This is a genomic window from Pseudomonas sp. GW821-FHT07F01 (genome assembly GCF_059418825.1).
Genome location: NZ_JBWKQO010000007.1, coordinates 1 through 114,447, shown reverse-complemented (window position 1 = coordinate 114,447; position 114,447 = coordinate 1). Strand labels below are relative to the sequence as shown.

Sequence of the window (114,447 nt, the reverse complement as noted above, 5' to 3'; positions counted from 1 at the left end):
TGGAATTCGGCGGTTCGCTGAAGGCCGAGCACGGCACCGGGCGCAACATGGCACCCTTCGTCGAGCTGGAATGGGGCAGCGATGCCTACCAGCTGATGTGGCAGCTCAAGCGCCTGCTGGACCCCAACAACATCCTCAACCCGGACGTGGTGCTCAGCGAAGACCCGCAGATCCACCTCAAGCACCTCAAGCCACTGCCGGCGGCCGACGAGATTGTGGATAAGTGCATCGAGTGCGGCTTCTGCGAGCCGGTGTGCCCGTCCAAGGGGCTGACCCTGAGCCCGCGCCAGCGCATCGTCATCTGGCGTGATATCCAGGCGCGTAAACGGGCCGGCATCGATACGTCCGAGCTGGAAGCGGCCTATCAGTACCAGGGCATCGACACCTGCGCCGCCACCGGCCTGTGCGCCCAGCGCTGCCCAGTGGGCATCAACACCGGCGAGCTGGTGAAGAAACTGCGCAGTGAACACGCCACCCATAACGGCACCGCCGACTGGCTCGGCTCGCACTTCGCCACCACCTTGCAGGGCGCCCGCTTCACCCTGCACGTGGCCAACGGCGCGCGCATGCTCCTGGGCGCTCCGCGCCTGAGCAAGCTGTCGGCGAGCCTGACGCGCCTGTCCAAAGGCCAGGTGCCGCAGTGGAGCAGCGCCATGCCCCAGCCGGAAAAGGCCATTCGCTTCAGCCCGAGCGTCAGCGACGCGCGTCCGCGGGTGGTGTACCTGGCAGCCTGTGTGTCCCGGGTCATGGGGCCAGCGGCGGGCGACAAGGAGCAAAGCTCGCTCTACGAGAAAACCCGCGGCCTGCTGGAAAAGGCCGGCTATCAAGTAGTGCTGCCGGACAACCTGGACAACCTCTGCTGCGGCCAGCCGTTCGCCTCCAAGGGCTACGCCACCCAGGCCGAGGACAAGCGCCAGGAACTGATCGGCGCCCTGCTCCACGCCAGCCGCGGGGGCCTCGACCCGATCTACTGCGACACCAGCCCTTGCACCCTGCGCCTGCTGCAGGACCTGGGGGACGTGCGCCTGGACCTCTACGACCCGGTGCGTTTCATCCGCACCCACCTGCTGGAGCGCCTGGAGTTCACCCCGCAGGAAGCACCGATCGCGGTGCACGTCACCTGCAGCACCCAACACCTGGGCGAGAGCCAGGCGCTGATCGAACTGGCCCGGCGTTGCAGCAACAACGTGGTGATCCCCGAAGGCATCCATTGCTGTGGTTTCGCCGGCGACAAGGGTTTCACCACCCCGGAACTCAACGCTCACTCCCTGCGCAGCCTCAAGGACGCGGTGCAGTATTGCAGCGAAGGCATCTCCACCAGCCGCACCTGTGAAATCGGCCTCAGCCAGCATGGCGGGATCGACTATCACGGGCTGGTCTACCTGGTGGATCGGGTGACCCGGGCCAAGGCGCTCTGAGCCATCGAGCCGGAAAAAAGGGGCGTTTTCGCCCCTTTTTTGTGCCTGGCGGAAAACGCCCCTGGCTTTTTCATTCCTTCGAAAAAAAAACAGAACCCCAGCGCGCGGCTACAGTCCATTTTCTAGGCCCGCAAAAAAGGGCTTAGCCCACTCGGCCGCCGGCCCTGTTGACCGGCAACACCGAGCCCCTGCGATCAAGGAGATAACCATGAAGCGTTCCGCACTGGCTGGACTGTTCATTACCGCCGCGATGCTGGCCTCCCCGGTGTTTGCCGCCGGGCAAGAGGACCTGTGCCAGATCAACCTGCAAAAGATCAAGGATGCCAAAGTCAGCACCGAAGCCATGAGCTCGGACCTGAGCAGCGACATCGACGCCACGGTGCAGCAAGCCACCGCCGAACAGGCCAAGGGCACCGAGCAAGGCACCAAGAATTGCATCTCCCTGACCACCCAGGCGATCCAGAAATTGCAGAACAACACCAAGGGCGATCAGTAGGCCGATGCACTGGGCCAACCTTCGGGTTGGCCTTCTGGCCTCGGTTAGCGTAGAATCCGTCCACCTGTTGGTAATGCACAACAGGTTCGGGGCCGTTTAGGATTCGACGCCGGTTGCGAAACTTTAGGTGCATGCCGAGTTGGTAACAGAACTCGTAAATCCACTGTTGCAACTTCCTATAGTTGCCAATGACGAAACCTACGGGGATTACGCTCTCGCTGCGTAAGCAGCCTTAGCCCTTCCCCCCTGGTACCTTCGGGTCCAGCAATCATCAGGGGATGTCTGTAAACCCAAAATGATTGTCATATAGAACAGAATCGCCGTGCAGTACGTTGTGGACGAAGCGGCTAAAACTTACACAACTCGCCCAAAGCACCCTGCCCGTCGGGTCGCTGAGGGTTAACTCAATAGACACGGCTAAGCATGTAGTACCGACAGCGGAGTACTGGCGGACGGGGGTTCAAATCCCCCCGGCTCCACCAAATAATCATCTAAAGACGTCCATGGGCGTCTTTTTTTGTGGCTGAAATCCAGTAAACACTGGGGTTTAGAGTCCACAAGCGTCCACCAACGTCCATGACGATCTACGATTTCGTGTATTCCAAGTGGTATTCCAAGCCCTCAGCTGCTATTTTTGGAATACATAAACAGCACTGGAATACACCATGGGGGCCCAAGCCACGCGCCTTTCAGACGTAAAGGTCAAAGCCGCGAAGCCAAAGGAAAAGGACTATATACTCACCGATGGCAACGGCCTTCAGATGCGAGTGAGAATCAATGGCTCTAAGCTTTGGAATTTCAACTACATCCAACCCGTGACGAAAAAGCGGATAAACATGGGATTGGGCACCTTTCCTGAGGTAAGCCTGGCTCAAGCACGCAAGAGGACGGTGGAAGCGAGAGAGCTCGTTGCCCAGGGGCTGGACCCTAAAGAGAAACGCGACGCCGAGCGGCACGCGAAAAAAGCAGCCACGGAGCACACTTTCGAAAATATCTCGACAGCGTGGTTCGAGCTCAAAAAGGATTCAGTTACCCCTGCATACGCCGAGGATATTTGGCGCTCTCTCACTCTGCATGTCTTCCCTGATCTGGCCACCACCCCAATCTCTGCTATCACTGCCCCTAAAGTCATAAACTTGCTGCGCCCCCTCGAGACGAAGGGCAGTCTCGAAACCGTTAAACGTCTAACCCAACGCCTCAATGAGATCATGACCTATGGTGTCAATTCGGGATTGATTCACGCGAATCCGCTCAGTGGAATTCGCTCAGTCTTCAAAAAGCCCAAAAAGAAAAACATGGCCGCCCTTGCGCCCGATGAGCTGAAAGAGCTCATGGTCGCAATTGCCAATGCCAGTATAAAAAGAACTACGCGCTGCCTAATTGAGTGGCAACTTCACACCATGACTCGGCCAGCCGAGGCTGCCACCTCCCGCTGGGCTGATATCGACTTCGAAAAGAAGATCTGGACTATACCGGCGGAGCGCATGAAGAAACGTCGGATACACATCATCCCCCTCACGGAGCAGGCTCTGTCTCTCCTGGAAGCGATTAAACCCTACAGCGGACACCGGGAGTACGTCTTCCCTGCAGACCGGAACCCTCGCACCCACTGCAACAGCCAGACAGCCAACATGGCGCTGAAGCGCATGGGCTTCGAAGGGCGCCTGGTAAGCCATGGCATGCGCTCAATGGCTAGCACTATCCTCAACGAGCACGGCTGGGATCCTGAATTGATCGAGGTGGCGCTTGCACATGTCGACAAAGACGAAGTGCGAAGTGCCTATAACCGAGCGGACTACATCGAACGCAGACGACCGATGATGGCTTGGTGGAGTGGGCACATTCAGGAGGCAGCCACAGGCAACCTTTCGATGTCAGCTATCCAAGAAAATAAGGACAGAAAGGTCGTTTCAATGCGCTGATGAGAGGTTACTACCGACCAGAAATAGTTCAGCGCAAAAAGCATGACCTTTCACTACCTTCGTTCACCGAGTTCTAGCAACCTGCGTAGGTTGCTCCATACAGTCGCCGCAACTGAGGCGGGAGAAACGCTATGCATCCTCATCTAGGCACATTTGTCCAATATGAGGAGCAACCGTACTGTTGTCTTCGTCATTCGCCAGTTCGGGGAAAAGGAAATCTGCTTCTATCCAAAGCTGGCGCTCTTCCGGAATGTCCTTCTCATCGCCAGGGACATGGAAGTCAGACCGCTGGATAGGACGCTGGGACTGGTCGAAGGCGAACAGGCGGCACAAGGCTTGGAGCGCAGCGGTCTTGCCGGAACCATTAGGGCCGATCAAATAGGTCACAGCTTCGAGGCCGACTTCAGTAGGCCCCAAACTGTAAGATTGAAAGTTCGATAGGCGAAGCGTCTGTAACCTCATACTGTTTAGCCGTCATTGGTATTTACAGCCCGCCAAGCCTAATCTGCGGCCGCTTGCCTGCCATCCCAATGAAGATCAGACGCTGGCAGCGCTACTGTGGATGACTTTCGTGATCATTAGTCGAGGTGCCCACCTCAGCCACCGTGACCTGGCCGCTAATTAACATGGGCAGGAGCCAATCACGCAATCTTGTTAGCTCTATATTTTCAAAAATAGCTTCTTTTCTTTTTTCAAACCAAGGCGTAACGATACGCTGGTATTGCTCCGCAACATCCTGCCCTGGATGAATAATACGTGACTCCTTAAGGAATTTAAAATGCCTCGCATATCCATAGCTAGACAAGTCAATATCAGATACGACTTGATACAGTAGATAGCCCGGAATTTTTGGGCTTTTAGAAACAAGAACCTGAGTCCCGTCTGCGCCCCTCGCGTAGCTAAAATTGACTAGCTTTACTACTCTAGTGTGATCACCAAAGACAACATGCGGCTGTTCTGGGACGATTAGAGATGAATGATCATCAGTAAAACCACAAATATAACTTTTACTCTGATCTATGATCGGTATAGAACCTGTATCACAAATATTTTTACTCATTACCTTCGTCGAGGAAGGAACTTTATCCAGGATATCTTCAACAAATACACTCCCCCATCCCTCAGGAACCTCTTTTCCCAACGGTGCATTATAGACCATCTTGCCACGGAAGGACTTGTAGGGTTTACCGTTGACATCGGGGAAGTCAAACTGCACAAACCAGTATTCATACAAGGCCTCAGCCATCACCTCCAGCTCGGCTGCGATTCGATTGTTACAGTCGATCTTCTTATTCAGCAGAAAGAGAAGATCCCCTGCACTTATTTGATCTTCGTACTCTGGGAGCAACAAATCCAAGTAAGAGAATATTTCTTCATTCAAGCTAGCCCTTAGCGTTAATACCGCATTGTTTTTCATGGTTTTCCTGAACAGAGGACTTCTCAGGTAAAACGCCATGAATTTGGCATAGGTTACTTTTTCTTTTGTCGGCCGAAGCCTTTTTAGAAAACCACTATATGTCGCCGCAGGATAGCTTTTTAAAGCAACAGAGCTCATCCCAAGCTCGTCGATTACTTCGCTTGTCCTTGTTAAAAATATATCCCCTTCATTTATTGAAAACTTCTCTTGCACCTGCTCTGTGGTATCCATTTTATCAGTAAGTTCATTCGGCAGAAAATAGTTATTGAATACCGATGAGAACGACAAAAATGGGGCACCATGGCCTGCTTGTTCTGGTTTCGACGAAATACCTGAAGCCATTTCATACAAATCCGAGAACTTATACTTAGTTAACTTATTCATACAGCAAACCTGCCAACTGCTTCTTAATTTCTAACTCCAGCCCAGCTGACTCCCTGAACAACTCATCCAACTTTTCGCTATACCCCCTCAGCTTTGCGGAAAATTGCTCCTGCGTCAGATCAGAATATTCAATTTTCACCTCGAAATACTGCCCCGCGCTCAAGGAATAGTTCTTAGCAGCAATATCGTCATAGCTCACCAACACTGAGAAATCTTCAACCGCCTCTTTGCCATTAAAGGTTGCGATAATACGGTCTTCTTCGTTTTCAGAAAGCAGGGTTTTCTGATTCTTGCCATCCTTGACCTTGGTACCCAGTCCAGAGGCGTCGATCAACACCACGTCGCCCTGATTGGCAGCGTCAATAAACAGGATGGATACGTTGGTCCCGGTAGTCGCGAAGATGTTGCTGGGCATAGAGACAACGCCTGCGAGCATCTTGTTATTCACCAAATGCTGGCGAATCCCCTTGTCTATGCTACTTTGCGCGGTGATAAAACCGGTGGGCACGACCACTGCGGCTTTGCCGCCAGGTTTTAGCGAATGGATTATGTGTTGCAAGAACAAAAGGTAAATCTCCATTTTGTCCTTGTCCTTCGGCTTAGCCTTTGGAACCCCGACGAAGAAACGTTCTTGGTGCTCCTTACTGTCCAGCTCGTTACGAAAATCGCTGAAATCCATCTTGAACGGAGGATTACTGACAATGTAATTAAACTGCCTCAGCGATTTTCCCTCCCGGTGGTAAGGGTGGCGCATGGTGTCACCCTGGATGATATTGGGGATGGAATGCACCAGATTGTTGAGGATCAGGTTCAGACGAAGCAGGCTGGATGATTTTTGCGAGATATCCTGCGAATAGATGCTGCAGCGCTGCTCGCCAATGGCGTGGGCAATATTCATCAACAAGGTGCCGGAGCCGGCGGAAGGGTCGTAACAGCTCACGTTCCTGATTTTGCCGCGTACATTCTCAGGCACTAGGATAGCAGCCATGATCTTAGCTACAGAGTGTGGCGTGTAGTACTCGGCGTATTTACCGCCACTGTTGCTGTTGTAGTCCTTGATCAGGTATTCGAAGACCGTAGCGTAGAAATCGTACTTCTGGGTGAAGATGCGCTCGAAGCTGAACTCAACCAATTTGTTTATTAGAGCACGACAGAAATCGTCGCGCTTGGACGGGTCGGAGATGTATTCACTGACGCGATCAAACAGAGTGACCTTGGTCCCGCCATCAGTTTTCACCGCGAAGATGTCGTTGTTGACAATGGCGATATCGCGCAGGGTGTCGTCAAACAATTTCGCGAATTCAGGCCCATTCTGCCTGCCGAACAAATAGGCGAGGAAATGCTCGGGTTTCAGCCGTGGAGTGTCCGGTCCTAACTGCAATTGCAGCATTTCCAGCTCATCCGCGCTAAGACTGGACATGGCCTGCTCCCAAGTGAGGGCTTGACTTAGCTCGGGCCGGATTTTCTTGGCTTCGAAGGTGAATTTGTCGTTGAGAAACTTATAGAGAAAGACCTGGGTGATGATCTTGAATTCGTTGCCATCGTTGCCCAGGCCATAGGCAGCGCAGATGGCCTTGAGGCTGTCGATCAGTTGGCGGGTGCGTTGCTCAAATTCCTGCGTTACCACGTACGTGTTCCTATTCGAGTGCCAGAGGCAAATTCATTGATGTATTCGGCCACCACCAACTGGTTGATGGTGCGTGAAGCGTCTGGGGTGAGCTGGATTTTCTGGCGACCTTTGAACTCGCCAATCACCAGCGGCATCATCATCCGCTCGAAGTAGCTTTCGTTATTCACAAGCTGGGTGTTCTGCAACACCTGCTCGTCGGCCTGCTGCTTGACGCCCGAGAGCGCCTCAAACAGGCGGCGTTCAGTTTGGGTGAGACCGCCGCGCTCGTGCAGACGCTTGTGAATGCGGGTGTATTTGGCGTCGCCCTGGTACTTGGCACGCAGCTGGTTATTCTGCCGATTGAGCTCTTTGACCTGGTCATGAATCGCGTTGAGCGCGCCGATGTTGGCAGTCATTTCTTCTTGGGTGACTTCGTTGAGTTTCTTTTTCTTGAACAGTCGTTCCAGCTCTTCCTTGAGAGTAATGAACTTGGGATCTTGCTGGTCGAAATTTTCGGCTAAAGCCTCACGGGTCTGGCGCAGGGTATTCTTGAGCTTGTCAGCCAGTACCAGCTCTTCTTCCCGAACCTTGGTGAACATGAACAGCACATCTTCCAGCGCCACGTTGAGCAGGTTGCTGGTGTCGGTACTGGATTCGATGCTCTCTTTCAGGTTGAGCATGTCGAGGTGGTTGCAGGTTTCGCGGTAGAGCTGGTTGAGCTTCTGAAAATCAAGCTGCTGCAGGAGTGCATAGTCAGCCTGCAGGCGAATCAGGTTATAAAGGCTGCGGGCGTCGGCTAGTGCCTTCTTGAGCGCCAGCACCGTGGCGCGATCCTGAATTTGGGTGATTTGCCGCGAAAACTCTTCGGCGTTTTCGATGTTGAAGCTAAATAGGATGTCCTTGATCGCTTCAATTTCCTCGGCGATTTCTTCAGCAGATTTGAACAGGTTGGAGTAGTGCTCAACCTCGTCACCTAGCTCGGCCTGCAGCTCGTCGAAATAGGCCTTGTTGGTGGCGTCGAACTCCTTGCGGATGTCGGCGAAATCGACCACATAGCCGTAGCGAAAATCCTTGTAGGTGCGATTGACACGGGTGAGTGCCTGCAGCAGGTTGTGCGAACGGATCACCCGACCAAGGTAGAGCTTTTTCAGACGCTTGGCATCGAAGCCAGTGAGCAGCATGTTGTAGACAAACAGTAGGTCGATCTTGCCCGCCTTGAAGTCTTCCACCCATTGCTTGCGCTCTTCCTTGCTGCCCACGTCGTGCAGGATCAGTGCGGCGCTTTTGATGCGGTTTTCCAGCAGGGTGCGGGCGGCGTAGCTGCCGGGCTGCGTGGCGGCGATCAATGATTGCGCGGAGTCCTGCAGGTTGGGGCTGGGCTGGCCCTGATTGACATAAACTTCGTTGAAGATCTTGAACATCTGCCGGGCCTGTTCGGCGCTGTCGCAGATCACCATACTGCCGATGCTGGCATCAGCCAGCGCACCGCGGCTCTTTTCGAAATCACGCACGATGTAGCCGAGCATAGGGTCGACGAACTTCGGGTGGGCATAGATGAGCTTGCGGTCGATATCGCCCTGTTGAAGCTCTACAGCGGCTAGCGCTTCCTGCAGAACGAGCTTGTAATTGGTGGCGATTTCTTCGCGGATCAGCCGCAGGGTATAGCCGTCTGCGATGGAAGCGTTGTAGTAGTACTTATGAATGTAGTCGCCGAACAAGGCGCGGGAATTGTAGTCGTCACCTAGCAGGGGGGTACCGGTAAGGCCAATTTTGATGGCGCTGCGGTCCGACTGGCTGAGGTTGGCGAGGAAGCTGCCCTGTGGGTTGTAGCTGCGGTGCACCTCGTCAAGAAAGTAGACGCGCTGAATATTGACGTCGTAGTCCTCTGTACGCACCACGTCCGGGTCATCCTGGAATTTCTGGATGTTGACCACGGTAATTTCTGGTCTACCGCTGTGGTTGTGCAGCACCTGGGTGGCCTTGATGTCACGAGCGAAGGCTTCACGGCTGTCGATGCTGTGTACGATCAGCCCGCGCCCGGCAAATTCGCGCTGGGCCTGGGTGAGCAGATCGAGACGGTCGACGATGAAATAGAACTTGGGAATGACACCCTGGCGCTGGAAGTAGTCCGTTAGAAACCGAGTGTTGTAATAGGCAAGCGCAGTTTTTCCGCTGCCCTGAGTGTGCCAAATGATGCCCTCGCGCACGCCAGCATCGAGCTTCTTCTCAATCGCCTTAGTGGCGAAAAGCTGCGGGTATCGCATGACGTGTTTTTGCAAGCCGTCGGACTCGTTGACATAGACGAGCGCAAAACGCAATAGAAAAGCCAGGCGTTGACGGCTGAACAATGAAGTGCAGATGCGATTGGTCGGCGCGTTGGGTTCCTTGTTACTGAGGAACTCCGGGCTGTGCTTGATGACGTTGAGATTGTTGTCGCGTAGCACCGCATTCTCGATGTCGTCATCTTCGGCAACCAGCAGCTCGGCCAGATTCAACGCCTCCTCTTCCCGGAAGTAGTTGAAGATTGGCGAGTCATATGAAGGGCTGGCATAGAAAGCACCTTCGATGGGCTGCGGCGAGCCGTCTTCGTACTCCATGTTGTTGGAGAAGACCATCAACTGGGTGATGTTGATGAAGCGACGAAAGCGCAAATTGCGGCAGCGCGTGATGATGCGGTTGCGCTCGGCCATCACGCCTTCGCGGTTGTTGGGCTTCTTGACCTCGATGAAGGCCAGCGGCATGCCATTGATCAGCAGGGTGATGTCGGGCCGGAACTCATCATCACCATTTCGGCATGGCAGCTCGGTCACAACGTGGAAGCTGTTGTTGTCGAAATTCTCAAAGTCGATCAGGCGGATGCCAGAGCGCTCTGTGAGCTTATCGTAGAAAGCCTGGCCGAGGTCTTCGTTGTCCAGCGAGAGCTTGACTTCAGCCAGCAGACGGTCGATATCATCGGCTTCCACGCCAGGATTGATCCTGGCAAGCGAAGAACAAAAAAGCACAGGAAAGATATTGGTTTGCTCATCCCAGGAAGCCCCCTTCAGTGAGAGGTAGCTGTAGCCCAGGCGAACCAGGTGCAAGATGCAAGGGATCTTGACGCGCGAATCTTCATTGAAAACCATCAGGTGTGCTCTTCCTTAATGCAATGCGCTAGTTGTGTTGCGCTACGGTGTCAGAGGCATCATCCGCCCCACCAGCCCGCACCCATTCGTCCACCTCAGAGAGCTGGAACTTCCAGAGTCTGCCTATGCGATGAGCCGGCATGCCCCGCCGCTCACGCCAGCGATATACCGTGTCCTTAGCCACACCCAAGTGAAGGGAGACCTGCTCGGCAGTGACCCAATGCTCAGTACTCATGGTGGATACGCTCGATCTCAAGCTGTCATAGTCGTTTAAAGTCGGCTGGAGTCTATCAGCGAGAAGGCAGTTACGCAGCTAATAGCTACACGGTGATGGTCCTCACGCTACGCATGAATGTTCCCAATCCATTTGCGTGTACATCTATGGAAAGTGGGCTGCTAGAGATTCCGAACCCGACATTCGGTCTGAAAGCTATCCGAGCGCGGATCCTAAAGCCCGGAGCCTCCACCTGGAGAAGCTGGGCGTCTGCGGTGGGCGCGCGGACGTTGCCGGCCGCCGAACGTAACTACGTTCTTGGATATTTCGCAAATGGCTCCCACATGAATCACCTCATCGCGAACTGCGTGAAGAAACTGTAATGCTACCCTAGAGCGCTCATCCATCATGCGCGATGGCGCATGATTGTTGGTGTTCAGTAAGACTTTACCCACCATCCATCTAGACGACACGGGTGACCGACCGCTTGGCCAGTCAGCGTTATTGCGTGCCGCGGTGGTTAGTATCGGCAACCACTACACAGTGCCCATTACTCACATCATCCCTCTTTATGAAGGCACGAATGGCACCCAGGCGATGGACCTTGTGGGACGTAAGCTTTCACTACCCTGCCGACAAATACTGCGCCGATTCATGGACCCTGTAGGTACCCTTCTCAAAGCGCATGTTGATGATCCCGACCTGGCTGATCTGATCCCACTCGTACAAGTTGCTGTGAGCGATCTCGAGGAGCCGATCGCACTCGTCATGGGCAAAGAAAAAGAACGACCTGTCAGGCTAGGCGCTGCAGCAACCGACTTACTGCGACAGTTCAGAATAGTGGCATTGAGATTCGTCTGACTCAGAATGGCGAAGGTGGCAATTCAAGGACAAACTGAGGTAAAGAGCTCAGCGTACTACGCTGGAAAATTGAGTAACGCTCGCTTCTTTTTTCAACGCTTCTTACCTGAAGCCCACTTTCGAGCCGCGGCAATTGCAAGCGGCTGCACCTCAGTCATGGAGATGCCAACAGAACAGTTTTAATCCTGCAATAATTCAGGTCTATCTTCCTGCGTCTATTTCGACGCAGGAAGATAGAGTCATGTAGCTATCACCAGCCAACTGGTTGTAATCGCAATGCTTGACTGGTGATCAATGACATATTTTTTGTGCCTGAAAACACCATAACGAGCTACTCATCTGGCAGGGAGCCAGAGGACGATATCAACGGGGTCTGTTCAAAAGCGATAAGTCATCTGCGCTGTCAGTCCATGCGCACTGTTTTCGTACTTCGAACTGTACGCGGGCTGGAGGCCGGAGGAGTTGGACTGACTGATCGGAGCTGTGTTTTCCCAAAGGTAGGCGTATGCAATGTCGATGGTCAGCTCGTTTGTGGGAGTGTAACCAGCCCCGACGGTAACTGTTCGACGATCCCCAACAGGGATGCGAACGATCCGATCTTCGTTCTTCGTCGGAGACGGGTCGTAGGCAAAGCCAGTGCGCAACACCCACTGCGGAGTCAATTGGTACGAAGTACCTATAGCCACTGACCAAATGTCGTGAAAATTGACTTGCTCACCAACCGTCCCAAATCCTAAAGCGAGGCTGAGCGGAGGGATTCCCTTATTCTCAGCAGTCAAATCCTTCAAGCGACTCCAGCGCGTCCAGGTTGTGCCTAGGTAACCAGTCAACTTCTCATCGAAGCGGTATGTCAGCGACGTATCTACAGACTCTGGAAGAGTAACATCCATGCTAGTGCCGTATCGGCCGTTCAAGCGAAAGGCAGCAGGTGATTCAGAAACGCTGATGTGGCCTTTGAGACCATAATCAACCTTGGAATGATAGGTGAAGCCCCAAGTGGCGGACTCACTGATATCGATCATCACACCAAGGTTATAACCGAAAGCAGTGTCGTCCCCTTTGATCTTAAGTTCAGTATCTTTTCCAGTTGGGTTGAGCGCTGCGGTGGCCAAGTCGTTTTTCAACTTGCCATCAAGACGATTTATGGTTAACCCTCCCCCGACAGAAATAAAGTCATTGACCCGGTAACTTACGGTCGGCTGGAACGTGATCACTTTAACCATGCTATATGACCCGTGATAACGTCCTTGGAACGAAGACTCATAGTCGTTGATCAGTCCGAACGGTGCATACACACCTATCCCAACACTAACGTCATCACTCACGGGGGACGAAGCGTACCCGAAAGGAATGGTTGTAATAGGTGCCGAATCGCCTTTGTTAGTACCGCGAGCATTGCTCGATGCATTCTTGATATCAATGCTCGGATCTATGACAGCAAAACCACCGCTGATCTCCGCACGCTTGAGTTTGACCAACCCTGCCGGGTTTCCGTAGATAATGCTTGCATCCAATACAGTTGATGCCCTGCCCGAAAATGCCGTGCCCGCCCCACTGGCGCTTTGTTCATTGATACTAAAGCCATTGGAATATGCGTCAAGCGAAATTGTACAAGCACTGAGGGCGAGAAAGCGATGAAAAGCCTTTTTATACATTTTTATTCGACTCCGATTCGTAAAATAGCCCTCTGAAAACTTTCAAAAGGCCCTACCACGCTTCAAGCACCGTTCACAAAGTTCACGAAACATGGGTCCTCTAATTCTATTAAGATGGGAAAACCCAAAGTGTTATCTAGATGACACTCTGCTAGTAAAATCCGTTTGAATGAGTAAAAAATGGGGAGGGACCTGGAAGGTCGCCGCGGAGATTAGTCCAAGCATAGGCTGGGGGACGCCTATGGCGGGCGGGTGGACCACTTTACGTATGTGGCAGAAAATAACCCGGATATTGGCATCAATCAACCTTGTTGACCTTCGCGTAAAATTCGAAAATTGATTCTGGCAACACCATAAGCCACGTGCATGGAAGGTTTGGTTTTCAGCTTTCGGCGCCTTCGAGTAATCATTTATTAGGTGCCCTGCCCTTCCTAAGAAACAAACATGACTGAAGAGCCCGCCTTATATACCTGAGAAGATTTCCGCATCAGTCGCTTCGCCTTATGAAAATAACTGTAGCTCCAACTCAAAACAACAAGAGCGTTTTCAAAATGGATCATGATACAATTAATCAAGATGCTAGCACTTTTGTTATTTCTTCAATCAAAGACGTTCTTCGTATTGAAGATATTTCGTTAGAAGACAGGGGTATGCCTCCCAGTACGTATGAGTTGATTCGACGTAGCGCTGAACGCAATCCTGACTCTATTGCGCTGACCTTTTTGCTGAACGGGAACAGTGAAGAGAAGCCCTATCGGCTTAGCTACGCAGGCCTATTTGCGAAAGTTACGCAAACGGCAAACGCGTTCCATAGGCTGGGCATTAGGCCCGGCAAAGCAGTTTCTTATCTACTGCCCAACCTCCCTCAGACGCATTTCACAATATGGGGGGGTGAGGCAGCGGGAACAGTTAACGCTATCAATCCAATGCTTGACGGTGAACACATAGCGGAACTCATTCGAGCGTCCAACTCTGAAGTACTAGTGACACTATCCCCCGGTGAAGGAACTGATATCTGGAGAAAAATTTCTGCACTGCGCGACCACATTCCCGAGTTGAAACACATCGTTACAGTGGGCATGGGTAGCTATCAAAATGAGCCATTCCGCAATACTCTTCCAGAGGACATTTTCGATTTTGATGAGCTGATTGCTCAATGTCCCGCAGACCACCTTGAAAGTGGGCGAATTATTAACCCAGACGACATCGCATCGTATTTTCACACGGGAGGAACCACAGGCACCCCGAAACTCGCGCCCCATACTCATCGGAATGAGGTGGCGATGGCGATGATCATGGCGATGGCTATGGATTTCAGGGCTAACGACACTGCCCTTTGTGGTCTCCCTCTATTTCATGTCAACGGTGTAATGGTAACGGGCCTGGGCCCGTTCTATGTCGGCGCCGAGGTGCTTTTGGCAACCCCGCAGGGCTATCGCAACGGCTCATTGATTTCAAATTTCTGGGGAATTATCGAGCGCTACCGCGTAAGTTTTTTCAGCGGTGTACCAACGATCTATGCAGGCCTGCTCCAAGTACCCAGTGCTGGACATGACCTAAGTAGTCTCCGCTATGCACTCTGCGGCGCTGCGCCAATGCCGGTAGAACTGATCCACCAGTTTGAGTCTAAAACCGGACTGAAGCTGATCGAGGGCTACGGTATGACCGAGGGCACTTGTGCAAGCAGTGCTACCCCATCTGCAGGCGAGAGACGACCAGGCTCTATTGGGCTACGGATGCCTTACTGTGACGTTAAAATTGCGATCTTGGATGGTGATGGTGATTTTGTCCGCGATGCCGAAATAAATGAAATTGGTACCGTCTGCCTACGTGGGGTCACCGTGTTCACCGGCTACCTGCAACCTGAAAAGAACCGCCGGATTTGGATCGATGGTGATTGGTTTAATACCGGCGATCTGGGGCGTATAGACGCGGATAGCTACATATGGCTTACAGGAAGAAGCAAAGATCTGATCATTCGTGGTGGTCATAACATCGATCCACAAATGATCGAGGAAGCGCTACACATTCATCCAGATGTAGCTATGGCAGCCGCAGTGGGAAAGCCAGATACCAGGGCAGGCGAGTTGCCGGTAGTATATGTCCAGCTCGTGCCAGGCGCCAGTACAACGGCCGAAGTGTTGCTGGAGCACGCGGCAGCTCATATTCCGGAACGAGCAGCGGTACCGAAAAACGTATGGATTGTCGAGACCATTCCGCTGACTCATGTAGGAAAAATTTTCAAACCCAGCCTTCGCTTTGATGCGATTCAGCGGGTGTTCGAAGAACATCTTCGCCATCTCGACCCGGGTTTGAAGGTAGAGGTGGTAGCCGATGACATTTATGGCCAACTTGCTCATGTCTATGTGAGCAGTCATACCGACACACTTCAGGCTGCTATTGAGCAGATCCTTAGCGGCTTTACCATTCGCCACACCATAATAAACAAAGATCCGTTAGTCTAGATATCAAGCCTCTTAGAATTGCTAATGCCCAAATTTCGCTTAGTCACTTCCTTATCAAAAAACGCATTCAGATTAGAGCGAGTTGATTAATTTTTTACGGCATGGGCTCAGGATAATAGAGGAGGACTTATCCAGACTAGCTATACTTATGACCGGTGGAGTCATGAATAAAGTTATGGCCTCTTGACGCTCTGAAAGCCGTTAAATAATCGCTATCCAAAAGTGTATCTAATCTGGCGATGTCTAAGCGTTCCTGTCATCGTGACTTCCACGGCAATGGTTTTGGTGCTGGCTTGATTGCCCTCGATGCAGACATTCGATTTGCGGAGCCCGAAGCGCGATTATCCATTATGGAGTCGCGGTGAGGGCTGATTCTGCTACACAAAGACGTGGCGATGGCGCTGACATTCTGGTGGCGTCTTCGACACTCGGCAGGCCCACCACCCAGGGCTGATCACTTACACCTCCGATGATCCGTTAGAGGAGCCTCGGGATTTGCCCTGAGTTTTCTCAGCGCTCTTTGCATGCAGTGGCTGCCGCAAAAAAGCTGATGATAGACGCTTGGACCAATTCCGAATCGATTGCGCAGACGTTGAGAAGGTTGTGGCAGCGTCCGGTAAACAGCAAAAAACTAAGCTATTTCCGTACGCCGCCGTTTTCAGTGAGATTGCGCCTCCCACGATTGCTCAGTTGCAAACTGAAGAGCATTAAACTTCGATTAGTGACGAAATAGATACAGTTGCTCGAAACTCGCTAGGTGTAAATCCTGTCCATTTCTTGAAAGCTTTTCTAAAGTTTGATGCGTCTGAAAAACCCACCCGCTCCGCTATATTATCGATAGTCATTAAGGTGCGTTCGAGATACTCGATCGCCAGCGTTTGGCGAATTTCGTCAACCAAGCCCTGATAGGAAATCCCATCAGAAGCCAGATGGCGATGCAACGTACGAAGAGAAATACCTAGTTGATCTGCAACTTCATCAATTTTGGCGAAATGTCCGGGCCGGTTGACCAGTATAGTGCGGATGCTCTGCGCTAAATCCGAGCTCGGTTTGTTGTTGAACAAAAGCTGATCACAGAAATTTTCACAGAGTAGCGCTGTCATCTGATTGGCATTGGGAAGAGGAAGTGCACGTGAGCTAGCGTCGTAATGCCACTCCATAACGCCAGCGTCGAACTCCACTGGGCAATTGAGCATCTTCTCGTAGAGTCGCCAATGCTTTGGCGCGGGATAGGGCAGCAACATGCATACAGAGGGGAATGGGGCTTCAAGTACCCGAGACAACATCGAGTGATTTGAGCTTCGCCAAAATTCAGCTACGAACGGCAACAAATCGCCCAGTGAATCGGGATGGTGACTTCGCATGATGCCGACTTCCCGGTCAATTGACGAGGTTATATGCAGCACCGGGCCAGCCTGCCAAAGATGCTTGAAACAGAAATCAAGTGCATCACCGAGTGTACGACTGCTAACCAAGGCATAACCGAAAATACCGAAATCGCTTACACGCTGTCTTGCGCCGGCGTGTAGCGCAACGTCTGACCGGACGGTCAAGCGTTGAGCATTTGCATAAATCGCTAATCTCTGCCTTCTTGAGATCAGTGACTGCGGATCAGCAAACTGACGAGGATGCACGCCGGAACCCTCTACCAGCTCTCTAAGCGAAACTCCTTGGCTGGCCATCTCAGCGACAAGAGCATTCAAACCGAAAAGGCTCAAGCTCGGAGTGTGGGCATCTTGAGGCTGGTTTGAGAAATGGAGTTTTTTATTCTGATTCATGAGGTGACTACCTTCACGCGTTTGGCAGCAAATCACCCCAATACTGGCATCAATCAACCTTGTTGACTATAGAGCTAGAATCGAGAATCACTCCTGGCACCCCAAAAGCTTCGTGTGCGGAACCCTTGGTTTCCAGCTTTCCAGCGCCCCAAGAGACAACCCACTAGGCACTCTGACGTTCCAGGAGAAAATCATGACTGAAGAATCCACTGTAGATATCAGCTACGACGGTGCACTGGCCATCCTGACCATGAACCATCGGCCGCATAACCTGATTGATTCAACACTGGTCAATGCATTGCTGGCAGGACTGGATGCCGTCCTAGGAGCAGGCGCACGTGCTGTCGTAATACGTACTGGACTGCGCAATTTCAGTGCAGGTGGCGATGTGTCAATGTTTGAAGCCCGCATTTCCCCCGAGAAAAAACCAATAGAGCTCTCGGCTACAAAGCTCCTTCATGCATTCAAGAGCTTTCCACTACCAATCATCGCCAGCGTTCGTGGCATCTGTGTAGGGGGGGGGTTTGAGCTGTCATTGGCATGTGATTTTGTCATTGCTGCCAAGTCAGCCAAATTCGGCTCCGTAGAATCCACAATTGGGTTAAACCCGCTGATGGGTGCAATTCAGCGCCAAGTGCAAGCTGCAGGCCTGCTTCGTGCCAAAGAAATCTGCATGCTCGGACATCGCTATGACGCCGAAACCATAGAACGCTGGAATCTGATTAACCGAGTTGTCGCTGATGAAGTTTTAGAAGAAACGACGCTGGTGATTGCTCAAGAATTTGCTCATGGCCCGACCCTCGCGCATGGCATCACAAAAAAAATTGCGCACATCGCAGCAGATCATGGACTTGAGGCGGCGGATACTGCAATGGGCGAATTGCAAGAAGCTCTGTGGGACACTGAAGATCTAGCTATCGGCGTTAAGTCGCTGCTCACCTCCGGCCTAGGCCTCGCTAAGTTTGTGGGGCGCTAATTATGGCAGGTCCTCTTCAAGGTCTTCGCGTAATCGACCTGTCGCGAGTGCTCGCAGGCCCCTTATGTGCCAAGACGCTGACTGATCTTGGTGCTGATGTCATCAAGATTGAACCGCCTCGCGCAGATGTGTCGCGTTTCTCCGCGCCTACCAATCAGAATGGGGTTTCGGGTTATTACGCCCAACAGAACGCTGGAAAACGAAATATCTCGCTTGATCTCAACTTTGCTGAAGGAAGAGAGTTGGCGATGCGCTTATGTGAGACTGCCGACATAATCGTTGAGAATTTCCGACCAGGAACGCTCGGTTTTTTCGGCCTAGATTACGCAAGCGTAGCTGCTCGAAATCCGAAAATAATTTACGTATCGATCTCGGGGTATGGTCAAGGCGGCCCGTGGGCTAGTCGGATGGCTTACGCCGCAACTGTCCAGGCTGAGATAGGCCTTACCGCACACACCAAGCGTCATTTTGGAGACGCTCTGAGCGTTGATCGTACAGATAGCCTATCCCATGCCGATATTTATACCGGACTACAGGCAGCAATTGGCGTATTGGCTGCTTTGAATCGGTTACACAGCACCGGAAAAGGGCAACACATCGACGTTTCGATGGCTGCGACAATTATGTCCATTAATGAGCATGCGCATTTTGATTTGAGCGATCTGGATAGCGGAGATGAATTTCCGATCCTAGGTGCGACTGATGGTGTTTTCTTCAATGGTCCGGGCGGCGAGCGTTTCATCTCAGCCATTAGCCTCATAAACAACCTGACTTTCCGGTTCTACATGGCGGCGATGCGCCGTCCAGACCTAATAGATGATCCTCGCTTTTCAAGTGCAGCAGCGCGTCGAGAACATCTGACAGAACTGCATGCCTTGGTGCAATCCTGGATGCTGACCTTCCAAGACATGGCTGCTTTGGATGCACAACTCGACGAGGCCAAAATCGCCATTGGTAAAATACGCTCACTTCGAGACATTGCTGATACGGAATGGGCTACCTACTGGGGCGCAGTCGATGAAGTTTCGGATCGCAATGGCGGGACCTTCCGCCTACCTGGCCGACCTTGGCATTTCTCCGACGATGAACTAGATCCACCAGGAGATCCGGCTATTCAGGGTGAACATAACCACAGTATTTGTACCGAACTCGGCATATGTGAAGCACAGATTGAAACTTACACAGAATCAAAAATTCTAACGGGAAACTTTGCGTCCCAAGTTATTAAAATGAGTCATGAGACCTAGAGCCAATCTAGAAAATCAAAGCGAAAAACCCAAACTTCCCACCATCTATTTTCTCGCAAAGGAAATAACAATGACACAAACCCCTATCTTAGCGACAACTATAGCACGCATCAAAAAAACAGGAAGTAAAGCCTGGCATTAACACCAAGCTTAAAGGAACTTTTACGAAACCCCAAAAATACAAAATCAAGAACGCTGATTTGTTAGATGTATTCACTGACGAGAACATCACTAATCAAATCGGCGTTTCCATACGCAACACTAAAAACTTCCTGTCTTGGGGAGTTTTCTGTCGTCACGATTAAGCTTCATAGAGACGTCCTAGTTCGATCTGAGTCCCCCGCGCCACCGATTTCCTTTCTGTAGTGACTGACAGCGAACTTATTCAGTCACACATAAGCATTGCGAGCATTTAAACTGTCATTTGTTGTCGCAATCATCGCGACTGCGACGCCGATGATCATTAATGTAGCGGCGGAGTCCTTCCACGTCTTTGACTGCCACTTTGCCGTAGTCCGTTTCAATCAAGTTCAGCTCTCTTAGCTCCTTCATTACTCGATTGACGTTTGGTCGAGTACTACCAACCATGAGACCGATGTCTGACTGAGACAATGTCAGCTTCACGACATCAGTTGATGACCTTTGCATGTCTGAAAGCCAGAGGAAACGAGAGGCTATTCGAGCAGCTACCGGTTGCGTCAGCAGTTCCTCTAACATTCGAAGCACGCTCCTCAGTCGGCGGCTAATCTGAGCAGCTACCGCACTCTCTACTTCGTGATGCGTAAGCCTAAGATCATTGAAATCACGTGCTTTCCACACCCTCAGCACAGACTCGCCACGCGTAATATAGTTTACCGAGTACGGCTCCTCGTCGACCACTGAACTGTCGCCGATCACGTCTCCTGGCTTGTAGATGTATATAAGAACCTCTTGGCCATCAGCGGTGAGAATACACTGACGAACTTCACCAGAAACGATCTGGAAGACCTCAATAATTGGATCGTTTTGTTGGTAGAGGGTGGTCCCACCAGGCAAGCTCCGTAAGCGTGATTTCTCATGCACAGCGTTGCGAGTCAAAGGGCTCAGATCTTCGATCCAATTGAAACCGATCATTTCTACATGGCTCCTTCTGCCTACCTTCTCTTAGGGGGCCCGCCGATTGCCATTCCGTACTCTCGAAAAAGTCGGAGATGCCGGGCCGGGCCAAGTGACAGATGCTCCCGTCACATCGAATCATGAGTTAAGTACGCTGCGCAAATCTTAGGCCCACTTGTCCTCTGGGCGGTTGTTGCCAACCGATAGTCCCCTCGTCGTAGCCTCACAAATTTCATGAGTCCGAAGAGGACCTGCTGGGCAGTTCAACCGCCCCCATGTGGTCCAAGAAAGGGTGCGCCGCGAAGCGACACAATCGGCGTCGTCGCCCTCATGTTTGACGTCAGCCATTGAAGACCATGCTGTCAGCACGGGCCGGCTTGGAGCATTCAAACGGGGGACTTGCGCGTAGCGACGTCGTTGTGCCTTCAGGGCGGCATATTTTTTGGGCCCAAATTCCAGTTTGCAAGACGCTGATCACATTCAAAAAAATCTCAGACCTATATCACCTCTATGAATACCTATCCGTATTAACAGCGGCAGGAGATTCGCGTGCTGATTTCTCATTCTGCACGCTCATTTTTCTAAGAGGATTTAAACATGTACGCTCCATGCCCAAGCTGCAACTCGGGAAGAGTCGTCACTAAAAACGTTGGTAAACACACAGGTGGATTGATTGGGACAGCAGGAGGCGCGGCCAGTGGTGCCGCAAGTGCCTTGTCTGGCGCAGAGGCCGGGGCATTCTTAGGTGTGGCTGGAGGACCTTTTGGAATAGTCATCGGGAGTATCGCTGGGGCGCTTTTAGGGGGGCTACTTGGCGGGGTTGCTGGCGGAGTCGCAGGCGCCACGCTCGGTGAGCAGATCGATGACAAGGTACTGAATAACTATCAATGCCTAGAGTGCGGTTACAGCTTCAGCGCCAACCGCTAACTCATCGAGTCAGCCCCTGTTTCTCATGCAAACAGGGGCTCCCCCTTTGTCAAAGGACCTATTCCCATGGCTCATCTCATTGAACAAATGGCTTACGTTGGCGCAACTCCCTGGCACGGTCTGGGTAGTCGCCTTTCCCCGAAACAACCCATCGATATCTGGCAGCGCGAAGCGGGTATGGACTGGATGATCCAGCACAGCCCGGTGCATTTCAAATCCGATAGCATCGGTGCGCTTGGCTCAATTCACACCTTCCCTGAACAGAAGGTTCTCTACCGCTCCGATACTAAGGCCCCGTTGTCCGTGGTTTCTCAGCGCTACCAGGTCGTGCAGCCGCGCGAGGTCTTGGAGTTCTATCGGGACCTCACTGAAGTATCGGGCTACGAGCTGGAAACGGCCGGCGTACTAAAAGGCGGTCGCAAGTTTTGGGCGCTAGCCCGCACTGGCCAAGGTACGACCTTGAAAGGCAACGATCAGGTCAATGGTTATCTCCTGCTGGCCACCTCCTGTGACGGTACCTTGGCTACCACGGCCACACCTACAACTGTGCGGGTAGTTTGCAATAACACGTTGACTATTGCGTTGGACGGTTCCGCCAAAGCGATCAAGGTGCCGCACAGCACGTGCTTCGATCCACAAGCGGTGAAAAAGCAACTCGGTAACGCCGTCTCGCAATGGGACAACTTCATGCACCGTATGCGAATGCTGTCTGAACGCAAAGTTCAGTGGCATGAAGCCATGGGATTCTTCATGAACGTGCTGTGTGATGCCAGTCCGAACACGCCCCTACCGGCAGTACTTCCCAACGAGCGGGCGCTACGCAAGGTGCAATGCCTATATGAAGGTCAGGGCCGCGGATCAACCCTGGAGTCAGCTCAAGGAACTGCCTGGGGCCTGCTCAACGCCGTGACGGAGTACGTCGACCACGAACGCCGAGCAAGAAGCATCGAGTACCGCATGGATTCTGCCTGGTTCGGGCAAGGAGCAAAGCTCAAGCAACGGGCGCTGGAGGCGGCGCTACAACTTGCAGCTTAAGCCTGGTTTTCACTGTCCCTCATCAACCCCTTTCCCATTCTGTTCTTCCACTCCCTAAACGCCTGATCAGCCTCGTGCTGATCAGGCGTTTTTTATGCCTCAAGGAAATGATTATGAGCACTCACTCCCTACAACATCTCAGAACTAAACCCCGTCCTGCCTTACGCTTGGTCGACACCAAACAACTGCCGCGTGAGGACTGGTTGACCGTGCGCAAGCAAGGCATCGGCAGTTCGGATGCCGCCGCCGCTGTGGGCCTGAACCCTTATAAATCACAGCTGGAACTGTGGATGGAAAAAACCGGGCGTGACGCCTTACTAACCATGCTCGATCCGCAGGATGAGGAAAGCCCCGCGTACTGGGGCAACATCCTGGAGCCGATTGTCGCATCCCATTACACCCGGCGCAGCGGTCATCGGGTCCGCCGGGTCAATGCGGTTCTGCAGCATCCTGATCCCAAACTGGCCTGGATGCTGGCCAATATCGACCGTGAGGTTATCGGTGCGTCAGAAGTGCAGATTCTCGAATGCAAAACCGCCGGCATAAACGGCGCACATCTCTGGAAAGAAGGCGTGCCCGAGTATGTGCAGTTGCAGGTCATTCACCAGTTGGCCGTGACTGGCAAGCAGGCGGCGGATGTGGCGGTACTGCTCGGAGGTCAGCACCTGGAAATCCATCGCATTGAGCGCGATGAGTCACTGATAGCTCGGCTGATCGACCTGGAACGGCTCTTCTGGGATTACGTCGTCAGTGACACCCCACCGCCAGCAGACGGTTCGGCCTCAGCGGAGCAAGCTTTGCGCTGTCTGTATCCGCACGACAATGGACAAACCCTAGACTTTAGCCAGGACACACTGCTCTGCACGGCCTTTACCGAGCTGCAGAACGTGCGCAAGTCGATTGCTCTGCAGGAGGCGCAGGAAGCTCAACTTAAGCAAACACTGCAACAGGCCATAGGCGATGCCAGTCGGGCGACCTTCGCAACCGGCAGCATCACGTGGAAGAAAGCCAAAGACAGCTTGGCTCTGGATATCCCACGCCTGCTAAAAGAAAAGCCTCATCTGCAAGTTCGCTACTCGACCACCAAAGCCGGTAGTCGACGTTTTCTGCTGGCTTAAGCGATCGTTCGCTCCTCCCTTATCCCCGTGCCCTCTCCCTTCAATGCCACCCTGGTCGCTCGTGCGGTCTCGGTGGCGTTTTTATTTCAGTTACAGGAGAACTCCCATGCTCAAAGGTTTAGCCATCACGCCACCGATTTTGGGCCGAATATCCATCGGCAAGGTCGTCGAAAAGAACGGCAAACGTCTGCCGGAAAAGGACGATCAATTCACCCTCACCTCCCAAGTGCAGAGCCGTGACGGCTGGTTGCTGCACCCCCTTAACGAAGAACTGCGCAATGGCCAGGACGGCAAACTGCGCAGCATTCCGATCCGGCTGCTCTTCAACGAGCCGGACCTCAACTTTCGGGCTGACTACAACCTGTTCGACCGTAACACCGGCCGGCCGTTGTGCGTCGGCAATGGTGAGACCTGCAAGCGTCTGACCAAGGATGGTGTTCAGTCGTTGCCCTGCCCTTCACCGGATGGCTGTTCACTGGCTCAAGGCAATGCCTGCAAACCTTACGGCCGGCTCAACGTAGTGATTGGCGATGACGATCCACTTGGCAGCTTTGTCTTTCGCACCACCGGCTACAACAGCATCCGCACCCTCGCAGCGCGACTGCATTATCTGCAAGCCATCTCCGGTGATCGACTGGCCTGCCTGCCGCTGGAGTTGCGTCTTCGCGGTAAGTCCACTCGCCAAAGCCACGGTGCACCGATTTTCTATGTAGACATCACGGTACGCAGTGGTCTGGGCATGGAGGATTCCTTAATCGCAGCCAAGCAATTGGAGGAGACCCGACAAGCCGCGGGTTTTGACCAGAGCGCCTTGGATCAAGCGGCTCGGCGGGGCTTTAACAATGGGGCCTTTGAAGACAGCGAGGAAGACACTAGCGCCATCGTCGAAGAATTATTCCCTGTCATTGAAGATCAGCCCAGCCGTATAGAAGTCAACCCCCCTCCACTGGCAGCGCCTGCCAAACCCTCACTTGCCCAGAAGCTGGAATCACGAGCCTCGCAGCACAAAAGCAGGTATTCGGTTCAGTAGCCACCAACTCTTCTGCGTTCTTCCCTATTCGCTCAGGAATACCCGAATGAAATATCACAAGCTGATAGCCGGTGAAACAACCGGTACCTATGTCATGGAATCCCCGGTTACCGAGGCTGACATCCTGCAGATGGCACAACAACTGGCAATGAGCCGTCTGTCTAAAGGCCGGGCATTGACGGAGCCAAAGCAGGTTTTTAGCCACCTGCAAACACTGCTGCAGTACCACGAGCACGAGGTCTTTGCGCTACTACTGCTTGACAGCAAACATCGAGTGATTGCCTTCAGGGAACTATTCAGAGGCACGCTGGATGGTGCCCGCGTGTACCCGCGAGAAGTGGTCAAGATTGCATTGGAGCTCAATGCGGCAGCGGTAATTCTGGTACATAACCATCCATCCGGCGATCCTGAACCCAGCCAAGCTGATCACACGCTAACCCAGGCGCTCAAGAACGCCCTCAGCATGATTGGCACCCAGACGTTGGATCACATCGTTGTAGGTCATGAAGGCTGCGTATCGCTGGCTGAACGAGGTTACCTTTAACTCCAATGTACACACCGTCCGATGGACCGCCTTTGGCATTGCCAGGGTGGTTGTCGGCACGGTGTCCTTCTATTTTTTTTGTGATTCAGCGTTGTGCTCAGCTTCTGCTGCACCCGAAACCATGGGAACCATCCCCAAAAACCTTCGTGCTCGACTTACACAGGTAGCTCGCACGATGGAAGAAGGCTGCCTGTCCGGCTATCTCGTCGCGATACAAGTGATAGTAAGGATTTTGTGGAATCTCGACCAACCCCCTGACGGCTTCTACTGATAGCCCTAAAGCACTTGCCCACGCTCCTTCCAAGCGATTAAACATGTTGTCTCTGCCTGATTCGAGCTTACCCAGCGCATTGAATGCATCGTAGTTCAGCAAGATCGCAAAGTGATGATGTGGTCGCCCGTGCTGTCCTTGTTCCCTAGCCCAGACGTAACGCACCTTGGTGTCGTGTGCGTACTTATTCACAAGTTTCGCCATTTGGCGATTGTGCTTGATCTTGGCTTTAAAGGATTCAATGAAGCGGTCAATAACTTCGTTCGTGAAAGCGTAATCGGGCAATTGATTGTTAGCTGGTAGCCGCAGGTCAAACCTGAATGCAAACACACGAGGGTACTGATTAAGCGCTCGAGATACCGTCTGATGAAGACGGTTTAGGTACTCTTGGATGAAAGGTCCCTTATCCACTTGCACGGTCAAGCCTTGATAAGAACCTTCGTAATGAAGGGTTAAGTTCGTGTTGCCTGGATATCTAGCCATGATGGAGCTCCGAGTATTTAGTTTCATATAGTCAGGCCCACTAGTACATTTTTACTTACACCCAAGAATACAGAGCACAATACTGCTCTGCTTAGAGTGGCTACCTTCCCTCCGACACGCCCCCTACACCTAACCAGTACAGACATGCCAAACTCACAATAGAGATACTGTATAAGCATAGTACCAATACCGAAACTTTCTGACGACACAACACTAGATAAAATACCAGCAAGCCCTGTTAAAAAAGATACATCACAGAGACACAACAACTCTGGAAAAACACCATGAAGGATAAGTTCCTTCATGGTGTTAACTAGAACCAAGCCAGTGAAATTCACAAAGGAAAACGCAGCAGATCCTCAAGCATCATTCTTCGCCAACTGATCCCGCTCTTTAACTTTAATTAGTATCCAATCGTGAACTTCACTTTCCAGCCAACCTACACAACGGTCCCCCAAGGAAATAGGTTTGGGAAATGAATCTACCGAAATAAACTTGTAAATCGTAGATCTAGCAAGACCAGTTAGATCCATGACCTCTTTCAATCGAATTATCCTCATGAACGCAGCTCCTGTATTCGTCCAGAGGATTGGCAAGCCCAGTAAAAATTAACGTGCTACAGACTCTACCCCTCACCCAGAGGAGGAACCTGGCGAGGCAAACTTGGCAAAGCAGCGCACCTAATGGTAATCCAACGCAAAAATTGCTTATAAACGGGAGGTTGCTCCACTTCGCCAGATAGCTGCTTAAAAAGGTTCATCACCCCAGTAAAGACTGAGCAAACGCGATATCATATCTACTAGAGTCAATCTTGATTGACACTTGTACGATTTTAGAGTAAACCTATATCCTTACTTGATTCACGCTAGAAGGACTCTATAGTGGCACTACACCTTGAAGATGATCTTTCCCAAGTTCTCGGCGAAACGGAATACAGCAATCGCCACGATATATGGCTGTGGTACACACTTTTATTCTACGAAACTAGATTTAACCCAAATGACTACTCAGATACTGGCATGAGAGACAAAATGGCCAGGTATCTTCAGACCAGGACATGGAGAGTCGACGAGCTACTTAAAGAAAGACGCAAACAACTTGTCCACAAAAGAGATATTGAGTGGATAACGGAAGACCGCCGCGTAGCAGAGTGGATGACAAGAGAAATCCAAAACTCGACCGGACACAGCCAACTCAAGAATTACTTCGACCTAAAAGAAAAAGATCTACCTATCGCGATCCTCGACGTATGGCAAAGAGACATAACTCAAAAAGCAAACCTACTTAGAGATCTTGAACAAAGATGGAAAAGCCACAAAACAAACGACAAAGTGTATGCTTGGTTTAAAGATGACGACCAGAAAAGCCAATTCGCTTGGGACTGGCTAGAAAAGAACTCCTTCGTCGTCACACTGGGGTCAGCCCCCTTCGAAACATTCGAAGACATCTTGATTTTTTTTGACAAAGCGAATTACTCACGCGAACAAAAAGAACTTTATATAGGGAAAATTAAAAAAGGATGGGCTCAGAAAAAATATAGAGAAAACCTAAAAGGAAAGGCTCAGTACAACTTTGTTCTTTCAGACAAGGCAATTGAAAATCTCGAAAAGCTGGCGAGTCGCCATGAAGTAAGCCGAGCAAGAATTTTAGAAATCTTGATAGAAATGGAGACAGAAAAGAATGACCACATACCTGAACGAATCAAAACATTACAACTACTAAAAAATTTATGACTAAAAATAGCACCACTCTTTTAAGTTTATCCATGACTGAAGCGACAAATCTTTAAAACTTGTAACCCTGACAAAAACACTCGACTCATCACTTAGTACTTTGCCTAACGATTTGAGGGAAACGCCCGCCTAGAGCAATACCACCTTTTTTGATCGCCCGTTTGTTTAAGTACTCTAAGGAGCTATAGATAGCTATGTGCATCTTTAACTCTATAAGACTTGGATTACCCAACCTTCCAGTCTATGCCGAGTTACAGGCATCCCACACTGCGGGTGACAAACGTGATAGAGCGCGCCAGTATGGTGCCACTACGAGAGGTGCGAAGCACAACTCAAAAACCGTACGCGCGGATATCCGTTATCCCCGTGAGCACTCGCAGTCTAGGGAAGGAAAGGCTATATGCGGCTGAGTCGAATTACGATCAAGAACTTCAGAAATTTCAAGCACCTCGACGTGTACTTGGGGCAGCACGCGGTGGTACTGGGCGAGAACAAGGTGGGTAAGACCAATCTGCTCTTCGCCCTACGGATGATCCTGGACCCTACCCTACCTGACTCCGCGCGGCGGCTGCGTCTTGATGATTTCTGGGATGGCCTGACCAGGCCGCTGAAGGCCGATGATGTAATTGAAATCTCAGTTGAGTTCAGCGAATTCGAGGACAGCGTAGAGCTGCTTGCTGTACTTGCCGACCATTTGATTAACCCCGCACCGATGGTGGCAAAGGTCACGTATCGCTTCCAACCTATTATGGGCATTGATCGTCCCCCTCGCGGCGAGGCGGATTATGAGTTCGTGCTTTTCGGAGGTAGTCGCCCAGAAAACTCCGTGGGCTACGAGTTGAGACGGTGGATGCCAATGGACCTGTTCCCGGCACTTCGAGACGCAGAGTCAGACCTTGCTCGCTGGACACGTTCTCCTCTAAGACCGTTACTGGACCGGGCCGCGCAGACCATCGACGAGGATGATCTCCAGGAGATTGCGGACGAAGTACATGCAACGACATCCAAAATTGCGGCCTTGCCCGAACTCGCTGACGTGGTGACGCAGGTCAATGGCCAACTCACAGAAATGATTGGCGAGAAGCATACGATAGAGACGGCTCTAGGCTTCGCCCCAACAGAGCCTGAGCGCTTGATCCGTGCATTGCAGATGATGATCGACGGCGGCAAACGAGGCGTCGCAGAAGCAAGTCTAGGCTCCGCCAACGTGCTGTACCTTGCACTGAAACACTTGGAGCATCAGTACCTGGTGGAAGAAGGGGAGCGGCAACACACGTTCCTGGCGATTGAGGAACCCGAGGCGCACCTGCACCCCCATCTGCAGCGTCTGATCTACCGAAACTACCTGAAGGAGCGTGATGAGGATGATCCTAGTCCAGAGCTGCGCAGCATCATGCTCACGACCCATTCGCCGAACGTTGCTAGCGTTGCCCCACTCTCGAATGTGGTCGTTTTACAAAGCATCCCCAAGGAAGGGCATACCGTGGCGCGATCACTTACGGGGATCAAACTCAAGAAAGCTGACAGAGAGGATCTTGAGCGATACCTAGACGTCACTCGCGGTGAGCTGTTTTTCTCGAAAGGCGTGATTCTGGTAGAGGGTGATGCAGAAAAATTTCTCCTGCCGACCTTAGCCCGCCTGTATGACAAAGCATTCGATTTTGATGCGATGGGTATCACCGTTTGCTCAATCGCCGGCACCAATTTCGCCCCCTATGTGAAGCTATTGGGGCCCAAAGGACTCAATATTCCATTCGCGATACTCACTGACTTTGACCCTAAGGGCTCAGAAGCCAGTCAAGAGGACGACGACCCAGAAGCCGAACACATAATTGATAGTTACGGGAAGAGCCGCGTTATAAACCACATCATGAAAGCTTTGCTTCCTCCGAAGCGTTGGGAAGAGCTCACAGCCCATCAACTGCTCAAGCTTGCGACGCGGTGTGGCGTTTTTCTCAACGAATTCACCTTTGAGGTTGATGTGTTCAACGCCGGCGCCGAGGAGCACTTCCAAAAAACTGCCGAAGGGCTGTCAACTAACGAGAAGATGCACGCGCGCTTCGAAACCTTGAGTAAAGATCCAACCTCCTTGGATGAGAAGCAATTTCTGAAAGACATCGACTCCATCGGCAAGGGACGATTTGCCCAACGACTAGCTTCCACGCTGCGAGCTGCAGACGCAGATGTGTGCCCCGCCTACATCAAAGATGCTTTGGAATACATGAGGGAGAAGCTGCGATGAATGCTGCGAGACCCGAGTATCTGGTTGCTGCTGACGACCTACGCGGCAATGATGACCAATGGGCGGCCTACGAGTCGGCAGGTAACTGCGTCATTCTGGCTGGCCCCGGCAGCGGAAAGACTAAAACCATCACACTGAAAATCACCAGACTGCTTGTAGAGACGGTGTATAGACCACAACGCGTCGCATGCATAACCTACAGCAATGCCTGTGTATCTGAGTTGAGATCAAGGCTGAACAAGCTCGGAGTTGAGGATGGCAATCGCATTCTCATCTCCACGGTGCACTCATTTTGTCTGACTGAGCTCGTATTGCCCTACTCGAGCTTGGCAGGTCTGAAGGTGCCGGAGCCGTTGGCAATAGCGACACCAGCCGAAGCCAGTAGACTTTTCAATGCGGCTTACGCCGCGCTGCATGGGGGATATCCGAAGAGCTACGTCCGTACGGCGTGTGACAAGTTACGACGTACGATTCCAGATCGGAACTCAGCCGAGTGGAGGGCATGGTCTTCATACGAAACGCAAATTGTCGAAGCTTATGAGGACCTACTCTTGGTGCACGGGCAGATCGATTTCGACGGTATTGTGCTTGCCGGCCTAGAGCTGGTTGAGAAGCACGAATGGGTGCGCCGTGCGATTCGGGCAAAATACCCTGTCCTGGTGATAGATGAGTATCAGGACCTCGGCCTGCCGTTGCACCGCATTGTTCGGGCATTACTCGATGCGAATGTCAGGGTGATAGCTGTTGGTGACCCTGATCAGTCGATATACGGATTCACCGGTGCTAACCCCGGTTTGCTAAGGGACTTGGCACAGGATCCTCGAATTGAGCCGATCACCCTCAGGCTTAATTACCGCTGCGCCGATCGCATCATCGCGGCATCAAGGTCACTTTTCCCTGATCGCGCGGATTTTGAGTCCTTCGATGGCCGGCAGGGTGAAATTGTTATTCACAAGCTTGAACGTGACCTCGCGGGACAGGCAAAGTATGCGTTCGAAACGCTGGTGACAGCCCTGCTCGATGCAAATGACACCTGGTCCCCAGGTGATATTGCCTTGCTTTATCCGAGCAAGATTGAAGGTACTGAGATTGCCAAGGCAGCCGATCGCTTACAAATTCGTTACTTCCGCCTAGACAATGGATCGCCGATTAAACGAACACGCTTAACCGAGTGGCTCACCGAAGCGGCGCGATGGTGTGCCGGAGGTTGGGAGACCGGCGAAGTACAGCTTTCTCACTTGCTCAAAGCTTGGCGACGCTTGCAGCGGGCGGGAAAAAGCGAGACTCAGCTACACGAGTCTCGCAAACAACTGATCTCAGCTCTCTTCGCGTTAAGAGATGGTGCTTTGTCGCTTCATGAATGGCTGACCTCCTTAGCTACAGCCGTTCTGAACGACATGCTTCGTGGAGAGCCAGGTCTAAGCGATGAGATCGATAACCTTAACGAGCTTATTGAAGCTGCCACTGTTGGCGGGGAGCTTGAAGACTTCACTGTCCAGATTTTTGGTAATCAGGGAAAGAGCCCAGATCAAATTAACCTCATGACGCTTCACAGCTCAAAAGGGTTAGAGTTTCAGGCAGTGATCATGCTTGGGTTGGAAGAAGGCGTGGTCCCAAGCAAATACGTTAAGACGGCCGATGCATATGAGGAGGCCGCGCGCCTGTTTTATGTGGGTGTTACCCGCGCCAAGGCGCAGGTACATTTAGCGTTCGATAGGGTCGAGTCTCCCTTTATCACCACAATCCGAACTGCGACCTAAATGCGCTGAGGATTGCCTGATTCTAGGGAGCACACACGCGATGGCAATCAGGCATGTGCTGATTCGCCAGAGCGAATGAAGGCATGAACAAGCGCCAGCAATTGCCTTCAGAAGCCGTTGCTTGAGCTCAAAATCGAGATCCGAAATATGGCTATGAAATTCAACTCTGACCGACTAAAGGCGGTAATTTAAATAGATCCGCGCTTGGTATTCCAAATAGTATTCCAACGGAAAACCAAACCGAAAATAATCTATATAAATCAATATATTAATAGACCTGTTCAGATTACCCCGGCCCACCAACTCAACAAAAAAAGACGTCCAGGGACGTCTTTTTTTGTGCCTGGAATCCAGTAAATCCGGGGGTTTCAGGGCTCTTGGGGGTTTTCGAGGCTTTTAGAGTTCCAGGCGATTTGGTACGTTTGAGGAACTCACGACGGGCTGTCCTTGACCGGTTCAAGAAGAGGAAAGGTGACGATCCGACTGCAATGCACAGGTGCCGCGACTGTGCCGGGCACCTGTGGAGCTTCTACAGGAACGCCTTGGCCAACAGTGCTACAAGCACTCCAAAGTTCACCGCAAGCCCCACGCACGTCCAGATGAAGCGCCGCCTGGATACAACTTTCATCGCCTGCGCCTCAGTCTGCTGCGCTGCAATCGCTGACGCGATCTCATCCAGTTTGACCAACGACTTCTTTTGACCATCGCGACTTTCAGCGCGCTGAGCTTGAATGTCTGCGGCCAAAGTTTTCAGCGCGGTGTTCAGGTGATGCAGTTGTGCTGCGCCAAGCTTGCTCAGGCGCTCCTCTATACCGGCGATCCCTTCGGTAACCTGACGAGCGCTTTCGGCAACCTGCGCGCCAGCCCTCTCGAACCGGCTGTCTTGCGCCCCCTCAGCCTGCTGAACCAGTGTCTCGACGCGCTTGGACACTTTGTGAACACTGCCAAAGTCATCACCCAACTCTTCGAAGGCACTGTTCAGCTTTTTCAGCTCCGACCGCAAGCTGAGAACACTGGCTTCGAAGTCTCCCTTGAGCGTGAGCGACAGGCCGCCGCTCACCTCTTCAATGCTCCGCTTCACCGGTACATTGATGTGCTTCTCCAGCAACGCTGACAGCTCTTGATCAGCAGCTGCGATTTCGACATCTAAATCAGATCGTTCCATCAGAACTTCTTCCCTTCCAGCATTTTGTCTAGTTCGCCCAGCAGTACATGCAGGTAGAACATGTCGTAGACCTGTTCCAGCGCACTGAGCGGACGTCGGGTAGCTTCCCGGACACGATCGAGCTCGGCCTTGAAGGCTTCGAGGATGTACTGTTCGAACTTGTGCGAGTGGTCCATGCTGAACTGCATGCGGGCTTTGAATTGCGCGTGGGCCTGTTCAAGGTGATAGCGCTTGCCTATTATGTCTTCCACCGCTTGCTGCCGCTCTGCAACGGCTCTTTTCATGACGTCAAGCCGTCGTTCGTAGTCCGAATACTTACGCTTCAGGCCACTCACCTGATGCTCAAAGTACTTCTGAATTTCCAAGGTTGCGGCTTCGGCATAGGCATCCACCACCTTCACGGCTGCCCCAAGAAGCATGCTCCGGTCAGAACGGAAGTTCTCGCTGGACCACCAGTAACCATCGGTGAGATACCCATTCATTTTCTGATAGAAGCTGATCAGCGCACTGGTTGCGGGAGGCGAAAGCTCAGCCAGCCGAATATGGGCCTGACGATGGGCGTGACGTTCGCACATTGCCTTCCATTTCGCCTGGATACCGTTTTCGAACTGCATGGCAACCAACTTCAGGGCACTGACTGATTCGGTAGTACTCGGCAGAGACTGAGCGAAAAAGCCACGAACATCACTACCCTTGTACAGTTTCAGGTAACGGTGCAGGCGACGCCTGTGATGATTGAGCGTGCCGCTTTCTTCCTGACAGCCACTCAATAACCCCTCAGCCTGCTTCAACGCATTCAGTGCATGCTGGAGGTCGCCTTCCAGCTCCTTCCTGTGCTCCTCGTAATGAACCTGCTCTCGATCAAGCCTGGCATCGATCAAGGTTTTCATCTTGAATGCGGACGCGAGCCGGCCATAGGGGCTGGCCGACTCGGTGATGCTTGCCAATAGCTCGCGTCGTAATTGCTGGATCAATGTAACGGCTGCTTGATGATATTCAGGCGTCGCCCCCAGGCTTCGCAGCGAGTCGCCGAACTCCAGTGGATACAACATCGCCTCGACCGACTTGGGCGGTTTGTAGTCATGGGTACCCAGTTCCTGGTAGAGCTTGGCCCTGACCTGCTGAAGCGTTCGCTCGTCCTGGCCGAACCAGGTCTTGAAGCTGGCAGGCGAGAACGTATAGGAGAGCACCACCCGATAGCGGTTGGGCTGCAGCATCCAGTCTCCCAACGCCGCCAACTTGAGCTTATTGGGATGAAGGAAGCCCAGGTCATCCGCACGCCCGACCAGCAAGATCAGATCGGCCGTGGCCACATACTTCTCCGCCACCCGCGCGACCTGGGCCTGTTCAGCCTCGTTGACCGCATTGATGCCTGGGATATCGAGAATGCGCAGATCCAGGCTCAGAGCATCCCCTCCTTCTTGATCGAAGAACATCGATGGCAGACGCACGGACAACACGTCCACGGACTGTGCTCTACCTTCCTCCAGCTCGGTGCGTATCGCGGAAAACTGCACTCTCGCGGTTTCATCATCCAGCGCATCACTGTTGTCGCCGATGTACCAGTAATCATCCTTTGAACGGCCGTAACGAATCGCACAGGCCGTCGAAGACTTGCCCATACGCTGGTCGCCCCGCAATACGCTGGAAGCCCGCTCCAACACCTCGCCGGTCACGCCCAGCAAGTCCAGAATCAGCGTGGTCTTGCCGACTTGGGTCGCACCATAGACGGCGACCGTCACATGGCTGGAGCGGTTGAAGTCTCCAGCCAGGCTTGGGTCTACCTCGTCGGTGAAGCGCTGATACGCGTCATAGGCCCAGCGATAGCGGTTGCTGTACTTCTCAAGCCACATGTCGGCTTTGCGCATCATCGATGGCTTTGATCAGGTTCACCCGAGCGTGCTCCAGGCGCGTCAACCCACGCGCCAGTGCGTCTTTTACCGTGAGGTCGGCGCCCAGGCCATAGGCCACCCGCAGGTTGCGCACCAGGCGCTCTTCGAGGGTTTCCATCAGGTCGTCGTAGAGCTCCAGGCCCTTCTTGATATGGGACTCGGCGAACTGGTTGAGGCTTTCGGCGATAAAGCCTTTGCGCGCAGCGTCGTAGCGCTGGATTTCTGTGGCACCACGGTAGGCGATGAAGCCCAAAGTGATCGCACCGGCAGCAGCCATGGACAACGATGCGCCCAGCGAAGCAGCAGCGGTCTGGCCGCCCGTCAGCGTGCCCGCGATGGCCGGGATGGTGTCGATGGAGCCGTCGATGACTACGTCCACTGCGAGGATTGCCGCCAGGGTATTGAGCAGCGGTTTGGCCGATGTCGTGACCTTTGGGAGGTCTTGCTGAATAGACGAGGCAAGCTTGCCGAAGTCGAAGGCTTCCAGTTCGGTGCGGGCCAACTCAGGAGTACGGATGGCAACTGCCTGGTTGAGGCGGAAGTACTCCATGGTCATCGCGGGCAGCGCCTTCAGCACCTCTTCGACATGCTTCGCTTTGAATCGCTCGACGTCATTGGTGGTAGTACTACCTTTGGAAAGCAACAGGCGCAGATCATGCTGCAGCTCCTGGTTACCCACCGCAGGAACTTCGAGAGAGGCCCCCTCGTAACCCAGCAGTTTGTTCAGGCCCTCGTGCTTGATCGCAGCGAGCTCCGTGGATTTGATTTCCTGAATGCCCAGCTCTTTAGCAGACATGTCCGAGATGGCCAGGTAATCGGATTCCAGCGGTGATTGCAGGGTACTGGTGCCGTTACACCAGCAGTCGATGATTCTTGACCTGAAGCGGATCTCGTTTTGACCAGACTGCAAGGTAAGGAAGTTCGCTGCGTGCCGAAGCTTGTTAGTGATCGTCTCCTCTTCGTTGTTATATCGTTCCTCTGCGATTTCCTTGACCTGTCCAAGGTAATTCATGGTGTGCTCGCGAAGCCGTTTGGCATAACGGTTCCGGTAGCGCTCTGATGCCTTGGTGAACACCTCTCGCATTCGGTCGACCTGGCGCTCGGTCAGGTGTTCACTGATGCTCTGCGCGTCCAGCTCACTTTCCAGCGCAGCCTTGACCGTTGCCAGTTCCGTGTCCAGCAGCTTCTCCAACTCCCGCAGACGACCTGCGTCCGAGCCGCCTGCAGACAGCGCATATTTGTTGATGACTTGGATGAGTTGGCTGGTCCAGGCGGAGCGGTAGGCTTCGTCGCCGACGCCGGTGAAGATCACACGGTCTTGCTCGTCGGAGCGGATCTGGAAAACTTCGGCCACGGTGCCGGCCAGTTCATCCATCTGCTCAGGAGTGAGCGTTTCAGTCTTGGTAACGGCAATGGCAGGTTTACGATCGGGGAAGTAGCGGGCGACCAGATCGTTGAGGATCTGCTTCTGGCTGTTGTCGGCGACGCGGGTGCGGTCGGTGACCAGGATGCTGCCCAAGGAATGCACCAGGGTGTGGCGCATGAGGCCCTGCCACTCGACGTTGTCGGGGTTCAGCATTTCGTAGCCCGGGAGCAGTACGAAGCCGCAACGCTGGCCGTCGAAGTAGCGGCGTGGCACGTAGAGCTTGGGAAACAGGCAGTCGAGGTCGCCGGAGTTGTCGTAGCCGCTGATCAGCGCTCGGAACGCCTCCTGGGAGATCTTTTCTTCTTGCTCGTTGCCTTGGGCGTCGTACTTGACGACTACGGCGTAGGGGGTGTCGCAATCCTTTTCGAGGATGAACACCGGGATAAGCTCGCCGCGGCCCTGGTTGTCTGCAAGCCAGCCCTCGCCCAAGTCGTAGAGTTCGCGGAGCAGACGGGTTTTGCCGGCACTTTGGCTGCCGGCTACGCAGATGTAGTAAACCGAAGAGAGCTCGCGGGCGATGCGCAGTTTGCGGAGGATCGAGACCAAGGCTGGTCGGGGATTGCTACGAGTCTTCAGCTCGGCTGAGATCTTGAGCACACCGGCTAAAGCGGTTTCCATGTCTTTGATCAGGGGGGCTTTCATCAACTACTCCTGTTGAAACTCGCGCAATGTTTAGGGAGGTCATCGGCTTGTGAAGGGATTTCTTGATTATCTAACCGACGCAATAATGCCTATTGGCCATCACTCAACTCAAGTTCGTATTTATCCTCGGACGTTCTTCTCTTTGGCATGGTTACTCTTTCAGCAAAAGTGGCGAACTGGCCCTTTAAAGCTGATGAATTGCTATAGAAATCATCATTGAGGACACCAATCGGAAAGACACGAGAAAGATATTCAGCAAAAAAATCGACTCAAAAAATTTGAATTGCACATAACCCCAACGACATCATCACCATTGAGGTTCCCCCCATGTCGTTGCAATGCCCTCTCAGCCTCGCCCCTAGAATCGCCTCCTTCCATCACGCCATGAAGATCGGTGCGACCATCGGCACCGTGGGCGGTGTTGCGCGTGGCATCAGCGCGGCCCTATCTGGCAGTCAGACTGGCGCAGCCATCGGCGCTATCGCCGGACCGATCGGTATCACCCTCGGCTCCGTATCAGGTGCCATATTCGGCGGCCTGGCCGGCGGCGTCGGTGGCTGCGTGCTCGGCGCTCAGCTCGGTGAATCACTCGACCGCCACATCTTGGCCCACAACCTCTGCCAGCAATGCGGCCATCGCTTCAACCTGCCGACCTGATTGGCCCTCTCTCTTTTCATTTATCCATCCGGTGTTGCGACTCGCGCAGCGCTTTATGCCTACCTGTATTAAAAGGAATCAATCACATGGCACATCTCATCGAAACCATGGCCCACGCTGGCGCTACCCCATGGCATGGGCTGGGCAATCAGCTCAGTCAGAAGCAACCTATCGAAATCTGGCAACGCGAAGCTGGAATGGACTGGCAGATTCTGGAAAGCCCCGTGCATTTCAAATCGGATGCTATCGGCCACCTGGGCGCGATCCACTCCTTCCGCGAGCAAAAGGTGCTCTATCGATCCGACAGCAAGGCGCCGCTGTCGGTGGTCTCCCAGCGTTACCACACTGTGCAGCCACGGGAGGTACTCGAATTTTATCGTGACCTCACCGCGGTTTCTCGCTACGAGTTGGAAACGGCCGGCGTGCTCAAGGGTGGGCGCAAGTTCTGGGCTCTGGCGCGTACCGGGCAAGGCGCGGCGCTCAAGGGCAACGACCAGGTGAATGGCTACATGCTGCTGGCGACCTCTTGCTACGGCACCCTGGCCACCACAGCCACGACAACCACCGTGCGCGTCGTGTGCAACAACACCCTGACCATTGCCCTGGACGGCACCAGCCAGGCGATCAAGGTGCCACACAACACCCGCTTCGATGCGAAAGTGGTGAAGAATCATCTTGGTATCGCCGTGTCGCAATGGGACGACTTTATGTACCGCATGCACGCGCTGTCCGAGCGCAAGGTGCAGTGGAATGAAGTCTCGTGCTGCCGGGCTTTTTATGTCTGCAGGTGAATACGATGAAAAGCGCCCTGGTTTAGTAGACGCATTCGAGTGACTGCACTTGCCTGACTCCGTTGAAAAAGTCGCCCATGGTTTCTGCAGAAGAAAATAATGCGCCCGAAGTTGAATTCTTTACGTCGGCAAAGGCTTCCGAACTCAGATTTCAGTTAGTCGTTTGCAAAAAAGGCGTTTTAACCAGCCACTATTCAATCCGTTTAGGCAGCCCGACTCTCAACTGAATCTGCCGAATGCTGCTTGCTGTGAAATTCGGCAGCCGACCTAAAGTGAACGCTATATATGTAATCAAAATGTAGTGCGCCTTCCCTCCTCCATTTCGACCGCAGGTCAGTCCTGCTCCCCCTCCTCTCTCTTGTGCTTACGATAACGGGAGAGCGAAATTCCCGTTTGGCGCTTGAAGTAGCGACACAAGTAAGACGCGTCGACGAAGTTCAATTCGTCGGCCACACGGCCAATAGCCAAGTCACTGTATGAAAGAAGAGCCTTGATCTCCAAGGTTACCTGCCGATCGATCAAGCCCTTGGGTGTGTCATTGAAAAACGCTTTGGTCAACTGCGACAGGTAGAACGGCGTGATATTCAGTGCGTCGGCGTAGAACTTCACATCTCTGTGCCGCACGCAATGTTTGCCTATCAATTCCCAGAAGCGCCAACTGAGCATTTCCTTCCGGCTGAATCCCCTGTTTTCTATCTGGTTGGCTGGAAGTTGCTCGGCTATTTTCAGAAAGAGATTCTGCAGCTGATTGCGCAACATGATGCGTTGGTAGGTGGGACAGGTCTGCGCAATGTTCCGCATCTGCGTCACCCAGCCCTCTATCAGCGGCATGTCGTCCTTGGATGGAACGCAATGAGGATGGTCATGCAGAAATACGAACAAGGTATTGGGTAGCGGGTAGGCAACCTCTGCGGCAAAACTTTTCGGCATAAGGCAGAAAAACACCTTGAAGCGGCGCGAGCGACGTTTGAGCAAGGCAATAGTGTCCTCAGCCAGCAGCATCACAGCACCGCGCCTAACCGCATGCTCTTTGAAGTTAAGTGTGAAGTGGGCACTACCGCAGAGGCATACCAGCAGCGTCAAGTAAGCGTGACCGAAGGAGAGCGGCAAACCTCGCCCTTCCGCTAGTGTGGTTTCTCCCATCCGCATCGAGTCGTCAGGAGCGGAAAGTTTCGGAATGTGATGCATAGTGCCCCGGCGCTACAACAAACAAGAGCCAAAACCCTATCACCGCTTGGCGCAGCTGTTTCGAAAAGTACCGAAAAAGCCGAGGTACTGGCGTGTACCGATGATCTGTCTCCCAATACTCTGTCCCGAACGAACCAATCCATTCGGGTACAGGACATGACACTTGAAACAGAACGACTCTTGCTTCGCCCCTGGCAGGCCACAGACGCCGCCGATCTATACGAATATGCCAAAGACGCCCGAGTCGGCCCTATCGCTGGCTGGCCTCCCCATACCAGTGTGGAGAACAGTGCCGACATCATCCGTACGGTCTTCAATCACCCCGAGGTGTACGCGGTCGAACTGAAGGAAAATCGCCGTGCTGTTGGTTGTGTGGGCATTCTCATAGGCAGCAACAGCAATTTTGAAATCAGTGAGCAGGAAGGGGAAATCGCCTACTGGATCGGCGTGCCGTACTGGGGCAAAGGCCTGACTCCGGAAGCAGTACGTGAAGTGATGCGACACGCCTTTGAAAACCTGAATCTCAAAGCACTTTGGTGTGGTTACTTCGCCAACAACATCCAGTCCTATGCTGCTCAATCCAAGTGTGGCTTTCGCTTTCATCACACGGAAGAAAACAAATACAACCAGTTCCTCCAAGACTATCGGACAGAACACATTAGCCGTATCACCTACCAAGAATGGCAGGAACATACGAAAGAGTAAGGGCACAAACCGAGATCCCGGTGTACGGCGGCCACAACCGACGGACGCAGCCTGGTGACGACGTATACCGCACGAACGCCGCAGAGGAGTTCAAACCTTACTCGGAACTGCACGGAGAGCTAAGCGGAATCCCCCGCCGCCCCAGCACTGCCGTGAACTGCAACAGTTAGAGTGCGAAGCCTGCCGCAGGACAGCGCCGAACTGTTCGTCGCGCTGCTGGCGAAGGCGCAGGATGAACTGAATGCCCGTGAAAGTTAATTGAGCCTTATCAACACCCCAGTTCAGGAGACTTATGAAAATCTCGCTTACCCAAGTAACGCAAAAAAACTATGAAGCGATTTGTGAACTGGAGGTTACTGAAGAGCAGGAAGACTACGTGGCAAGTAATACCTGGTCGCTCGTTGAGGCTGCGTACAACCCAGGTTACTTCACACGCGCCATCATCGCGGATGGAGAGCCTGTAGGCTTCTTTATGTGGGTGCAAGAGTCAAAAGGCAAAGTTTCTATCTGGCGCTTTATGGTGGACAAAGAACATCAGCAGAAATCCATCGGTAGAGTAGCGCTGGGCCTCGCCCTACATGAAATAAAACAGATCGCGGATTTGGAAGAAATTGAAATTTGCTACAACCCCAACAACATCGTAGCCAAAGGGTTTTACTCCAGTTTCGGGTTTGTCGAGGTTGGTATGGATGCAGACGGCGAAGATATGCTGGCGAGGATCAGGATTTGAACTGCGCCAAATACAATCCGAGCTTTGCACAACAGTTCTAATTACCTTCAACTCCAACCGCTTATGGCTCAAGGCGGCGCAGAGTCTGTTTCTATTGTGCGAAACGACCTGGTTGAACCTAACCACTTGTACCAGGAGTTGAGGAAGCCTTGCTCGATGGTGAGGGGCTTCAACGCTCCGACATCACCACCATCACTTCCGCATCCTCATCCCCTTCCGCCAGGTAGATATGGCCAATGCTGCTGTTGAAATAGGCAGTCTCCTGCGGGCCAATGCTCACCGCTTCTCCAGTCTCGAACTGGATTCGCACACGCCCCGACAGCACCAGGGCAAATTCCTGCCCGGGGTGACGGATGTAATCCTCGAACTGCTGCAGCTCGCGGGCAAAGATCCGCGCGTACATGGGGGTCATGCTGCGCCCGGGAAAGTCCCCGGCCATGGGGTGGTAGTCGTAGTTGCCGGTGCTGTAGCCGGGGGCGTCGGCGATGGTGGTGCTGACCACGGTCGGTTGCACCTGGGCGCCGCCGGTCTGGATCAGGTTCGGCGCGGGGGTGAACAGCCGGGCGATGTCGACGCCCAGGGCGCGGGCTGCTGCGGCGAGTTTTTCGTAGCTGACCGAGACCTGGGCCAGCTCCATTTTCGACAGGGTCGACAGCGCCACGCCGGAGCGTTCCGAGAGCTGTTTGAGGGTCAGCTTCTGGTTTTTGCGAATGGTCCGCAGGCGGGCGCCGACCTGGGTTCGGTCGATCAGTGGATGGGCATGGGAGCTCGAGGCGGGCTGGGCTCGGTCGGAACTCATTGAGGCTCTCTGTCTGGCAAATAAGGGCAACCGCGACGCTGGCCGGGGCACGTGGCGAAATATTAACCCATGACCCCGGGTTGACTGGAAAATTCTCATATCTTACATTTCTCGTATGTGAGAATTTTGACCCCTGTCATTTCCCAGCGATTCAGGAACCCCGGCATGCACGCGAACCAATGCTTCGACTTCGTCATCATCGGCGCCGGTATTGCCGGTGCTTCCCTGGCCTATCGCCTGGCCGGGCAGGCCAGCGTGCTGGTGCTGGAACGTGAATCGCAGCCGGGCTACCACTCCACCGGGCGCTCGGCGGCGATGTTCATGGAAGCCTACGGCACCCCGCAGATCCAGGCCCTGACCCGCGCCAGCCGGTCTTTCTACCAGCGGCCGCCGCAGGGTTTCTGCGAACACCCGTTGATGGAACCCCGTGGCTGTCTGTACGTGGCCAGTGAGGAACAGCTGGACCAATTGCAGCAAACCTACGATGAAACCCGCGCCCGCTCCGCCAATGTGCGCCTGATCACGGCCGAGCAGGCCCGGGCCCTGGTGCCCTGCCTGCGCCCCGACGCGGTCGCCGGGGCGATGCTGGAAACCGCCGCCCAGGACCTGGACGTGCACGCCCTGCACCAGGGCTTTCTGCGGGCCATGCGCCGGGCCGGTGGGCTGCTGGAGTGCGACATACAGATCGTCGAGGCCAGCCGCGAAGACCGCCTCTGGAACCTCACACTCAGTGATGGCCGCGCACTGCAGGCGCGCAATCTGGTGAACGCTGCCGGCGCCTGGGTCGATGACGTGGCCCAGCTGTGCGGCGTGGCCCCCATCGGCCTGCAACCCTGCCGGCGCAGCGCCTTCACCTTCGACGGCCCACCGGATGAAGACTTCAGCCGCTGGCCGGCGGTGATCGGCATCGACGAAAGCTTCTACTTCAAGCCCGACGCCGGCCAGTTGCTCGGCTCCCCGGCCAATGCCGACCCGGTGCCGCCCCAGGACGTGATGCCCGAAGAGCTGGACATCGCCACCGGCATCTACCACATCGAGAACGTCACCTCCCTGAGCATCCGCCGCCCGCGCCACAGCTGGGCCGGCCTGCGCTCCTTCGTCGCCGACGGCGATCTGGTGGTGGGCTGGGACGACAGCTGCGAAGGCTTTTTCTGGCTCGCCGCCCAGGGCGGCTACGGCATCCAGTCGGCGGCCGGCGTCTCGCAACTGGCCTGCGCCCTGCTGCTGGGGCAACCGGTCCCCGAAGAACTGCTAAGCCAGGGCGTCGATGCCCAGGCCCTGGCCCCCGCTCGCTTGCGTTAACCCACCCAGCCCACGAGGCCCTTGCCATGTCCAATGACATCCAGCGTTATCCCAGCCACCTGCCCTACCCCTTCTCCCGGGCGATCCGGGTCGGCGGCTTTCTGTTCCTCTCCGGCCAGGTGCCCATGAGCGCCGAAGGCGAAGTGGTGCACGGCGACATCCGCGTGCAGACCGAAGCCGCCCTGGCGCGCATCGGCGAGACCCTGGCCGAATGCGGTGCCAGCTTCGACCAGGTGGTGAAGAGCACTGTCTGGCTCACCGACATGCAGCACTTCGCCGGCTTCAACGAGGTCTACCAGCGCCACTTCAAGAACGGTTTCCCGGTGCGTTCCACCGTCAGCGCCCAACTGGCGCTGGGGGTCGATGTCGAGATCGAAGTCCAGGCCTGGGTCGGCGAAAACTGAGTCACCCGCCCCAGCCCTCAAGTGCGATGCCCAGGACCACCAAGGCCATGAATGCCGGGGTGGTCCACCCCACATAACAACAAAAAATCGAGGCTAATCGTCATGAAAGAAAGTCTGAAGATCGCCGGCGCCTTCGTCGGTGTGATTGTCGGCGCGGGGTTCGCCTCCGGTCGTGAACTGCTGTTGATGTTCGTCGACTTCGGCGCCTGGGGCCTGGCGGGTGCGGTGGTCAGCGCGGCGCTGTTCACCTTCCTCGGCATGGCCCTGGCCAGCATGGGCAGCCGCCTGCGAGCGGCGTCGCACAAGGACGTGGTGCATGCCCTGTGCGGCAAACACCTGGGTGCCCTGGTGGACCTGATGATCACCTTCTTCATGTTCGCCGTGACCGTGGTGATGCTGGCCGGCGGCGGTGCCCTGCTGGAACAGCAATTTGGCATTCCCGCCATTGCCGGCAGCGTGCTGGTGACCCTGATCGTGGTCGCCATCGTGTGCCTGGACGTGCACAAGGTCATCGGCATGATCGGCGCGGTGACGCCCTTCCTGATCATCACCGCGGTGGGCGTGGCCCTGTATGGCGCCGCGACCCGCGACCTGAGCTTCGGCGAACTCAATCAACTGGCGGCCAAACAAGAAGCCGGCGCCAGCCACTGGCTGCTGGGCGCCTTGCTCTACGTCTCCTACAACATCGTGGCCGGGGTGCCGATCCTGGCGATCATGGGCGGCGCGGCCAAGGGCGAAAAACAGGCGATGTGGGGCGGTATTTTCGGTGGTGCGCTGCTGGGCCTGCTGATGCTGGTGATGAGCCTGGGCCTGCTGTCGCGCCTGGACAGCGTGGCGGACCTGCCGATGCCCATGCTGTCGATCGCCAGCGAAGTCTCCCCGGCCCTGGGGCTGCTGATGGCGCTGATCATCTTCTGCATGATCCTCAACACCGCCGTGGGCACCCTGTACTCCTTTTCTGCGCGGCTGTTTCCGGCGGGCACCCGACAGTTCCGCCTCGGCTCCATCGCCGCCGGCGCCCTGGCGTTTGTCGGCAGCCTGGTGGGTTTTATCAGTTTGGTGGGGCAGGTCTATCCGTTCTTCGGCTACCTGGGGTTCCTGCTGATTGCCGCGGTGGTGATCGGCTGGCTGCGACCACGGCGGGTGGTGGTGGCGTAGGCGTCGCTCGATGGGGCAGGCACCCGGGAGTCATCCCAGGTGCCTTGAGTCAAGCCCGGTGCCGTAGGAGCGGCCCGCTCAAGCAAACCGGCTCCCTTTGAGCGCCTTCAAAAAGGTATAGGACGCATGGTTCAACGTCTCTCGCGGGGCCGTGATCACGCTCACCGAGCGCACGATGCGCTGGTCTTCCAGGCGCAGGAAATTCAGCTGATCCCCCGCCGCCGAACGGCTGAGCAGTTCCGGTAGCAGGGTCACGCCCATGCCCTGGGCCACCAGTGCCAGCAAGGAGGTGGTGTTTCTGACGCTGAGGGTCGAGTGGTCGCGGATGTGCCGGAACTCGGCGGCGTTGATCTCGGCGCCCAGGCCGCTGTTGATGAAGTTCTGCCCGTCCAGGTCGCTCCAGCGCAGCGGGCGCGCCAGGCGGTTGAGGGGGTTGTCGCTGGCGCAGACCACGCAGAAGGCGTCGGAGAACAGGAAGTCCTGGTCGATGTTGGGGATGCTCGCCGGTACGGTGCCGATGCCGATATCCACGTCGCCGCTGAGCACAGCTTGCACCACTCGCTCGGAATCCATGTCGCGGATATCCAGGTGGAACTGCGGGTGCTGTTCATGGAATTGCTTGAGCAGCGGCGGCAGCAGGGTGATGGCGAAGGACGGCACCGCCGCCACCCGCACCAGGCCGGTCTCGGCCTTGGCGTAGGTCTTGATGGTGCTGATGGTGCGGTCGAAATGCGCCAGTTCGCGCTGGGCTTCCAGCAGCACGAAACGCCCCAGGGGGCTGAGCTGGTTCTTGCGCTCGCCTTCGAACAAGGCGCCGCCCAGTTCCTCTTCCAGTTGCTTGAGCGAGAGCGACACCGCTGCCGGTGTGCGGTGCAGGCGCTGGGCAGCCTGGGTCAGGCTCTGGCTGGTGGCCACCGCGACGAAAAACTGCAAATTGGAGATCTTGATGCTCATGGCGGCGCGTCCTGCTGGCAAAGGCACAGCTTAAATTTTACTTAAACAACCTTAAAATTTATTAGATTTACTTAATACAAGGCCGACTCATAATCCTCCCAGAACCGCACAAAGGCAACGCCCCGCCTGGCGTGCCGCCCTGGAGGATTTCATGAGCGACAACCATCACAACTACATCGCCGGCCAATGGCTCAAGGGCGCCAGCGAGATCGAGAACCGCAACCCGTCCGACACCCGCGACCTGATCGGCCTCTACGCCCAGGCCTCCCGGGCGCAGTTGGACAGTGCCATTGCCGCCGCCAGCGAGGCCCAGCGAATCTGGGCCCGCAGCGGCCTCGAGCAACGCTACAAGGTGCTGATGGCCATCGGTCAGGAGCTGATGCAGCGTTCTGCGGAAATCGGCAGGACCCTGTCCCGGGAAGAAGGCAAGCCCATGGCCGAAGGTGCTGGAGAGGTGTACCGCGCCGGGCAGTTCTTCACCTACTACGCTGCGGAAACCCTGCGCCAGTTGGGCCAGACCGCCGACTCGGTGCGCGACGGCATCGAGATCGATATCCGCCGTGAACCCATCGGCGTGGTGGCGATCATTTCGCCATGGAATTTCCCCATGGCCACCGCCTGCTGGAAGATCGCCCCGGCCCTGGCCTTCGGCAACGCCGTGGTGTGGAAGCCGGCCAACCTGACCCCGGCCAGCGCGGTGATTCTCAGCGAGATCATCGCCCGCCAGGACTTGCCCGTGGGCCTGTTCAACCTGGTGATGGGCGCCGGTTCCGAGATCGGCCAGGCGCTGATCGAGCACCCGGGCATCAACGCCATTTCCTTCACCGGCTCGGTGGACGTGGGCAAGGGCATCGCCGCCTCGGCCGCCGCCAACCTGACCAAGGTGCAGCTGGAAATGGGCTCGAAAAACGCCCTGGCGGTGATGGACGACGCCGACCTCGACCTGGCGGTGAGCTGCGCGGTGAATGGCGCCTTTGGCGGTACCGGGCAGAAGTGCACCGCCTCCTCGCGGTTGATCGTGCATGAAGGCATCCACGATGCCTTCGTGGAAAAACTGCTGGCGGCAACCCAGGCGCTCAAGGTCGGCCATGCCCTGGAAGCCGGTACCCAGATCGGCCCAGTAGCCAGCGCCGCACAGCTGGAGGCCAACCTGGCGAACCTGCAACTGGGCCAGCAAGAAGGCGCCGAGCTGCTCACCGGCGGCCAGCGCCTGGAGCTGGAAAGCCCCGGTTACTACCAGGCACCGGCGCTGTTCATTGGCGGCAGCAATGCCATGCGCATCAACCGCGAAGAGCTGTTCGCGCCCATCGCCTGCGTGATCAAGGCCGGCAGCTACGAAGAGGCCCTGAGCCTGGTCAACGACACCCGCTTCGGCCTCACCGCCGGCATCATGACCCGCTCCCTGGCCCGCGCCAGCCACTTTCGCCGCCATGCCCGGGTCGGCTGCGTGATGGTCAACCTGCCCACCGCCGGCACCGACTACCACGTGCCTTTCGGCGGCCGTGGCGAGTCCAGCTACGGCCCGCGCGAGCAGGGGCGCTCGGCGGTGGAGTTCTACACCCACGTGAAGACCGGCTACATCGCCGCGGGGGCGCCACTATGAGCCTGCCCCAGACCTTCGCCAGCCGCGGCCCGCGCATCGATGCCATGCAGTACGACAACTGGTCGGAAAAGATCTTCCAGCAGATGCGCGAAGGCGGCGTCGATGCGGTCCACGTGACCATCGCCTACCACGAGACCTTCCGCGAAATGGTGGCCAATATCGAAGCCTGGAACCGCAGGTTCCAGCGCTACTCGCACCTGATCCTGCACGGCAAGTGGGCCAGCGACATCGCCCTGGCACGGCAGACCGGGCGCACGGCGATCTTCTTCGGTTTCCAGAACCCCTCGCCCATCGAGGACGACATCGGCCTGGTGGAAGTGGTGCACAGCCTCGGCGCACGCTTCATGCAGCTGACCTACAACAACCAGTCGCTGCTGGCCACCGGTTGCTATGAACAGGAAGACCCGGGGCTGACCCGCATGGGCAAGCAGGTGGTACGGGAGATGAACCGGGTCGGCCTGGTGGTGGACATGTCCCACTCCGCCGAACGCTCGACCCTGCAAGCCATCGAGCACTCCGAGCGCCCGATCGCCATCACCCACGCCAACCCGGCGTTCTGGCACGCGGCGCTGCGCAACAAGTCCGACACCGTGCTCAAGGCCCTGGGCCAGAGCGGTGGCATGTTCGGTTTCTCGTTGTACCCGCACCACCTCAAGGACAAGAGCGCCTGCAGCGTGCAGAGCTTCTGCGAAATGATCGCGCGCACCGCCGAGCTGATGGGCGTCGAACACCTGGGCCTGGGTTCCGACCTGTGCCAGGACCAGCCCAACAGCGTGGTGGACTGGATGCGCGTCGGCCGCTGGACCCTGGATGTCGACTACGGCGAAGGCTCCAAGGCGCAACCGGGCTTCCCCGACCAGCCGGCCTGGTTCCGCGACAACCGCGACTTCTCCAACATCGAGGCGGGCCTGCACGGCGTGGGTTTCAGCGCCCAGGAGGTCGCCGCGATCATGGGCGGCAACTGGCTGCGCTTCTTCGAGAACAATTTTGTTCCGGCCAAGGCCCAGGCAGGTGCCGCCGTCCACCCTCACGAGATCGCGGTCTGAGGCCCCCGACTGTTTCCCGATTGTCCTGACGTCCGGCCTGAACAGGGTCATCGCCAAGCACTAACAACAACAAATGCGCCCATAACAATTATTAGCGATCGACAACGCAACACGGAGGCACCATGGAAATTCCAGGCGAAATCAAAGCGGGGATCGACACCCGCTCGCTGCACAGCCGCGCCGCTGGAACCCTCGACTGGTCGATTTTCTGGATCAGCGGAGGTTTCTTCCTGCTGTTCCTGGTCATTGCCCTGATAGACCTGAACACCCTTTCCAGCCTGATCGGCCACGCCTTCACCTGGAGCACCCACTACTTCGGCCTGTACTGGCAGGTGCTGATGCTGGCGACCTTCGGCGCCAGCCTGTACATCGGCTTCACCCGCCTGGGCCGGGTGCGCCTGGGCGGCGTCGGGCACAAGCCCAGCATCAGCACCTTCAACTGGGTATCGATGATCATGTGCGCCCTGCTGGCCGGGGGCGGCGCCTTCTGGGCCGCTGCCGAACCCATGATGCATTTCATCGCCCCACCGCCGTACTTCGGCGCCGTGGCCAAGAGCGACGCCGCCGGCGTGGCCGCACTGTCCCAGTCGTTCCTGCACTGGGGCTTCATGGCCTGGGCGGTGCTCGGCAGCCTGCTGACCGTGGTCTACATGTACCTGCACCACGAAAAGAACCTGCCGCTGATGCCGCGCACCCTGCTCTATCCGCTGCTGGGCGAGCGTGCCCTGAAGGGCCCGATTGCCGTGTTCGCCGATGCCTCGGCGATCATCGCGGTGGTGGCCGGCACCATCGGCCCGGTGGGTTTTCTCGGCCTGCAGATCGCCTTCGTCCTGCACTCGGTGTGGGGCGTGCCGAACACCATCATGGTCCAGGCCATGGTGATTCTCTCGGTGACGGTGATCTACACCCTGTCCTGTGTGGTGGGCCTGGGCGGCCTGCGGCTGGTGAGCAAGGTCCACGTGTGGCTGATGCTGGGCCTGGCGGCGTTCCTGTTCATCTTCGGCCCCACCCTGTTCCTCAGCGAAACCCTGGCCCAGAGCCTGGCGGTGCACGTCACCAGCTTCTTCCAGACCGCCCTGTACCGCGATGACAACGCCTGGCTCAACAGCTGGACCCTGTTCTACTGGGGCTGGTTCATCGGCTACGCGCCGATGATGGGTATCTACGTGGCCAAGGTCTCCCGCGGGCGCAGCATCCGTGAGGTGATCACCCTGATGTCGGTGGCCGCCCCGCTGATCACCATGCTCTGGTTCACCCTGGTGGGCGGCACCGGGATCGGTATCGAACTGCAGTCGCCGGGCCGCGTGATCAGCCACGGCGTGCAACCTGAGGCGCTGCTGCTCGGGGTGGCCCAGTCGATGCCGCTGCCCAACCTGATTTCGGCGCTGTTCCTGTTCCTCAGTTTCTTCTCGGTGGTCACCAGCGCCGGCTCCATGTCCTATACCGTGGCCATGGCCATCAGCAGCAACCACGCCGAATCCCCGGCCTGGCTGCGGGTGTTCTGGGGCGCCGGCATGGGCCTGGTGGGGGCTACCCTGATCACCCTCGGTGAGGGCGGCATCAGTGCCTTGCAGTCGTTCATCGTGATCACTGCGGTGCCGGTGTCGCTGCTGATCCTCCCGGCGGTCTGGGACGCGATCCGCATTGCCCGGCAAATGGCCCGTGAACAGGGGGTGCTCTGAATGAACCTGCGACCACCCGCCAGCGTCATGAAGGCGGCGCGCCTGGGGGCCTTCCACCAATCCCGGCTGTCGTTCATGCGCCAGTTGCTGCGCCGCCTCAAGGCTGAAAACTGGCAGTTCCAACGCCCGCTGTGGACCCTCGACAGCCAGGGCGTGGGCCGTGCGGTGTACACCGCCACCGGCCCGCAGCGCAGCTACAGCCTGGTGGCCTTCGCCCATGACCTGGACCCGGCACTGCGCTCGGACCGGGTCATCGCCACCGCCTGGGATGCCACCTTCGCCCTGTTCGACGGCATCCCCAATGCCGCCGACCTGGACCGCCTGGAGGCCAATGTGCCGAAGCAGGAAGCCGGGCGCATTTCCTCCCGCGAGCTGTGCATGGCCCGGGCCAACCGTTCGGTGCGGCTGTTCGACCATGTGATCGAGGCCCTGGCTGCCGGCCGCCAGCCGCAGCGCGAGTTCATCGATGAAGTCGGCTACCTGATGCGCACCACCGCGGTCTACGGCAGCGGCAAGTTCGGCGCGGCCGACCGTGAAAGCATCGCCCAGCGGCCGGAGCTGGCGGCACCCTTCCAGGCGGAAATGCTCACCGTGTTCCTGATCCGCGCCTTCACCCTGGACCTGGTGGAGCACCTGGCCCAGGCCCGGGCGCCCCGGCAGGCGGTGCCCCTGGAGCCGCAACTGCGCCGGCGCCTGGGCATCGGCAACTCCACGGGGCTGGGCATGGCGCCGTTCCTGCTGAACCATCCGGTGCTCTTGAACAACTGGGTACAGGCCCGGGAAACCGCCCTGCAACGGGTGCGCGCCGTGCGCCAGCCATCGGCTGCGGAGCGCCAGCGGTTCGTCGAGTTTCTCACCCGGGCCCAGGCCGGCATCGGCCACTGGCACTCCGAGCACGAACTGCAACACGGCCGCATCCTGCAACTGCAAGGTGACCTGCAGCGCCTGGAGCACCATCTCGCCAGCGGCATCCTGGAGCAGGATTCCCCCTGGGACGAACTCTATCGCTGGGCCGAAGGCGCGCTGTCGCTGGAGGCGCAGGAATGCCTGGTGTCGCTGCTGCTGGAGCCCTACGGCCACCTGGTGGATGAGCTGGGCGCCGGCATGCAGGCCGATGAGCAGGCCAGCTTCAGCGTCGACGGCAGCATGAGCATCGGCCGCCTGCGGCAGATACTCGACGAGCATTATTCCTGGGTCGCGGCCATCGACTTTTCCAGCCAAGCCAGCCGCGCGCTGTTCTGGTACGTCTCCGAGGAAAAACTCGAACCGCGGATCGGCCAGCGCTTTGCCGAGCCCGGGCAAGACCTGGAGCAGCCCCTGGCAGTGGCCCGGGACATCGCCCAGTTGCAAGCCGCCCTGCCCGGCTGGAACGACTCGCAAAGCGTCGCCAGCTTCCTGCTGCGGCACCCGGAACATCGCCACAGCCTGCGCCGGGTGCAACTGGCGCCAGCGTTCCCCTACGCCGATATCCAGGACAACCTGATCGACCAGGCGCTGCTGCCCATCGACCTGCTGCGCTGCAAGCTGTCGTTCTTCGGCGCCACCCACTTCGACCCGCGCTCGGATCGTTGGGTACGCATCACCCTCTACCAGAACGCGCCCTTCCCCCATGAGCTGGGGCAGATGGCCGCGGACGACTGGTCCTACCCCAACCTCGACAGCCAGGAGCAGCGCCGTGCATGCCTCGTTGAATGAAATCGAAAGCCTGTGCAAGAAAGCCGCCCGCGGTGCCGGGCTGTCCTGGGGCCTGGCGGAGGAAGCCGGCAAGGCCGCGCGCTGGCTCTCCGCCCACGGCCTCGACGGGCCCGGCGTGCTGGCCACGCAACTGCGACAGAATGACGGCTGTGCCTACCAGCAACTGGCCCCGGATGTCAGCGCCGAGCCCTGGCAGGTGCCAGGGCATGCCCTGTGCCCGCTGATCGCCGGGGCGACCCTGAGCGACCACGCCTACCTGCTGCGCAGCAACGGCCGCATCGAGCTCCGGCAGGTGGCGCACCCGCAACTGCTGCTGCCCTTTGCCAGCGCCACCGCACGCCAGCTCGGCCTGTGGCTGGAGCTGTCCTGGAACGGCTGCTGCCTGAAGTTTTCCCCCTCGGGCGAAGCCTGGCTGGTACGTGCGCAGAACCTCGGCGCCGCCACAGCCGCCCAGGTGCGCTGCGCTTGCACAGATCCTGCCGGCACCCTCGGCAAGCCTCTGGCGGGCAGCATTCCGGACCTGGGCGACAGCCCCCAGCACGACCTCGATCACCTGGCCGCCCGCACCTACGTGCCGGCCTCCGAAGCCTCGCGCCTGCTGGGCGCCGGGGCCGGCCTGAGCGACAACAACTGACCTTTCCACCCTTGAACCAATGGACGAACCAATGGACCTCGACATGACCTCATCCATCCAGCGAATCGGCACCACCGCGCGCTTCAGCCAGGCCGTGATCCACAACCGGACCGTCTACCTGGCAGGCCAGGTTTCGCAATTGACCGAAGGGGACATCCGCGCCCAGACGCAGGATGTGCTGCAACAGATCGACGCCCTGCTGGCCAGGGCCGGCACCGACAAGGGCCACCTGCTCAGCGCGCAGATCTGGCTCAAGGACATGGCCGACTACCCGGCCATGAACCTGCTCTGGGATGCCTGGCTCGAAGGTGTGCAGGCACCGGTGCGGGTTTGCGTGCAGGCGCCCATGGCCAAGCCGCACTACCGCATCGAAGTGTTGGTGATTGCTGCGCAACCGGCCTGAATCAGCCCAGCCCTGGCCCGGTCTCGGCGGCCACCAGGGCCCGCTCCATGATCAGCGTCAGCTCCTCGCCCTCGTAATGCTCGCGCACCCGGACAAAGCCCAGGCGGGCATAAAAGCCTTCAGCGGTGACCGACGAGGGCACCACCAGCGAGGTCTGGCCCGAATCCAGCGCCGCCTGCTCGACCGCGGCCATCAGTTGCCGCCCCAGACCCTGGCCGTGGTAGGCCGGGTCGACAAACACCGAACGCACCGCACGCCCGTCGAGGCTGGCGGTGCCCCGCAATTCCCCGTGCACCAGGGCGACAAACATCTGCCGGCGCTGCATCAGTTGGCGCACTGCATCGGGGGTGAAGCTGGCCTGGACCCGCTCGATCACACTGGCGGGGTAGTCCTGGGCATTGCTGGCGAGCAAGGCCGCCAGGATCACCTGGCTGACCTGTGGAGCATCGGCCGGCACGGCCGGACGAACCTGATATTGCATGACCACTCCCTGGTTATCCCGCGGATGACAGTGGCCAAAATACGGCCCGCCCCAGGCCCTGCCAAGCACTTATTGCAACTGGAACACCAGGCAGGGGTTGTCGTTGAGCCGCCCCTCGAACACCGGCAATTGATTCTCCAGGGAGGTGTTATCCAGCAGCCCCCGGTCCTTGCGCGCGATGATCACCCAGGAGTCATGGGGCAGCGAGTCCAAGTGCCCGGGGTCGTCGCCGCTGACGAACAGCGGCTGTTCGTCGTGGTCCAGGTTCATCATGTAGCGCACCGCCCAGGTGTCCTGGCCCAGGTTGAAGAACACCAGCGGCCCGGGGCTGGCCTGGCGCAACTGCTCCACCTGGGAAACGAAGGTCCTGGTGTCGAACTGCAGGTCCTTGGCCGGGTCCACCACCGCCACCAGCAACGTCCATTGCGCCGCCAGCGCCAGGGCGCTGAGCAGCACCAGGCGCCGCCCGAAACTGCCCAGGGTCCTGCGCCAGCCATACAGCGCCAGCAGCTGCAACACGACGAAGATCGCGATCAGCAGCGGCATGGACACCGGCGGCCAGTAACCGTGCTTGTGCCAGCTGTGGCGCAAGAAGAACAGCACCAGGATGCACAGCCCCGGCAGCAGCCCCACCAGCCACAGGTAGCCGCTGCGCACCTTGCCCAGCCAGCCCCGGGCCGTGAGCAGGCCGTAGGCCGCCACCGCAGCGAACATCGGCACCATGGGCAGGATGTAATAGGCGCGCTTGAAGTGCGGCACCGACAGGCCCAGCAGGATCATCAGGCCACAGGCCCCCAACCGAAGTACCAGGCGCAGCTGCGGGTTCACATGGCGCTGCGACCATTGCCGGCGCAATACCCAGAGCGTCGCCAGGGCCAGGGGCACCACCGGGAAGTAACGGTACAGCGCCAGCTGGAAGTAGAAGTAGAACGGCTCGCCGCTTTCATCCAGGCGCCCGACCACCTGCATGTTGTAGACCTGACGGACGAAATCTTCGCCACCAGCGAGATAGGCCAGTTGCATCAGCAGCCACCAGCAGCCGGCCAGCAACAGGAGGCCACTGACGCCATAGGCGAGCACTCGTTTGATCAGCGTCAGGCGCGCCTCGCGGGTGCGGCTGTCCCCCAGCAACCAGTAGGTGCAGGCCACCCCGCAGACTTCCACCAGCCCCAGGGGCCCGCGAATGGCAAAGGCCAGCACCAGCAGCGGCAGCACCGCCCACAACCGCAGCCGGGAGCCCAGTTGCTCGCCGCTGTGCAGCAGGTAGAAGGTGCCCAGGCACAGCAGGGAAACCATCTGGTCCAGGCACACCGAGCGGGACTTGTCCAACAGCTGGCTGGTCAGCGCCGTGAGCAGCACCGCGAGCAGTGCCCAGGTGCGCCCCGAAGGCGCCAGCAAGCGATACAGCAGCGCCAGCACCCCGGCCGAGGCCAGCGCGGTGGGCAGGATATTGGCCAGGTGGTTGGGGGCGCCGAAAGCCTGGGCGAACAGGTAGCTGAAGAAGGTCGCAGTGCCCGGGTAGTCCGGGTATGGCTGGCCGTAGGTGGTGGGGAACAGGCTGGCGCCGTGGCGGAACATTTCCTGCAGGAACAGCGCCCAACGGCCGTCGAAACCCTGGGGCTGCTGGTCCCAGATGCCAAAGGTGAACAGCAGCAGGGCCACCAGGTAAATACCCCAGGCCTCAATACTCAAACGCGTTTCTCGAACCATCTTCGCCCCACCAGAAAGCGCCGCACCCAAAGCGAGGCATTAAGGCTGGACATGTTGCTCGCGCAGCCCCTGAACGGTGCCTGAACAAGGATAAAAAACCCGCTCCGCACAGCCGACTGTCACCGACTGTAGCCGCTGCCGAGCCCGCGAGGCTGCGAAAAGGCCCGTAGGGCCTTGCCTGGCGATCTTCAGGCAAACCTCTGATGGCCTCAGGGTCCCTGCGCTTCCTGCGCTTCCTGCGACAGTGCCCCCGGAGCGTTCGCAGCCTGCGGCAGCGGCTACAGGGAACGGCGACCCAGGGTGATAAGCCGGCGCCAGTCGAACTGCCCCACCGCCAGCGCCAGCAGGATCAGGCCCATGGAAATGCCCTCCTCGGCCCCGAGCCGCTGCCCCTGGATCAACACCGAACCGGCCATGCCGAACACCGGGATCAGCAGCGACAAGGGCGCCACCCGGGAGACCGGATACTCGCGCAGCAACAGGTTCCAGCCCCAGTAACAAAAGTGCGTTGCAGCATAGACCTGAAACATCAGCGACAAGGCCGCGCCGGCGGACACTTGCCCGGCCAGTTGCAGAAACGGCGCCGCACCATGGCTTATCCAGGTCAATGCCAGCAGCGGCAATGGCGCAAACAGGCTGGCCCAGACCACGAAAGCGAACACCTCGCGCACCCCGCAGCGCTTGATGATGACGTTGCCCACGCTCCAGCTGAATGCACTCACCAGCAGCAGGGCATAACCCAGGCTGGTGGCATGCCCGGGGCTGTCGCCAATGATCCGCAGCAGCCCCCACAGGGCAATGGCCGTGGCCAGCACCTGTTGCAGGCGCAGGCGCTCGCCGAATAGCAGCACGCCCCAGCCCAGGGAGAAAAAGGCACTGAACTGGATCAACAGTGCAGCCGTGCCCGGCGCCACGCCGTGATCGATCCCCAGGTTGATCAGCGCCCACATGGCCACGCCGAAAATCAGCCCGTAGGCCGCCAGCCAGGCGAATGCCACCGGCGGACGCGGCACCAGGAACACCCAGGGCAGCGCCGCCAGGGTGAAACGCAGGGCGGTGAGCAGCAACGGATCGATACTGGCCAGGCCCAGTTTGGTGATGGGAAAGTTCAGGCCCCACAAGGCCGTCACCAGCAGGGCCAGGAACAGGTGTTTTTTCTGCATGTCGCGCGGTCCAGGACAGGCGGCCGCGGGTCATTCCCCGGCCGGGGCCGAACTATCGCCCCGGCGCGCCATGGCCCGCTTGCAGTATCAGGTCAATTATCAGTAGATTCGGGCCATGCAACCCATCGATATCGACCCTTACGAAAATACCCCGCGGGATGTGGTGGTCACCGCCATCGACTACCCCGACGGCCTGTACTTCGCCGAGCACCAGCACCGGCGCGGGCAGTTCGCCTATGCGGCTACGGGGGTGATCAGCGTCTTCAGCGACCAGGGCAACTGGGTGGTGCCGCCGCAGCGGGCCATCTGGGTGCCGGCCGGCGTGCCCCACGCCATGCACATGAGCGGGCCGGTGACCATGCTCAACACCTACGTACGGCCCCGGGCAGCCAAGCGCCTGGGCCTGCCGGAGCAATGCCAGGTGCGGGAGGTGTCCGAGCTGCTGCGCCAGTTGCTGCTGCGGGCCACGGCCATTCCCCCGCGCTACGCCGTGGGCAGCGTGCAGGGCCAGGTGATGAACCTGCTGCTGCATGAAGTCGCGGCCATGCCGGCCCTTGCCCTCAATGCTCCGCTTCCCCGCGAGCCACGGCTGGCCAGGGCCTGCCGCGAGGCGCTGGAGCAACCTTCGCTGGAGTTGGGGATCGATGAAATGGCCGAGCGCGCCGGCATGAGCCGCCGCACCTTCACCCGGCTGTTCCGCCAGCACACCGGCATCAGCTTCGTCGAGTGGCGCCAGCAGGCCTGCCTGCTGGCTGCCGTGGTGCGCCTGGGCCAGGGCGAAGCCGTGACCCGGGTCGCCGGCGACCTGGGCTACAGCAGCCCGAGTGCGTTCAGCGGTGTGTTTCGCAAGGTATTGGGCGAGACGCCCAGCCGCTATTTTGCCCGGGCCCGGGCCTGAAGGACCCGAGCCGGAGCGAGGCCGTGCTAGAGGAACACGGCGGACAACATCCCCAGCGCGCCGAGGCAGAAGCCGATCAAGGCACCGCGCCCGGGCGCCTGCTGGAACAGCGCCCAGATCACCAGCGGCTCCAAGAGCAGCAGCGACGTTACCGAGACCACGGTGATGATCCAGATGTCGCCCACCGCCACGTAACCCAGCCAGTAGGCCGCCAGCAGGCAGATACCGCCCAGGCACATGATCAGCACCGGCAACGCCAGTTCGGCACCCGAGGTGTTGCCGGAATGGGCCAGCCGCGCCACCACCACTTCACTGTAGATGGCGCAGAACTCGCCCAGCACCATCAGCCCTACAGCAGAAACTCCGAGTAATTCTTTGGACATGTAACAAACCCCTTCGTATTGAGAGCTCGATTTTTCAGCTCCCAGGCATTGATCGCTCCGCTGACGGAGCCTGTATCTCGATGCGCAGGGGTACGAGGCAACTCGGTAATATCCAGGAACTTGAACATGTCCATCTCCTTCTGGGTGGGGGTGCAAACCGGGCCCGTGCACGACCGACGGGCCGCTGCCTGTATAAGGGATTTTCTGCCCCGGCGTCATCCACCAGAGCGCGTCGACCGCGAAAAAACCACGCAAACTCCACAAACAGACAGGCTCGCTGCCGATAGCCTTGCTCCGGTCATTCTCAGCCTGAAGCCACTGCCACCATGCCCCAGCCGTCCACATCCCTTCGCACCGTTGAGCCCTCTGATTGGGTTGCCACCTATTTCATCAGCGTCGCGACGCTGGCCCTGGTCCTGACATTGCTGGTCAACCTGGTCGTGCAGTTCAGCAGCCGGGACCCGTGGAGCAATCTGCTCGATGTCCTGTCTTTCAGCGTGGTGGCGCTGCTGGTGAGCGTGGCGGTGATAGGCGCCGTCGCCGCCCTGCCCTGCATCCTGTTCTTCTGGCTGGCCCAGCGTTTCACCTGGCGCCATCTGTGGATCTACCTGTTGGGCGGAGCCCTGGCGGCGCTGCCCGCCATTCCCATGGTGGTGGGCCTGTCTCCCGGCTTTTTCAACCTCCCGCACGGCGTCAACATCCTTGAGCGCTATGCGCCGTTGGCACACTTGTTCGGCGCTTGCGGGGCCTTTCTGGGAGCGATGTCCTGGTGGCTCAGCGGGCGTCATCTGCGCTGACTACTTCCTGCAGGAGCCGGCTTGCCGGCAAAGAAAGCTCCCACGGCCCCGGCCTTGTCACTCACCTCAAGAAGCGATATTTCCCATGCCCGCAAAAACGCCAACCCTTCGTACCGTGCAGCCTGAAGACTGGTTCGCCGCCTACTTCATCGGCGTCACGGCCCTGGCCACGCTCGTGGCCGTGCTGATGATGCTGGGGATGCTGGCCAGTGCCGGCGCGTTGAACACGGACATCATTCTCCAGACCCTGTTCGTGGGCCTGCTGACCCTGGTGTTGAGCGGTGTGCTGATCGGCATTTTCACGGTCCTGCCCTGTGTGCTGTTCTTCTGGCTGGCCCAGCGCTTTGCCTGGCGCAATGTGCTGATCTATCTGTTCTGCGGTGCACTGGCGGCGATGCCGACCATTCCGCTGGTGATGAGCCTGGCCCCGTCGAGCTTCTACACCGACTCGCCGGATGAAGAACCCGAGCCCGAAGGGCTGGCGCGCTACCTGCCGGTGGCGCCCCTGTTCGGCTGTTCTGGGGCCTTCCTCGGCGGCATCTTCTGGTGGCGCAGCGGGCGCCACCTGCGCCGATCAGTCCTCCCCGACACTCCACTTCCATAGGAGCCGGCTCGCCGGCGAAGAGGCCCTGCGGCCCTGCGCCAGAGGTGGTGCCGCCTTCGCTGGCAAGCCAGCACCCAATCAGCGCCTACAAGGAGGCGATGGGCTGGGCGTCGCGGGCCACTACCACCTTGCCCGGCAGGCCGCCCTGCTCCACGCGCTCATGGGCCCGGCGCAGGCTGTCGGCGTTGAACGGGCTGAAGACTTCATTCAGGGTGCAGCGGATCAATCCCTGGTCCAGCAACTGCGCCAGCCGGTTGAGGATGTGGTGCTGCTCGATCATGTCCGGGGTCTTAAACAGGGCGCGGGTGAACACCATCTCCCAGTGCAGGGACACGCTCTTGGCCTTGAGCGGCACCGCATCGAAGAAGTCGTGATCGTCGATCAGCGCGATATGGCCATGGGGCACGATGATCCGGGCCAGCTCGGCATAGTGCCGCTGGGTATGGGTCAGGGCGGCAATATGGGTCACGGGTGGCAGGTCCAGGGCCGCCAGTTGCTCCACCAGCGAACGGGAATGGTCCAGCACCTGATGGGCCCCCAGGTCCAGGCACCACTGGCGGCTGTCCGGCCGCGAAGCCGTGGCGATGACGGTCATCGCGGTCAGCCGGCGCGCCAGCTGGATCAGCACCGACCCCACGCCACCGGCACCGCCGACAATCAGCAGCGTGCCCTGTTCAGCGAGGTCACCGGGCACCCGGCCCAGGCGCTCGAAGAGCAATTGCCAGGCGGTCAGCGAGGTCAGCGGCATGGCGGCCGCCTGGGCGAAGGACAGGCTGGCCGGCTTGTGCCCCACCAGGCGCTCGTCCACCCGGTGCAGCTCGGCATTGGCGCCATCGCGGGTGAAGGTGCCGGCATAGAACACCGCGTCCCCAGGGGCGAACAGGGTCACCGCGCTACCCACCGCGCGGACCACGCCACTGGCGTCCCAGCCCAGGGTCCGCACCTCGTCGGGCACCGCCACCTGGCCGGCGCGGACCTTGGTATCCAGGGGGTTGACCGACACTGCCTCGACCGCCACCAGCAGGTCGTGGGGTTCCAGTGGCGGCGGGTCCAGTTGCACCTCGCAGAACGCGTGGGGGTCAGACAGGTGCGAGCCTTTGAGGTAGGCGATGGCCTTCATTGCAGAGCTTCCTTGGCGATTGAAAGCGCACACTTAAATCCCTCATGCCCTGCCCGCACAAGTAGGGTACTTTTGCGTACCAGCTACGCAAAAGGGTCGTCAGGCAATGAAAAACAAACACTATCAGGACATTCCAGGCTGCCCGGTGGAGGTCACCCTGGACCTGATCGACGGCCGCTGGAAAGGCGTGGTCCTGCACCAGTTGCTGGCCAACGAGTTCCTGCGTTTCAACGAACTGCAACGGCGCCTGCCGGGGATCTCCCAACGTCTTTTGACCAAGCAGTTGCGGGACCTGGAAGCCGCCGGCCTGGTGTCGCGCACGGTGTACGCCGAGGTGCCGCCGCGGGTGGAATACCGCCTGACCGACGAGGGGCAATCACTGCAGCCGGTGATCGAGGCGCTGTCGGCCTGGGGCCGCGGGCGCATCAGCCGGCAACAGCAGGAAAGCACCCTCACCTGATCCCTCACCAGAGCCCCCCCCATGCCCACCCACCCGGATGCTCCAGCAAGGTTCAAGGTCTACCAGGGCTCGACCCTGCTCGGTTGGTCGGCCCTGGAGTCGGCCGACCCGCCCATGGGTGTGGCCTTCGGCCAATTCATCGTCGCCCCGGCCTATGCCGGCCTCCAGCAGCAGGTTCGCGCACTGGCAGGAGCGAGCCAGAGCGGGCTGCACCTGGTAGTACACCACCTCGACCAACCCGTGCCTGCCCTGGGCGTGAGCATTCAGGACTACTCCGCCGAATGTGGCGCCGATGCCATCGAGATCACCGTGCTGGGCATCGCCTACCCCCTCTACGAACAGCTGTTCCCGCAAGCCGTGGCCGCCTACCAGCAGGCCATGGGCTAACCCGCGCACAGCCGGCGAACATCCGCACGTTTTACCCCTACTTGTTCACAATTCGTTAAGACTTGCCTACGTATACTTTCGGGCTTGCCCGCGGCCTTCCGGCTGCGCCCCTCGATCTGTCGGCGCACAACTCATGTCACGACCCGCTCCGCTACTGTTTCTGCTGGCCTGCCTGCTGTTCTTCTTCGCCCTGGGCAACCACCAGTTGCAAGGTTCCACCGAAGCCCGGGTGGCCGGGATCGCCATGGAAATGCACCTGGACGATGACTGGGTCACACCGCGCCTGTTCGGCACGCCATTCCTGGAAAAACCGCCGCTGAGCCTGTGGCTCGATGCCGGGGCCATCCGCACCTTCGGCGGCACGCCCCTGGCGGTGCGCCTGGCCTCGGCCTTCGCCGGGCTGTTCAGCGTGATGCTGCTGTACGCCATGCTGCGCCGCTTTGGCCGACCGGCAGCCCTGGCGGCCATGGCCGGGCTGATGCTGGCGACCATGGCCAGTTACTGGAGCAACGTGCGCGGCGTGGGCGAGGATGCCCTGCTCAGCCTCGGGGTAACCCTGGCCCTGCTGGCGTTTTTCCAGGCCCATCGACGCCAGGCCGCGCAGCAGCCGGCGCTGCTCTCCTGGCTGGCATTCGCCGGCGGGATCGCCATCGCCACCCTGAGCAAGGGCGTGCTCGGCCTGGCCATGCCCGGGGTGGTGATCTTCGCCTACCTGCTGGCCGACAGCCTGATCGACAAGCGCTTCACCTTCAGCCACTGGCTGCGCCCGGGCCTGCTGACCCTGCTGGGGCTGGTGCCGCTGATGATCTGGCTGTACATGCTCTACCAGCGCGGCGGCCTGCAGGCCCTGGGGGAAGTGCTGTGGACCAACAGCGTCGGGCGCTTCGACGGCTCCTTCGAGGAGGCCGGGCACTACGAGCCCTTCTATTACTACCTGGCCAAGCTGCCCCAGGCCTTCCTGCCGTGGAACATCCTGGTTTACCTGGGCCTGTGGCATTTCCGTAAAACCCTGGTGCAGAACCGCTACCTGCTGTTTTTCAGCCTCTGGTTGCTGGCGCAGTTCGCCCTGCTGTGCCTGGCTTCGAGCAAGCGCACGGTGTACCTGATGTCCCTGACCCCGGCCGCGGCGGTGCTGGCAGCGGAATATGGCGCAGTGCTCTACCAGCGCCTGGCCCGGCGGGCCCCGGGCACGGGTTTCTGGAGTGCCGTGGGGCGCCAGCGCAGAGGGTGGCTGATAGCGCTCATGGCCCTGGTGATCGGCGGCTATCTGGCCAACGCCCAATGGGCCGCGCCCAGGGCCGACCGCGAACTGTCGTTCGTTCCAGTTACCGACCGGATCATGGCGTTGCAGGGTAGCGGGCACCAGCTGGCGCTGTACCAGGCCAACGAGCGCATCGCCGGCGCCAGCGTGTTCTACACCCAGAGCCTGCTCAAGGACCTGCAGAACGAGGCGCAACTGCTGGCCTTCTTGCGCGAGTCGCCGCAGCACATGGCGGTACTGGGTGGCGCCGAGGCGCCCAAGCCGCCGCTGCAGATCCAGCAGACCCTCATGGTGGGCCGCCAGGCCTACTACTTCGTCAACCTGGCGCCGGCCGGCTGAACGCAAAAAACACGGCACCTGAATCAGGTGCCGTTTGCCCATCCCCGCCGCCCATGCCCCTTGAACCCTTTCCCGCTGATACCCGCCCGCCGCCCTTGAAACCATGACTCCTGCCCAACGACGGGCTTTCCCCGAAAAGGAGTCAGACATGAGCATCACCGTTATCAGTAGCACCCTGAGCCGGGCCGTTGCCCAGAAGGCCGGGTTGCGCCAGCAACTGGCGGCGCAAAACATCCTTGGGGTGGAAAACATCAACGACAACGCCATCGAGAACACCGTGGCCAAGGAACTGATCGCCAAGAGCAGCAAGAAAGGCCTGCGTCGGGACTACCTCGACGCCCGCTGAGCCTTGCCCCCGGCGATACCCTAGTTGCCGGGATCTTCCCTATGTTCGTGTCAGGCCCTTGCGGCCTGGAAAAGGAGATATTCCCATGTTGATTCTGCGTTCACTGATCCTCGGCCTGAGCCTGCTGGCCAGCGCTGCCCAAGCCCTGGAAACCACCAATCTCCCACCCGCCACCCTCAAGGCCTATGCCGCCACCCTGAGCACCGCCGCCGGCAACAGCCAGTGGCAGCAGCTGTGGAAACGCTCTCGGGACCAGGGCGCATTCACCCAACAGGGTGAACAACCGCGCTTCACCATCACCCAGGACAAACTGCCGGACATGGCTCGCAGCACCTTGATCAATGCCAGCAGCGTAACCCCGCAGAACACCACCCAGGCGCTGTACCGCTATGAGTTTTCCAACCCCATCGGCCAGGCCAAGGGCATTTCCCTCAAGGCCATGTGCCTGTTGGTGGACTGGCGCTCGCTGCCCAGCGGCACACAACCCGACGACACCAGCCACATGGGCAACGCCAGCCTGCTGCAAACCTACCCCTGCCCTTGAAACCGGCAAGCCGCCCAGGCCTTGAGCCTGGGCGGCGAGCACTTACGAGGTTAGCTGCGAGCCCAGCAGATCAGCCTCCTTGCGCCGGCGAGTGCCGTAGCTGTCGCCAAAGTTGCGCAGGTTGGCCAGGGCACTCTTCCAGTCGCGGGCCACCACCTGGGCCCAGAAGTTCGGTGTGCGACTGGCCAGGTTGCCGTACTGAAAGGCCACCGAGGCGATAACGGTCTGCATCGGTGCCGGCAGTTGAGCGAAGTCCACTCCGCTGGCCTTGGTGTAGTTCGCTGCCAGAAGATCGACGAAGGGCGCCTTGAATGCCTCGTCCACCAAAAGCGCCTCGTCACTGCTGATGTTCAAGGGCTGGCCGTCGAGAAACGCCTTGGCCTTGAGCCCCTTCAGCCCCAGGTAGGGGGTCAGTCGCCGGATCAGGTCCGCCGGCAGATTGAGCGCCTGCAGGTCCTCTACGTTCCGTTGCCCCAGATCGAAGCCTGTGCCCACCGTGACGCCACTCTTGCTCTTGTCCGGATCGGGCACATAACCGCGGGTAATGGCAGCTCCCTCCAGAGCGGCGATAAAACTGAAATCAATCGCGTAGCGTGACATGGATTTTTCCTCATCCAGTTTAGGAAAATCCAGTGCACCACCAGCGACCGATACAACATCAGAATGTAATAGTTCCCCTTAATAGGGGGGAAATTTCCCACTGAACAGAGGACGAGACACCTCCTTAGGATCAAACCAGCCTTATCCATAATTCCAAGGAGGTACCAAATGGACGTGAAAGACCTCGTACTCATCGATGTTCGCCAGCTCCCTCACTCGCTCCAGGCCCTCATCGACTGCATCGGACTGGAAAATGCCTACCGCCTGACCCGTGAATACGGCGGCCGCCCCAAGTACATCCCCAAGCACGCCGAACGTACCTCCCTGGCTTTGATCCTGCCGCCCGACGCCCTCAACGCGCTGATCGAGCGTTTCGCCGGCCTGGCCCTGGAGATCCCCAAGGCCGACCACTTCTGCCGGCAGATCCGCAACCAGCACATTCAACTGGAAAGCCTGGGCGGTATTTCCCGCAGTGTGCTGGCGGACAAGTACGGCCTGAGCCTGCGGCAGATCGGCAACATCCGCCGCCTGGATGCCAACACTCACCGGTAATCGATTCCTGCTGAATCGGCCTTCACGGCTTTCTTAACCTGCAAGGGCGCATTTCGCGCAACAAAGAACAAGGAGCTAGACCATGGCAGATATCGATAAGGGCCTGATTGGCGGCGTGATCGCCGCCCTGCCCCTGGACAAGATGATCACCGGTCCACTGATGGCGATGATTCAGGCGCAGGTCGCCGCGAGCAAAGCCTATGCGGACTTCCTGATGGGCGTGTGCATTCAGAACGGCCAGGCGGTTTCGGTGCAGTTCGACTATGACGAAACCCTGGTGGATGAGCAGGGGGTGTACAAGGGCACCGTGAAGAAGTCGATGCGCATCCCGTTGCTGGCGGCCATCAGTCACCCCAACATCACCATCGAGGAAGGCTCCATCGAGTTCGAGCTGACCATCAGCCAGATGGCCGAGGACACCAGCAGCACCGAAGCCTCCGGCAGTTTCGAGGCGAAGATGGGCTGGGGCCCGTTCAGCGTTTCGGTCAAGGGCGCGGCGAGCCACAAATCGACCCAGACCCGCAAGACCGACACCCGTGCCCGCTACGCCATCAGCACCAAGATCGTCCGCCAGGACCCACCGGAAGCCCTGATGCGGGTCATCGACTTCCTCACCGACGCAGCCACCAAGCCTGTGCGGCTGCCTAGCACTCAACCGACCGACACCGACAAGCTGCCGACCGCCAACGCGCTGAAAATGCCCGACGCCGCGGACGAGAAGAAAACCGGCACCGGCGGTTGATCCACATCGCGCCTTCGCCCCAGTAACCCGCCCCGCCTTCATGGCGGGGCACTTCAGCCACCGAACAAGGAGCGTGATCCATGGCGTTTTTTTCTCGCAGCAAGGAGCCCATGTCCGCCAGCGACCTGAGCCATATCACCCGCGGCATGCATCAGGCTGCAGCCGCCACCCACAACCTGATCGCCCAGCAGTACATCAAGTTGTTCGACCAGTTCTTCGACTACAACGTCGACGACCTGGGCACGCCGATGAAGGCCAAGATGGTCGAGGTGGCGCTCAACGAAGACCACATCATCAATGTGCCGCTGATTGCCCTGGTCTCGCCCAAGGGCCTGGCCCTGCACAAGATGACTGTCGACCTGTCGGTGCGCATGCAGGCCACCGAGCTGCAGAAGGCCAGCCACGACCTGGAGAACGGCGAGCTGCAGAGCGAGAAGTTTTTCGTCACCTTCGGCAGCGGCAAGCGTGACGGCCAGGAACGCGACCCGGACGAGGTACAGATCAGCATGGAGTTTCGCGACTGCCAGCCGCCGGAAGCGATCCAGCGCCTGATCGAGGAGTTCACCAACCTGATCAGCCCGCAGCGCATCAACGACGGCCCGCCAGCCACCCCGCCAGCGGCTGGCACGCCACCGGCCGAGCCGGACCTGCTGGCACCTTGAGCCGCTTCCTATGCCCCTGAAGGTCAGCCACACGGAGCGGCCGCCTGCGGTCAGGGCTTGAGGTTCACCGAGCGCCAGTCACTGGCCTCGATCAGGCCGAGCATCTTCGGTGCGCCATTGAGGGTATCGGTGGAGACGAACAGGGAAGCGCCGTACCCCAGGGTCGGGGTCGCCCGTTTCAGGTCCTGCTCCATCTGCGCCATGCATTCGCTGTGGGTCACCAGCACCAGGTTGCGCCCGGCGACCTTGTGCGCCATGACATCGCGCAACATGGTGTTCTTGCAGTTGAACAGCCAGCCATCGCCACTGCTGACCTTGCTGAACATGTAGCTCGCGGTCTGCGCGGTGCGCGTCAACGGGCTGTTGTAGATATCGGTACGCTCCAGGCCCAGGTGCTCGAACTGCGCGCCGAGCCCCACCGCCACCTCGCGGGCCCGGTCGGTAATGCCATCGGCCGGGCCCAGGCACGCGGCATTGGAGCGGTCGCAGCGCTCCATGTGGCGCACCAGCACAATCATTTCGCCCTTGTCCCAGGCGGCCGTCAGGGCCTGGAGCCCGGCCCCGTTGCCGTGGCTCAGGTCGGGCACCGAGGCCGGCCGGAGCAGGAACAGCCCCAGGGGAATCACCAGGCAGGCGCCCAGCAGCAGCGCCAGCAGGTTCTTGTAACGGACCAGGACGCGCTCCAGGAAGGGCCGCTTGCTCGCCGGCAACACCAGTCTTGTAGTCAATTCCCAGCCGCCCTTACGAGAATGTTCCGATGTGTTGAGCAGCGCACAGCAAGGCTACGAAAGCCTGATGACAATTGAACGCTGGCCGATACCCGTGGCATCGACCGCCCAGACTCTAGGGCGCCGGGCGTGGGACCCGAGTGAAATCAATGTGAAAAAAAGCTCAACGGACCGGCGGCACATCCCGCAAAATAGCCGTCCATCGCCTAAAACATTGTCTTGGGACAATGCCGACGAAATCGTTTCAGCTATGGCACATCCCGCCGATACACCCCCTACAAAACACCTTGCTGGTCACCAACAACAACAATCTTCCAGCCAACTCAAGATCAAGAAGAGCTACGTTCCTGGAGGAATTCAATGAGTAGTTGGTTTGCCAACATCAGCGTCAACCTTAAGCTGGGCCTGGGTTTCGGCCTGGTCCTGGCCCTGACCACCGTCCTTGCACTGACCGGCTGGACCAGCCTGGGCAGCCTGATCGACCGCAGCAACTGGATGAGCGACATCACTCAGCTCAACAGCGGCCTGACCAAGCTGCGGGTCACCCGCCTGCAGTACATGCTGGCCAACGGCGACGAAACCGCCGCCCAAGGCGTGCAGAACACCCTGGACGATTTCAGCGCCCAGCAGAAAAAACTCCTGGCCTCGTTCCAGAGCCCGGAAAACATCAAGCTCCTGCAAGGCCTGGGCGCGACCATCAGTGCCTATCAGGATTCGCTGAACAAGATGCGCAACGCCTACCGCAGCGGCGACGCCGCACGCCTGGCGATGAACCAGAACGCCGAACGCGCCAATGACCTGATCAACGGGATCAACTCCTGGGTCAAGCAGTTGCCCCTGAGCGACGAGCGCTTTACGCAGTTCCAGGCCATCACCCAGGCCAAGGAAGCCTTCCAGCTGGCGCGCTATGAAGTGCGCGGCTACGTCACCACCAACAACCCGGACACCGAACAGAAAGCCGTCACCCAGCTCAACGCTGCGATTGCCGAAATGGATCAGCTCAAGTCCCATTTCAGCAGCACCCAGCGCGATGCCCTGCAACAGCTGGAAACCGCCCTGAGCGGCTACCGCAGCTCGCTGCAGGCCTTCAAGGTCGCCTTCACCAACGCCGTAGAGGCGCGCAAGGAAATGACCGACCAGGGCGCCGACATCGTCAGCCGCAGCGACGCCCTGTACCAGATCCAGCTGGACCGCCGCGACATCGAGAGCGCCCAGGCCCGCAGCCTGCAGCTGATCAGCACCCTGCTGGCGCTGCTGGTCGGTGTACTGGCCGCCGTGATCATCACCCGGCAGATCACCCGCCCACTGCAGGAAACCCTGGCCGTGGTCGAGCGCATTGCCTCCGGCGACCTGACCGAGAACCTGCGGGTCACCCGCCGCGACGAACTGGGCGTGCTGCAACAAGGCATCGTGCGCATGGGCGTGACCCTGCGCGAGCTGATCAGCGGCATCCGCGACGGCGTGACCCAGATCGCCAGCGCCGCCGAAGAACTGTCCGCGGTGACCGAAGAAACCAGCGCCGGGGTCAACAGCCAGAAAGTCGAGACCGACCAGGTGGCCACCGCCATGCACGAGATGACCGCCACCGTGCAGGAAGTCGCGCGCAATGCCGAAGAAGCCTCCCAGGCCGCGGCCGCCGCCGACGGCGAAGCCCGCCAGGGCGACAAGGTGGTGGCCCAGGCCATCGAGCAGATCGAGCGCCTGGCCAGTGAAGTGGTGCGCTCCACCGACGCCATGACCGTGCTGCAACAGGAAAGCGACAAGATCGGCAGCGTCATGGACGTGATCAAGGCGGTGGCCGAACAGACCAACCTGCTGGCACTGAACGCCGCCATCGAAGCCGCCCGCGCCGGTGAAGCCGGCCGTGGTTTCGCCGTGGTCGCCGACGAAGTGCGGGCCCTGGCCCAGCGCACCCAGAAGTCCACCGAAGAGATCGAGGAACTGGTGGCCGGCCTGCAGAACGGCACCCAGCAAGTGGCTACCGTGATGAACAACAGCCGCAGCCTGACCGACAGCAGCGTCGAGCTGACCCGCAAGGCCGGCGCCTCGCTGGAAAGCATCACCCGCACCGTGTCCAACATCCAGTCGATGAACCAGCAGATCGCCGCCGCTGCCGAGCAACAGAGCGCCGTGGCCGAAGAGATCAGCCGCAGCATCATCAACGTGCGCGACGTGTCCGAACAGACCGCCGCCGCCAGCGATGAAACCGCAGCCGCAAGCGTTGAACTGGCGCGCCTGGGCGGCCAGTTGCAGATGATGGTCAGCCACTTCCGCGTCTGATTCGCGCAGGCCCCTTCGCCGGCAAGCCGGCTCCTACACCCTCCGTAGGAGCTGGCTTGCCGGCGAAAGGCGCCAATCCCCGGACCCGAGCATTTACACCCATCAGGGTTTGCCCTTACCTTTCCCGGTCTTCGTCCTGCTGTCCTAGGGATTAGTCACCAGGAATCCGTTCATGCCCAGCCTCGGTTTTACTTCGGTCCCGCCCCTGCTGAAATACCTGCTCTATGCGGAGCAATTGGGTATTGCCACCGAGCCGGCGCTGGCGGCGGCCGGGCTTAGCGCCGCGCAGTTGAACGACACCAGCCTGCGCCTGCCGATGGAGGTGCATGAGCGGCTGCTGGACTACTTCTGCCAGCACTCGGGCGATCCGCTGTTCGGGCTCAATTCGGCGCGCTTCGTCAAACCCAGCTCGTGGAATGTGCTGGGCTACATCACCATGAACTGCGCGACCCTCGGCGAAGCCATGGGCCGCATCATGCCGTTCGAAAAACTGGTGGGAGACATGGGCACCAGCCGCGCCGAAGTCGCTGGCAACCAGGTGCGGCTGATCTGGAGTTGCCGCCATCAGCGCCCGGACATCCGCCGCCACCTGGTGGAAAACGTCCTGGCGTCCTGGCTGTTGTATGCGCGCTGGATCGCCGATTCGCAGTTGTCGCCCAGCGCGGTGTGGTTCGAACACGCCCTGCCGGAACCCGTCGAGGCGGCGCAGTACGAGGCGTTGTTCGGCTGCCCGGTGCTGTTCCAGCAACCCTGCTCGGCGCTGGTGGCGCCGCTGGAGTACCTGCAGATGCCCCTGCGCCAGGCCGACGCGCGCCTGCTCAAGACCCTGGAAGAACATGCCCAGGCGATGATGGCTTCCCTGGGCGATGCGCCCCTGGCCTTGCAGGTGCACAACGTGCTGCGCCAGTTGCTCAAGGACGGCCTGCCGCGCAAGGAGCAGGTGGCGCAGCACCTGCACCTGTCGGTACGCACCCTGCAGCGCCAACTGCAACAGGCTGGCACTTCATACCAGCAGATTCTCGACGACCTGCGCCAGGAGCTGGCCGAGCACTATCTGCGCCACAGCGAGCTGTCGATCCAGGGCATCTCCGATTGCCTGGGTTTCACCGAACCGCGCTCGTTCCACCGCAGTTTCAAGACCCGCACCGGGCTGACCCCGGGGCAGTTCCGCCTGAGCGCGCAGAGCTCCGGCAAGGCCTGAAACCCGTTACACGCTGATGGCGTTGGTGAACACCAGGCGATTGCCGAACGGGTCGCTGATGGTCATGTCCTGGCTGCCCCAGGGCATGGCCTGGATCTGCGGATGGGAGAAGCGGTAGTGTTTGGCCAGCAACTGCTGCTGGAAGGTTTCCAGTTCATCGGTCTCGATCCGCAGGGCCGCACCCGGCGAGCAGTCGCCATGGTGCTCGGTAAGGTGCAACACGCACTCGCCCCGCGAGACCTGCATGTACAGCGGAAAATCGGCTTCGAAGCGGTGTTCCCAATCCAGGGAGAAACCCAGGAAATCGAGGTAAAACTCCCGGGCCTTGGCTTCATCGAAGATCCGCAGAATGGGGGTGGTTTTGCCAAAGCTCATTGCGCGACTCCCTGACTGAAATGAGCCGACTATACAGACGGCGATTATCAGCAGTTCGGCGCCGCTCGGGGATTCTTTAATAGCACAGAGCCATCATTGTGATGGAGGTCAACAAATCAGCCAGCGGATGCAAATCCCGGGCGCAGGTCACCTTCCCGGGGCAGGAAGCGCCCCTGGCGTTCACCGTTGGCCCGGCCCTGGGCAAAACTGCACACGCCATTGACCCAGACCCCATCGATGCCTTGCGCGGCGCGCTGCGGCTCCTTGAAATCCGCCACGTCGCGCACCCGCGCCGGGTCGAACAGCACCAGGTCGGCCCAGTGCCCTTCGCGGATCTCGCCACGCTGGTGCAGGCCGAAGCGCGCCGCGGACAGCCCGGTCATCTTGTGCACCGCAGTGTGCAGCGGGAACAGGCCCAGGTCGCGGCTGAAGTGCCCCAGTACCCGGGGGAAGGCGCCCCACAACCTTGGATGGGGGAAAGGATCTTCCGGCAGGCCATCGGAGCCGATCATCGACAGCGGATGGGCGAGGATGCGCCGCACATCGTTTTCATCCATGCCGTAGTACACCGCCCCCGCCGGTTGCAGGCGCTCGGCGGCGGCCAGCAGGCTGACGCCCCAGTCGGCGGCGATCTCGCTCAAGTCGCGACCGCCCTGCTCGGGGTGCGGTGTGGACCAGGTGATGGTGATGCGGTAGGCATCGGTGACCTGCTTGAGGTCCAGGGTCGAGGAACTGGCGGCGTAGGGATAGCAGTCGCAGCCCACCGGGTGTTCCCGAGCGGCGTTTTCCAGGGCTGCCAGCAGTTGCGGGCTGCGCCCCCAGTTGCCGGCGCCGGCGCACTTGAGGTGCGAGACGATCACCGGTGCCCGGGCCACGCGACCAATCCGAAAAGCTTCGTCCATGGCCTCCAGCACCGGCTCGAACTCGCTGCGCAAATGGGTGGTGTACACCGCGCCGAACACCGTCAATTCCTGGGCCAGTTGCAGCACTTCATCGGTCTCGGCGCAAAACGCGCTGGCGTAGGCCAGCCCGCTGGACAGGCCCAGGGCGCCGTCCTCCAGGCTTTCGCGCAGTTGCCCGCGCATGGCGCTGATTTCATCGGCCGTGGCCGTGCGAAACAGGTCCGGCAGATGGTTGCTGCGCAGCGCGGTGTGCCCCACCAGCGCCGCCACGTTGATCGCCGGGCGCGCGGCATCCACCGCCGCGCGGTAGTCACGAAAACGCGGGTAGACGAACATCGAGCGCTCGCCCAGCAGGTTCATCGGGTCCGGCGGCTCGCCCTTGAGGGTCACCGGCGCGGCGCTGATCCCGCAGTTGCCGACGATCACCGTGGTCACCCCCTGGCTGAGCTTGGGCAACATCTGCGGCTGGCGAATCACCACCGTGTCGTCATGGGTATGCACATCGATGAAACCCGGGGCCAGCACCCGCCCGGCGGCGTCGATCTCTTGCTCGGCGCTGGCCGCGGACAGATCGCCGATGCGCGCGATGCGCCCGTCGAGGATGGCCAGGTCGGCGGGGTAACCGGGACGGTCGCTGCCGTCGATGATCAGGGCGTTGCGGATCAGCGTGTGGTAGCGCATGTCAGTCTCCCAGGGGCAGGCAATCGTCGCCGCCACGGTAATGGTCCAGGGCCAGCTTGATCCGTCGCAGGCGTTCCTGGTTGTCGTCGGGCAGGGCCAGGGCCAGCTCGGTGGCCAGCACATCAATGGCCAACAGCATGCCGTAGCGGGCCGCGGTGGGTTTGTAGATGAGCGAGGTCTCGGCGCTGTGCAGCGGCAGCAGCACATCCGCCAATTGCGCCAGGGGCGAGTCGGGCAAGGTAATGGCCAGGATCCCGGCGCCGTAGGTACGGGCCAGGGCCACCGCCTCCAGCAGCTCGGGGGTGATACCGGTCAGCGAACAGGCGATCACCGCGTGCTGCGGCCCCAGGGCGGCGGCGGTGACACGCATCATCACCGGGTCGTGGCAGGCGGCAATGGGGTAGCCCAGGCGTACCAGGCGCACTTGCAACTCGCTGCTGCACAGGGTCGAGCAGCCGCCCATGCCGAAGGCGTGGATCATCCGCGCGCGCCCCAGCAGGCGCACCGCATCGGCGAATTGGGCCTCCTCGAAACCGGCCAGATGCTGGTGCAGCGCAGCTTCGATATCGCCAACGATCTGCCGGTAGAACCCGGACTGTTCCGGGGTGCCGGCAGGGTCCAGGAAACGGCTGCCCACCCCACTGGCCTGGGCCAACTGCAGGCGCAACTGGCGCAAGTCGCGGCAGCCGACGCTGCGGGCAAAGCGCGACAGGGTGGCGGCGCTGACTTCAGCGCGGCGGGCCAGTTCGTCGAGGCTGGCAGAGGCGGCAAAGCCCACATCGTCGAGCATCAGCCGGGCGATCCGCCCTTCCCCGGCGCTGAGAAAATCCAGGCGCGAGCGGATCTGGTAAAGGATGTCCATCTACAAAAACTCCGCGAGGACCAGGGTCAGGCCGAAGGCGATCACCGAGATCAGGGTCTCCAGCACGGTCCAGGTCTTGAAGGTCTGGATGACGGTCATATTGAAGTATTCCTTCACCAGCCAGAAGCCGCCGTCGTTGACGTGGGAAAGAATCACCGAGCCGGCGCCGGTGGCGATCACCAGCAGCTCCGGGTGCGGGTAGCCCAGGCCGACGGCCACCGGCGCCACCACCCCGGAAGCGGTGGTCAGGGCCACGGTGGCCGAACCGGTGGCGACCCGCATCAGCACCGCGAACAGCCAGCCCATCCACAGCGGCGAGAGCTGGAACTCATGGGCCAGGCCGACGATCTGCTCGGTCACCCCGGAGTCGATGAGAATGCGGTTGAGGCCGCCGCCGGCCCCCACCAACAGGGTGATGCTGGCGGTGGGCGCCAGGCATTCGTTGGTGAACTTGAGGATCGATTCGCGGTTCATGCCCTGGGCCAGCCCCAGGGTCCAGAAACTCACCAGGGTGGCCACCAGCAGGGCGATCACCGAGTTACCGATAAACAGCAGGAACTGGTTGAGGCCGGTGCCGGGCTCGGCCAGCAGGTTGGCCCAGCCGCCGAGAAGCATCAGCACCACCGGCAGCAGGATGGTGGCCAAGGTCAGGCGGAAACTCGGCAGGCGCAGGCGCGGCTCGCGGGCGATGAACTGGCGCTCCAGGGGGTTCTGCGCCGGCAGGTGGATGTGCGGCACGATGAACCGCGCGTACAGCGGCCCGGCGATGATCGCCGTGGGCACACCGATCAGCAGCGCATACACCAGGGTCTGCCCCACCGACGCCTGATAGGCCTGCACCGCCAGCATCGCTCCCGGGTGCGGCGGCACCAGGGCGTGCACCACCGAGAGCCCGGCGACCATCGGCAAGCCCACCATCAGCAGCGACACCCCGACCCGCCGCGCCACGGTGAAGGCAATTGGCACCAGCAGTACGAAACCCACTTCGAAGAACAGCGGCAGCCCCACCAGGAAGGCGATGCAGACCATGGCCCAGTGGGCGTTGCGTTCGCCGAAGCGGTCGATCAGGGTGCGCGCCACCTGCTCGGCACCACCGGATTCGGCCATCAGCTTGCCGAGCATGGTGCCCAGTGCCACCACCAGGGCGATATGCCCCAGGGTCTTGCCAACCCCGGCCTCGTAGGCGCTCACCACTCCGGAAGGCGGCATGCCGGCCATCAGCGCCAGGCCCACCGACACCAGGGTGATGACGATAAAGGGGTTGAGTCGGTAGCGGGCGATCAACACGATCAGCGCAATGATGGCGACTGCGGCGTAGCCCAGCAGCCAAGAACCCGTAGCGGGAGCCATGGCGTCCTCCTTGAAAACAGCGTCACTTTCGAATGGTTGTGAAATTCATTAATCACTTAGAAAGGTGAACTTCAAACCGAGTGAAACTTATTTTCGTAAAGAGGCAGGCTTTGTCGCGAACAGCTAAGTGAAAGGCCGGCTTATGAAAATCGGCAGTGGGTATTTTCATCCACTGCCGCTGTGGCCGATCTCAGTCGTGATGCTCTCGGGCACGCTTGAGCAGCTTCTTGCAGCGCTCGGACAGGTGCAGCACCCGCAACTGCTTGCCGGCCTTGGCATAACGCTCGCGCAGGGTTTTCAGTGCGGCGATGGCCGAGTAGTCGACAAAACTCAGGTGGCGACAGTCGACAGTCACGTGCCGAGGATCGCCCGCCGGATCGAACTGGTTGAGAAACGGCGTGGTGGAGGCGAAGAACAGGGTGCCATGCAGTTGGTAGTGCTTGCTGCCGTCGGCTTCCAGGTGGCTGTCGGCGTACAGCTCGCGGGCCTGCTGCCAAGCGAAATTGAGGGCGGCAATGACGATGCCGCAGAACACCGCCATGGCCAGGTCGGTGAACACGGTGATCACGGTCACCGCGAGGATCACCAGCACATCGTTGAGCGGCACCTTGTTGATCACCCGCAGGGACGCCCAGGCGAAGGTCTGCTGCGATACCACGAACATCACCCCCACCAGCGCCGCCAGAGGGATGCGCTCGATCAGCGGTGAGAGAAACAGCACGAACAGCAGGATCAGAGCGCCCGCCACCACGCCCGACAAACGCCCGCGGCCACCGGAGCTGAGGTTGATCACGGTCTGGCCGATCATCGCGCAGCCACCCATGCCGCCGAACATTCCCGAGACCACATTGGCCGCGCCCAGGGCCACGCATTCACGGTCCGGGTAACCGCGGCTCTCGGTGATTTCGTCGGTGAGGTTGAGGGTCAGCAGGGTTTCCAGCAGGCCGACCATGGCCATCAGGAACGCATAGGGCGCGATGATGCCCAGGGTTTCAAGGTTCCACGGCACCTGGGGCAGCGCCAGGCTCGGCAGGCCGCCGGCGATGTGGGCCATGTCCCCCAGGGTGCGGGTCGGCAGGCCCAGCAAGTACACCAACGCGCCGACCCCGAGGATCGCCACCAGGGCCGGTGGCACCGCCCGGGTCAGGCGCGGTAGCAGATAGACGATGGCCATGGTCAATGCCACCAGCCCGGCCATCAGGTACAGCGGCTGGCCGCTGAGCCAGTGTTCGCCGCTCTTGAAATGTTCCAGCTGGGCCAGGGCGATGACGATCGCCAGGCCGTTGACGAAGCCCAGCATCACCGGGTGCGGCACCATGCGCACCAGCTTGCCCAGGCGCAGCAGGCCGAAGGCGACCATCACCAGCCCACCCAGCAGCACCGTGGCCAGCAGGTACTGCACCCCGTGCTGCACCACCAGGGCGACGATCACCACCGCCATGGAGCCAGCCGCGCCGGAGACCATGCCCGGCCGGCCGCCGAACAGCGCGGTCAGGGTGCAGATGAAGAACGCGCCATACAGGCCCATCAACGGGTTGAGGTGGGCCACCAGGGCGAAGGCGATGCATTCGGGCAGCAAGGCAAAGGAGGTGGTGAGTCCGGCCAGGACATCGGCACGCAGACGTTTTGCTTTCATGATTGACCTGATAGACGGACCGGCAGGCGCGGCCCTTGGAGGAGCGGAAAGAAGGCGGGGAATGTTACGGAATTGAGCCGCCGCCGGCCAGCCGGCCGTCGGCGTCTGCACAACGAATGTAGGCGCTGGCTTGCCAGCGAAAAGGCCGTTGGATCTGGCACCAGGCTCACGGGCCCTTTCGCCGGCAAGCGGAACGCCGCCCGGCCAGCTCCTACCGGGGTTCAGCGGTTATTTGACGACCTTGCCGACACCGCGGCCACGTGGGTCGGAAGCGGTTTCAAGCGCGGTGCCATTGACCCGGATGGCCTGGATATCGCCCATCTCCCAACCCTGGTCTTCCAGGGTGTAGCCCATGGTTTTCAGCTCATCGGCGACCTTGCCGGTGAGCGGCGCATAGGCGTCGTAGTAGATCGTGTCCTTGGGCAGCAGTTGGTGATGCACGCGCTGCGCGGCCACGGCCTTTTCCAGGGGCAGGTTGTAGTCATAGAGGTTGTTCAGCACCTGGAAGATCGAGGTGAAGATCCGCGAACCACCGGGGGTGCCCAGCACCAGGGTGACCTTGCCGTCGCGGGTCACCAGGCTCGGGCTCATGGACGACAGCATGCGCTTGCCCGGGGCGATGGCGTTGGCATCGCCACCCACCACGCCAAAGGCGTTGGCTACGCCTGGCTTGGCGCTGAAGTCGTCCATTTCGTCATTGAGCAAGAAGCCAGCGCCCTTGACCACCACGCCACTGCCGTAATCCCAGTTCAGGGTGTAGGTGTTGCTCACCGCGTTGCCCTGGGCATCGACAATGGAGAAGTGGGTGGTCTGGTGCGGCTCAAGCCCGGGGCGCACTTTTTCGGTGGCCGAGATGGCGTTGGGGTTGACCTCGGCGGCGCGTTTTTTCAGATACGCCGGGTCGGTCAGTTGCTTGACCGGAACATCGGAAAACGCCGGGTCGCCCAGGTAGTCGGCGCGGTCGGCGAACACCCGCTTTTCGATTTCCGCCAGCAGGTGAATGTACTTGGCCGAGTTTAGCTCCACACCCTTGAAGTCCGCCGCGCGCTCTTCCTTGATGCTGATCAGCTGCGCCAGGGCCACCCCGCCAGAGCTGGGTGGCGGTGCGGTGTACAGGGTGTTGCCACGGAAGGTGACCTGCAGCGGCTGGCGCCACTGGACCTTGTAGTCCTGCAGGTCCTGCTTGGTGATCAGGCCTTTGTCGGCCTGCATCTGCGCCACCAGCAAGTCGGCGGTCTTGCCGCTGTAGAACTCTTTGGCACCCTGGTCGGCGATGCGTTCCAGGGTGGCGGCCAGCTCCGGCTGACGGAAGGTTTCACCCGGTTTCATGCTGCCGAAGTAGTCGCCGAAGTTGGTGGTGCCGTTGAACAGCTTCAACGCATCCTCGCGGTACTGGTACTGCTTGTCCGCCACCTTGAAGCCGTTTTTCGCGTAGCCCACGGCCGGAGTGATCAACTCGCTCCACGGCAACTTGCCGAACTTCTGGTGAGCTTCCCACAGGCCCCTCACCGTGCCCGGCACCCCGGCGGCGCGGGCGCCCACCAGGCTCAGGTTCTCGATCACCTCGCCCTTTTCATTCAGGTACATGTTCCGGGTCGCGGCCTTGGGCGCGGTTTCCCGGTAGTCGAGGAAGTACGGCTTGCCGTCGATGTACATCGTCATGAACCCGCCGCCCCCGATGTTGCCGGCCTCGGGGTAGGTCACGGCCAGGGCGAAGGCCGTGGCCACCGCGGCATCCACCGCGTTGCCGCCCTTCTTGAGGATCTGCGCCGCGACATCGGCGCCGTACTGGTTGGGCGCGGCCACCGCGCCGCCTTCCAGGGTCACGGCGAAGGCCGAGCTGCTGGCGGCGATAGCGGCCGTCAGGGCCAGGGTCTTGAACAACAGAATGCGCATAGGTCCTTCCTTTTCTTGTTATTGAACGGCAAGAACCTTAGGCCCCAGACCCGGGTTTGAGCAATCGCCAATCGTGGCACGAACGTCCCAAGCCTCAGCCGTGGATAACCGTAGGAGCTGGCTTGCCAGCGAATGCAGTTTCAAGAGTTGCGCAAAACCCGGGGGCCCCTTCGCCGACAAGCCGGCTCCTACGGGGGATAGGCGGGGAATGGGGGAGCCTTCAGCCCTGGAACTCGGGGTTGGCGTAATCGGCCAGCTTGCCCTGGATGAAATCCAGGAAGCACTGGATGCGCAGGGCCAGTTGCGAGTTGCGGTAGTACACGGCGTTGATCGGCTGGCGATAGCCGCTGTTGAACGAGGCCAGCACCGGTTGCAGGCGCCCGGCGCGGATGTCGTCGATGGTCATGAAGTGCGACAGGCAGGCAATGCCCTGCCCTTCCAGCGCCAGGTGGCGCAGGGTCTCGCCACTGGAGGCGCTGATGCCCGGCTGGATCTGCCAGCGGTCGCCATGCACATGGCGCAGCGGCCAGTGGTTGAGGGTCTCGGTCTGGGTGAAGCCCAGCAGGGTGTGCCCGGCCAGTTCGGCCACGCTCTGCGGCGTACCGTGGCGGGCCAGGTAGTCAGGGCTGGCGAGGATGTGCAGCGGGCTGCAGCCCAGGGAGCGGGCATGCAGGGTGGAGTCCGCCAGCACGCCGATGCGGATGGCGATATCGGTGCTCTGCTCCAGCAGGTCGATGATCAGGTCGTTGCTGTTGAGTTCCAGCTGGATATCCGGGTACAGGCTGCGGAACTCGGCCACATAGGGAACGATGGCGTGCAGCATGAAGGGCGATGCGGCGTTGATCCGCAAGCGCCCGGACGGATTGCGCTGGCGCGAGGACAGGCGCTCTTCGAGCTCGTCCATCTGATCGAGGATCAGCTTGGCCTGTTCGAAGAAGTAGCGCCCTTCCTCGGTCAGGTCCATGCGTCGCGTGGTGCGGTTGATCAGCGTGGTGTCGAGCTTGGCCTCCAGCCGCGACAAGCTGCGGCTGACCGCCGAAGGGGTCTGGGCCAACTGCTCGGCGGCGGCGGAAATCGAGCCGCACTCGATGACACAGACGAAGACTTGCAACTCGTCGGATCGGGCTTTCACATGAGTCCTCTGGCGGCAGCGGGGCAACATCGCCCCTGAATTTCAAGGCACTCAATAGTAGCCGGATTCAGCCCGGCAGATTGAACACTGCCTTGAGGTGTTCCTCGTAACGCTGCACATCGCCTTCGATGTTCGGGCGTTTCATCACGTCCACGCAGAGGAAAGTCGGCAGGGCGCTCATGCCCAGGAACTGGTTGGCCTTGTGGAACGGGAAGTAGACCGCGTCCACGCCCTTGGCCTCGAAGAAGTCGGTGGGATCGTCGAAGGCTTGCTGCGGGGCGTTCCAGGTCAGCGAAAGCATGTACTGCTTGCCCTGGATCAGGCCGCCGCTACCGTACTTCTGCGAAGCATCGGAGCGGGTCCGGCCGTCGCTGGCGTAGAGGCTGCCGTGGCCTTCGGTGAAGACTTCGTCGATGTATTTCTTGACGATCCACGGCGCGCCCATCCACCAGCCGGGCATCTGGTAGACGATCACGTCGGCCCAGAGAAACTTCGCCACTTCTTCCTGGATGTCATAACCCTCGTCGATATGGGTGACCTTGACCTCCACACCACCCCGGTCGAGCACCGCCAGGGCAGTGTCGTGCAGGGTCGCGTTGTAGCGGCCATCGGAGTGGGCGAATTGCTTGGCGCCATTGAGCAGCAGTACTTTTTTCATGATCCAGCCTCATCGGGAACAACCCGTTGCGCATCGATGGCGGCGGGCTGTAAAGATTGAAAACGATGGCGGCAGGTTAATCAGGCCAGGGCCGGAGAATAAGCCCGGGTTGTTCAAAATACATTTGACTCAAACGCACGAATCAGTGGTGGATTGTTGCCTTAGAATTTTTGCCGACCTCCCCATCAGCAAGAGTGCTCCTTATGCCCACACCCCAGGCCTTCATCCTTCACGCCAAGACCCGCCCGGAACGGGCTGATGCCTTCGAGGCGTTCTTTCTCGGCCATGTAGCCGCCAGCCGCGCTGAAGCCGGCTGCATCGAATACCACATGCTGCGGGACCGACAGGACCCGAGCCTGTTCATTTTCTACGAGGTCTGGGCTTCCCAGGAGGCGCTGGATAGCCACTCCAGCCTGCCGCACATGCAGCAGTTCCTCGACGCGCGCATGGACTACCTGGAGCGCGACTTCGAGATCCGCGCCATCGACATGCTCAGCCCGGCCGCGGCTGGCCGCTGAGCAAAAGCTAGCCGCTGATCAGCAAGTGCCCGCCCAAGAGGCCCATGCCGACAAAGAACACCCGCTTGAACAACTGGGCGCTGATGCGCTGGCGCAACCACTGCCCCAGCCACATGCCCAGCAGCGCCGGGGCCAGGGTCAGCAGCGAGGCCCCCAGCTCGGCGCCGCCCAGGGCGCCGCGCCACAGCAGGCCGCCGGCCAGGGCCAGGGTCGAGACGGTGAACGACAGGCCCAGGGCCTGCACCAGCTGATCCTTGTTCAGCCCCAGGGCTTGCAGGTAGGGCACCGCCGGAATCACGAACACCCCGGTGGCCGAGGTGATGACCCCGGTGACCAGCCCGCACAGCGGCCCCAGCCAGCGCTCCTGGGCCGCCGACACTCGCAGGGTCGGCAACAGCAAGCCGCTCAGGGCATATAGCAGTAGCGCCGCCCCCAAGCCCCGCACCACCCAATGCCCGGCGTCGATTCCCAGCCACAGGGAGCCGGCGGCGGTGCCGGCAAAGATCGCCAGCAGCATCGGCCACAGGCGCTTGAGCAAGGCCGGCAGATGCCCGCCAAAGGCCAGTTGCCAGAGATTGGTCAGGGTCGCCGGAATGATCAGCAGGGCCGCAGCCTGCGCCGGCGCCATAGCCAACCCCAAGAGGCCCATGGCCACGGTGGGCAGGCCAAGACCGATCACCCCCTTGACCATGCCGGCCAGCACAAAAGTGCCGATCACCAACAGGGAAAGGGCCATTCCGAGACTCTGATAAAACGCGAGCGAGCTGTTCATGGGCCTATCCTGCGCCCTGCTCGCCCTGCTGAAAATCTGCCATATACTGAGCCAGCCTCTTGCCCGGCAATAGGCACATACAAAAACCTATGGCCCGTACCGCCGTAAGAGCTGGCTTGCCAGCGAAAGCGATTTCGAGATTTGCGCAGAACCCAGCGGCCTCTTCGCCGGCAAGCCGGCTCCTACAAACATGACGCTCCCCGAGAGATGCCCCATGCACTTCGACCTGATCGACCTGCGCCTGTACCTGAACATTCTGGAGGCCGGCAACATCACCGCCGGTGCCGCTCGCAGCCACTTGTCGCTGGCCGCCGCCAGCGCTCGAATCCGCGCCATGGAGGCCTCGCTGGGCATCGAGTTTCTCGAACGCGGGCGTCGTGGCATCCGCCCGACAGCCGCCGGCAAGGCCCTGGCCCAGCATGCACGAACGCTGCTGCTGTACGCCGAGCACCTGCAGCAGGACCTTGGCGAATACGCCAGGGGGGTCAAGGGCCAGGTGCGCCTGTTGTGCAACACCACCGCACTCAGCGAGTACCTGCCAGAGCTGCTGGCAGACTTCCTGCACAGCCAGCCCCATGTCGATATCGAGCTGCAGGAGCTGCCCAGCCAGCGCATCACCCACGCCCTGCGCCAGGGCGCGGCGGACCTGGGGATCGTCTCCGATGCGGTGGACACTCAGGGCCTGATGACCCGGGCCTTTCGCGACGACCCACTGGTGCTGGTGATGCCCCCGGACCACCCCTTGGGTGCCCTGGCGGCCCCCAGCTTCAGCGACAGCCTGGCCCACGACTATGTCGGCCTGGCCAGCCACAGCGCCCTGGCGGTGTACCTGGAGGAACAGGCCCTGCATCTGGGCCGGCGCATGCAGTTGCGCATCCGCGCCGAAGGCTTCGACGCCGTGCTGCGCATGGTGGCCCGCGGCGCCGGGCTGGCCCTGGTGCCCCTGGCGGCCCTGCAACGCAACCTGCACCTGGCTCTGCAAAGCCGCCCCTTGAACGAGGCCTGGGCACGCCGCCGCTTGCTGCTGTGCGCCCGCGACTTCAACGCCCTGCCCCTGTATGCCCAGGGCTTGTGCCGTGCGCTGCTGGAGCCTTGACTCTCCCCTTAGGGGCAGACTTTAGCCTTGGGGTTTATTCCTCAAGGACCACGGCAATGAGCAAACGCATCCTGGTGATTCTCGGCCACCCTTCGCGCCACAGCCTGTGCGCGGCATTGAGCGAGCGCTACGTGAAGGCGGCGCAGGAAGCCGGCCATGAAGTGCGCCAGCTCAGGCTCGGCGACCTGCATTTCGACCCGGTGCTGCGCGAAGGTTATCGCCAGATCCAGCCCCTGGAAGAAGACCTGCAGCAGGCCCAGGCCGACATCCTCTGGGCCGAGCACCTGACCTGGGTCTTCCCCATCTGGTGGGGCGGCATTCCGGCGCTGATGAAGGGCTTTCTCGATCGCGTGCTGCTGCCGGGCTTCGCCTTCAAGTACCGCCCCGGCAAAGCCTTTCCGGAGCAGCTGCTAAAGGGCCGCAGCGCCCACCTGCTGGTGACCATGGATACACCGCCCTGGTACTTCCGCTGGTTCTACCGCATGCCCGGCTTGCAGCAGATGCGCCGCACCACCCTGGCCTTCTGCGGCATCAAGCCCTTGCGCACCCTGACCTTCGGCCCGGTGCTGGACGCCAGCCAGGAACGCCGGGCCGACTGGCTGCTGCAAGTGGAGCACCTTGCCAGGCAGTGAAAGCGCCGGATAATGCGCAACGCCGTCCACCGCCCGACGACCCGGTACTGGAAAAGGAGCCTTCATGTACATCGGCCAAGCCGCGCAACTGTCCGGAACCACGGTCAAGAGCATCCGTCATTACGAGGCCATCGGCCTCTTGCCCGAAGCGCCACGCCAGGGTCGCTACCGCCTGTATGACGCGCAGAGCGTCGAGCAACTGATATTCATCAAGTGCGCCCAGCAGTTGGGCTTCAAGCTCAAGGAACTGCAGCAGGTGTTCGCCACCCACCAGGGGCAGGCCTTCCCCTGGGACCGGGCCCAGGCGGCCCTGGCGCAGAAAAAGCGCGAGCTGCAACAGCAGATCGAGGATTTGCAGCAGTTGCAGGGCCGGCTCGAGCTGTTCGAGACCAGCCTGCAACAGGCGCGAGAGGAATGCCCCCCTGGGCAGCCGCTAGGACCGCCCGGGCGGCCTTGCTTCAGACCTCCGACAAGCCGGCGACCACCCGCGGCTTACGAAAGCACAGGTAATAGACCAGGGTCAGCAACAGCAGGAACGGCACCCCGAACACCAGGGTCATCTTGAACGCCTCGGTGAAGTAGGTGGTGATCATCACCGCCCCCATCAGCACCAGCCCCAGCAGGGTGCTGTAGGGAAACAGGCGCATGCGGAACGACAACTGCTGCTCGCCGTGGCGCTGGTGATAGCGGCGGAAGCAGTAATGGGTGAGGAAGATCATGAACCAGGTGAAGATCGCGCCGAACATCGAGATCGCCATCATCAGGGTGAACGAACTCTCGGGGTACAGCACATTGACCAGGGTCGCCAGGGCGATGCCGGAGCTGGACAGCAGCAGGGCATTGAGCGGAATCCCGTTCTTGCTCAGGGCCCCCATGGACTTGGGCGCATAGCCGGCGCGGGACAGGCTGAACATCATCCGCGTGGTGATGTAGAGCTGGCTGTTCATCGCCGATAGCGCGGCGATCAGGATCACGAAATTCATCACCCCGGTGGCCCCGGGAATACCGATGGTCTGCATCACCGTGACGAACGGGCTCTGGGCCTTGCCGGCCTGGGCCCAGGGCACGATGGCCAGCATCAGCGCCAGGGTCAGCAGATAGAACACCACCAGGCGCACGATGGTGGCGCGAAAGGCCTGTTTCACCGCGCGTTGCGGGTCCTTGGCCTCGCCCGCCGCCACCGCGATCATCTCCACGCTCAGGTAGCTGAAGATCGACACGATCACGGCAATCCACATGCCTTCGAAACCGTTGGGAAAGAAGCCGCCGTGAGCGCTGTAGTTGTGCAGCCCGTAGTCGGGGTTGCCAGAGCCGAACACCACGTACACCGCCAGGATGATGAAGCCGACGATGGCGGCGATCTTGATGGTGGAAAACCAGTATTCGAAGTTGCCGAAGGTCTTCACGCTGATGCCGTTGAGCACGATCAGCACGCTGGAGAAGGAGATGATCCACACCCACTCCGGAACGTTGGCGAACCAGTACTTCATGTACATGGCGATGGCCGTGACTTCGGCCCCCACCGCCAGCACGATGGCCGCCCAGTAGGCATAGCGCACCAGGAAGCCGGCCAGCGGGCTGACGTAGAACTCGGCGTAGGCACCGAAGGAGCCGGAGGTGGAATGGGCCACGGTCATTTCCGCCAGGCAGCCCATCAGGATCAGGGTGATCAACGCGCCGATGGCGTAGCTCAGCAGCACGCTGGGGCCGGCATAACCGATGGCGTAGGCGCTGCCCATGAAGAGCCCGGTGCCAATGGCCCCGCCGATGGCGATCATGCTCATCTGGCCGGCGGTCAACTGCCGCCTGAGGCCGTGCTCGCGATTGGATATCGCTTCGAAACCCTTGTTGGAGGTGGTCACTTTGAGTGCCTCTTTATTGTTGTGTGCACGTATGAATCGTTGTGACGGCCCGTCCTTGTGCCGCTGGCCTGGTCGCCGCACAGGGCGGCAACCAGGGGGTGAAACACGTCTCAGGTCACGCTGTGGCGCACCTGGAATTGCGCCTGGGCCCAGGTTTTCTGATCGAGGATTTCACCGAGGATCTGCACCGCTTCCCACACCTCACTGAAGCGGGTGTACAGCGGAGTGAAGCCGAAACGCATGATCCGCGGCTCGCGGTAATCGCCGATCACGCCCCGGGCGATCAGGGCCTGGATCACCGCGTAGCCTTCGGGGTGCTCGAAGCTCACGTGGCTGCCACGCTTGGCATGCTCACGCGGGGTCACCAGCTTCAGCTCGTGACCGGCGCAGCGCTGCTCCACCAGTTCGATGAACAGGTCGGTCAGCGCCAGGGACTTGCGCCGCAGGCTCTGCATGTCGGTCCGTTCGAAGACTTCCAGGCCGCATTCGACCATGGCCAGAGAGGTAATCGGCTGGGTGCCGCACAGGTAGCGGGCAATGCCGCTGGAAGGCTCGTAGCGGGTGGCCATGTCGAACTGCCGGGCATGGCCGAACCAGCCGGACAGCGGCTGGGTAACCAGGTCGCAGAGCGCCGGAGCGACCCAGGCGAAGGCCTGGGAGCCGGGGCCGCCATTGAGGTACTTGTAGGTGCAGCCGATGGCGTAGTCGGCGCCGCTGCGGCCCAGGTCCACCGGCACCGCGCCGGCCGAGTGGGCCAGGTCCCAGATGCTCAGGGCGCCCGCCTCGTGGATCAACCCGGTGGTCGCCTGCATGTCGTGCATGTAGCCGGTCTTGTAGTTGACGTGGGTCAGCAGCACCACCGCGGTGTCCTGGCCGATGGCCGCCGGCAGTTGTTCCGGGCTGTCCACCAGGCGCAGGGAGTACCCCTGCTGCAGCAGCTGCGTCAGGCCTTCGACTATGTACAGGTCGGTAGGAAAGTTGCTGCTTTCGGAGACGATCACCCGCCGCTGGGGCGCACGTCCGGCCTGGACCTGCAGGGCGGCGCTGAGGACCTTGAACAGGTTGATGGAAGTGGTATCGGTGATGACCACCTCACCAGCACCCGCACCGATCAGCGGCGCCAGCCGATCCCCCAGGCGCTGGGACAGGTCACGCCATCCGGCCGTGTTCCAGCTGCGGATCAGGCCCTCGCCCCACTCTTGCTCGATCACCTGCCGGGCCCGCTCGGCAGCCGCCACGGGGCGGGCACCAAGGGAGTTGCCATCGAGGTAGATCACCCCTTCGGGCAGGCTGAACTGTTGGCGCAGTGGCGCTAGGGGGTCCTGTTCATCGAGACGCAGGCAGTGGTTTTTATCGATCATTGGCAGTCCTGTCTTGGTCAATGTCATGCCCACCGGAAGGGGCCGGGCACGGGGTCCTGGAAACCCGAAAACTTGAGAAATAATGGACGAAGGCCGGGAGAATTTTCGTGCAAAGTGCAGCGCGCTGTCGTACTAATCTCGAATAAAATTCTAATCCTCCAATAAAAAACGCGGATTTATGCCAACCATGACCCTCGACTCCACGGACCTGCGCATCCTCTACTTCCTGCAACAGGACGGGCGTATCAGCAATCAGGAACTGGCGGAGAAAGTCGCCCTCTCGCCCTCGGCCTGCCTGCGCCGCCTGCGCCTGCTGGAAACGGAGGGGATCATCAGCGGCTATCGCGCCCAGCTCAATGCCGAGCGCCTGGGCATCGAGCTGGAGGCGATCGTCCATGTGTCCCTGCGCCAGGACGTGGAAGGCTGGCACGAGACCTTTATCGGCAAGGTCCAGCAGTGGCCGGAAGTGGTGGCCGCCTACGTGATCACCGGCGCCAGCAACTACGTGCTGCGCATCCAGGCGCGCAACCTCAAGCACTTCTCGGATTTCATCGTCAACCATCTGAACCGCGCCTCGGGCGTGACCGACATCCGCTCGGAAATCGTCCTGCAGAAGATCAAGGAACAGAACAGCCTGCTGGACCTGGTGCAGCGCAAGTAAGCCGTCCTAGAACCCGGCCGGTCGCCGCGCGGGGTGACGCTGGGCAGTGACGCTCGGGGTTTCGTCGAACAGCTTGCGGTACTCGGCGGAGAACCGCCCCAGGTGGGTGAAGCCCCAGCCCAGGGCAATCTCCGAGATGTTGCGCGCCGAGCCGTGCTCGAGAATTTCCTGGCGCACGCCATTGAGCCGGTGGCGCTTGAGGTAGGCCATGGGCGACAGGGCGAAGTACTTGCGAAAGGCCTCGAACAGCTTGAAGCGCGAGACGCCGGCGGCGGCCTCCAGGTCTTCCAGGTGCACGGTCTCGCGGGCATGTTCATGCAAGTGCTGGCGGGCCCGTACCAGATAGTGGGGCAGCTTGACCCCGAGCATTGCCCGCAACTCGCTGGAGTAGTTGTTGGGCTGGGCCAGGATCAGGCCCTTGATCAATGAGCTTTCGATTTCCCGGGTGAAGGCCAGCTGTTCATAGAGCTCGTTGCCCTGGGCCAGTTCGCCGATGAAATGCTGCGCCATGCGCCACCAGGCCGCGGCGGCACCGTGCAGCGCATCCATGCCGGGCTCGAAACGCAGCGGCTCCAGCACCGGGCGCTGCAACAGGCCCTCCAGGGCCTCGCTCATGGCCGGCCGGGAAATCACCACCTGCAGCTTGCGACAGTCTCCGGAGATGGCCAGCACCTGGCTTTCGTTGGGGGCGATGATCACCCCCTGGCCGCGGTCCGAGCGCAAGAGGCGCCCGTCCTTGCTCAGTTCCTGCTCGCCGCACAGCGGCAGGCTCAGGCTGTAGCTGCTGAAGCGCTCGGTGTCCTGGATATCCACCACCACATCGGTGCCGTACTCGATGATGCCCAGGGTCGTGGAACGGGACCTGAGCACGTTGGCACTGTGGTGGAAACGAATGCGTTCGGGGTTGGCGGTTTCCAGGCGGTGAGGCCCACAGATTCCCGCCATCCAGTTCCTGGCCCCTTCAAGGTCAAAGCGATCGATACGAATCTCGCGAAACTGCCCATCAGCCTTGCTATTCATCACGGCGCACCCACGGCAATTTTTATTCAGCGCGCTCTGACGGCGCGTCTTGTATGACAGGGCAAGTTTTGCGCCAGCCGACGGCGCTGCCAACCCAGTGGATAGCAATCGTCGACTAAGTGGATAACCGGGCCCCATCACTCTCATTGGCTGCGCTCACAGTAGCCGATCAGCGCACCAACAGGCAGCCATCCATCGCTTGCCTGCACGATGCTGGGTAGATGCTACCCAGGGGCCTGCTGCTCCATGCCTTGCCGGGAACGGGCAATTTTGTGGATGACCTTGGCCGACTAAGCGGATAGCCGCAGGCCCCCTCCCCTCTCTCTAATGACTGCACCCGATTGGCCTGAATAAAAAGGTACCGACTCATGAGTGGTGCAAGAAACGTCGAGCAGTGGCAAGACTTCATCCACAGCTGCCTGGATTTTCGTCCCGCGGACGGGGTGTTCCGTATCGCCCGGGACATGTTCACCGAACCTGAGCTGTTCGACCTGGAGATGGAGCTGATCTTCGAGAAGAACTGGATCTACGCCTGTCACGAAAGCGAGCTGCCCAACAACCACGACTTCATCACGATGCGCGCCGGGCGCCAGCCGATGATCATCACCCGCGACGGCGAGGGCCGGCTCAATGCCCTGGTCAACGCCTGCCAGCACCGCGGCACCACCCTGACCCGGGTCGGCAAGGGCAACCAGTCGACCTTCACCTGCCCCTTCCATGCCTGGTGCTACAAGAGCGACGGGCGCCTGGTGAAGGTCAAGGCGCCAGGGGAATACGACGAGGGCTTCGACAAGGCCACCCGCGGCCTGAAGAAGGCCCGCATCGAGAGCTACAAGGGCTTCGTCTTCATCAGCCTGGACGTGGCCGCCGACAATTCCCTGGAAGACTTCCTCGGCGACGCCAGGATCTTCTTCGACATGATGGTCGCCCAGTCCCCCGACGGTGAGCTGGAGGTGCTGCCGGGCAAGTCCGCCTACACCTACGACGGCAACTGGAAGCTGCAGAACGAGAACGGCCTGGACGGTTATCACGTCAGCACCGTGCACTACAACTACGTGGCCACGGTGCAGCACCGCCAGCAGGTCAACGCCGACAGCGGCGCCGGCAGCAGCGCCACCCTGGACTACAGCAAGCTCGGCGCCGGCGACGCCAGCACCGACGATGGCTGGTTCGCCTTCGAGAACGGCCACAGCGTGCTGTTCAGCGAAATGCCCAACCCGGCGGTGCGCTCCGGCTACGCCAGCATCATGCCGCGCCTGGTGGCCGAGCACGGCCAGGCCAAGGCCGAGTGGATGATGCACCGCCTGCGCAACCTGAACATCTACCCCAGCCTGTTCTTCCTCGACCAGATCAGTTCCCAGTTGCGGATCATCCGCCCCATTGCCTGGAACAAGACCGAGATCATCAGCCAGTGCATCGGGGTCAAGGGCGAGAGCGACGCCGACCGGGAAAACCGCATCCGCCAGTTCGAGGATTTCTTCAACGTCTCGGGCATGGGCACGCCGGACGACCTGGTGGAATTTCGCGAGGCCCAGCGCGGTTTCCAGGGGCGCCTGGAGCGCTGGAGCGATGTCTCGCGCGGCCATCACCGCTGGGTCAGCGGGCCCACCGCCAACAGCGAGAACCTGGGCATCCAGCCGGCCATGACCGGCACCGAAATCACCCATGAGGGGCTGTACGTCAACCAGCACCAGAACTGGCAGAAGTTCCTCCTCGACGGCCTGCAGCGCCAGCCCCTGAAACTGCGTGAGGTGTAAGCATGAATGCGCAATTGCAGTACCAGATCGAGCAATTCTTCTATCGCAAGTCCGAGCTTTGCGATGCCCAGGACTGGGACGCCTACCTGCAACTGTTTGCCGTGGACAGCGAGTTCCACCTGCCCCAGTGGGACTCGGAACACGTCTACACCCGGGACCCGAAACGCGAGATGTCGCTGATCTACTACGCCAACCGTTCGGGACTGGAGGACCGGGTATTCCGCCTGCGCACCGGCAAGGCGGCCTCGACCATTCCCATGCCGCGCACCCTGCACATGGTCAGCAACCTGCGCATTGCCGAGGGCGACAACGGCCTGCTGCGGGTACGCCTGAACTGGCACACGCTGTTCTATCGCCTGGCCACCGCCGAGGAGTTCTACGGCCATGCCACCTACGACCTCAAGCCCCAGGGCGACAGTTGGCTGATCCAGCGCAAGCATGTGCTGCTGCTCAACGACACGATCAACTCGGTGCTCGATTTCTATCACCTCTGACCCACGGAAGTTCTCCCATGACGCACAAGGTCGCGTTCAGCTTTGCCGACGGCAAGACCCTGTTCTTCCCGGTCAAGGCCAATGAAATCCTGCTCGACGCCGCCCTGCGCAACGGCATCAAGATCCCCCTGGACTGCCGTGAAGGGGTGTGCGGCACCTGCCAGGGCCGTTGCGAGTCCGGCCAGTACAGCCAGGACTATGTGGACGAAGAAGCCCTCAGCGCCCAGGACCTGGAACAGCGCAAGATGCTCACCTGCCAGACCCGGGTGCAGTCCGACGCAGCGTTCTATTTCGATTTCGACTCCAGCCTGTGCCACAGCGCCGACCCGGTGCAGTTGCAGGGCTCGGTGATCGACGTGCGCCAGGTGTCCGAAAGCACCGCCATCCTCCACCTGGATCTGGGCGGCCATCAGGCGCCACTGGATTTCCTCCCGGGCCAGTACGCCCGCCTGAGCATCCCCGGTACCGGCACTAGCCGGGCCTACTCCTTCGCCAACCGGCCGGCGGCGGACAACCAGTTGCAGTTCCTGATCCGCCTGCTGCCCGACGGGGTGATGAGCAACTACATCCGCGAGCGCTGCCTGGTGGGCGACACCCTCCAGCTGGAGGCGCCGCTGGGGGCCTTCTACCTGCGCCAGATCAGCCGTCCGCTGATCCTGGTGGCCGGTGGCACCGGGCTCTCGGCCCTGCTGGCGATGCTCGAACAGATCGTCGAGCAGGGCTGCCAGCAGCCGGTGCACCTGTACTACGGCGTGCGCCACAGCCGCGACCTGTGCGAGCTGGAGCGGATCCAGGCCCATGGCGAACGCATGGCGGACTTTCGCTTCACCCCGGTGATCAGCGACGCCGACCCGGATTGGCCGGGCAAGCGCGGCTACATCAGCGAACACTTCGACAGCAGCGAACTGCGGGACCAGGACACCGACATGTATGTGTGCGGGCCGCCGCCAATGGTCGACTCGATCCGGATCTGGCTGCAAGAACAGCAACTTAACCGCGTTCAGCTGTATTACGAGCGGTTCACCGAGAGTAATATCTGATCCCGTCAGCATTCGCCGTGATCGACCCCGATCGATCCTGATAACAACTAGAAGAGAGCGCACATTAGTGGATCAAACCTTGAAGCAGGGTGAACTCAAGCGTGGCTTGAAGAACCGCCATATTCAGCTGATCGCCCTGGGCGGGGCGATCGGCACCGGACTGTTCCTCGGCTCGGCCGGGGTTCTCAAATCCGCCGGACCTTCGATGATCCTGGGCTACGCGATTGCCGGGTTCATTGCCTTCCTGATCATGCGCCAGCTGGGGGAAATGATTGTCGAGGAGCCGGTGGCCGGTTCCTTCAGCCACTTCGCGCACAAGTACTGGGGCGGCTATTTCGGCTTTCTCGCGGGCTGGAACTACTGGGTGCTGTATGTCCTGGTGGGCATGGCCGAGCTCACTGCGGTGGGCAAGTACGTGCAGTTCTGGTGGCCGGAGATCCCCACCTGGGTCAGCGCCGCGGTGTTCTTCGTGCTGGTCAACCTGATCAACATGATGAACGTGAAGTTCTTCGGTGAAGCCGAGTTCTGGTTCGCCATTATCAAGGTAGTGGCCATCGTCGGCATGATCGTCCTCGGCTGCTACATGCTGTTCAGCGGCAGCGGCGGCAGCCAGGCCTCGGTGAGCAACCTGTGGTCACACGGCGGCTTCTTCCCCAACGGCGGCACCGGCCTGCTGATGGCCATGGCCTTCATCATGTTCTCCTTCGGCGGCCTGGAACTGGTGGGCATCACTGCCGCCGAAGCCGCCGAACCGCGCAAGGTCATTCCCAAGGCCATCAACCAGGTGGTCTACCGGGTGCTGATCTTCTACGTCGGCGCCCTGGCGGTGTTGCTGTCGCTGTACCCGTGGGACGAACTGCTGGTGAGCCTCAACGCTGGCGGCGATGCCTACAGCAGCAGCCCGTTCGTGAAGATCTTCTCGCTGATCGGCAGTGATGCCGCAGCGCAGATCCTCAACTTCGTGGTCCTGACTGCGGCGCTGTCGGTGTACAACAGCGGCGTGTACTGCAACAGCCGCATGCTCTATGGCCTGGCCGAACAGGGTGACGCACCCAAGGCGCTGATGAAGCTCAACAAGCAGGGCGTGCCGATCCTGGCCCTGGGCATTTCCGCGCTGATCACCCTGCTCTGCGTGCTGGTCAACTACCTGGCGCCCCATGAAGCGCTGGAGTTGCTGTTCGCCCTGGTGGTGGCCGCATTGATGATCAACTGGGCGCTGATCAGCCTGACCCACCTGCGCTTTCGCAAGGCCATGGCCGAGCAGGGCGTGGTGCCTTCGTTCAAGGCCTTCTGGTCGCCGCTGAGCAACTACCTGTGCCTGGCCTTCATGGTGATGATCGTCGGCGTGATGTGGATGATCCCCGGCATCCGTGCCTCGGTGTACGCGATCCCGGTGTGGGTCCTGGTGATCTGGGGCTTCTACCTCCTGAGCCGGGCGAAGAAAGCTTCGCAACCCGCCCTGCGCTAAGCCCACAGGTTCACGCCACACCCCCGAGCCCGGCCTAATCCAAGGCCGGGCTTTTTTGTCGGCGCCGCCAAAGTGGTCTGCCAGCAAACAAGAATGTGGCTCGAAACGATAGTCCATCCGTTACCTAGAATCGGGCCTCTCCCGGCGCTTGGGCCAGGGAGCCTGTTCCTCGACGGAGAGTGGCTTATGAACAGAACCGCGACAGGCCTTAGACCGGCCGATATCTTCTCTCCCACCGTGGCGGCACTGATCTCAGTGCTGGTGAACTATGGCGGGACCTTCATCCTGGTGTTCCAGGCCGCTGAACTGGCCCGGCTGACACCCGCCCAGACCACCTCCTGGGTCTGGGCCGTGTCCCTGGGCGTGGGCCTGAGCGGCATGTGGCTGAGCCTGCGCTACAGGGCGCCGATCATCACCGCCTGGTCTACCCCCGGGGCGGCCTTCCTGGCCACGGTGATGCCCTTCACGCCCTATGCCGAGGTGATCGGCGCCTACCTGGTTTGCGCCCTGGGGTTCATCGTCCTGGGCGGGTCCGGGGCTTTCGACAAGCTGGTGCGCCTGATTCCCAAGGGCATCGCGGCTGGCCTGCTGGCAGGCATCCTGCTGCAGTTCGGGATCAACGCCTTTGGCGGCGCGAGTGCCGATCCACTGCTGGTGATCGTGCTGGTACTGTCCTATGCGGTGCTGCGGCGCTTCACTTCACGCTTTGCCGTGGTGGGCATCCTGTTCATCGGCCTGGCGTTGCTGATCGTCCAGGAGCGGGTCGACTTCGCCAGCGTGCACCTGAGCTTCGCCGCTCCCCTGTTCACTGCGCCACAGTTCTCCGTGTCGGCCTTGCTCGGCGTGGCCCTGCCACTGTTCGTCATCACCCTGACCGGCCAGTACATGCCGGGCATGCTGGTGTTGCGCAATGACGGCTTCCAGACCAGCGCCAACCCGCTGCTCACGGTCACCGGTTTGGGCTCGCTGATCATGGCGCCGTTCGGCGCTCACACATTCAACGTGGCGGCGATCACGGCGGCGATCTGTACCGGCGAGGATGCCCACCCGGACCCGGGCAAACGCTATATCGCCGGTATCGCCTGCGGCGTTTTCTACATCCTGGTGGGGACCTTCGGGGTCACCCTGGCGACCCTGTTCATGGTCTTGCCCAAGGCCTTTATCACCACCCTGGCCGGCCTGGCATTGCTGGGGGCAATCGGCGGCAGCCTGGCCAACGCCATGGCCGATACGGCCACCCGGGAAACCGCGCTGATCACCTTCCTTGCCACTGCCGCCAACGTCACTCTGCTGGGGATCGGTGGTGCCTTCTGGGGGCTGGTTGCCGGGCTGACCGTGCACCTGTTGATCCTGGGCCCGCGCAGCGCCCTGGCACTGGAACGCGCCAAGCCCTGACCGCCGGCGCTGGAAAAAGGCCGCTGGCTAGGGCTTTCCCAGGGCCTGGGCCAGACGCGCCATCGCCGCCTCGATCTCATGGGCGCTCAGGGACGCATAGCCCAATAGCCAGCCCTGCTGCTTCTGCTCGCCCGCATAAAGCCGGCTGAGCCCCGGCAACTGGATGCCAGCCCTGGCCGCGCGTTGCTGGGTCAGCTCTTCGCTCCAGCCGGGCTCCAGAAGACACGGGACCTGCAACCCGCCGGGTGGCGGCAAGGCCCTGGCAATGCCCGGCAAATGCCGCCCTATGGCCTCGAGCATGGCCTGCCGGCGCCCGGCGTAGAGCTTGCGCATGGCCCGTACATGGGCGTTGTAGTGCCCCTCCTCCATGAACCGCGCCAGGGTCAGCTGGAGGATCTGCGACGTGTGCCCGTCCATGATGCTGCGGGCACTGCTGAAGGCCCCCACCAGTTCGGCGGGCAGGATCATGTAGCCCATGCGCAGGCCCGGATAGAGAGTCTTGCTGAAGGTGCCGATGTACAGGGTGCGCCGAAACGGGTCCAGGCCCTGGACGCAGGCGGTGGGCAGGCCCTCGTAGTGGAACTCGCTGTCGTAGTCGTCCTCGATGATCCATCGGTCGTGCTCGGCGGCCCAGCGGGTCAGCTCCAGGCGGCGCTCCAGGGACAGGGTGGCACCCGTGGGGTACTGGTGCGAGGGCGTCACATAGACACAGCGGGCGCCGCTGCGGTCGGCTCGCAACAGGTCGGTGCGAATGCCCTGGCCATCCACATCAATGGGCACGATCCGCGCCTCGGCCGCCTCGAAGGCCTTGCGCGCGCCGAAGTAGCCCGGGTTCTCCATCAGGATCGGCTTGCCGGCGTCCACCAGCAGTTGCGCACACAGGAACAGCGCCTGGCGAGTGCTGCTCAGCACCAGGATCTGCTCGGGCTGCACCTTGGCCCCGCGTTCCAGGTTGAGGTAGGCGGCAATCGCCTTGCGCAGGGGCAGCGCGCCCTGGGGATCGCCATGCAGCAGCACGCTGGCACGGTAATCCTTCAATGCCTGGCGTTGCAGGCGCTCCCAGACCTCCAGCGGGAAGCTGCGGGTTTCCGGCAAACCGGTAGCGAAGGCCGTGACCGCCTGCTGATCGCTGACCCCACCCCGCGCCAACAGTGCCGCGCCGCGCCGGCTCAGGCCCGCTCCCGGTTCCGGGCTGTGGGCCGGCAACCCCTGCTGGAGCTGGCGCCGGCGGGACGGGCCACGCAATTGGGCACCGATGGTTTCGCAGACATAGCTCCCCGAGCCTTTGCGCCGCAGGACAAAACCGTCGCGCTGCAACTGCACATAGGCGTTTTCCACGGTGTCACGCGATACCGCCAGCGACTTGGCCAGGGCTCGGGTCGCCGGCAGCTTCACGCCGGGGCCCAGGGCGCCGTCGAGGATCAGCCCGCGCAAGGCGCGCTGGATGCGCTGGTGCAGGTCCAGAGGGCGGAACTCAGGATCGCTGAGCCGCATCTTGAGGGTTTCAAGCTCGAAGGTCCGGGACATGTGGTCTGCCTCAGAGAGTAAAAATGGTGCACCGAAGGCGGCCACCTTATCCCCAGAGCGCAACTGCCGCCAGCGCCCGCTGCTCTCTAACGACCTCTGTAGCCGCTGCCGCAGGCTGCGATAAGGTCCGGAGGACCTTCCAGACCTCAAGAGCGCGTCTGCTGCGCTGCCGATCGCAGTCTGCGGCAGCGGCCGCACTCTGGGAGTCAGTCACCGGCAGGCACATGAAAACGCCCCGGCAGGCGGGGCGTTTTCGGGTCAGAGCGAGGAGCGCACTCGCCACAGTTCGGGAAACAGCACGGTGTCGAGCATCTTGCGCAGGTAGCCCACGCCCTCGGTGCCGCCGGTGCCGGGCTGGAAGCCGATGATGCGCTCCACCGTGGTCACATGGCGAAAGCGCCACTGGCGGAAGGAGTCTTCCAGGTCGATGAACTTCTCCGCCAACTGGTACAGGTCCCAATAGGCCGAAGGGTTGGCGTAGACCTCGCGCCAGGCCGCTTCCACCGACGGGTCATGCTGAGTCGTGGTGGTGCTGTCCAGTGCCAGGCGCGCAGGGTCGATGCTCAAGCCGCTGCGGGCCATCAGGGCAATCGCCTCGTCATACATGGACGGGGTGGCAATCGACGCTTCCAGCGATTGCAACAGTTCGGGACGATGGGCATGGGGCCGCAGCAGGGCCGCGCTCTTGTTGCCGAGGATGAATTCGATCTCCCGATACTGGAACGACTGGAAGCCCGAGGACTGGCCCAGGTAAGGCCGGATCGACTTGTACTCGGACGGCGTCATGGTGGCCAGCACCGCCCAGGCGTGCACCAGTTGATCGAAAATCCGCGAAACCCGCGCCAGCATCTTGAACGCCGGCGGCAACTGGCCCTGGCGCACATGCTCGCGGGCCGCCTTGAGCTCGTGCAGCATCAGCTTCATCCACAGCTCCGAGGTCTGGTGCTGGATGATGAAGAGCATCTCGTTGTGGTCCGGCGACAGGGGGTGCTGGGCGCTGAGGATGCGCCCCAGGTCCAGGTAGTCGCCGTAGCTCATGGAGTCGGAAAAATTCAGCTCGGCGTTATGCCACTCAGCCGGCGGATTGCTTGAAAAGGGACATTGGCTCATCGCGTGGGCTCCTCGCCTCAGGCAGCGGTTGCCCATCGCTGGCTGCGCAGCCCGGATCGGGATGCACAACGGCGCGAAGGGTCAGCTGTGTATTTATTGTAGGAATGAATCGGCCAGGGGGCGCAGGATCGCCCGCACCGGACTGGCGTCCAGGTGAGCGAAGCGCAGTGGCAGGGCAATCAGTTCGTAGTCGCCTTCGGCAACCTCATCGAGAACCACGCCTTCGAGGATCGCCATGCCATGGCGGGCCACGGTGTTGTGGGCGTCCATGGTCTTGGACTGCTGGGGGTCGAGGGACGGGGTGTCGATGCCGATCAGGCGCACGCCGAGGCTGGCCAGCAGCTCGACAGTGGCTGGAGCTACGGCAGTAAAGTCCGGGTCCCAGGCACTCAGCGGAGCCTGTGGATAAGTACGCAGCAACACTCGCGCAGGCAAGTTTTCGAGGCGCCCGAGCAACGCCTCGGGCTGCACCAGAGCACCGCTGTCCAGGCAGTGCAGGACCCGGCACGGGCCCATGTAGACATCCAGCGGCACTTCACCGATGGGCAGGCCGTCCGGCCGGTAATGCAGGGGCGCATCGACATGGGCACCGGTGTGGGGCGACAGGGTCACCCGCCCGACATTCACCGGGCACTCGGGGCCGAACTGCCAGACGCGCTCCTCCTGGAACGGCGTATCTCCCGGCCAGGTCGGGGTTGCGGTACTCAACGGCGGGCTGATATCCCACCAGCGTGGTGTATTTTCCATTCGTGCGGCTCTTAGGTCACTCCGAGCTGAATGATACGAGCGAAACCGGTAAAGATTCTTGCGAAATAACTCGGGCAGCCGCGGATATTTCGCAATTACTGCTAACAAAGCCCTGTTTGCCGAATGAATCTTGCAACCGCCACGCCTCTTCCCGGCCCTGCGCCCCGCCACCTCGACTCGGGGCCGCGCTGCGCTTCTGGATACCCCGAGGTCGAGTACAGACAACCCCCTGCCCGCCAGGCGCTATAGGGTGCGGCTTCAGTTCTCTGCCTGCTAGGAGCACAGCATGTCCCAACCCATCACCGTTCTTCGCGACACTCATCCGCTGCCGGTGCTCGACGCCTGCAAGTGGGAAAAACTCCAGGGCGATCCGCACACCGTCAACCTCAACGCCTACACCAGCGAGGATGGCAGCAAGATCATGGGCACCTGGATCTGCACCCCGGGCAAATGGCGGGTGGCCTATGAAAAGTGGGAGTACTGCCATTTCCAGGAAGGCTACTGCGTGATCACCCCGGACGGCCGCGACCCCATCCACCTGCGCGCCGGCGATATCTTCGTGGTGGAGCCCGGGATGAAAGGCACCTGGGAAGTGGTGGAAACCGTGCGCAAGTACTTCGTCTTCGCCTGAGCCCTCCCTCGATACCGGGAGCCCGCGCCAGCCGGGCTCCCCTGGCCGTGTTGCGATTCAAGCCAGCGCCTTTTGCCAAATGTCTATATAATCACTGCCAAATGGCAAAAGGCAGGAGCAGCACTCATGGTCGCGCTGACAGGCACCGGCCTCGTTCCCAAGCGGCGAGGCAAACTGGTATTGAAAGAGCAGTCCTCGGACATCCTTCTGGGTGGCCGGGCACGCTTTGACGATCGTATCTCGATCTATCGCCTGACCGAGGAGGGCATCCCGCTGACGGCGATCATCAAGTTCGTCTCCTCGGTGCCCATGCTCAAGGACGAACAGGTCCTGGCCAAGATCATAGGCCTTTCCGAACGCACCCTGCACCGGCGCCTGAAAACCCCGGACGAGCCGCTGAACCCGGAACAGAGCGCCCGTGCGGTGCGCTTCGCCCAGGTGCTGGCCAAGGCCGAGGACATCTTCGGCAGCAGTGAAGAGGCCCAGGAGTGGATGGCCAAGCCGGTGATGGGCCTGGACGGCCACAAACCGGTGGACCTGCTGACCAACCCCATCGGTTTCGAACTGGTGGACGAGTTCCTCACCCGCCTGGAATACGGGGTCTATCAGTGATCAGTGTGCCGGGCAGCAGCACCCTTCACTTCTGGCGGCTGGACGCCGCCCGGCACGCCGACAGCTGGGACAGCGGCATTGGTGCCGAGCTGTGTGGCGGCCGCTGGAACTCCAAGGGCGTGAAGGCGGTGTACGCCAGCGCCGACCCGGCCACGGCGATTCTGGAAGTGGCGGTGCACAAGGGTTTTGCCGCCCTGGACAGCGTGCCCCATGTACTCACCGGCGCCCTGATCCAGGACCCGACCGCCATCTACCGGGTCGATGAAAACCGTATTCCCAACCCCAACTGGCTGGTGCCGGGGATTCCCAGCGCCGGCCAGCAGAAGTTCGCCGATCAGTTGCTGGCGGACCACCCTTTCGTGCTGGTGCCCTCGTCGGTTTCCCGGCACAGCTGGAATATCCTGATCAATCCGCTGCTGGCCAAGGGGCTGTACCAGGTGGTGATCCAGGAACGCTTCGGCCTCGACACCCGCCTCAACCCTCCCTCCGGCACCGTTGCCAGCCGGCCGAACTGATCCGGGCAAAAAAAAGCGGGAACCTGCCCGACGCAGGTTCCCGCAAATGCCCCGGCTGAAGGGGCTGCATTCAATGACGCGTGGAGCCGCTGCTGAGCCCGCGAAGCTGCGAAAAGGACCGAAGGGCCTTGCCTGGCGATACCCAGACAAACCTCTGCCGGGTTTGAGACCGCTGCGTCTCCTGCGGAGCCGTTCGCAGCCTGCGGCAGCGGCTACATCGCCCCTTGTAGCCGCTGCTGAGCCGCAGGGCCTTGTTTGACGATACCCAGAGAGACCACTGGCGGCGTCGAGATTGCCGCGCAAACCCGCCAGCGCCCCCTCCCTACAAGCGACGCCTTACTGCGGCTTGCGGTAGCTGTTGACGATGGCCGAGAAGTCCTTGCCACCTTCCCCACGCTGGCTCATGGCCTGGTACAGCTGCTGTGCCACGGCACCGAGCACCACCGGCTGGTGGGCCTGGCGCGCGGCTTCGGTGGCCAGCCCCAGGTCCTTGAGCATCAGCTCGGCACCAAAGCCTCCGGTGTAGCCGCGGGACGCCGGGGCGGTCTCAATCACGCCCGGCCACGGGTTGTAGGTGTCGGAACTCCAGCACCGGCCGGTGGAGCTGTTGATGATCCCCGCCAGCACTTGGGTGTCGATGCCCAGGGCATCCCCCAGGGCCATGGCTTCGCTGACGCCGATCATCGAAATCCCCAGCAGCAGGTTGTTGCAGATCTTGGCGATCTGCCCGGTACCCACTTCACCGCAGTGCACGATGTTGCGGCCCATCTGCGCCAGCACCGGTTGCAGGGTGGCGAACAGTTCGGCGCTGGCGCCGACCATGAAGGTCAGGGTCCCGGCCTGGGCGCCGCCGGTGCCACCGGATACCGGAGCATCGGCCATGGCCACGCCCTGCTTGGCGGCGGCTGCGGCCACTTCACGGGCGGTCTGTGGGTCGATGGTGCTGCAATCCACCGCCGGAACCCCGCGGCCAATACCCGCCAGCACCCCATCCTCGCCCAGCCAGACGCTGCGCACATGGGCCGCAGCGGGGAGCATGGTGATCACCAGTTCGGCGCCTTCGGCAGCTGCCTTGGGCGAAGCACTGATACGCCCGCCCAGTTGCGCCAGCTCTGCCAGCACGCTCTGGTTGAGATCGAACAGGTTCAACTGATGGCCGGCCTTGATCAGGTTGCGGGCCATGGGCGCGCCCATGTTGCCCAGGCCGATAAATGCAATGTTCATGTCAGGCTCCTCAACGCAGGCTGATGGTGGTGTTCACACCATCATTGACGCTGTCATCGTCGAACCAGCGGCTGGTGACGGTCTTGGTCTGAGTGTAGAACTGCACCACTTGCTTGCCGTAGGGGCCCAGGTCGCCGAGCTTGGAACCGCGGGAGCCGGTAAAGCTGAAGAATGGAACCGGCACCGGAATCGGGATGTTGATGCCCACCTGGCCGACGTCGATTTCGCTCTGGAACTTGCGCGCCGCCGCACCGCTCTGGGTGAACAGGCCGGTGCCGTTGCCGAAGGGGTTGGCGTTGACCAGGGCGATGGCCTGGTCCAGGGTATCCACCTCCAGCACCACCAGCACCGGGCCGAAGATTTCCTGGGTGTAGATCTGCATGTCGGTGGTCACCCCGGAGAACAGGGTCGGGCCGATGAAGTTGCCCTGCTCGTAGCCCGGAACCTTGATGTCGCGGCCATCGAGCTCCAGCTTGGCGCCTTCTTTCACGCCGCTTTCGATCAGCTCCAGAATCCGCGCCTTGGCACGCTTGGAGACCACCGGGCCGACATCGGTGCCCGGCTCGCTGCCGGCGTTGACCTTGAGTTTCTGCGCCAGGGCCTTGAGGTCCGGCAGCCATTGTTTCGCCGCCCCCACCAGCACCACCACCGAGGTGGCCATGCAACGCTGGCCGGCAGCGCCGAAGCCGGCGCCCACCAGGGCATTGAGGGTCTGTTCGCGGTTGGCGTCGGGCAGCACCACGGCGTGGTTCTTGGCGCCCATCATCGATTGCACGCGCTTGCCGTGCTTGCCCGCCAGGTCATAGACGTGGGTGCCGACCGCGGTCGAACCGACGAAGGACACCGCCTTGATGTCCTTGTGGGTGCACAGCGCATCCACCACGTCCTTGCCGCCGTGCACCACGTTGAGCACACCGGCCGGCACCCCGGCTTCCACCGCCAGCTCCACCAGCAGCATGGTTGACAGCGGGTCCTGCTCGGAAGGCTTGAGGACGAAGGTGTTGCCGCAGGCGATGGCCATCGGGAACATCCACAGCGGAATCATTGCCGGGAAATTGAACGGGGTGATCCCGGCGCACACGCCGATCGGCTGGCGCAGGGTGTAAGTGTCCACGCCGCCGGCGACGTTTTCGGCGAATTCGCCCATCTGCAGAGTGCCGATGGAGCAGGCATGCTCCACCACTTCCAGGCCGCGGAAGATGTCGCCCTCGGCGTCGGCGATGGTCTTGCCCTGCTCGGCGCTGAGGACCACGGCAATGCGTTTGGAGTGCTCGCGGATCAGGGCCTGGAGCTTGAGCATGATGCGCATCCGCGCGCCGATCGGGGTCAGTTTCCAGGTCTGGAAGGCGCGCTGGGCAGCGGCGATCGCGGCGTCGACTTCAGCGGCAGTGGCAAAGGGCACCTTGGCCAGCACTTCCTGGGTCGCCGGGTTGACGATATCGTGCCATTCCTGGCTCTGGGACTGGACCCATTCACCGTCGATCAGCAGTTTGACCTGTTGCAGGGTGGTGCCGTCGGGCTTGAGGGATGCGTTCATGGGGTCTCCTGACTTCTTGAGTTCTTATGCAGGGAAACCAAGGCGGGCAAGCGCCTTGAAAGAGGGGCTGTCGCGAGTTGGTATCGGACGGTTTTTGGAGTATAGATGTGCAAACTTCTAATAAGAACGCACATAAAAACCGGTCCATCATGCAAAAAAACATCACCTCGCTAAGCACCCTGAACTGGGACGACCTGAAGTTTTTCCTCGAAGTGGCGCGCACCCGCAAGGCCAGCAGCGCGGCCAAGCGCCTGGCGGTGGACTACACCACGGTATCGCGGCGCATCGGGTCCCTGGAAACCGCCCTGGGCACCTTGCTGTTCGAAAAGTCCCGCACCAACGGCTTTGTCCTCACCGCCGAGGGCCAGCGCCTGCTGGGTTATGCGGAGTCCATCGAAAGCACCCTGCACATGGCGTGCGAGCAGGTCTCGGGCTCCGGAGTGGCGTTGTCCGGCCATGTGCGCATGGGCTGCACCGAAGGCTTCGGCACCTTCTTCATCACCCCGCAACTCAGCCACTTCCTCGACGCCTACCCGGCAATCTCGGTGGATATCCTGCCGCTGCCGCACTTCATCAGCCTGTCCAAGCGCGAGGCGGATATCGTCATCGCCCTGGAACGCCCGGAGCACGGCCCCTATGTGTGCTGCAAGCTGTGCGACTACCGCCTGCAGCTGTACGCCACCCAGGAATACCTCGACCGCCACCCGCCGATCCGCCGCCCCGGCGACCTGGGCGAGCATCAATTCATCAGTTATGTGGATGACCTGGCCTTCAGTTCCGAGCTGCTGTACCTGGCCAATGTGGTGCCCGGGGCCAGCGCCAACCTGCGCAGCACCAGCGTGATTGCCCAGTACGTGGCAGCGCAGCAGGGCCGCTCGCTGGCGATCCTGCCGTGCTTCCTGGCGGCCCAGGACCCGCGCCTGCTACCAGTGCTGCCCAAGGAAATCAACCTGACCCGGCAATTCTGGATGTACTGCCGGGAGGATCTCAGGAAGTTGAAGCGCATCACCCTGTTATGGGATTACATCCGCGAGGTGACCGAGCAGAATCGGCCGCTGCTCATGGGCGAGAGTCGCAGCATGCGCTTCGCCGCCCCCTGACCCTTAGCAGCCGCAACCCGGCAGGTCGTCGATCAGTCGGCGATCACCACGATCGACACCCGACGGTTCTCGGTACGCCCGGCCACGGTGCTGTTGGAGGCCACCGGCTCGCTGCTGCCCAGGCCGCGCAGCTGGATGTTTTCTTCACGCATGCCAACCTGGGTCAACACCTTGACCACGCTCTTGGCCCGGCGCACGGACAGTTGCACGTTGTAGGCCTCCTTGCCCGACGCGTCGGTGTGACCGTCGACCCGGACCTTCTGGATATCGACGCTGAGCAGCGCCTTGCCGATGCGCTGGACGATCTCGGTGCTGGCCTGGTTCAGGGTTTCCACATCGCTGCCAAACAGCACCTTGCCCGACAGGCCAAAGGCCCAGCCTTCATCCGTCAGTTCGAAGCCCTCCTGTTTCAGTACCGCGATCTGTTTCGGGGTCAGACCTTTGGGCGGCACGCTCTGACAGCCGGCCAGGGCCAGCAGGGCCATGAACACCAGAGTGCTGAACAGTCGAACCGAACGTTGCGTCATCGAGAACAAGGGAATTAGCTCCTGTTTTGAACCTGAACGATAGGGGGCTCCGCCCCCACTGTGTGTTGCCCGCCTCGCGAACCGCGCTTGGCTTGGTACATGGCCGCGTCGGCGGCATTCAACAGACTGCCCGGTGTCGCACCATGATCCGGGTACACGGCAATACCGATACTCAGCGATGTCAGGATCGACAGGCTGCCGGGCAGTTGAATCGGTACTTCCATGCTGCTGATGATCTTGTCGGCGATGCGCTGGGCATCCTCGACCCGGTGCAGCGGGGTCAGCAGCACGGCAAATTCGTCCCCGCCCAGGCGCGCCACCAGGTCGTCCTCGCGCAACTGCGCGCGAATCCGCGTGGCCACAGCCACCAGCACCGCATCGCCGGCGGCGTGGCCGAAGTTATCGTTGATCTCCTTGAACCGGTCGCTGTCGAGAAACAGCACCGCCATGCGCTCGTTGAGCTTGTTGGCGCTGCGCAGGGCACGGATCAGCCGGCCTTCGAAGAACGCCCGGTTGGGCAGGCCGGTCAGGCTGTCGTGGCTGGCCTGGTGGGCCAGGGTTTCATTCTCGCTTTGCAGATGGGTCTGCCAGGCTTCCAGCTCATCGAGCAGGGCGTTGAAGTCGTTGCCCAGGTTGTCCAGTTCGGCGATTTCCGCAGGCGGCACCCGCTGATCGAAGGCCCGTTCGCGCCGGGCCGCGTGCGCCACATCGGCGAGGCTGCGCAACGGCCCGGTGATGCCCCGCAGCTGGCGGCGCGCCAGGTACAGCGCCAACCAGGCGCTGAGGGCGATGCACAGCACGATGCCCACCAGGCCACTGAGGAGAAACCGCAACAGGCTGCCGCCATGGCCGGTGACATTGATGGTGCCGATTTCCCGCCCCTGGTGCAGGATCGGCAGGCTGATGGGCTTTTCCAGAAAGGCGCTGGCGACGTGCATTTCCAGGTTGGTCAGAAAGCCGCTTTCCGGGCGCTGCCAGCTGGCCAGCAACTGGCCCTGGCTGTCATACACCTTGGCGTCGGCCACCTCTTCGGTGGAGGCGATCAGGGCCAGGGCCTCGGTGGCCACCACACTGTCGTTGAACACCACTGCAGCTTCCACGGTGTAGCTGATGGAGCGGGCGATCAGGTGCAGGTTGTGATCGGCGTACACGCGCAGGGCCAACACCCCGAGAAAGGTCAGGGACAGGCTGGCCATGGAGATCGCCAGCAGAGCGACGATCAGGTGGCCGCGACCGATGACCGACCGCAGTGTAGGGCGGGCGTTGGGCTTGAACAGTTTCATGGGGCCGCCGGACGACGACGGGAAAGCTGCAGCACGCTGGGATGAATCTTCACCCCACTGCGCGCCACGGAATCCAGGTTGACCTCGAACGACACCTGGCTGTCGCCGACCCGCAGGCAGAACAGGCTGCCCACGGTGCACTGGTCGCCCCCCTCGCTGATGCTCAGCACCGGTTGCCCGATCAGCGAGTTGAACAGGCGGGTACGCTCATCATTGGACAATTTGCCGACATAGACCGAATCGCACTCACTGGCCAACGACGGGTTGTTGGCCAGCAGACGCCGCACCAGCACCGGGCGGCCGGTGGCCTGGGTCGCGCCCTTGAGCAGGTCATCGGTGTATTCGGTGGGGCCAACCACGCACAGACGCAGTTGCGCAGGCTCCACGGGCCAGCGAGCGTAGCTGAGAATGCCCAGCACCACTTGGGTTACAGCCTTGGCCCGTTGCTCGGCCAGGCTCGCGGACGCCGGTGGCTCCGACTGCGCGATGGCCAACAGGCTGAACAGGCAGAGAATGGTCGACAGCACACACTGTCTCCACCCCAAAATGCGCTCTGTCCTCAAGACAGCCACGTCCATGCAGGGATTCTCTTTGATTTTCACGGAAATGATGCCGCAACGATAGCACAGCCCGGGAAAATGCAGCGAGACCAGCGCCCGAGCACGATGCCTGAGAAAAGCCGGAAACATGGGCGTCAGTCCAACTCCAGCATCAACCCGCTCAGACGCTTGACCTTGCGCCGAACAGCCTCTTCGAACACTCCGGCACGGGGCTCGATCAGGCTGAACCAGTCCTTGGCCCGGGTGATACCGGTGTAGATCAGCTCCTTGGTCAGCACCGGGTTCAGGGCGTCGGGCAGGATCAACGCGGTGTGGGCGAACTCCGAGCCCTGGGACTTATGCACAGTCATGGCGTAAACGGTTTCCACGTCATTGAGCCGGCTTGGCAGCACCAACCGCACCCCGCCCTGGCCATCGTTGCGCGGAAAGGCGACGCGCAGCACCTGACGCCCCGCCTCCGAGCCTTCTTGCTCCGGCAGTTTCAGGGCGATGCCGATATCACCGTTCATCAGGCCCAGGCCGTAATCGTTGCGGGTCATCAGCACCGGGCGGCCCTCGTACCATTGCTGGTCGCTGTCGATCAGCCGGGCCTTGAACAGCGCCTGGGTGATCCGCAGGTTCAGGCCTTCGACACCCCAGGGGCCCTTGCGCACCGCGCACAGCAATTGGAAGCGATCAAAGGCCTGCAGAACATGGCGCGCCCAGTCGGTCCAGCGCCGATCCTCCAGAGGCGTACCCGGCGGCGGGCGCTGGCTGCGCAGTACATTCAGGTAGTGGCGGTAGCCTTGCGGCCCCTCGCCATGGCCCTCCAGCAGCAGCCGCTCCAGGGCCCGATCCTGCTCGCCCTTGAGGCTCAGGCCATACAGGTCGGCATGGCTGCGAGCCGCCAGCAGGCGCCGGGCTTCATCGGCCTGCTGCTGGTTGACCCAACGCGCCAGCTGGCCGATGCCGCTGCCTTCGCCGAAACGCCGGGAATGGCGCAGCATCACCACCTGCTGCGCCAGGGGATGCTGGTGGGCGCTGTCTTCCTGCAGGCCGCTGGCTCCCAGGTTCTCGCCACTGACCGCTTCCAGCCAGGCCCGGGTCTGCGGGTTGTACCAACCGGCCTCGGCGTCACGGCACAGGTCGCCGAGCACGGCGCCGGCTTCCACCGAGGCCAGTTGGTCCTTGTCCCCCAGCAACACCAGGCGTGCATGGATGGGCAAGGCGTCCAGCAGGTTGGCCATCATTTCCAGGTCGATCATCGAGGCTTCGTCCACCACCAGGACATCCAGGGGCAAGCGGTTGCCGGCGTGATGGCGGAAATGCCGGGTGCCCGGGCGATTGCCCAGCAAGCGGTGCACGGTGGTCACCTCGCTGGGGATCATTTCCCGCACCTCATCGGGCACCGCCAGGGAACGCACCTGCAAGCTGATGGACTCGGTCAGGCGCGCCGCGGCCTTGCCGGTAGGCGCCGCCAGGCGAATGCGCAGCGGCTTGCGTGCTTCCACCGCCGGGCCCTGGAGCAAGGCCAGCAGGCGCACCACGGTGGTGGTCTTGCCGGTGCCGGGGCCGCCGGTGATGATGCTGAAGGCGCCCCGGGTGGCCAGGGCACAGGCGAGTTTCTGCCAGTCGACGGGCCCCGCCGCCTTGGCCGGGCCGAACAGCCCGTCGAGACGCGCCGCGAGGTTTTCCGGGGTGGCCTCGGCCAAGGCCAGGCGCTGGCGCAAGGCGTTGTCGATACGCCGCTCATAGGCCCAGTAGCGGCGCAGGTACAGGCGCTTGCCGGACAGCACCAGCGGCCGCTGCCGGGAAGACTCGGCATGATCCGCCGCCAGGGCCACCAGGCGGCTGCCGGCCAGGACCTTGCACCAGTGCGCCCCTTCAAGCCCCATCAACACCTGGGACGGCAGCGCCGGTGCGCCGTTTTGTGCGTCGCCTTCGGGCGGCAGCGACAGGGCGAAGTCCGGCTCCTTGAGGGTTTCGAACAGGTCCAGGCAGACATGCCCGTGCCCCAGCTGATGGCTGGTCAGGGCCGCGGCCATCAGTACCAGCGGATCACAGCCCGGGTCCAGCTCATGCAGGAAGCCGACAAAGGCCCGGTCCAGGGAACGCAGCCAGCCGCGCTCGACCCAGCGCTCAAGCAACAGCAGCAAGTCGTCGGCGCGGCTCAGGGGCGCCAGGTCGAAGGCCGGTTGCGGCGCCTGGTCCAGTGCATCGAACAGGTCCTGGGTCATAGCAACACTCCCTGCTCCCAGGCGGGCTCGGCCTTGGGTGGCTCGGGCTGGCCCTGGAACATGCGGTCCAGTTGCTCGATCAACTGTCGAGGCGGCCGGGCGAAGTAGGCCCCCTGGCTGGCGGCACGGGTGCCCCGCAGGAACAGGTACAGGGCGCCGCCCACATGGCGATCGTAGTCGTAGTCCGCCAGCCGGGCCTTCAATTGCCGGTGCAGGGCCAGCAGGTACAACACGTACTGCAGGTCGTAACGGTTGTCGAGAGTCGATTGTTCCATGGCCTGCTCGGTGTAGGCCGCGTCGTCCGCGCCCAGCCAGTTGGATTTGTAGTCGGCCACGTAATAGCGGCCCTGGTGCTCGAAGGTCAGGTCGATAAAGCCCTTGAACATGCCGTTGAGCAATACCGGCTCGGCCGTGACTCGGGGCGCGCCCTGATGGGTTTGCTGGCGTACCCGCTCATCGAGCTTGAGCACATCGACCTTGTGGCTGGCGAACCAGAACTCCATCTCGACCCGGTACTGGGTCAACTGCCCGAGCACCACCGGTGCCTGGCCCTCGCCCAGGGGCAAGGGCGCTTGCAGCAGGTGCTGCAGCCAGTCGCTCAGGGTCGGGATCCAGCCTTGCCAGCCGCGGCGATTGCAGCGCCGGGCCACGGCGTCCTCGATCGCCTCGGGGGCAGCGGCAAAACCCTCCTCCCCGGCCCACTCCAGCAGGCCATGAAGGAAGGTCCCGGGGTTCGGGCCGCGGGGGAAGCGGTGGATATCGCCGCCGCTGGCCAGGGTTTCCCGAGGAGCTTCGGGGTCCAGGCGTTCGTCGTCGAAGAGTTTCTGCGCCTGGGGGTTTTCCGGCGCCTCGGTGCTGCCCGCCCCCAGGATGTCGCTGATGCGCAGGGCACTGTAGGAGGCAATCCACCAGTTTTCCGCGGCGCGACGGCTGGGCGTCAGCGGCGCCAGCAGGGTGGCCTCGTTGCGCGGTGGCTGATAGCGCTGGTCATCGACGACGGGCAGCTCGGACACGCCAATCGCAGCGCAGCCCTGCTGCAGGTCCAGCAGCCAGCGCAACAAGGCGCTGGATTCGCCCAGGACATCGCCGCCGCCCAGCAGGTAACCCAGGGCCGAAAGGTGCAACACCGAGCTGCTGTGATTGCCCCGCTTGAGATCGGCCACCCCCAGCCAGCAGGCATGCTGGGCCCGGGTCAGGGCCACATAGAGCAGCCGCAGGTCTTCCGCCAGGCGCTCTTCATCGGCCAGGGCAATCAGCTCCGGGGTGGGCCGTAGGCTGACCTGGGGCTTGCCGGCAGCATCGTGGTAATGCAGCGGCAAGCGGCTGCCATCCACCGGCTTGGTGGAACAGATGAAGGGCAGGAACACCAAGGGGTATTCCAGGCCCTTGGACTTGTGGATGGTCACCACCTTGACCAGTTGCTCATCGCTTTCCAGGCGCAGGATCTGCTCCTCCCCTGCCTGCCCGGACAGCGCCAGGTGCTCGGCCAGATGGCGGATCAGGGCCTGCTCGCCGTCGAGTTCGGCGGCGCTTTGTTGCAGCAGCTCGGACAGGTGCAGAAGGTTGGTCAGCACCCGCTCGCCATCACTGCGGGCCATCAGCGCCTGGGGCAGCTGGAAGTCATGCAGCAGGCGCCGCAGCATCGGCAGCACGCCCTGGCTGCGCCAGATCGCCCGGTAGCCACGGAACTGCATGACCCGCGCTTCCCAGGCCAGTTCATCCTGGTTGAGCCGCTCCAGCTCCAGCAGCGGCAGGTTCAGGGTCAGGGACGCCAGGGCCGCGCGCAGCGGCCGCTCCACGTCCGGCTCGGCGCAAGCCTTGAGCCACACCAGCACATCCCGGGCTTCCTGGGCGGCGAACACCGAGTCCTTGTCCGACAGGTACACACTGCGCACCCCGCGGGCCGCCAGCTCGCCGCGCACGGCCTGGGCCTCCTTGCCATCGCGCACCAGGATCGCGATATCCGCCGGCAGCAAGCCTTTCAGCGCTTGCTGCTCACGGACAAACCCACTGCGCCCCTGCTGGCCGCCATTGAGCAGGCCGACAATCGCAGTGGCGCAAGCCGCCGCCTGATGCTGGCGATACTGGGCCCCGGACAGCGGCTGTTCCGAAGGCAATTGCCAGAAGTTAAGTGCCGGCACCGGCTGGCCGTCGACCAGCAGTTGCTCCTTGCGCCCCTGGGCGGCCACCGCCAGGAATGGCACCGGGTTCTCGCCATCCGCTTCGCGAAACAGGAAGGCTCCCTGTCCCTGCGGCCGCTGTTCGGCTTGCAGGAACACATGGTTGACCGCGCTGACCATGGCCTGGCTGGAGCGGAAGTTGGTGCCCAGGGTGTGCAGGCGCCCGCTGGTGGCCTGGCGTGCCCGCAGGTAGGTGTAGATATCGGCGCCACGGAAGGCGTAGATCGCCTGCTTGGGATCGCCGATCAGGAACAGGCCGGTCTCGGGGTCGTTGGCCTCGATCCGGTAGATGCTTTCGAAGATCCGGTACTGCACCGGGTCGGTGTCCTGGAATTCGTCGATCAGGGCCACCGGGAACTGCTCGCGGATCAGGGTCGCCAGGCGCTCGCCGCCATCGCTCTGCAGGGCGCTGTCCAGGCGCAGCAGCATGTCGTCGAAGCCCATCTCGGCGCGCCGCCGCTTCTCTTCTTCGAAACGTGCCCCCACCCATTGCGCGGCGTGTTGCAGGACCGCCGCATCCGGGCTGGGCAAGGCATCGAGGCTGGCCTTGAGCACGGCCATGGCGTCGAACCCGGGGTGATCGGGGGCCGCGCCTTTCCAGGCCTCGCTCATACCTTCGGGGGTCAGGCGGGTGAAGCCGGTGCCGATGTCCAGTTGCTCGACGGATTCGTCCTCGGCCCAGGCACTGATCTTTTCGAACCAGGGCTCGAAGAACCGGGCCTGCATCTTGCGCCCGTCGACGCTCTTGCTGGCCACGCCTTGCAGGCAGATCTCCCGCAGTTGCGCGGCCCACTCGCGCCAGGGCGCCTTGATCTGCACCAGGGCTTCACGACGTTCTTGCAGGCAGGCTTCGATCAACTCGCTCGGCGTCTGCTCGGGTGGGTCCCGACGCTCGTTGCCGAACATTGCCCGCACCCGGGGCATGAGTTCGGCCGGCCCGACCCAATGGCTGCGCACCCAGTTCAGGGCATCCCCCTGCATCGGGTAGCAGAACAGCCGCCAGTAATCGCGCAGAACCTGGCCCAGCAGGTCGCTGTGGTCGGTTTCCAGGGTCTGGGTGAACAGGCTGCCGCTGTCGAACGCATGTTCGCGCAACATGCGCTGGCACCAACTGTGGATGGTCGAGACCGCGGCCTCATCCATCCATTGCGCGGCGATGTCCAGGCGATTGGCACAGGCGGCCCACTGCTCGACGGGGTATTGCTCACGCAACTCGACGATCAGGCCATCAGGGGCGCTGGTTTCATCGCGAAAGAAGCGCGCGGCTTCCGCCAGGCGCGTGCGAATGCGCTCGCGCAATTCCTTGGTGGCGGCATCGGTAAAGGTCACCACCAGTATCTGCGGCGGCAGCAATTCACGCCCGAAACCCGCCGCCTCGCCGCCATGGCCCAGCACCAGGCGCAAGTAGAGCGCGGAGATGGTGAAAGTCTTGCCGGTACCGGCACTGGCCTCGATCAACTGGCTGCCGCGCAGAGGAAATGCCAGGGCCAGGGGAGCTTGTGCAGTCATGCGCCTGCCTCCTCGCCGAGCGCCGAACGCCAGGGAGCATTCAACAGGGGTCGATAAAGGGTCTCGGCCCAACCGCTGAAGGTTTCATCGGCGATCAGTGCGTTGTAGTCGGCGAATTGGCGGGCCAGGGCCGGGCTTTGCCGGCGTTCGCCCTCGCTGTTCTGGCCGTCGCCATCGTAGGTCTTGCGTGCAGCGGCCGCGGCTTTGTCCGGGTCGCTCTGGCCCAGCCAGGCGAAGGCGGTCTTGATCGCCACCGGCAGCGGCTGGCGCATGCCGGCCTGCCAGGCTTGCAGCAGGTTGCCGAGAATCTGCCGGGCCACCTCCTGCTCCAGCGGCGGCAACAACAGGCTGTCATCGCTGGCCACCAGCGCGGTGGTCAAGGAGTAGCCACTGGCGCAGGCCAGCAGATGATTGACCCAAGGCTTGATCAGCCGATGCCATTTACGGGTCTTGGTCGAGCCGATGCCGTTGGGGATGGCGCTCACAGCCAACAACCCGCCATCAGCTCGCTGGTGCAGGCTGCTGAGCCAACCTTCCAGGCGCACGCCTTGCAGTTCCAGGCTCACCGGCAGCGCACTGGTTACCGGGGTCGGCCACAGGTCGAGCAGTTGCCGATAACGCTGCAACAGGTCCGGCAGGGGCTCCAGCAGTTCGCGCTGCAGGCATTCGCCAAAACCGGCCATGGGCAACAGGCCACTGGCTTGCAGCCTCTGGGCCTGGGCCTGCAAGGCTTGCTCGGGCTGCCCAGCGTCGCCCAGCGCCGCTTCCAGCAGGCTGTCGCTGAGGCTGTAGCGCTGCAGGGCATCGAGCACGAAGGGCTCTTCATCGGCCAGCGGTGCTTCCATGGCTTCAAAGAACACCTTGAGCCTTTGGCTGAAGAAATGCCGCACCGGGTTGCGCAGGAAATCCTGCAACTGGGCAAGGCTCAGGGGCTCGTCCTGGACATAGGGTTCCAGGCGTTCGACTGCGCCCAGTTCCTCTCGGACCTGATGCAGCACTTGCCACTCCCGGGCGTAGCTGAAGAGCGTGTCGCTGTCGTGGAAATAGCGGGCACTGAAGGGTTGCAGGGGATGCTCCTGGGTCAGGGCCTCCAGCAGGGAGTCCTGCTCATCGGGCAGTCGCCAGCCGCTGGCCAGATGATCGCGCAACTGGCCGATCAGGACCGAGGCCGGGCGCTCGCTGTTGTCGCGAATGCTGCGGCCAACCCAACTGACATAAAGTTGGTAACGAGCCGAGAGCAGGGCTTCAAGCAGTAGGTAACGGTCGTCTTCGCGCCGTGATCGGTCGCCGGGGCGGTAGTCGCTGCCCATCAGGTCGAAGTCCAGAGGCGGCTGCGCCCTGGGGTAATCGCCATCGTTCATGCCCAGCAGGCACACCAGCTTGAAGGGAATGGCGCGCATCGGCATCAGGGTGCAGAAGTTCACCGCTCCGGCGAGGAAACGCTGGGACAGGCGCCCCTGGTCCAGGCCGGCCAGCCAGGCTTCGCGGACCACCGTCAGCGGCAACTGATCTTGCAGACCCACAGACTCGCAGGTTTCCAGCCAGGTTTCCCGCAGGTCGTCGAGCTGTCCCAGCAGGTAATCATCGTGCTCGGTGCTGGCAAGAAAGAACTGTTCCAACAGGTTGTGCAGGCGCTCGCCCCACTCCGCCGGAACCGCCGGCTGGGTGAGTTGCTGGTAGGCGATCTGCAGGGCGTCAAGAAGGGCGACCAGGGGACCGATCAGCGCCGCATCCAGGCCACCGATCTCGTCATAAGGTTCGATACCGTCACAGGCGTCGGAGCGGCCGACGGCATAGCCCAGGAGCATGCGCCGCAAGCCGAAACGCCAGCTGTTCTGCTCCAGTTCCGGGGGCAGCCCCAGTTCTGCGCGCTGCTCGGCATTCATTCCCCAGCGGATGCCGGCACCTTCAATCCAGCGGTGCAGGGTCGGCAGGTCGGCTTCGTCGACGCCAAAGCGCGCACGCAGGGCTGGAACGTCCAGCAGGTCGAGAATTTCACTGACCGGAAAACGACTGTCCGGCAGCTTCAATAGATGTTCGACGGCGATCAGCAACGGGTCACGGCCACGCTGGCCCTGGTCTGTGAGGGTAAAGGGAATGAAGCGCCGGTCATCCCGCTCCAGCTGGCCGAACACGGCGCGGATATGCGGGGCGTAGCTGTCGATGTCCGGGACCATGACGATCACATCCCGGGGCCGCAGGTCCGGCTCGGCACTGAAGCGCGCCAGGAGCTGATCGTGGAGGATTTCCACTTCTCGCTGGGCGCTGTGGGCAATGTGAAAACGGATCGATTGATCGTGCTGGATATCGACCTGCGGCCACAACTCACGAGTTTCATTCAGCGGGCGCAGTTCGAGAATGTCGTCCTGCAATTGCTGGAGCATGCTGGCCGGCTGGCTGTCACTGAACAGATCGATCCGGCCATCGCGAAAAGCGCTGCGATAGCTATTGGGATCGTCATAGCTGTCCAGCAGGTTGATGTAGTCACGGCCTTGCTTGCCCCAGGCGGCCAGCAGCGGGTGGGCGTGTTGGTGCAGGGTTTGCTGATCCAGGGCCAGGGGCATGCCGGCCTTGCGCGCCTGGCGTTTGTATTGGTGGCGCAGCAGGTCCTTGTCGGCAACGATATCGGCCCAATGATGGCGACAAGGGTTGTGCACACACAGCAGCACCTGACTGAAACGGGCCAACCCGGCCAGTGCCTCCAGGGCCTGGGCCGGCAGCGAAGAGATACCGAAAACGATCACTCGGGACGGCAAGCCCCTGGGCGCCACCTCCAGTTGGTTGATCCGCTCGATAAAGCGCTGGTGAACGCCTGCGCGACTCTGGGCCATCCCCTCGGTGCCGACATCCAACAGCAGCGCGCGCCATAGCTCGGCCTGCCAGCAGTTGGCAGGCGTCAGGGCCTTGGTTTCACCACGACCATTGCGCAGTTGGTGGCGGCCGGCAGCCCAATCCTCCAGCCAGTCGGCTCGATATACCTGGTATTGGTCGAACAGATCGGCCAGACGCTCGGCCAATTGATAGCGCTTGCGCAGGTCACTGTCGTGAGTCAGGAAGCGTTGCAGGGGTTCGAAATGCGGCTCATCGATCAACTCCGGCAACAGGCGCATCAGCCGCCAGGTCAGGGGAGCTTTATCCAGCAGGGATTTGGGCGGGATTTCGTCTCGCCCCAGGACCAGGCGGTACAACTGCCACATGAAACTGCCCGGCAATTGCACATCAATGGCAGCGGCAATACCGCAGCCACCGCCGTCATCCACTTCGGGGTCTTCGGCCAGGGCCAGTTTCAGCCATTGGGCGATACCGTTGCTCTGTACCAGGGCAATTTCATTTTCCAGGGGCGCCAGGGGATAACGCCGCATCCAGCTGACCACCAGGCTGCGCAACTCGTCCAGGCGGTTACCGTGAACCACCATGAAACCAGGGTTGAGGGACGAGGCGTCCGGCATAAAGGCTTCCTTGGAGAATGCAAAAAGCTAGGGCGGAACCTTAGCACTGTCACCGGGCAGTGGCAGCCAGGTCGAGCAAACAGTGACAGAGAAAGCGTCGGGCTTTTATGTCGCGCAAAAACAAAACCCCAACTGCATATGCAGTTGGGGTTTCGGAATTTAATCTTGACGATGACCTACTCTCACATGGGGAAACCCCACACTACCATCGGCGAT

101 protein-coding genes, 1 other RNA gene and 3 pseudogenes (1 of these 105 only partly in view) are annotated in these 114,447 nt (G+C 60.5%); 59 read left to right on the top strand and 46 right to left on the bottom strand.

From position 1 onward, the window contains the following. The 4 genes from AC07R1_RS25595 to AC07R1_RS25580 form a co-directional block, all read left to right on the top strand. On the top strand, positions 1-1,418 hold the 3' portion of the coding sequence (locus tag AC07R1_RS25595; protein ID WP_495111083.1) for an FAD-binding and (Fe-S)-binding domain-containing protein. Its footprint begins 1,393 nt before the window's first position; only the last 1,418 of its 2,811 coding nucleotides appear in the window; the start codon falls outside the window, past its left edge; its stop codon occupies positions 1,416-1,418. 208 nt (positions 1,419-1,626) lie between these two features. Continuing rightward, the gene (locus tag AC07R1_RS25590; protein ID WP_019095638.1) at positions 1,627-1,914 is read left to right on the top strand and encodes a PA2433 domain-containing protein; all 288 of its coding nucleotides are present in this window, start codon (positions 1,627-1,629) and stop codon (positions 1,912-1,914) included. A gap of 88 nt (positions 1,915-2,002) precedes the next feature. Beyond that, positions 2,003-2,396, top strand: a transfer-messenger RNA (tmRNA) gene (gene ssrA / locus AC07R1_RS25585). Between the two features lie 183 nt (positions 2,397-2,579). Continuing rightward, the gene (locus tag AC07R1_RS25580) at positions 2,580-3,836 is read left to right on the top strand and encodes an integrase domain-containing protein (protein ID WP_495111082.1); all 1,257 of its coding nucleotides are present in this window, start codon (positions 2,580-2,582) and stop codon (positions 3,834-3,836) included. 129 nt (positions 3,837-3,965) lie between these two features. Here AC07R1_RS25580 and AC07R1_RS25575 read toward each other — a convergent pair whose 3' ends face one another. The 5 genes from AC07R1_RS25575 to AC07R1_RS25555 all read right to left on the bottom strand — a co-directional run bounded on the left by AC07R1_RS25575 (position 3,966) and on the right by AC07R1_RS25555 (position 10,603). Then, entirely contained in the window at positions 3,966-4,298 is a 333-nt protein-coding gene (locus tag AC07R1_RS25575) for an AAA family ATPase (RefSeq protein WP_495111081.1), read from the bottom strand. A gap of 91 nt (positions 4,299-4,389) precedes the next feature. Further along, the gene (locus tag AC07R1_RS25570; RefSeq protein ID WP_495111080.1) at positions 4,390-5,637 is read right to left on the bottom strand and encodes a restriction endonuclease subunit S; all 1,248 of its coding nucleotides are present in this window, start codon (positions 5,635-5,637) and stop codon (positions 4,390-4,392) included. Next, complete coding sequence (locus AC07R1_RS25565; RefSeq protein WP_495111079.1) at positions 5,630-7,264, bottom strand: HsdM family class I SAM-dependent methyltransferase; 1,635 nt, start codon at positions 7,262-7,264, stop codon at positions 5,630-5,632. The genes AC07R1_RS25570 and AC07R1_RS25565 overlap by 8 nt, the downstream gene beginning before the upstream one ends. Beyond that, entirely contained in the window at positions 7,258-10,368 is a 3,111-nt protein-coding gene (locus AC07R1_RS25560; protein WP_495111078.1) for a type I restriction endonuclease subunit R, read from the bottom strand. Before AC07R1_RS25560 ends, AC07R1_RS25565 begins: the two co-directional genes overlap by 7 nt. A gap of 28 nt (positions 10,369-10,396) precedes the next feature. Further along, positions 10,397-10,603: a helix-turn-helix domain-containing protein gene (locus AC07R1_RS25555; protein ID WP_495111077.1), complete on the bottom strand. Its 207-nt coding sequence runs from the start codon at positions 10,601-10,603 to the stop codon at positions 10,397-10,399. Between the two features lie 411 nt (positions 10,604-11,014). Here AC07R1_RS25555 and AC07R1_RS25550 point away from each other — a divergent pair, with 411 nt between their 5' ends. Continuing rightward, complete coding sequence (locus AC07R1_RS25550) at positions 11,015-11,443, top strand: hypothetical protein (RefSeq protein ID WP_495111076.1); 429 nt, start codon at positions 11,015-11,017, stop codon at positions 11,441-11,443. 6 nt (positions 11,444-11,449) lie between these two features. Further along, positions 11,450-11,626, top strand: coding sequence for an acyl-CoA dehydrogenase C-terminal domain-containing protein (locus AC07R1_RS25545; protein WP_495111075.1), 177 nt, complete (start codon positions 11,450-11,452; stop codon positions 11,624-11,626). A 194-nt stretch (positions 11,627-11,820) separates the two neighbouring features. Here the strand turns inward: AC07R1_RS25545 and AC07R1_RS25540 are convergent, their stop codons facing one another. Continuing rightward, positions 11,821-13,098: an outer membrane protein transport protein gene (locus AC07R1_RS25540; protein ID WP_495111074.1), complete on the bottom strand. Its 1,278-nt coding sequence runs from the start codon at positions 13,096-13,098 to the stop codon at positions 11,821-11,823. 551 nt (positions 13,099-13,649) lie between these two features. On the opposite strand from AC07R1_RS25540, the gene AC07R1_RS25535 reads away from it, so the two are divergent. Then, on the top strand, positions 13,650-15,563 hold the full coding sequence (locus AC07R1_RS25535) for an acyl-CoA synthetase (RefSeq protein WP_495111073.1): 1,914 nt from the start codon (positions 13,650-13,652) through the stop codon (positions 15,561-15,563). A gap of 707 nt (positions 15,564-16,270) precedes the next feature. Here the strand turns inward: AC07R1_RS25535 and AC07R1_RS25530 are convergent. Further along, a complete protein-coding gene (locus AC07R1_RS25530) occupies positions 16,271-17,341 on the bottom strand; it encodes an AraC family transcriptional regulator (RefSeq protein WP_495111072.1) in 1,071 nt (356 codons plus the stop codon). Between the two features lie 193 nt (positions 17,342-17,534). On the opposite strand from AC07R1_RS25530, the gene AC07R1_RS25525 reads away from it, so the two are divergent. Together AC07R1_RS25525 and AC07R1_RS25520 are read left to right on the top strand one after the other, a co-directional pair. Further along, positions 17,535-18,317 (top strand): enoyl-CoA hydratase/isomerase family protein, encoded by a 783-nt coding sequence (locus AC07R1_RS25525; RefSeq protein WP_495111071.1) that lies wholly within the window; start codon positions 17,535-17,537, stop codon positions 18,315-18,317. Between the two features lie 2 nt (positions 18,318-18,319). After that, positions 18,320-19,564 carry a CaiB/BaiF CoA transferase family protein gene (locus AC07R1_RS25520; RefSeq protein ID WP_495111070.1) on the top strand — a complete coding sequence of 415 codons (1,245 nt, stop codon included), beginning with the start codon at positions 18,320-18,322 and terminating at the stop codon, positions 19,562-19,564. Between the two features lie 420 nt (positions 19,565-19,984). Here the strand turns inward: AC07R1_RS25520 and AC07R1_RS25515 are convergent, their stop codons facing one another. Continuing rightward, a complete protein-coding gene (locus AC07R1_RS25515; protein ID WP_495111069.1) occupies positions 19,985-20,677 on the bottom strand; it encodes a Crp/Fnr family transcriptional regulator in 693 nt (230 codons plus the stop codon). Positions 20,678-21,256: 579 nt separating this feature from the next. On the opposite strand from AC07R1_RS25515, the gene AC07R1_RS25510 reads away from it, so the two are divergent. The 5 genes from AC07R1_RS25510 (at position 21,257) to radC (ending at position 25,313) form a co-directional block, all read left to right on the top strand. After that, positions 21,257-21,586 carry a hypothetical protein gene (locus AC07R1_RS25510; RefSeq protein WP_495111068.1) on the top strand — a complete coding sequence of 110 codons (330 nt, stop codon included), beginning with the start codon at positions 21,257-21,259 and terminating at the stop codon, positions 21,584-21,586. Positions 21,587-21,652: 66 nt separating this feature from the next. Next, positions 21,653-22,621, top strand: coding sequence for a DUF932 domain-containing protein (locus tag AC07R1_RS25505; protein ID WP_495111067.1), 969 nt, complete (start codon positions 21,653-21,655; stop codon positions 22,619-22,621). A gap of 113 nt (positions 22,622-22,734) precedes the next feature. Beyond that, complete coding sequence (locus tag AC07R1_RS25500; protein ID WP_495111066.1) at positions 22,735-23,739, top strand: YqaJ viral recombinase family nuclease; 1,005 nt, start codon at positions 22,735-22,737, stop codon at positions 23,737-23,739. Positions 23,740-23,845: 106 nt separating this feature from the next. Continuing rightward, entirely contained in the window at positions 23,846-24,769 is a 924-nt protein-coding gene (locus AC07R1_RS25495; protein ID WP_495111065.1) for a recombination directionality factor, read from the top strand. A gap of 46 nt (positions 24,770-24,815) precedes the next feature. Next, positions 24,816-25,313, top strand: coding sequence for a RadC family protein (radC, locus tag AC07R1_RS25490; protein WP_495111064.1), 498 nt, complete (start codon positions 24,816-24,818; stop codon positions 25,311-25,313). 97 nt (positions 25,314-25,410) lie between these two features. Here radC and AC07R1_RS25485 read toward each other — a convergent pair whose 3' ends face one another. Together AC07R1_RS25485 and AC07R1_RS25480 are read right to left on the bottom strand one after the other, a co-directional pair. Further along, positions 25,411-26,067 (bottom strand): YagK/YfjJ domain-containing protein, encoded by a 657-nt coding sequence (locus AC07R1_RS25485; RefSeq protein ID WP_169893876.1) that lies wholly within the window; start codon positions 26,065-26,067, stop codon positions 25,411-25,413. Positions 26,068-26,426: 359 nt separating this feature from the next. After that, positions 26,427-26,627, bottom strand: coding sequence for a helix-turn-helix transcriptional regulator (locus AC07R1_RS25480; RefSeq protein ID WP_495111063.1), 201 nt, complete (start codon positions 26,625-26,627; stop codon positions 26,427-26,429). A gap of 321 nt (positions 26,628-26,948) precedes the next feature. Between AC07R1_RS25480 and AC07R1_RS25475 the strand changes: the two genes are divergently transcribed. The 3 genes from AC07R1_RS25475 (at position 26,949) to AC07R1_RS25465 (ending at position 31,802) form a co-directional block, all read left to right on the top strand. Next, positions 26,949-27,800 (top strand): hypothetical protein, encoded by an 852-nt coding sequence (locus AC07R1_RS25475; protein ID WP_495111062.1) that lies wholly within the window; start codon positions 26,949-26,951, stop codon positions 27,798-27,800. Between the two features lie 400 nt (positions 27,801-28,200). Beyond that, positions 28,201-30,042, top strand: a complete 1,842-nt coding sequence (locus AC07R1_RS25470; RefSeq protein ID WP_495111061.1) for an ATP-dependent nuclease — start codon at positions 28,201-28,203, stop codon at positions 30,040-30,042. After that, a complete protein-coding gene (locus AC07R1_RS25465) occupies positions 30,039-31,802 on the top strand; it encodes an ATP-dependent helicase (protein ID WP_495111060.1) in 1,764 nt (587 codons plus the stop codon). The genes AC07R1_RS25470 and AC07R1_RS25465 overlap by 4 nt, the downstream gene beginning before the upstream one ends. Positions 31,803-32,331: 529 nt before the next feature. On the opposite strand, the gene AC07R1_RS25460 is transcribed toward AC07R1_RS25465, so the two are convergent. The 3 genes from AC07R1_RS25460 to AC07R1_RS25450 are packed head-to-tail and all read right to left on the bottom strand — an operon-like array spanning position 32,332 to position 36,927. After that, the gene (locus AC07R1_RS25460) at positions 32,332-32,967 is read right to left on the bottom strand and encodes a hypothetical protein (protein WP_492575549.1); all 636 of its coding nucleotides are present in this window, start codon (positions 32,965-32,967) and stop codon (positions 32,332-32,334) included. Next, positions 32,967-34,838, bottom strand: coding sequence for a dynamin family protein (locus tag AC07R1_RS25455; RefSeq protein ID WP_495111059.1), 1,872 nt, complete (start codon positions 34,836-34,838; stop codon positions 32,967-32,969). Before AC07R1_RS25455 ends, AC07R1_RS25460 begins: the two co-directional genes overlap by 1 nt. Continuing rightward, positions 34,810-36,927, bottom strand: a complete 2,118-nt coding sequence (locus tag AC07R1_RS25450) for a hypothetical protein (protein WP_495111058.1) — start codon at positions 36,925-36,927, stop codon at positions 34,810-34,812. Before AC07R1_RS25450 ends, AC07R1_RS25455 begins: the two co-directional genes overlap by 29 nt. 384 nt (positions 36,928-37,311) lie before the next feature. Between AC07R1_RS25450 and AC07R1_RS25445 the strand changes: the two genes are divergently transcribed. Together AC07R1_RS25445 and AC07R1_RS25440 are read left to right on the top strand one after the other, a co-directional pair. After that, positions 37,312-37,584, top strand: coding sequence for a hypothetical protein (locus tag AC07R1_RS25445; protein ID WP_492576014.1), 273 nt, complete (start codon positions 37,312-37,314; stop codon positions 37,582-37,584). A gap of 86 nt (positions 37,585-37,670) precedes the next feature. Next, a pseudogene (locus AC07R1_RS25440) lies at positions 37,671-38,339 on the top strand (DUF932 domain-containing protein); the annotation flags it as partial. 369 nt (positions 38,340-38,708) lie between these two features. On the opposite strand, the gene AC07R1_RS25435 reads toward AC07R1_RS25440, so the two are convergent. Continuing rightward, positions 38,709-39,563, bottom strand: coding sequence for a helix-turn-helix domain-containing protein (locus AC07R1_RS25435; protein ID WP_495111057.1), 855 nt, complete (start codon positions 39,561-39,563; stop codon positions 38,709-38,711). A 156-nt stretch (positions 39,564-39,719) separates the two neighbouring features. Here AC07R1_RS25435 and AC07R1_RS25430 point away from each other — a divergent pair, with 156 nt between their 5' ends. Further along, entirely contained in the window at positions 39,720-40,268 is a 549-nt protein-coding gene (locus AC07R1_RS25430) for a GNAT family N-acetyltransferase (RefSeq protein WP_495111056.1), read from the top strand. A 292-nt stretch (positions 40,269-40,560) separates the two neighbouring features. Further along, positions 40,561-40,998 carry a GNAT family N-acetyltransferase gene (locus tag AC07R1_RS25425; RefSeq protein WP_065364642.1) on the top strand — a complete coding sequence of 146 codons (438 nt, stop codon included), beginning with the start codon at positions 40,561-40,563 and terminating at the stop codon, positions 40,996-40,998. A 169-nt stretch (positions 40,999-41,167) separates the two neighbouring features. Here the strand turns inward: AC07R1_RS25425 and AC07R1_RS25420 are convergent, their stop codons facing one another. Continuing rightward, on the bottom strand, positions 41,168-41,797 hold the full coding sequence (locus tag AC07R1_RS25420; protein WP_011059170.1) for a helix-turn-helix domain-containing protein: 630 nt from the start codon (positions 41,795-41,797) through the stop codon (positions 41,168-41,170). A gap of 165 nt (positions 41,798-41,962) precedes the next feature. On the opposite strand from AC07R1_RS25420, the gene AC07R1_RS25415 reads away from it, so the two are divergent. The 3 genes from AC07R1_RS25415 to AC07R1_RS25405 all read left to right on the top strand — a co-directional run bounded on the left by AC07R1_RS25415 (position 41,963) and on the right by AC07R1_RS25405 (position 44,661). After that, a complete protein-coding gene (locus AC07R1_RS25415; RefSeq protein WP_495111055.1) occupies positions 41,963-43,099 on the top strand; it encodes an NAD(P)/FAD-dependent oxidoreductase in 1,137 nt (378 codons plus the stop codon). A gap of 26 nt (positions 43,100-43,125) precedes the next feature. Next, positions 43,126-43,503 (top strand): RidA family protein, encoded by a 378-nt coding sequence (locus AC07R1_RS25410; RefSeq protein WP_015634090.1) that lies wholly within the window; start codon positions 43,126-43,128, stop codon positions 43,501-43,503. Positions 43,504-43,605: 102 nt separating this feature from the next. Beyond that, positions 43,606-44,661: a YkvI family membrane protein gene (locus AC07R1_RS25405; RefSeq protein ID WP_495111054.1), complete on the top strand. Its 1,056-nt coding sequence runs from the start codon at positions 43,606-43,608 to the stop codon at positions 44,659-44,661. 78 nt (positions 44,662-44,739) lie between these two features. On the opposite strand, the gene AC07R1_RS25400 is transcribed toward AC07R1_RS25405, so the two are convergent. After that, complete coding sequence (locus tag AC07R1_RS25400) at positions 44,740-45,615, bottom strand: LysR family transcriptional regulator (protein ID WP_011059166.1); 876 nt, start codon at positions 45,613-45,615, stop codon at positions 44,740-44,742. Between the two features lie 151 nt (positions 45,616-45,766). Between AC07R1_RS25400 and AC07R1_RS25395 the strand changes: the two genes are divergently transcribed. The 6 genes from AC07R1_RS25395 to AC07R1_RS25370 all read left to right on the top strand — a co-directional run bounded on the left by AC07R1_RS25395 (position 45,767) and on the right by AC07R1_RS25370 (position 52,678). Continuing rightward, positions 45,767-47,218: an aldehyde dehydrogenase family protein gene (locus AC07R1_RS25395; protein WP_495111053.1), complete on the top strand. Its 1,452-nt coding sequence runs from the start codon at positions 45,767-45,769 to the stop codon at positions 47,216-47,218. Then, a complete protein-coding gene (locus AC07R1_RS25390; protein ID WP_011059164.1) occupies positions 47,215-48,264 on the top strand; it encodes a membrane dipeptidase in 1,050 nt (349 codons plus the stop codon). Before AC07R1_RS25395 ends, AC07R1_RS25390 begins: the two co-directional genes overlap by 4 nt. A gap of 122 nt (positions 48,265-48,386) precedes the next feature. Next, positions 48,387-49,946 carry a BCCT family transporter gene (locus AC07R1_RS25385; protein WP_019092820.1) on the top strand — a complete coding sequence of 520 codons (1,560 nt, stop codon included), beginning with the start codon at positions 48,387-48,389 and terminating at the stop codon, positions 49,944-49,946. Then, entirely contained in the window at positions 49,947-51,641 is a 1,695-nt protein-coding gene (locus tag AC07R1_RS25380; RefSeq protein WP_495111052.1) for a hypothetical protein, read from the top strand. Next, complete coding sequence (locus tag AC07R1_RS25375) at positions 51,622-52,275, top strand: DUF3726 domain-containing protein (RefSeq protein ID WP_011059161.1); 654 nt, start codon at positions 51,622-51,624, stop codon at positions 52,273-52,275. The genes AC07R1_RS25380 and AC07R1_RS25375 overlap by 20 nt, the downstream gene beginning before the upstream one ends. A gap of 43 nt (positions 52,276-52,318) precedes the next feature. Then, positions 52,319-52,678, top strand: coding sequence for a RidA family protein (locus AC07R1_RS25370; RefSeq protein WP_186452717.1), 360 nt, complete (start codon positions 52,319-52,321; stop codon positions 52,676-52,678). 1 nt (position 52,679) lies between these two features. Here the strand turns inward: AC07R1_RS25370 and AC07R1_RS25365 are convergent, their stop codons facing one another. The 3 genes from AC07R1_RS25365 to AC07R1_RS25355 form a co-directional block, all read right to left on the bottom strand. Then, positions 52,680-53,159 (bottom strand): GNAT family N-acetyltransferase, encoded by a 480-nt coding sequence (locus AC07R1_RS25365; protein WP_041115866.1) that lies wholly within the window; start codon positions 53,157-53,159, stop codon positions 52,680-52,682. Between the two features lie 69 nt (positions 53,160-53,228). Next, positions 53,229-54,869, bottom strand: coding sequence for an ArnT family glycosyltransferase (locus tag AC07R1_RS25360; RefSeq protein ID WP_495111051.1), 1,641 nt, complete (start codon positions 54,867-54,869; stop codon positions 53,229-53,231). 278 nt (positions 54,870-55,147) lie between these two features. Next, the gene (locus AC07R1_RS25355; RefSeq protein WP_401335738.1) at positions 55,148-56,032 is read right to left on the bottom strand and encodes an EamA family transporter; all 885 of its coding nucleotides are present in this window, start codon (positions 56,030-56,032) and stop codon (positions 55,148-55,150) included. 115 nt (positions 56,033-56,147) lie between these two features. On the opposite strand from AC07R1_RS25355, the gene AC07R1_RS25350 reads away from it, so the two are divergent. Next, positions 56,148-56,930, top strand: coding sequence for an AraC family transcriptional regulator (locus AC07R1_RS25350; protein ID WP_495111050.1), 783 nt, complete (start codon positions 56,148-56,150; stop codon positions 56,928-56,930). Between the two features lie 26 nt (positions 56,931-56,956). Here the strand turns inward: AC07R1_RS25350 and AC07R1_RS25345 are convergent, their stop codons facing one another. Then, positions 56,957-57,274: a hypothetical protein gene (locus AC07R1_RS25345; protein ID WP_011059155.1), complete on the bottom strand. Its 318-nt coding sequence runs from the start codon at positions 57,272-57,274 to the stop codon at positions 56,957-56,959. A 365-nt stretch (positions 57,275-57,639) separates the two neighbouring features. Here AC07R1_RS25345 and AC07R1_RS25340 point away from each other — a divergent pair, with 365 nt between their 5' ends. Then, positions 57,640-58,110: a hypothetical protein gene (locus AC07R1_RS25340; protein ID WP_015634078.1), complete on the top strand. Its 471-nt coding sequence runs from the start codon at positions 57,640-57,642 to the stop codon at positions 58,108-58,110. An 85-nt stretch (positions 58,111-58,195) separates the two neighbouring features. Then, a complete protein-coding gene (locus tag AC07R1_RS25335) occupies positions 58,196-58,714 on the top strand; it encodes a hypothetical protein (protein ID WP_495111049.1) in 519 nt (172 codons plus the stop codon). Positions 58,715-58,799: 85 nt separating this feature from the next. On the opposite strand, the gene AC07R1_RS25330 is transcribed toward AC07R1_RS25335, so the two are convergent. Then, positions 58,800-59,834 carry a zinc-binding alcohol dehydrogenase family protein gene (locus tag AC07R1_RS25330; protein ID WP_370058611.1) on the bottom strand — a complete coding sequence of 345 codons (1,035 nt, stop codon included), beginning with the start codon at positions 59,832-59,834 and terminating at the stop codon, positions 58,800-58,802. 106 nt (positions 59,835-59,940) lie between these two features. Between AC07R1_RS25330 and AC07R1_RS25325 the strand changes: the two genes are divergently transcribed. The 5 genes from AC07R1_RS25325 to AC07R1_RS25305 all read left to right on the top strand — a co-directional run bounded on the left by AC07R1_RS25325 (position 59,941) and on the right by AC07R1_RS25305 (position 63,171). Further along, on the top strand, positions 59,941-60,294 hold the full coding sequence (locus tag AC07R1_RS25325) for a winged helix-turn-helix transcriptional regulator (RefSeq protein ID WP_011059151.1): 354 nt from the start codon (positions 59,941-59,943) through the stop codon (positions 60,292-60,294). 21 nt (positions 60,295-60,315) lie between these two features. After that, positions 60,316-60,681 carry a hypothetical protein gene (locus AC07R1_RS25320; protein WP_258611457.1) on the top strand — a complete coding sequence of 122 codons (366 nt, stop codon included), beginning with the start codon at positions 60,316-60,318 and terminating at the stop codon, positions 60,679-60,681. 133 nt (positions 60,682-60,814) lie between these two features. Next, complete coding sequence (locus AC07R1_RS25315; RefSeq protein WP_011059150.1) at positions 60,815-62,281, top strand: ArnT family glycosyltransferase; 1,467 nt, start codon at positions 60,815-60,817, stop codon at positions 62,279-62,281. A gap of 148 nt (positions 62,282-62,429) precedes the next feature. After that, positions 62,430-62,627 (top strand): hypothetical protein, encoded by a 198-nt coding sequence (locus tag AC07R1_RS25310; protein WP_011059149.1) that lies wholly within the window; start codon positions 62,430-62,432, stop codon positions 62,625-62,627. Positions 62,628-62,712: 85 nt separating this feature from the next. Further along, a complete protein-coding gene (locus AC07R1_RS25305) occupies positions 62,713-63,171 on the top strand; it encodes a hypothetical protein (protein WP_019092808.1) in 459 nt (152 codons plus the stop codon). 42 nt (positions 63,172-63,213) lie between these two features. Here AC07R1_RS25305 and AC07R1_RS25300 read toward each other — a convergent pair whose 3' ends face one another. Next, positions 63,214-63,771 (bottom strand): pesticin C-terminus-like muramidase, encoded by a 558-nt coding sequence (locus AC07R1_RS25300; protein WP_015634071.1) that lies wholly within the window; start codon positions 63,769-63,771, stop codon positions 63,214-63,216. A 168-nt stretch (positions 63,772-63,939) separates the two neighbouring features. On the opposite strand from AC07R1_RS25300, the gene AC07R1_RS25295 reads away from it, so the two are divergent. The 3 genes from AC07R1_RS25295 to AC07R1_RS25285 all read left to right on the top strand — a co-directional run bounded on the left by AC07R1_RS25295 (position 63,940) and on the right by AC07R1_RS25285 (position 65,727). Next, a complete protein-coding gene (locus tag AC07R1_RS25295; protein ID WP_011059146.1) occupies positions 63,940-64,323 on the top strand; it encodes a hypothetical protein in 384 nt (127 codons plus the stop codon). An 82-nt stretch (positions 64,324-64,405) separates the two neighbouring features. Continuing rightward, positions 64,406-65,065: a DUF2589 domain-containing protein gene (locus tag AC07R1_RS25290; protein WP_011059145.1), complete on the top strand. Its 660-nt coding sequence runs from the start codon at positions 64,406-64,408 to the stop codon at positions 65,063-65,065. A gap of 80 nt (positions 65,066-65,145) precedes the next feature. Further along, positions 65,146-65,727: a DUF2589 domain-containing protein gene (locus AC07R1_RS25285; protein WP_011059144.1), complete on the top strand. Its 582-nt coding sequence runs from the start codon at positions 65,146-65,148 to the stop codon at positions 65,725-65,727. A 50-nt stretch (positions 65,728-65,777) separates the two neighbouring features. Here AC07R1_RS25285 and pmrG read toward each other — a convergent pair whose 3' ends face one another. Beyond that, entirely contained in the window at positions 65,778-66,455 is a 678-nt protein-coding gene (pmrG, locus tag AC07R1_RS25280; protein ID WP_495111048.1) for a lipopolysaccharide core heptose(II)-phosphate phosphatase PmrG, read from the bottom strand. A gap of 67 nt (positions 66,456-66,522) precedes the next feature. Here pmrG and AC07R1_RS25275 point away from each other — a divergent pair, with 67 nt between their 5' ends. The 4 genes and pseudogenes from AC07R1_RS25275 to gliR all read left to right on the top strand — a co-directional run bounded on the left by AC07R1_RS25275 (position 66,523) and on the right by gliR (position 69,936). Then, a complete protein-coding gene (locus AC07R1_RS25275; protein ID WP_370058608.1) occupies positions 66,523-66,819 on the top strand; it encodes a hypothetical protein in 297 nt (98 codons plus the stop codon). Further along, positions 66,816-67,877, top strand: a pseudogene (locus AC07R1_RS25270) (methyl-accepting chemotaxis protein); the annotation flags it as partial. The gene AC07R1_RS25275 and the pseudogene AC07R1_RS25270, both read left to right, overlap by 4 nt. Further along, positions 67,872-68,735 (top strand): methyl-accepting chemotaxis protein, encoded by an 864-nt coding sequence (locus AC07R1_RS25265; RefSeq protein WP_370059467.1) that lies wholly within the window; start codon positions 67,872-67,874, stop codon positions 68,733-68,735. The pseudogene AC07R1_RS25270 and the gene AC07R1_RS25265, both read left to right, overlap by 6 nt. A gap of 172 nt (positions 68,736-68,907) precedes the next feature. Further along, entirely contained in the window at positions 68,908-69,936 is a 1,029-nt protein-coding gene (gliR, locus tag AC07R1_RS25260; RefSeq protein WP_053156284.1) for an AraC family transcriptional regulator GliR, read from the top strand. A 6-nt stretch (positions 69,937-69,942) separates the two neighbouring features. Here gliR and AC07R1_RS25255 read toward each other — a convergent pair whose 3' ends face one another. The 8 genes from AC07R1_RS25255 to mdaB form a co-directional block, all read right to left on the bottom strand. Then, positions 69,943-70,311 (bottom strand): glyoxalase superfamily protein, encoded by a 369-nt coding sequence (locus AC07R1_RS25255; protein ID WP_019095177.1) that lies wholly within the window; start codon positions 70,309-70,311, stop codon positions 69,943-69,945. Between the two features lie 116 nt (positions 70,312-70,427). Further along, complete coding sequence (locus tag AC07R1_RS25250; protein WP_495111047.1) at positions 70,428-71,894, bottom strand: N-acyl-D-amino-acid deacylase family protein; 1,467 nt, start codon at positions 71,892-71,894, stop codon at positions 70,428-70,430. Position 71,895: 1 nt separating this feature from the next. Next, the gene (locus AC07R1_RS25245) at positions 71,896-72,756 is read right to left on the bottom strand and encodes a MurR/RpiR family transcriptional regulator (protein WP_053156278.1); all 861 of its coding nucleotides are present in this window, start codon (positions 72,754-72,756) and stop codon (positions 71,896-71,898) included. Next, entirely contained in the window at positions 72,757-74,106 is a 1,350-nt protein-coding gene (locus tag AC07R1_RS25240; RefSeq protein WP_011059137.1) for a GntT/GntP/DsdX family permease, read from the bottom strand. A 190-nt stretch (positions 74,107-74,296) separates the two neighbouring features. Next, positions 74,297-75,742: a SulP family inorganic anion transporter gene (locus tag AC07R1_RS25235; protein WP_011059136.1), complete on the bottom strand. Its 1,446-nt coding sequence runs from the start codon at positions 75,740-75,742 to the stop codon at positions 74,297-74,299. A 228-nt stretch (positions 75,743-75,970) separates the two neighbouring features. Beyond that, positions 75,971-77,638 (bottom strand): gamma-glutamyltransferase, encoded by a 1,668-nt coding sequence (gene ggt / locus AC07R1_RS25230; RefSeq protein WP_495111046.1) that lies wholly within the window; start codon positions 77,636-77,638, stop codon positions 75,971-75,973. A gap of 220 nt (positions 77,639-77,858) precedes the next feature. Beyond that, positions 77,859-78,770: a LysR family transcriptional regulator gene (locus AC07R1_RS25225; RefSeq protein WP_011059134.1), complete on the bottom strand. Its 912-nt coding sequence runs from the start codon at positions 78,768-78,770 to the stop codon at positions 77,859-77,861. A 67-nt stretch (positions 78,771-78,837) separates the two neighbouring features. Continuing rightward, positions 78,838-79,428 carry an NADPH:quinone oxidoreductase MdaB gene (gene mdaB, locus AC07R1_RS25220; RefSeq protein WP_041115830.1) on the bottom strand — a complete coding sequence of 197 codons (591 nt, stop codon included), beginning with the start codon at positions 79,426-79,428 and terminating at the stop codon, positions 78,838-78,840. Positions 79,429-79,631: 203 nt separating this feature from the next. On the opposite strand from mdaB, the gene AC07R1_RS25215 reads away from it, so the two are divergent. Continuing rightward, positions 79,632-79,946, top strand: coding sequence for a putative quinol monooxygenase (locus AC07R1_RS25215; protein ID WP_011059132.1), 315 nt, complete (start codon positions 79,632-79,634; stop codon positions 79,944-79,946). Between the two features lie 7 nt (positions 79,947-79,953). Here AC07R1_RS25215 and AC07R1_RS25210 read toward each other — a convergent pair whose 3' ends face one another. Further along, positions 79,954-80,718, bottom strand: coding sequence for a sulfite exporter TauE/SafE family protein (locus tag AC07R1_RS25210; protein ID WP_220223661.1), 765 nt, complete (start codon positions 80,716-80,718; stop codon positions 79,954-79,956). A 214-nt stretch (positions 80,719-80,932) separates the two neighbouring features. Between AC07R1_RS25210 and AC07R1_RS25205 the strand changes: the two genes are divergently transcribed. The 3 genes and pseudogenes from AC07R1_RS25205 to AC07R1_RS25195 form a co-directional block, all read left to right on the top strand. Beyond that, positions 80,933-81,814: a LysR family transcriptional regulator gene (locus AC07R1_RS25205; protein ID WP_072442959.1), complete on the top strand. Its 882-nt coding sequence runs from the start codon at positions 80,933-80,935 to the stop codon at positions 81,812-81,814. Between the two features lie 56 nt (positions 81,815-81,870). Beyond that, positions 81,871-82,446, top strand: a complete 576-nt coding sequence (locus AC07R1_RS25200; protein ID WP_015634061.1) for an NAD(P)H-dependent oxidoreductase — start codon at positions 81,871-81,873, stop codon at positions 82,444-82,446. A 64-nt stretch (positions 82,447-82,510) separates the two neighbouring features. After that, positions 82,511-82,873, top strand: a pseudogene (locus tag AC07R1_RS25195) (MerR family transcriptional regulator); the annotation flags it as partial. 31 nt (positions 82,874-82,904) lie between these two features. On the opposite strand, the gene AC07R1_RS25190 reads toward AC07R1_RS25195, so the two are convergent. Continuing rightward, a complete protein-coding gene (locus AC07R1_RS25190) occupies positions 82,905-84,308 on the bottom strand; it encodes an amino acid permease (protein WP_495111045.1) in 1,404 nt (467 codons plus the stop codon). Between the two features lie 110 nt (positions 84,309-84,418). After that, positions 84,419-85,669 carry a kynureninase gene (gene kynU, locus AC07R1_RS25185; RefSeq protein WP_065364669.1) on the bottom strand — a complete coding sequence of 417 codons (1,251 nt, stop codon included), beginning with the start codon at positions 85,667-85,669 and terminating at the stop codon, positions 84,419-84,421. Positions 85,670-85,856: 187 nt separating this feature from the next. On the opposite strand from kynU, the gene AC07R1_RS25180 reads away from it, so the two are divergent. Next, the gene (locus AC07R1_RS25180; RefSeq protein WP_011059125.1) at positions 85,857-86,330 is read left to right on the top strand and encodes an Lrp/AsnC family transcriptional regulator; all 474 of its coding nucleotides are present in this window, start codon (positions 85,857-85,859) and stop codon (positions 86,328-86,330) included. Between the two features lie 6 nt (positions 86,331-86,336). Here the strand turns inward: AC07R1_RS25180 and AC07R1_RS25175 are convergent, their stop codons facing one another. Next, the gene (locus AC07R1_RS25175) at positions 86,337-87,350 is read right to left on the bottom strand and encodes an AraC family transcriptional regulator (RefSeq protein ID WP_011059124.1); all 1,014 of its coding nucleotides are present in this window, start codon (positions 87,348-87,350) and stop codon (positions 86,337-86,339) included. Between the two features lie 368 nt (positions 87,351-87,718). Here AC07R1_RS25175 and antA point away from each other — a divergent pair, with 368 nt between their 5' ends. The 5 genes from antA (at position 87,719) to AC07R1_RS25150 (ending at position 93,504) form a co-directional block, all read left to right on the top strand. Further along, the gene (gene antA, locus AC07R1_RS25170; protein WP_495111044.1) at positions 87,719-89,107 is read left to right on the top strand and encodes an anthranilate 1,2-dioxygenase large subunit; all 1,389 of its coding nucleotides are present in this window, start codon (positions 87,719-87,721) and stop codon (positions 89,105-89,107) included. Between the two features lie 2 nt (positions 89,108-89,109). Continuing rightward, positions 89,110-89,601 (top strand): anthranilate 1,2-dioxygenase small subunit, encoded by a 492-nt coding sequence (gene antB / locus AC07R1_RS25165; protein ID WP_053156267.1) that lies wholly within the window; start codon positions 89,110-89,112, stop codon positions 89,599-89,601. 17 nt (positions 89,602-89,618) lie between these two features. Further along, positions 89,619-90,641, top strand: a complete 1,023-nt coding sequence (gene antC / locus AC07R1_RS25160; protein WP_495111043.1) for an anthranilate 1,2-dioxygenase electron transfer component AntC — start codon at positions 89,619-89,621, stop codon at positions 90,639-90,641. Positions 90,642-90,708: 67 nt separating this feature from the next. Continuing rightward, positions 90,709-92,109 (top strand): amino acid permease, encoded by a 1,401-nt coding sequence (locus AC07R1_RS25155; protein WP_011059120.1) that lies wholly within the window; start codon positions 90,709-90,711, stop codon positions 92,107-92,109. Positions 92,110-92,295: 186 nt separating this feature from the next. After that, on the top strand, positions 92,296-93,504 hold the full coding sequence (locus tag AC07R1_RS25150) for a benzoate/H(+) symporter BenE family transporter (protein ID WP_495111042.1): 1,209 nt from the start codon (positions 92,296-92,298) through the stop codon (positions 93,502-93,504). 27 nt (positions 93,505-93,531) lie between these two features. Here AC07R1_RS25150 and pdxR read toward each other — a convergent pair whose 3' ends face one another. The 3 genes from pdxR to kynB all read right to left on the bottom strand — a co-directional run bounded on the left by pdxR (position 93,532) and on the right by kynB (position 96,888). After that, positions 93,532-95,031 (bottom strand): MocR-like pyridoxine biosynthesis transcription factor PdxR, encoded by a 1,500-nt coding sequence (gene pdxR, locus AC07R1_RS25145; RefSeq protein WP_169893826.1) that lies wholly within the window; start codon positions 95,029-95,031, stop codon positions 93,532-93,534. A gap of 258 nt (positions 95,032-95,289) precedes the next feature. Beyond that, on the bottom strand, positions 95,290-96,141 hold the full coding sequence (gene kynA / locus AC07R1_RS25140; RefSeq protein ID WP_011059117.1) for a tryptophan 2,3-dioxygenase: 852 nt from the start codon (positions 96,139-96,141) through the stop codon (positions 95,290-95,292). Positions 96,142-96,234: 93 nt separating this feature from the next. Continuing rightward, positions 96,235-96,888, bottom strand: coding sequence for an arylformamidase (gene kynB, locus AC07R1_RS25135; protein WP_015634049.1), 654 nt, complete (start codon positions 96,886-96,888; stop codon positions 96,235-96,237). Positions 96,889-97,174: 286 nt separating this feature from the next. Here kynB and AC07R1_RS25130 point away from each other — a divergent pair, with 286 nt between their 5' ends. From AC07R1_RS25130 to AC07R1_RS25120, 3 genes are all read left to right on the top strand, one after another. Then, complete coding sequence (locus tag AC07R1_RS25130) at positions 97,175-97,519, top strand: cupin domain-containing protein (protein ID WP_011059115.1); 345 nt, start codon at positions 97,175-97,177, stop codon at positions 97,517-97,519. 126 nt (positions 97,520-97,645) lie between these two features. Next, positions 97,646-98,131 carry an Xre family toxin-antitoxin system antitoxin gene (locus AC07R1_RS25125; RefSeq protein ID WP_015634047.1) on the top strand — a complete coding sequence of 162 codons (486 nt, stop codon included), beginning with the start codon at positions 97,646-97,648 and terminating at the stop codon, positions 98,129-98,131. Then, the gene (locus AC07R1_RS25120) at positions 98,128-98,646 is read left to right on the top strand and encodes an RES family NAD+ phosphorylase (protein ID WP_011059113.1); all 519 of its coding nucleotides are present in this window, start codon (positions 98,128-98,130) and stop codon (positions 98,644-98,646) included. Before AC07R1_RS25125 ends, AC07R1_RS25120 begins: the two co-directional genes overlap by 4 nt. A 336-nt stretch (positions 98,647-98,982) precedes the next feature. Here the strand turns inward: AC07R1_RS25120 and mmsB are convergent, their stop codons facing one another. Together mmsB and AC07R1_RS25110 are read right to left on the bottom strand one after the other, a co-directional pair. Then, positions 98,983-99,870: a 3-hydroxyisobutyrate dehydrogenase gene (gene mmsB / locus AC07R1_RS25115; protein WP_053156260.1), complete on the bottom strand. Its 888-nt coding sequence runs from the start codon at positions 99,868-99,870 to the stop codon at positions 98,983-98,985. Between the two features lie 10 nt (positions 99,871-99,880). Then, on the bottom strand, positions 99,881-101,407 hold the full coding sequence (locus tag AC07R1_RS25110; RefSeq protein WP_019096001.1) for a CoA-acylating methylmalonate-semialdehyde dehydrogenase: 1,527 nt from the start codon (positions 101,405-101,407) through the stop codon (positions 99,881-99,883). A 149-nt stretch (positions 101,408-101,556) separates the two neighbouring features. Between AC07R1_RS25110 and AC07R1_RS25105 the strand changes: the two genes are divergently transcribed. After that, entirely contained in the window at positions 101,557-102,507 is a 951-nt protein-coding gene (locus AC07R1_RS25105) for a LysR family transcriptional regulator (RefSeq protein WP_011059110.1), read from the top strand. Between the two features lie 32 nt (positions 102,508-102,539). On the opposite strand, the gene yfiB is transcribed toward AC07R1_RS25105, so the two are convergent. The 6 genes from yfiB to recC form a co-directional block, all read right to left on the bottom strand. Continuing rightward, on the bottom strand, positions 102,540-103,034 hold the full coding sequence (gene yfiB, locus AC07R1_RS25100) for an outer membrane lipoprotein YfiB (RefSeq protein ID WP_015634043.1): 495 nt from the start codon (positions 103,032-103,034) through the stop codon (positions 102,540-102,542). Between the two features lie 14 nt (positions 103,035-103,048). Next, complete coding sequence (gene dgcN, locus AC07R1_RS25095) at positions 103,049-104,317, bottom strand: diguanylate cyclase DgcN/YfiN (protein WP_011059108.1); 1,269 nt, start codon at positions 104,315-104,317, stop codon at positions 103,049-103,051. After that, positions 104,314-104,895 carry a regulatory sequestration protein YfiR gene (gene yfiR, locus AC07R1_RS25090; RefSeq protein ID WP_026020227.1) on the bottom strand — a complete coding sequence of 194 codons (582 nt, stop codon included), beginning with the start codon at positions 104,893-104,895 and terminating at the stop codon, positions 104,314-104,316. Before yfiR ends, dgcN begins: the two co-directional genes overlap by 4 nt. Before the next feature lie 116 nt (positions 104,896-105,011). Beyond that, positions 105,012-107,093 carry an exodeoxyribonuclease V subunit alpha gene (recD, locus tag AC07R1_RS25085; RefSeq protein WP_123430034.1) on the bottom strand — a complete coding sequence of 694 codons (2,082 nt, stop codon included), beginning with the start codon at positions 107,091-107,093 and terminating at the stop codon, positions 105,012-105,014. Further along, a complete protein-coding gene (gene recB / locus AC07R1_RS25080) occupies positions 107,090-110,782 on the bottom strand; it encodes an exodeoxyribonuclease V subunit beta (RefSeq protein ID WP_495111041.1) in 3,693 nt (1,230 codons plus the stop codon). Before recB ends, recD begins: the two co-directional genes overlap by 4 nt. Beyond that, the gene (recC, locus tag AC07R1_RS25075; protein WP_495111040.1) at positions 110,779-114,231 is read right to left on the bottom strand and encodes an exodeoxyribonuclease V subunit gamma; all 3,453 of its coding nucleotides are present in this window, start codon (positions 114,229-114,231) and stop codon (positions 110,779-110,781) included. Before recC ends, recB begins: the two co-directional genes overlap by 4 nt. Between the last annotated feature and the right edge of the window lie 216 nt (positions 114,232-114,447).

Coding starts and splice junctions, on each gene's coding strand:
- AC07R1_RS25340 (WP_015634078.1), top strand. CDS start 57,640: ATGCCCCAGCCGTCCACATCCCTTCGCACCGTTGAGCCCTCTGATTGG.
- AC07R1_RS25485 (WP_169893876.1), bottom strand. CDS start 26,067: ATGGCTAGATATCCAGGCAACACGAACTTAACCCTTCATTACGAAGGT.
- AC07R1_RS25240 (WP_011059137.1), bottom strand. CDS start 74,106: ATGGCTCCCGCTACGGGTTCTTGGCTGCTGGGCTACGCCGCAGTCGCC.
- AC07R1_RS25450 (WP_495111058.1), bottom strand. CDS start 36,927: ATGAAAGCCCCCCTGATCAAAGACATGGAAACCGCTTTAGCCGGTGTG.
- AC07R1_RS25410 (WP_015634090.1), top strand. CDS start 43,126: ATGTCCAATGACATCCAGCGTTATCCCAGCCACCTGCCCTACCCCTTC.
- AC07R1_RS25400 (WP_011059166.1), bottom strand. CDS start 45,615: ATGAGCATCAAGATCTCCAATTTGCAGTTTTTCGTCGCGGTGGCCACC.
- radC (WP_495111064.1), top strand. CDS start 24,816: ATGAAATATCACAAGCTGATAGCCGGTGAAACAACCGGTACCTATGTC.
- AC07R1_RS25510 (WP_495111068.1), top strand. CDS start 21,257: ATGTACGCTCCATGCCCAAGCTGCAACTCGGGAAGAGTCGTCACTAAA.
- AC07R1_RS25200 (WP_015634061.1), top strand. CDS start 81,871: ATGAGCAAACGCATCCTGGTGATTCTCGGCCACCCTTCGCGCCACAGC.
- dgcN (WP_011059108.1), bottom strand. CDS start 104,317: ATGAAACTGTTCAAGCCCAACGCCCGCCCTACACTGCGGTCGGTCATC.
- AC07R1_RS25460 (WP_492575549.1), bottom strand. CDS start 32,967: ATGGAACGATCTGATTTAGATGTCGAAATCGCAGCTGCTGATCAAGAG.
- AC07R1_RS25215 (WP_011059132.1), top strand. CDS start 79,632: ATGCCCACACCCCAGGCCTTCATCCTTCACGCCAAGACCCGCCCGGAA.
- mmsB (WP_053156260.1), bottom strand. CDS start 99,870: ATGAACATTGCATTTATCGGCCTGGGCAACATGGGCGCGCCCATGGCC.
- AC07R1_RS25130 (WP_011059115.1), top strand. CDS start 97,175: ATGTCCCAACCCATCACCGTTCTTCGCGACACTCATCCGCTGCCGGTG.
- AC07R1_RS25365 (WP_041115866.1), bottom strand. CDS start 53,159: ATGCAATATCAGGTTCGTCCGGCCGTGCCGGCCGATGCTCCACAGGTC.
- AC07R1_RS25395 (WP_495111053.1), top strand. CDS start 45,767: ATGAGCGACAACCATCACAACTACATCGCCGGCCAATGGCTCAAGGGC.
- AC07R1_RS25335 (WP_495111049.1), top strand. CDS start 58,196: ATGCCCGCAAAAACGCCAACCCTTCGTACCGTGCAGCCTGAAGACTGG.
- AC07R1_RS25325 (WP_011059151.1), top strand. CDS start 59,941: ATGAAAAACAAACACTATCAGGACATTCCAGGCTGCCCGGTGGAGGTC.
- antC (WP_495111043.1), top strand. CDS start 89,619: ATGACGCACAAGGTCGCGTTCAGCTTTGCCGACGGCAAGACCCTGTTC.
- AC07R1_RS25265 (WP_370059467.1), top strand. CDS start 67,872: ATGGGCGTGACCCTGCGCGAGCTGATCAGCGGCATCCGCGACGGCGTG.
- AC07R1_RS25455 (WP_495111059.1), bottom strand. CDS start 34,838: ATGATGCGCAAAGCCGACATGTGGCTTGAGAAGTACAGCAACCGCTAT.
- kynU (WP_065364669.1), bottom strand. CDS start 85,669: ATGATCGATAAAAACCACTGCCTGCGTCTCGATGAACAGGACCCCCTA.
- AC07R1_RS25380 (WP_495111052.1), top strand. CDS start 49,947: ATGAACCTGCGACCACCCGCCAGCGTCATGAAGGCGGCGCGCCTGGGG.
- AC07R1_RS25525 (WP_495111071.1), top strand. CDS start 17,535: ATGACTGAAGAATCCACTGTAGATATCAGCTACGACGGTGCACTGGCC.
- AC07R1_RS25530 (WP_495111072.1), bottom strand. CDS start 17,341: ATGAATCAGAATAAAAAACTCCATTTCTCAAACCAGCCTCAAGATGCC.
- AC07R1_RS25535 (WP_495111073.1), top strand. CDS start 13,650: ATGGATCATGATACAATTAATCAAGATGCTAGCACTTTTGTTATTTCT.
- AC07R1_RS25405 (WP_495111054.1), top strand. CDS start 43,606: ATGAAAGAAAGTCTGAAGATCGCCGGCGCCTTCGTCGGTGTGATTGTC.
- AC07R1_RS25275 (WP_370058608.1), top strand. CDS start 66,523: ATGACAATTGAACGCTGGCCGATACCCGTGGCATCGACCGCCCAGACT.
- AC07R1_RS25250 (WP_495111047.1), bottom strand. CDS start 71,894: ATGCGCTACCACACGCTGATCCGCAACGCCCTGATCATCGACGGCAGC.
- AC07R1_RS25285 (WP_011059144.1), top strand. CDS start 65,146: ATGGCGTTTTTTTCTCGCAGCAAGGAGCCCATGTCCGCCAGCGACCTG.
- AC07R1_RS25290 (WP_011059145.1), top strand. CDS start 64,406: ATGGCAGATATCGATAAGGGCCTGATTGGCGGCGTGATCGCCGCCCTG.
- AC07R1_RS25175 (WP_011059124.1), bottom strand. CDS start 87,350: ATGAATAGCAAGGCTGATGGGCAGTTTCGCGAGATTCGTATCGATCGC.
- yfiB (WP_015634043.1), bottom strand. CDS start 103,034: ATGACGCAACGTTCGGTTCGACTGTTCAGCACTCTGGTGTTCATGGCC.
- AC07R1_RS25445 (WP_492576014.1), top strand. CDS start 37,312: ATGAAGATCGGTGCGACCATCGGCACCGTGGGCGGTGTTGCGCGTGGC.
- AC07R1_RS25235 (WP_011059136.1), bottom strand. CDS start 75,742: ATGAAAGCAAAACGTCTGCGTGCCGATGTCCTGGCCGGACTCACCACC.
- AC07R1_RS25245 (WP_053156278.1), bottom strand. CDS start 72,756: ATGGACATCCTTTACCAGATCCGCTCGCGCCTGGATTTTCTCAGCGCC.
- AC07R1_RS25425 (WP_065364642.1), top strand. CDS start 40,561: ATGAAAATCTCGCTTACCCAAGTAACGCAAAAAAACTATGAAGCGATT.
- AC07R1_RS25500 (WP_495111066.1), top strand. CDS start 22,735: ATGAGCACTCACTCCCTACAACATCTCAGAACTAAACCCCGTCCTGCC.
- AC07R1_RS25465 (WP_495111060.1), top strand. CDS start 30,039: ATGAATGCTGCGAGACCCGAGTATCTGGTTGCTGCTGACGACCTACGC.
- AC07R1_RS25515 (WP_495111069.1), bottom strand. CDS start 20,677: ATGATCGGTTTCAATTGGATCGAAGATCTGAGCCCTTTGACTCGCAAC.
- AC07R1_RS25105 (WP_011059110.1), top strand. CDS start 101,557: ATGCAAAAAAACATCACCTCGCTAAGCACCCTGAACTGGGACGACCTG.
- AC07R1_RS25590 (WP_019095638.1), top strand. CDS start 1,627: ATGAAGCGTTCCGCACTGGCTGGACTGTTCATTACCGCCGCGATGCTG.
- AC07R1_RS25555 (WP_495111077.1), bottom strand. CDS start 10,603: ATGAGTACTGAGCATTGGGTCACTGCCGAGCAGGTCTCCCTTCACTTG.
- AC07R1_RS25435 (WP_495111057.1), bottom strand. CDS start 39,563: ATGCATCACATTCCGAAACTTTCCGCTCCTGACGACTCGATGCGGATG.
- AC07R1_RS25320 (WP_258611457.1), top strand. CDS start 60,316: ATGCCCACCCACCCGGATGCTCCAGCAAGGTTCAAGGTCTACCAGGGC.
- yfiR (WP_026020227.1), bottom strand. CDS start 104,895: ATGGACGTGGCTGTCTTGAGGACAGAGCGCATTTTGGGGTGGAGACAG.
- AC07R1_RS25495 (WP_495111065.1), top strand. CDS start 23,846: ATGCTCAAAGGTTTAGCCATCACGCCACCGATTTTGGGCCGAATATCC.
- AC07R1_RS25580 (WP_495111082.1), top strand. CDS start 2,580: ATGGGGGCCCAAGCCACGCGCCTTTCAGACGTAAAGGTCAAAGCCGCG.
- AC07R1_RS25350 (WP_495111050.1), top strand. CDS start 56,148: ATGCAACCCATCGATATCGACCCTTACGAAAATACCCCGCGGGATGTG.
- AC07R1_RS25305 (WP_019092808.1), top strand. CDS start 62,713: ATGTTGATTCTGCGTTCACTGATCCTCGGCCTGAGCCTGCTGGCCAGC.
- AC07R1_RS25150 (WP_495111042.1), top strand. CDS start 92,296: ATGAACAGAACCGCGACAGGCCTTAGACCGGCCGATATCTTCTCTCCC.
- AC07R1_RS25385 (WP_019092820.1), top strand. CDS start 48,387: ATGGAAATTCCAGGCGAAATCAAAGCGGGGATCGACACCCGCTCGCTG.
- AC07R1_RS25180 (WP_011059125.1), top strand. CDS start 85,857: ATGACCCTCGACTCCACGGACCTGCGCATCCTCTACTTCCTGCAACAG.
- recB (WP_495111041.1), bottom strand. CDS start 110,782: ATGACTGCACAAGCTCCCCTGGCCCTGGCATTTCCTCTGCGCGGCAGC.
- ggt (WP_495111046.1), bottom strand. CDS start 77,638: ATGCGCATTCTGTTGTTCAAGACCCTGGCCCTGACGGCCGCTATCGCC.
- AC07R1_RS25480 (WP_495111063.1), bottom strand. CDS start 26,627: ATGAGGATAATTCGATTGAAAGAGGTCATGGATCTAACTGGTCTTGCT.
- AC07R1_RS25205 (WP_072442959.1), top strand. CDS start 80,933: ATGCACTTCGACCTGATCGACCTGCGCCTGTACCTGAACATTCTGGAG.
- AC07R1_RS25420 (WP_011059170.1), bottom strand. CDS start 41,797: ATGAGTTCCGACCGAGCCCAGCCCGCCTCGAGCTCCCATGCCCATCCA.
- recD (WP_123430034.1), bottom strand. CDS start 107,093: ATGACCCAGGACCTGTTCGATGCACTGGACCAGGCGCCGCAACCGGCC.
- AC07R1_RS25390 (WP_011059164.1), top strand. CDS start 47,215: ATGAGCCTGCCCCAGACCTTCGCCAGCCGCGGCCCGCGCATCGATGCC.
- AC07R1_RS25345 (WP_011059155.1), bottom strand. CDS start 57,274: ATGGTGCTGGGCGAGTTCTGCGCCATCTACAGTGAAGTGGTGGTGGCG.
- AC07R1_RS25470 (WP_495111061.1), top strand. CDS start 28,201: ATGCGGCTGAGTCGAATTACGATCAAGAACTTCAGAAATTTCAAGCAC.
- gliR (WP_053156284.1), top strand. CDS start 68,908: ATGCCCAGCCTCGGTTTTACTTCGGTCCCGCCCCTGCTGAAATACCTG.
- AC07R1_RS25125 (WP_015634047.1), top strand. CDS start 97,646: ATGGTCGCGCTGACAGGCACCGGCCTCGTTCCCAAGCGGCGAGGCAAA.
- AC07R1_RS25300 (WP_015634071.1), bottom strand. CDS start 63,771: ATGTCACGCTACGCGATTGATTTCAGTTTTATCGCCGCTCTGGAGGGA.
- kynA (WP_011059117.1), bottom strand. CDS start 96,141: ATGAGCCAATGTCCCTTTTCAAGCAATCCGCCGGCTGAGTGGCATAAC.
- AC07R1_RS25545 (WP_495111075.1), top strand. CDS start 11,450: ATGGCGAAGGTGGCAATTCAAGGACAAACTGAGGTAAAGAGCTCAGCG.
- antA (WP_495111044.1), top strand. CDS start 87,719: ATGAGTGGTGCAAGAAACGTCGAGCAGTGGCAAGACTTCATCCACAGC.
- AC07R1_RS25560 (WP_495111078.1), bottom strand. CDS start 10,368: ATGGTTTTCAATGAAGATTCGCGCGTCAAGATCCCTTGCATCTTGCAC.
- AC07R1_RS25520 (WP_495111070.1), top strand. CDS start 18,320: ATGGCAGGTCCTCTTCAAGGTCTTCGCGTAATCGACCTGTCGCGAGTG.
- AC07R1_RS25355 (WP_401335738.1), bottom strand. CDS start 56,032: ATGCAGAAAAAACACCTGTTCCTGGCCCTGCTGGTGACGGCCTTGTGG.
- AC07R1_RS25315 (WP_011059150.1), top strand. CDS start 60,815: ATGTCACGACCCGCTCCGCTACTGTTTCTGCTGGCCTGCCTGCTGTTC.
- pdxR (WP_169893826.1), bottom strand. CDS start 95,031: ATGTCCCGGACCTTCGAGCTTGAAACCCTCAAGATGCGGCTCAGCGAT.
- AC07R1_RS25310 (WP_011059149.1), top strand. CDS start 62,430: ATGAGCATCACCGTTATCAGTAGCACCCTGAGCCGGGCCGTTGCCCAG.
- AC07R1_RS25540 (WP_495111074.1), bottom strand. CDS start 13,098: ATGTATAAAAAGGCTTTTCATCGCTTTCTCGCCCTCAGTGCTTGTACA.
- AC07R1_RS25415 (WP_495111055.1), top strand. CDS start 41,963: ATGCACGCGAACCAATGCTTCGACTTCGTCATCATCGGCGCCGGTATT.
- AC07R1_RS25255 (WP_019095177.1), bottom strand. CDS start 70,311: ATGAGCTTTGGCAAAACCACCCCCATTCTGCGGATCTTCGATGAAGCC.
- AC07R1_RS25570 (WP_495111080.1), bottom strand. CDS start 5,637: ATGAATAAGTTAACTAAGTATAAGTTCTCGGATTTGTATGAAATGGCT.
- AC07R1_RS25430 (WP_495111056.1), top strand. CDS start 39,720: ATGACACTTGAAACAGAACGACTCTTGCTTCGCCCCTGGCAGGCCACA.
- AC07R1_RS25360 (WP_495111051.1), bottom strand. CDS start 54,869: ATGGTTCGAGAAACGCGTTTGAGTATTGAGGCCTGGGGTATTTACCTG.
- antB (WP_053156267.1), top strand. CDS start 89,110: ATGAATGCGCAATTGCAGTACCAGATCGAGCAATTCTTCTATCGCAAG.
- AC07R1_RS25330 (WP_370058611.1), bottom strand. CDS start 59,834: ATGAAGGCCATCGCCTACCTCAAAGGCTCGCACCTGTCTGACCCCCAC.
- AC07R1_RS25370 (WP_186452717.1), top strand. CDS start 52,319: ATGACCTCATCCATCCAGCGAATCGGCACCACCGCGCGCTTCAGCCAG.
- mdaB (WP_041115830.1), bottom strand. CDS start 79,428: ATGAAAAAAGTACTGCTGCTCAATGGCGCCAAGCAATTCGCCCACTCC.
- AC07R1_RS25295 (WP_011059146.1), top strand. CDS start 63,940: ATGGACGTGAAAGACCTCGTACTCATCGATGTTCGCCAGCTCCCTCAC.
- AC07R1_RS25210 (WP_220223661.1), bottom strand. CDS start 80,718: ATGAACAGCTCGCTCGCGTTTTATCAGAGTCTCGGAATGGCCCTTTCC.
- AC07R1_RS25505 (WP_495111067.1), top strand. CDS start 21,653: ATGGCTCATCTCATTGAACAAATGGCTTACGTTGGCGCAACTCCCTGG.
- recC (WP_495111040.1), bottom strand. CDS start 114,231: ATGCCGGACGCCTCGTCCCTCAACCCTGGTTTCATGGTGGTTCACGGT.
- AC07R1_RS25110 (WP_019096001.1), bottom strand. CDS start 101,407: ATGAACGCATCCCTCAAGCCCGACGGCACCACCCTGCAACAGGTCAAA.
- AC07R1_RS25575 (WP_495111081.1), bottom strand. CDS start 4,298: ATGAGGTTACAGACGCTTCGCCTATCGAACTTTCAATCTTACAGTTTG.
- kynB (WP_015634049.1), bottom strand. CDS start 96,888: ATGGAAAATACACCACGCTGGTGGGATATCAGCCCGCCGTTGAGTACC.